The sequence below is a fragment of the Devosia sediminis genome (assembly GCF_016411825.1).
GTDB lineage: Bacteria > Pseudomonadota > Alphaproteobacteria > Rhizobiales > Devosiaceae > Devosia > Devosia sediminis.
The window spans coordinates 956182-1069507 of record NZ_JAEKMH010000002.1; the positions used below are offsets into that span (position 1 = coordinate 956182).

General features: G+C 63.3%; 107 protein-coding genes, 5 tRNA genes, 1 pseudogene and 1 riboswitch (1 of these 114 cut by a window edge). Of the genes and pseudogenes, 73 read left to right on the forward strand and 40 right to left on the reverse strand.

Annotation, left to right across the window (positions count from 1 at the left end; all coding sequences use genetic code 11):
* The first annotated feature begins 16 nt into the window (after positions 1 to 16).
* From ribH to JEQ47_RS11900, 3 genes are all read left to right on the forward strand, one after another.
* Complete coding sequence (gene ribH, locus JEQ47_RS11890; RefSeq protein ID WP_198876607.1) at positions 17 to 490, forward strand: 6,7-dimethyl-8-ribityllumazine synthase; 474 nt, start codon at positions 17 to 19, stop codon at positions 488 to 490.
* On the forward strand, positions 491 to 976 hold the full coding sequence (gene nusB, locus JEQ47_RS11895) for a transcription antitermination factor NusB (RefSeq protein ID WP_198876608.1): 486 nt from the start codon (positions 491 to 493) through the stop codon (positions 974 to 976).
* Between the two features lie 213 nt (positions 977 to 1189).
* Positions 1190 to 3001, forward strand: a complete 1812-nt coding sequence (locus JEQ47_RS11900) for a hypothetical protein (RefSeq protein ID WP_198876609.1) — start codon at positions 1190 to 1192, stop codon at positions 2999 to 3001.
* A gap of 55 nt (positions 3002 to 3056) precedes the next feature.
* Here JEQ47_RS11900 and JEQ47_RS11905 read toward each other — a convergent pair whose 3' ends face one another.
* Positions 3057 to 3494 carry an outer membrane protein assembly factor BamE gene (locus tag JEQ47_RS11905; protein WP_198876610.1) on the reverse strand — a complete coding sequence of 146 codons (438 nt, stop codon included), beginning with the start codon at positions 3492 to 3494 and terminating at the stop codon, positions 3057 to 3059.
* A gap of 165 nt (positions 3495 to 3659) precedes the next feature.
* Here JEQ47_RS11905 and JEQ47_RS11910 point away from each other — a divergent pair, with 165 nt between their 5' ends.
* From JEQ47_RS11910 to JEQ47_RS11945, 8 genes are all read left to right on the forward strand, one after another.
* Positions 3660 to 4187 carry a ubiquinol-cytochrome C chaperone family protein gene (locus JEQ47_RS11910; RefSeq protein WP_198876611.1) on the forward strand — a complete coding sequence of 176 codons (528 nt, stop codon included), beginning with the start codon at positions 3660 to 3662 and terminating at the stop codon, positions 4185 to 4187.
* Positions 4184 to 4735 (forward strand): YceD family protein, encoded by a 552-nt coding sequence (locus tag JEQ47_RS11915; RefSeq protein WP_198876612.1) that lies wholly within the window; start codon positions 4184 to 4186, stop codon positions 4733 to 4735. Before JEQ47_RS11910 ends, JEQ47_RS11915 begins: the two co-directional genes overlap by 4 nt.
* Positions 4736 to 4816: 81 nt before the next feature.
* Positions 4817 to 5887: a phosphate acyltransferase PlsX gene (gene plsX / locus JEQ47_RS11920; protein WP_198876613.1), complete on the forward strand. Its 1071-nt coding sequence runs from the start codon at positions 4817 to 4819 to the stop codon at positions 5885 to 5887.
* Positions 5884 to 6864, forward strand: coding sequence for a beta-ketoacyl-ACP synthase III (locus JEQ47_RS11925; RefSeq protein WP_328768867.1), 981 nt, complete (start codon positions 5884 to 5886; stop codon positions 6862 to 6864). The genes plsX and JEQ47_RS11925 overlap by 4 nt, the downstream gene beginning before the upstream one ends.
* 213 nt (positions 6865 to 7077) lie before the next feature.
* Positions 7078 to 7389, forward strand: coding sequence for an integration host factor subunit alpha (locus JEQ47_RS11930; RefSeq protein ID WP_198876614.1), 312 nt, complete (start codon positions 7078 to 7080; stop codon positions 7387 to 7389).
* Between the two features lie 104 nt (positions 7390 to 7493).
* Positions 7494 to 7949 carry a MerR family transcriptional regulator gene (locus tag JEQ47_RS11935; protein ID WP_198876615.1) on the forward strand — a complete coding sequence of 152 codons (456 nt, stop codon included), beginning with the start codon at positions 7494 to 7496 and terminating at the stop codon, positions 7947 to 7949.
* A 207-nt stretch (positions 7950 to 8156) separates the two neighbouring features.
* Entirely contained in the window at positions 8157 to 9185 is a 1029-nt protein-coding gene (gene iolG / locus JEQ47_RS11940) for an inositol 2-dehydrogenase (protein ID WP_198876616.1), read from the forward strand.
* A gap of 40 nt (positions 9186 to 9225) precedes the next feature.
* Positions 9226 to 9702 (forward strand): hypothetical protein, encoded by a 477-nt coding sequence (locus tag JEQ47_RS11945; protein WP_198876617.1) that lies wholly within the window; start codon positions 9226 to 9228, stop codon positions 9700 to 9702.
* 1 nt (position 9703) lies between these two features.
* Here the strand turns inward: JEQ47_RS11945 and iolB are convergent, their stop codons facing one another.
* The 7 genes from iolB to JEQ47_RS11980 all read right to left on the reverse strand — a co-directional run bounded on the left by iolB (position 9704) and on the right by JEQ47_RS11980 (position 17854).
* Positions 9704 to 10504 (reverse strand): 5-deoxy-glucuronate isomerase, encoded by an 801-nt coding sequence (gene iolB, locus JEQ47_RS11950; protein WP_198876618.1) that lies wholly within the window; start codon positions 10502 to 10504, stop codon positions 9704 to 9706.
* Positions 10449 to 10751 carry a hypothetical protein gene (locus JEQ47_RS11955; RefSeq protein ID WP_198876619.1) on the reverse strand — a complete coding sequence of 101 codons (303 nt, stop codon included), beginning with the start codon at positions 10749 to 10751 and terminating at the stop codon, positions 10449 to 10451. Before JEQ47_RS11955 ends, iolB begins: the two co-directional genes overlap by 56 nt.
* Positions 10752 to 10835: 84 nt before the next feature.
* Positions 10836 to 11753 (reverse strand): myo-inosose-2 dehydratase, encoded by a 918-nt coding sequence (gene iolE, locus JEQ47_RS11960; RefSeq protein WP_198876620.1) that lies wholly within the window; start codon positions 11751 to 11753, stop codon positions 10836 to 10838.
* 154 nt (positions 11754 to 11907) lie between these two features.
* Positions 11908 to 13758: a 3D-(3,5/4)-trihydroxycyclohexane-1,2-dione acylhydrolase (decyclizing) gene (iolD, locus tag JEQ47_RS11965; RefSeq protein ID WP_198876621.1), complete on the reverse strand. Its 1851-nt coding sequence runs from the start codon at positions 13756 to 13758 to the stop codon at positions 11908 to 11910.
* A 137-nt stretch (positions 13759 to 13895) separates the two neighbouring features.
* The gene (locus JEQ47_RS11970) at positions 13896 to 15842 is read right to left on the reverse strand and encodes a bifunctional 5-dehydro-2-deoxygluconokinase/5-dehydro-2-deoxyphosphogluconate aldolase (protein WP_198876622.1); all 1947 of its coding nucleotides are present in this window, start codon (positions 15840 to 15842) and stop codon (positions 13896 to 13898) included.
* Positions 15843 to 15920: 78 nt separating this feature from the next.
* The gene (locus JEQ47_RS11975; RefSeq protein WP_198876623.1) at positions 15921 to 16757 is read right to left on the reverse strand and encodes a MurR/RpiR family transcriptional regulator; all 837 of its coding nucleotides are present in this window, start codon (positions 16755 to 16757) and stop codon (positions 15921 to 15923) included.
* A 125-nt stretch (positions 16758 to 16882) separates the two neighbouring features.
* Positions 16883 to 17854: a DMT family transporter gene (locus JEQ47_RS11980; protein WP_198876624.1), complete on the reverse strand. Its 972-nt coding sequence runs from the start codon at positions 17852 to 17854 to the stop codon at positions 16883 to 16885.
* A gap of 101 nt (positions 17855 to 17955) precedes the next feature.
* Positions 17956 to 18107, reverse strand: a riboswitch (FMN riboswitch).
* Between the two features lie 202 nt (positions 18108 to 18309).
* On the opposite strand from JEQ47_RS11980, the gene JEQ47_RS11985 reads away from it, so the two are divergent.
* The 3 genes from JEQ47_RS11985 (at position 18310) to JEQ47_RS11995 (ending at position 21817) form a co-directional block, all read left to right on the forward strand.
* A complete protein-coding gene (locus JEQ47_RS11985) occupies positions 18310 to 19728 on the forward strand; it encodes an MFS transporter (protein WP_198876625.1) in 1419 nt (472 codons plus the stop codon).
* A gap of 160 nt (positions 19729 to 19888) precedes the next feature.
* A complete protein-coding gene (locus tag JEQ47_RS11990) occupies positions 19889 to 20782 on the forward strand; it encodes a hypothetical protein (RefSeq protein ID WP_198876626.1) in 894 nt (297 codons plus the stop codon).
* Positions 20783 to 20803: 21 nt separating this feature from the next.
* Positions 20804 to 21817: a hypothetical protein gene (locus JEQ47_RS11995; RefSeq protein WP_198876627.1), complete on the forward strand. Its 1014-nt coding sequence runs from the start codon at positions 20804 to 20806 to the stop codon at positions 21815 to 21817.
* A 36-nt stretch (positions 21818 to 21853) separates the two neighbouring features.
* On the opposite strand, the gene JEQ47_RS12000 is transcribed toward JEQ47_RS11995, so the two are convergent.
* Complete coding sequence (locus tag JEQ47_RS12000; protein ID WP_198876628.1) at positions 21854 to 23860, reverse strand: aldo/keto reductase; 2007 nt, start codon at positions 23858 to 23860, stop codon at positions 21854 to 21856.
* Positions 23861 to 24018: 158 nt separating this feature from the next.
* Here JEQ47_RS12000 and JEQ47_RS12005 point away from each other — a divergent pair, with 158 nt between their 5' ends.
* Together JEQ47_RS12005 and JEQ47_RS12010 are read left to right on the forward strand one after the other, a co-directional pair.
* Positions 24019 to 24933 (forward strand): helix-turn-helix domain-containing protein, encoded by a 915-nt coding sequence (locus JEQ47_RS12005; protein WP_198876629.1) that lies wholly within the window; start codon positions 24019 to 24021, stop codon positions 24931 to 24933.
* Between the two features lie 12 nt (positions 24934 to 24945).
* Positions 24946 to 27030 (forward strand): CHASE2 domain-containing protein, encoded by a 2085-nt coding sequence (locus JEQ47_RS12010; RefSeq protein WP_198876630.1) that lies wholly within the window; start codon positions 24946 to 24948, stop codon positions 27028 to 27030.
* Here the strand turns inward: JEQ47_RS12010 and JEQ47_RS20950 are convergent.
* Positions 27027 to 27152 carry a hypothetical protein gene (locus JEQ47_RS20950; protein ID WP_268905741.1) on the reverse strand — a complete coding sequence of 42 codons (126 nt, stop codon included), beginning with the start codon at positions 27150 to 27152 and terminating at the stop codon, positions 27027 to 27029. The genes JEQ47_RS12010 and JEQ47_RS20950 overlap by 4 nt on opposite strands.
* 262 nt (positions 27153 to 27414) lie before the next feature.
* Here JEQ47_RS20950 and JEQ47_RS12015 point away from each other — a divergent pair.
* Both JEQ47_RS12015 and JEQ47_RS12020 read left to right on the forward strand, forming a co-directional pair.
* Positions 27415 to 27491, forward strand: a tRNA-Pro gene (locus tag JEQ47_RS12015).
* 54 nt (positions 27492 to 27545) lie between these two features.
* Positions 27546 to 28520, forward strand: a complete 975-nt coding sequence (locus tag JEQ47_RS12020; RefSeq protein WP_198876631.1) for a phosphotransferase enzyme family protein — start codon at positions 27546 to 27548, stop codon at positions 28518 to 28520.
* Here JEQ47_RS12020 and JEQ47_RS12025 read toward each other — a convergent pair.
* The 5 genes from JEQ47_RS12025 to JEQ47_RS12045 form a co-directional block, all read right to left on the reverse strand.
* Positions 28493 to 29755 carry an O-antigen ligase family protein gene (locus tag JEQ47_RS12025; RefSeq protein WP_198876632.1) on the reverse strand — a complete coding sequence of 421 codons (1263 nt, stop codon included), beginning with the start codon at positions 29753 to 29755 and terminating at the stop codon, positions 28493 to 28495. The two genes, JEQ47_RS12020 and JEQ47_RS12025, sit on opposite strands and share 28 nt — an antisense overlap.
* Entirely contained in the window at positions 29752 to 31167 is a 1416-nt protein-coding gene (locus JEQ47_RS12030) for a hypothetical protein (RefSeq protein WP_198876633.1), read from the reverse strand. Before JEQ47_RS12030 ends, JEQ47_RS12025 begins: the two co-directional genes overlap by 4 nt.
* A gap of 4 nt (positions 31168 to 31171) precedes the next feature.
* Complete coding sequence (locus tag JEQ47_RS12035) at positions 31172 to 32686, reverse strand: undecaprenyl-phosphate glucose phosphotransferase (protein WP_198876634.1); 1515 nt, start codon at positions 32684 to 32686, stop codon at positions 31172 to 31174.
* A 73-nt stretch (positions 32687 to 32759) separates the two neighbouring features.
* Positions 32760 to 33893: a glycosyltransferase family 4 protein gene (locus tag JEQ47_RS12040; protein ID WP_198876635.1), complete on the reverse strand. Its 1134-nt coding sequence runs from the start codon at positions 33891 to 33893 to the stop codon at positions 32760 to 32762.
* Positions 33894 to 34445 carry a polysaccharide biosynthesis/export family protein gene (locus tag JEQ47_RS12045; RefSeq protein ID WP_198876636.1) on the reverse strand — a complete coding sequence of 184 codons (552 nt, stop codon included), beginning with the start codon at positions 34443 to 34445 and terminating at the stop codon, positions 33894 to 33896.
* A gap of 152 nt (positions 34446 to 34597) precedes the next feature.
* Between JEQ47_RS12045 and JEQ47_RS12050 the strand changes: the two genes are divergently transcribed.
* Entirely contained in the window at positions 34598 to 36913 is a 2316-nt protein-coding gene (locus tag JEQ47_RS12050; RefSeq protein WP_198876637.1) for a GumC family protein, read from the forward strand.
* Positions 36914 to 36926: 13 nt separating this feature from the next.
* Positions 36927 to 37967, forward strand: coding sequence for a polysaccharide deacetylase family protein (locus tag JEQ47_RS12055; RefSeq protein ID WP_198876638.1), 1041 nt, complete (start codon positions 36927 to 36929; stop codon positions 37965 to 37967).
* Position 37968: 1 nt separating this feature from the next.
* Here JEQ47_RS12055 and JEQ47_RS12060 read toward each other — a convergent pair whose 3' ends face one another.
* Both JEQ47_RS12060 and JEQ47_RS12065 read right to left on the reverse strand, forming a co-directional pair.
* Positions 37969 to 38280 carry a hypothetical protein gene (locus JEQ47_RS12060; protein WP_198876639.1) on the reverse strand — a complete coding sequence of 104 codons (312 nt, stop codon included), beginning with the start codon at positions 38278 to 38280 and terminating at the stop codon, positions 37969 to 37971.
* Complete coding sequence (locus tag JEQ47_RS12065) at positions 38264 to 38479, reverse strand: DUF2842 domain-containing protein (protein WP_198876640.1); 216 nt, start codon at positions 38477 to 38479, stop codon at positions 38264 to 38266. Before JEQ47_RS12065 ends, JEQ47_RS12060 begins: the two co-directional genes overlap by 17 nt.
* Before the next feature lie 78 nt (positions 38480 to 38557).
* Here JEQ47_RS12065 and JEQ47_RS12070 point away from each other — a divergent pair, with 78 nt between their 5' ends.
* From JEQ47_RS12070 to rpsI, 3 genes are all read left to right on the forward strand, one after another.
* Positions 38558 to 39619 (forward strand): COX15/CtaA family protein, encoded by a 1062-nt coding sequence (locus tag JEQ47_RS12070; protein ID WP_407931780.1) that lies wholly within the window; start codon positions 38558 to 38560, stop codon positions 39617 to 39619.
* A 139-nt stretch (positions 39620 to 39758) separates the two neighbouring features.
* Positions 39759 to 40223 (forward strand): 50S ribosomal protein L13, encoded by a 465-nt coding sequence (rplM, locus tag JEQ47_RS12075; RefSeq protein WP_198876641.1) that lies wholly within the window; start codon positions 39759 to 39761, stop codon positions 40221 to 40223.
* Between the two features lies 1 nt (position 40224).
* Positions 40225 to 40704, forward strand: coding sequence for a 30S ribosomal protein S9 (rpsI, locus tag JEQ47_RS12080; protein WP_198876642.1), 480 nt, complete (start codon positions 40225 to 40227; stop codon positions 40702 to 40704).
* A 192-nt stretch (positions 40705 to 40896) separates the two neighbouring features.
* Here the strand turns inward: rpsI and JEQ47_RS12085 are convergent, their stop codons facing one another.
* Positions 40897 to 41745 (reverse strand): NmrA family NAD(P)-binding protein, encoded by an 849-nt coding sequence (locus JEQ47_RS12085; protein WP_198876643.1) that lies wholly within the window; start codon positions 41743 to 41745, stop codon positions 40897 to 40899.
* A gap of 71 nt (positions 41746 to 41816) precedes the next feature.
* Positions 41817 to 42398 carry a hypothetical protein gene (locus JEQ47_RS12090; RefSeq protein WP_198876644.1) on the reverse strand — a complete coding sequence of 194 codons (582 nt, stop codon included), beginning with the start codon at positions 42396 to 42398 and terminating at the stop codon, positions 41817 to 41819.
* 125 nt (positions 42399 to 42523) lie between these two features.
* Here JEQ47_RS12090 and JEQ47_RS12095 point away from each other — a divergent pair, with 125 nt between their 5' ends.
* Entirely contained in the window at positions 42524 to 43165 is a 642-nt protein-coding gene (locus tag JEQ47_RS12095; protein ID WP_198876645.1) for an SdpI family protein, read from the forward strand.
* A gap of 170 nt (positions 43166 to 43335) precedes the next feature.
* Positions 43336 to 44709 carry a dicarboxylate/amino acid:cation symporter gene (locus JEQ47_RS12100; protein ID WP_198876646.1) on the forward strand — a complete coding sequence of 458 codons (1374 nt, stop codon included), beginning with the start codon at positions 43336 to 43338 and terminating at the stop codon, positions 44707 to 44709.
* Positions 44710 to 44769: 60 nt separating this feature from the next.
* On the opposite strand, the gene JEQ47_RS12105 is transcribed toward JEQ47_RS12100, so the two are convergent.
* Both JEQ47_RS12105 and JEQ47_RS12110 read right to left on the reverse strand, forming a co-directional pair.
* The gene (locus JEQ47_RS12105) at positions 44770 to 45213 is read right to left on the reverse strand and encodes a hypothetical protein (protein WP_198876647.1); all 444 of its coding nucleotides are present in this window, start codon (positions 45211 to 45213) and stop codon (positions 44770 to 44772) included.
* Positions 45214 to 45227: 14 nt separating this feature from the next.
* Complete coding sequence (locus tag JEQ47_RS12110; RefSeq protein WP_198876648.1) at positions 45228 to 46484, reverse strand: cytochrome P450; 1257 nt, start codon at positions 46482 to 46484, stop codon at positions 45228 to 45230.
* Positions 46485 to 46618: 134 nt separating this feature from the next.
* On the opposite strand from JEQ47_RS12110, the gene JEQ47_RS12115 reads away from it, so the two are divergent.
* The 4 genes from JEQ47_RS12115 (at position 46619) to JEQ47_RS21055 (ending at position 50481) form a co-directional block, all read left to right on the forward strand.
* Complete coding sequence (locus tag JEQ47_RS12115; RefSeq protein ID WP_198876649.1) at positions 46619 to 46846, forward strand: hypothetical protein; 228 nt, start codon at positions 46619 to 46621, stop codon at positions 46844 to 46846.
* A gap of 251 nt (positions 46847 to 47097) precedes the next feature.
* Positions 47098 to 47727, forward strand: coding sequence for an ATP-dependent Clp protease proteolytic subunit (locus JEQ47_RS12120; RefSeq protein WP_198876650.1), 630 nt, complete (start codon positions 47098 to 47100; stop codon positions 47725 to 47727).
* A gap of 173 nt (positions 47728 to 47900) precedes the next feature.
* A complete protein-coding gene (clpX, locus tag JEQ47_RS12125; protein ID WP_198876651.1) occupies positions 47901 to 49178 on the forward strand; it encodes an ATP-dependent Clp protease ATP-binding subunit ClpX in 1278 nt (425 codons plus the stop codon).
* Positions 49179 to 49314: 136 nt separating this feature from the next.
* A complete protein-coding gene (locus JEQ47_RS21055) occupies positions 49315 to 50481 on the forward strand; it encodes a GGDEF domain-containing protein (RefSeq protein ID WP_198876652.1) in 1167 nt (388 codons plus the stop codon).
* Here the strand turns inward: JEQ47_RS21055 and rocF are convergent.
* Positions 50478 to 51449, reverse strand: coding sequence for an arginase (rocF, locus tag JEQ47_RS12135; protein WP_198876653.1), 972 nt, complete (start codon positions 51447 to 51449; stop codon positions 50478 to 50480). The two genes, JEQ47_RS21055 and rocF, sit on opposite strands and share 4 nt — an antisense overlap.
* A 92-nt stretch (positions 51450 to 51541) precedes the next feature.
* On the opposite strand from rocF, the gene JEQ47_RS12140 reads away from it, so the two are divergent.
* The 4 genes from JEQ47_RS12140 (at position 51542) to lon (ending at position 57268) form a co-directional block, all read left to right on the forward strand.
* A complete protein-coding gene (locus tag JEQ47_RS12140; RefSeq protein WP_198876654.1) occupies positions 51542 to 52528 on the forward strand; it encodes an iron-siderophore ABC transporter substrate-binding protein in 987 nt (328 codons plus the stop codon).
* A gap of 7 nt (positions 52529 to 52535) precedes the next feature.
* Entirely contained in the window at positions 52536 to 53570 is a 1035-nt protein-coding gene (locus JEQ47_RS12145; RefSeq protein WP_198876655.1) for a FecCD family ABC transporter permease, read from the forward strand.
* Complete coding sequence (locus JEQ47_RS12150; protein ID WP_407931781.1) at positions 53567 to 54616, forward strand: FecCD family ABC transporter permease; 1050 nt, start codon at positions 53567 to 53569, stop codon at positions 54614 to 54616. Before JEQ47_RS12145 ends, JEQ47_RS12150 begins: the two co-directional genes overlap by 4 nt.
* A 225-nt stretch (positions 54617 to 54841) precedes the next feature.
* A complete protein-coding gene (gene lon, locus JEQ47_RS12155; RefSeq protein WP_198876656.1) occupies positions 54842 to 57268 on the forward strand; it encodes an endopeptidase La in 2427 nt (808 codons plus the stop codon).
* 186 nt (positions 57269 to 57454) lie between these two features.
* Here lon and JEQ47_RS12160 read toward each other — a convergent pair whose 3' ends face one another.
* Together JEQ47_RS12160 and JEQ47_RS12165 are read right to left on the reverse strand one after the other, a co-directional pair.
* On the reverse strand, positions 57455 to 59491 hold the full coding sequence (locus JEQ47_RS12160; protein WP_198876657.1) for an NAD-dependent epimerase/dehydratase family protein: 2037 nt from the start codon (positions 59489 to 59491) through the stop codon (positions 57455 to 57457).
* A 24-nt stretch (positions 59492 to 59515) separates the two neighbouring features.
* Entirely contained in the window at positions 59516 to 60805 is a 1290-nt protein-coding gene (locus JEQ47_RS12165; protein ID WP_198876658.1) for a glycosyltransferase, read from the reverse strand.
* A gap of 418 nt (positions 60806 to 61223) precedes the next feature.
* Between JEQ47_RS12165 and JEQ47_RS12170 the strand changes: the two genes are divergently transcribed.
* Genes JEQ47_RS12170 through JEQ47_RS12195 form a run of 6 tightly spaced genes read left to right on the forward strand, consistent with a single transcriptional unit; the run spans position 61224 to position 67673 of the window.
* Positions 61224 to 62447 carry an LL-diaminopimelate aminotransferase gene (locus JEQ47_RS12170; RefSeq protein WP_198876659.1) on the forward strand — a complete coding sequence of 408 codons (1224 nt, stop codon included), beginning with the start codon at positions 61224 to 61226 and terminating at the stop codon, positions 62445 to 62447.
* A 21-nt stretch (positions 62448 to 62468) separates the two neighbouring features.
* Positions 62469 to 63662 carry a 23S rRNA (uracil(747)-C(5))-methyltransferase RlmC gene (gene rlmC / locus JEQ47_RS12175; protein ID WP_198876660.1) on the forward strand — a complete coding sequence of 398 codons (1194 nt, stop codon included), beginning with the start codon at positions 62469 to 62471 and terminating at the stop codon, positions 63660 to 63662.
* Between the two features lie 52 nt (positions 63663 to 63714).
* Positions 63715 to 64689, forward strand: coding sequence for an iron-siderophore ABC transporter substrate-binding protein (locus tag JEQ47_RS12180; RefSeq protein ID WP_198876661.1), 975 nt, complete (start codon positions 63715 to 63717; stop codon positions 64687 to 64689).
* A 25-nt stretch (positions 64690 to 64714) separates the two neighbouring features.
* Positions 64715 to 65695, forward strand: coding sequence for an iron-siderophore ABC transporter substrate-binding protein (locus JEQ47_RS12185; protein WP_198876662.1), 981 nt, complete (start codon positions 64715 to 64717; stop codon positions 65693 to 65695).
* Between the two features lie 9 nt (positions 65696 to 65704).
* Complete coding sequence (locus JEQ47_RS12190; RefSeq protein ID WP_198876663.1) at positions 65705 to 66673, forward strand: iron-siderophore ABC transporter substrate-binding protein; 969 nt, start codon at positions 65705 to 65707, stop codon at positions 66671 to 66673.
* 19 nt (positions 66674 to 66692) lie between these two features.
* Positions 66693 to 67673 carry an ABC transporter substrate-binding protein gene (locus JEQ47_RS12195; protein ID WP_198876664.1) on the forward strand — a complete coding sequence of 327 codons (981 nt, stop codon included), beginning with the start codon at positions 66693 to 66695 and terminating at the stop codon, positions 67671 to 67673.
* A gap of 38 nt (positions 67674 to 67711) precedes the next feature.
* Here the strand turns inward: JEQ47_RS12195 and JEQ47_RS12200 are convergent, their stop codons facing one another.
* Positions 67712 to 68548, reverse strand: a complete 837-nt coding sequence (locus JEQ47_RS12200) for a hypothetical protein (protein WP_198876665.1) — start codon at positions 68546 to 68548, stop codon at positions 67712 to 67714.
* Between the two features lie 217 nt (positions 68549 to 68765).
* Between JEQ47_RS12200 and JEQ47_RS12205 the strand changes: the two genes are divergently transcribed.
* The 13 genes from JEQ47_RS12205 to JEQ47_RS12265 all read left to right on the forward strand — a co-directional run bounded on the left by JEQ47_RS12205 (position 68766) and on the right by JEQ47_RS12265 (position 81371).
* The gene (locus JEQ47_RS12205; RefSeq protein ID WP_236020856.1) at positions 68766 to 70106 is read left to right on the forward strand and encodes a homoserine dehydrogenase; all 1341 of its coding nucleotides are present in this window, start codon (positions 68766 to 68768) and stop codon (positions 70104 to 70106) included.
* Positions 70107 to 70135: 29 nt separating this feature from the next.
* Complete coding sequence (gene glpX / locus JEQ47_RS12210; RefSeq protein WP_198876666.1) at positions 70136 to 71122, forward strand: class II fructose-bisphosphatase; 987 nt, start codon at positions 70136 to 70138, stop codon at positions 71120 to 71122.
* A 185-nt stretch (positions 71123 to 71307) separates the two neighbouring features.
* Positions 71308 to 73098, forward strand: a complete 1791-nt coding sequence (gene recJ, locus JEQ47_RS12215; protein ID WP_198876667.1) for a single-stranded-DNA-specific exonuclease RecJ — start codon at positions 71308 to 71310, stop codon at positions 73096 to 73098.
* Between the two features lie 226 nt (positions 73099 to 73324).
* On the forward strand, positions 73325 to 74560 hold the full coding sequence (locus JEQ47_RS12220; RefSeq protein ID WP_198876668.1) for an SAM-dependent methyltransferase: 1236 nt from the start codon (positions 73325 to 73327) through the stop codon (positions 74558 to 74560).
* A gap of 355 nt (positions 74561 to 74915) precedes the next feature.
* Complete coding sequence (locus tag JEQ47_RS12225) at positions 74916 to 75857, forward strand: ABC transporter substrate-binding protein (RefSeq protein WP_198876669.1); 942 nt, start codon at positions 74916 to 74918, stop codon at positions 75855 to 75857.
* Between the two features lie 8 nt (positions 75858 to 75865).
* Positions 75866 to 76894: a FecCD family ABC transporter permease gene (locus JEQ47_RS12230; protein WP_198876670.1), complete on the forward strand. Its 1029-nt coding sequence runs from the start codon at positions 75866 to 75868 to the stop codon at positions 76892 to 76894.
* Positions 76891 to 77943: a FecCD family ABC transporter permease gene (locus tag JEQ47_RS12235; RefSeq protein ID WP_198876671.1), complete on the forward strand. Its 1053-nt coding sequence runs from the start codon at positions 76891 to 76893 to the stop codon at positions 77941 to 77943. The genes JEQ47_RS12230 and JEQ47_RS12235 overlap by 4 nt, the downstream gene beginning before the upstream one ends.
* A gap of 15 nt (positions 77944 to 77958) precedes the next feature.
* Positions 77959 to 78780, forward strand: a complete 822-nt coding sequence (locus JEQ47_RS12240) for an ABC transporter ATP-binding protein (protein WP_198876672.1) — start codon at positions 77959 to 77961, stop codon at positions 78778 to 78780.
* Positions 78781 to 78847: 67 nt separating this feature from the next.
* The gene (locus tag JEQ47_RS12245) at positions 78848 to 79084 is read left to right on the forward strand and encodes a DUF6894 family protein (protein WP_198876673.1); all 237 of its coding nucleotides are present in this window, start codon (positions 78848 to 78850) and stop codon (positions 79082 to 79084) included.
* A gap of 25 nt (positions 79085 to 79109) precedes the next feature.
* On the forward strand, positions 79110 to 79832 hold the full coding sequence (locus tag JEQ47_RS12250; RefSeq protein WP_198876674.1) for a Crp/Fnr family transcriptional regulator: 723 nt from the start codon (positions 79110 to 79112) through the stop codon (positions 79830 to 79832).
* 93 nt (positions 79833 to 79925) lie between these two features.
* Positions 79926 to 80321: a response regulator gene (locus JEQ47_RS12255; RefSeq protein ID WP_198876675.1), complete on the forward strand. Its 396-nt coding sequence runs from the start codon at positions 79926 to 79928 to the stop codon at positions 80319 to 80321.
* Position 80322: 1 nt separating this feature from the next.
* Positions 80323 to 81072, forward strand: coding sequence for a Crp/Fnr family transcriptional regulator (locus JEQ47_RS12260; protein ID WP_328768986.1), 750 nt, complete (start codon positions 80323 to 80325; stop codon positions 81070 to 81072).
* Positions 81073 to 81155: 83 nt separating this feature from the next.
* On the forward strand, positions 81156 to 81371 hold the full coding sequence (locus JEQ47_RS12265) for a hypothetical protein (RefSeq protein WP_198876677.1): 216 nt from the start codon (positions 81156 to 81158) through the stop codon (positions 81369 to 81371).
* Here the strand turns inward: JEQ47_RS12265 and JEQ47_RS12270 are convergent.
* A complete protein-coding gene (locus tag JEQ47_RS12270; protein WP_198876678.1) occupies positions 81368 to 82006 on the reverse strand; it encodes an alpha/beta hydrolase family protein in 639 nt (212 codons plus the stop codon). The two genes, JEQ47_RS12265 and JEQ47_RS12270, sit on opposite strands and share 4 nt — an antisense overlap.
* Before the next feature lie 120 nt (positions 82007 to 82126).
* Here JEQ47_RS12270 and JEQ47_RS12275 point away from each other — a divergent pair, with 120 nt between their 5' ends.
* The 4 genes from JEQ47_RS12275 (at position 82127) to JEQ47_RS12290 (ending at position 86351) form a co-directional block, all read left to right on the forward strand.
* Positions 82127 to 82321, forward strand: a complete 195-nt coding sequence (locus JEQ47_RS12275) for a hypothetical protein (protein WP_198876679.1) — start codon at positions 82127 to 82129, stop codon at positions 82319 to 82321.
* 113 nt (positions 82322 to 82434) lie between these two features.
* Positions 82435 to 83679 carry a DNA polymerase IV gene (gene dinB / locus JEQ47_RS12280; protein ID WP_198876680.1) on the forward strand — a complete coding sequence of 415 codons (1245 nt, stop codon included), beginning with the start codon at positions 82435 to 82437 and terminating at the stop codon, positions 83677 to 83679.
* Between the two features lie 81 nt (positions 83680 to 83760).
* Positions 83761 to 85140, forward strand: coding sequence for a serine hydrolase domain-containing protein (locus JEQ47_RS12285; protein WP_198876681.1), 1380 nt, complete (start codon positions 83761 to 83763; stop codon positions 85138 to 85140).
* Positions 85141 to 85214: 74 nt separating this feature from the next.
* Positions 85215 to 86351 (forward strand): MFS transporter, encoded by a 1137-nt coding sequence (locus tag JEQ47_RS12290; RefSeq protein ID WP_198876682.1) that lies wholly within the window; start codon positions 85215 to 85217, stop codon positions 86349 to 86351.
* An 80-nt stretch (positions 86352 to 86431) separates the two neighbouring features.
* Here JEQ47_RS12290 and JEQ47_RS12295 read toward each other — a convergent pair.
* From JEQ47_RS12295 to JEQ47_RS12310, 4 genes are all read right to left on the reverse strand, one after another.
* Positions 86432 to 86506, reverse strand: a tRNA-Glu gene (locus JEQ47_RS12295).
* 48 nt (positions 86507 to 86554) lie between these two features.
* Positions 86555 to 86629: transfer RNA gene (locus JEQ47_RS12300), tRNA-Glu, on the reverse strand.
* 93 nt (positions 86630 to 86722) lie between these two features.
* Positions 86723 to 87199 (reverse strand): YcbK family protein, encoded by a 477-nt coding sequence (locus JEQ47_RS12305; RefSeq protein WP_198876683.1) that lies wholly within the window; start codon positions 87197 to 87199, stop codon positions 86723 to 86725.
* A 142-nt stretch (positions 87200 to 87341) separates the two neighbouring features.
* Positions 87342 to 87764, reverse strand: a complete 423-nt coding sequence (locus JEQ47_RS12310) for a VOC family protein (RefSeq protein WP_198876684.1) — start codon at positions 87762 to 87764, stop codon at positions 87342 to 87344.
* A gap of 186 nt (positions 87765 to 87950) precedes the next feature.
* Between JEQ47_RS12310 and JEQ47_RS12315 the strand changes: the two genes are divergently transcribed.
* Positions 87951 to 88568 (forward strand): cold-shock protein, encoded by a 618-nt coding sequence (locus JEQ47_RS12315; RefSeq protein ID WP_198876878.1) that lies wholly within the window; start codon positions 87951 to 87953, stop codon positions 88566 to 88568.
* Between the two features lie 14 nt (positions 88569 to 88582).
* A complete protein-coding gene (locus JEQ47_RS12320; RefSeq protein ID WP_328768898.1) occupies positions 88583 to 89080 on the forward strand; it encodes a DUF192 domain-containing protein in 498 nt (165 codons plus the stop codon).
* On the opposite strand, the gene trhA is transcribed toward JEQ47_RS12320, so the two are convergent.
* A complete protein-coding gene (gene trhA, locus JEQ47_RS12325) occupies positions 89064 to 89747 on the reverse strand; it encodes a PAQR family membrane homeostasis protein TrhA (protein ID WP_198876685.1) in 684 nt (227 codons plus the stop codon). The two genes, JEQ47_RS12320 and trhA, sit on opposite strands and share 17 nt — an antisense overlap.
* 166 nt (positions 89748 to 89913) lie before the next feature.
* Here trhA and JEQ47_RS12330 point away from each other — a divergent pair, with 166 nt between their 5' ends.
* A complete protein-coding gene (locus JEQ47_RS12330) occupies positions 89914 to 90438 on the forward strand; it encodes an ArsR/SmtB family transcription factor (protein ID WP_198876686.1) in 525 nt (174 codons plus the stop codon).
* Here JEQ47_RS12330 and JEQ47_RS12335 read toward each other — a convergent pair.
* The 3 genes from JEQ47_RS12335 to JEQ47_RS12345 form a co-directional block, all read right to left on the reverse strand.
* A complete protein-coding gene (locus tag JEQ47_RS12335) occupies positions 90435 to 91136 on the reverse strand; it encodes an HAD hydrolase-like protein (protein WP_198876687.1) in 702 nt (233 codons plus the stop codon). The two genes, JEQ47_RS12330 and JEQ47_RS12335, sit on opposite strands and share 4 nt — an antisense overlap.
* Positions 91137 to 91304: 168 nt before the next feature.
* Positions 91305 to 91381 (reverse strand) — tRNA-Arg (locus JEQ47_RS12340).
* 47 nt (positions 91382 to 91428) lie between these two features.
* Entirely contained in the window at positions 91429 to 92481 is a 1053-nt protein-coding gene (locus JEQ47_RS12345) for a LacI family DNA-binding transcriptional regulator (protein WP_198876688.1), read from the reverse strand.
* A 227-nt stretch (positions 92482 to 92708) separates the two neighbouring features.
* Between JEQ47_RS12345 and JEQ47_RS12350 the strand changes: the two genes are divergently transcribed.
* The 8 genes from JEQ47_RS12350 to JEQ47_RS12385 all read left to right on the forward strand — a co-directional run bounded on the left by JEQ47_RS12350 (position 92709) and on the right by JEQ47_RS12385 (position 101535).
* Positions 92709 to 93950, forward strand: a complete 1242-nt coding sequence (locus JEQ47_RS12350; protein WP_198876689.1) for an ABC transporter substrate-binding protein — start codon at positions 92709 to 92711, stop codon at positions 93948 to 93950.
* Positions 93951 to 94069: 119 nt separating this feature from the next.
* Positions 94070 to 94990: a carbohydrate ABC transporter permease gene (locus JEQ47_RS12355; RefSeq protein ID WP_198876880.1), complete on the forward strand. Its 921-nt coding sequence runs from the start codon at positions 94070 to 94072 to the stop codon at positions 94988 to 94990.
* The gene (locus JEQ47_RS12360) at positions 94987 to 95916 is read left to right on the forward strand and encodes a carbohydrate ABC transporter permease (protein WP_198876690.1); all 930 of its coding nucleotides are present in this window, start codon (positions 94987 to 94989) and stop codon (positions 95914 to 95916) included. The genes JEQ47_RS12355 and JEQ47_RS12360 overlap by 4 nt, the downstream gene beginning before the upstream one ends.
* Before the next feature lie 4 nt (positions 95917 to 95920).
* On the forward strand, positions 95921 to 97006 hold the full coding sequence (locus tag JEQ47_RS12365; RefSeq protein WP_198876691.1) for an ABC transporter ATP-binding protein: 1086 nt from the start codon (positions 95921 to 95923) through the stop codon (positions 97004 to 97006).
* Between the two features lie 165 nt (positions 97007 to 97171).
* The gene (locus JEQ47_RS12370; protein WP_198876692.1) at positions 97172 to 97921 is read left to right on the forward strand and encodes a sugar phosphate isomerase/epimerase family protein; all 750 of its coding nucleotides are present in this window, start codon (positions 97172 to 97174) and stop codon (positions 97919 to 97921) included.
* A gap of 5 nt (positions 97922 to 97926) precedes the next feature.
* Entirely contained in the window at positions 97927 to 99069 is a 1143-nt protein-coding gene (locus JEQ47_RS12375; protein ID WP_198876693.1) for a Gfo/Idh/MocA family protein, read from the forward strand.
* A gap of 141 nt (positions 99070 to 99210) precedes the next feature.
* On the forward strand, positions 99211 to 100269 hold the full coding sequence (locus JEQ47_RS12380) for a sugar phosphate isomerase/epimerase family protein (protein WP_198876694.1): 1059 nt from the start codon (positions 99211 to 99213) through the stop codon (positions 100267 to 100269).
* A gap of 114 nt (positions 100270 to 100383) precedes the next feature.
* Positions 100384 to 101535, forward strand: coding sequence for a Gfo/Idh/MocA family protein (locus JEQ47_RS12385; RefSeq protein WP_198876695.1), 1152 nt, complete (start codon positions 100384 to 100386; stop codon positions 101533 to 101535).
* A gap of 45 nt (positions 101536 to 101580) precedes the next feature.
* Here JEQ47_RS12385 and JEQ47_RS12390 read toward each other — a convergent pair whose 3' ends face one another.
* The 3 genes from JEQ47_RS12390 to JEQ47_RS12400 all read right to left on the reverse strand — a co-directional run bounded on the left by JEQ47_RS12390 (position 101581) and on the right by JEQ47_RS12400 (position 103059).
* Positions 101581 to 102441 carry a TraB/GumN family protein gene (locus tag JEQ47_RS12390; RefSeq protein WP_198876696.1) on the reverse strand — a complete coding sequence of 287 codons (861 nt, stop codon included), beginning with the start codon at positions 102439 to 102441 and terminating at the stop codon, positions 101581 to 101583.
* Between the two features lie 148 nt (positions 102442 to 102589).
* Positions 102590 to 102895, reverse strand: coding sequence for an ETC complex I subunit (locus JEQ47_RS12395; protein ID WP_198876697.1), 306 nt, complete (start codon positions 102893 to 102895; stop codon positions 102590 to 102592).
* 87 nt (positions 102896 to 102982) lie between these two features.
* Positions 102983 to 103059 (reverse strand) — tRNA-Pro (locus tag JEQ47_RS12400).
* A gap of 103 nt (positions 103060 to 103162) precedes the next feature.
* On the opposite strand from JEQ47_RS12400, the gene JEQ47_RS12405 reads away from it, so the two are divergent.
* Positions 103163 to 103897: a phosphatase PAP2 family protein gene (locus JEQ47_RS12405; RefSeq protein ID WP_198876698.1), complete on the forward strand. Its 735-nt coding sequence runs from the start codon at positions 103163 to 103165 to the stop codon at positions 103895 to 103897.
* Here JEQ47_RS12405 and metC read toward each other — a convergent pair.
* Positions 103882 to 105069: a cystathionine beta-lyase gene (metC, locus tag JEQ47_RS12410; RefSeq protein ID WP_198876699.1), complete on the reverse strand. Its 1188-nt coding sequence runs from the start codon at positions 105067 to 105069 to the stop codon at positions 103882 to 103884. The two genes, JEQ47_RS12405 and metC, sit on opposite strands and share 16 nt — an antisense overlap.
* 214 nt (positions 105070 to 105283) lie before the next feature.
* On the opposite strand from metC, the gene JEQ47_RS12415 reads away from it, so the two are divergent.
* From JEQ47_RS12415 to JEQ47_RS12435, 5 genes are all read left to right on the forward strand, one after another.
* Positions 105284 to 106300: an amino acid ABC transporter substrate-binding protein gene (locus JEQ47_RS12415; protein ID WP_198876700.1), complete on the forward strand. Its 1017-nt coding sequence runs from the start codon at positions 105284 to 105286 to the stop codon at positions 106298 to 106300.
* Positions 106301 to 106411: 111 nt separating this feature from the next.
* Positions 106412 to 107950, forward strand: coding sequence for an amino acid ABC transporter permease (locus JEQ47_RS12420; protein WP_198876701.1), 1539 nt, complete (start codon positions 106412 to 106414; stop codon positions 107948 to 107950).
* A gap of 10 nt (positions 107951 to 107960) precedes the next feature.
* Positions 107961 to 109088 (forward strand): amino acid ABC transporter permease, encoded by a 1128-nt coding sequence (locus JEQ47_RS12425; RefSeq protein WP_198876702.1) that lies wholly within the window; start codon positions 107961 to 107963, stop codon positions 109086 to 109088.
* 5 nt (positions 109089 to 109093) lie between these two features.
* A complete protein-coding gene (locus JEQ47_RS12430) occupies positions 109094 to 109894 on the forward strand; it encodes an amino acid ABC transporter ATP-binding protein (RefSeq protein WP_198876703.1) in 801 nt (266 codons plus the stop codon).
* Positions 109895 to 110147: 253 nt separating this feature from the next.
* Positions 110148 to 111170, forward strand: coding sequence for an amino acid ABC transporter substrate-binding protein (locus JEQ47_RS12435; protein ID WP_198876704.1), 1023 nt, complete (start codon positions 110148 to 110150; stop codon positions 111168 to 111170).
* Positions 111171 to 111173: 3 nt separating this feature from the next.
* Here the strand turns inward: JEQ47_RS12435 and JEQ47_RS12440 are convergent.
* Positions 111174 to 111886, reverse strand: a pseudogene (locus JEQ47_RS12440) (alanyl-tRNA editing protein).
* An 8-nt stretch (positions 111887 to 111894) separates the two neighbouring features.
* Positions 111895 to 113326: the 3' portion of a cardiolipin synthase gene (cls, locus tag JEQ47_RS12445; RefSeq protein ID WP_198876705.1), read on the reverse strand. The gene runs 20 nt beyond the window's last position; 1432 of the gene's 1452 nt are visible here — the last part of the coding sequence; its start codon lies off the right edge, out of view — the gene reads right to left on this strand; its stop codon occupies positions 111895 to 111897.

Consider the following 113326-nt stretch of genomic DNA (forward strand, 5'->3'; position numbering starts at 1 on the left):
CTTCAAGGAGGGTGTCATGGACTCCTATGGCGTACGTTTTCCTGTCCCTGTCGAAGCGGGCAGGGGCCTGCATTTCCTCATCGTCGAGGGACGGAACTACCCCGACATCGCCGACGAAATGAAGCGCGGCGCCATTGCCGTGCTCGAGCAGCATGCCGCCACCTATGAAGTGATCGGCGTGCCCAGTGCCATGGAAGTGCCCGTGGCCATGGCGATGGCCATTGAAACGGACCATTTCGACGGCTATGTCGCACTGGGCTGCGTCATCAGGGGCCAGACCAATCACTATGCTTCGGTCGCCAATGAGAGTATTCGGGCGCTGGCCGAATTGGCCGTTGTCGACGCTTTGCCTCTTGGCATCGGCATTCTGACGGTAGAAAACGAGGCGCAGGCTCGGATCCGGGCCGATGTGAATGACCAGGATCGGGGTGGGGATGCGGCGCGCGCCGCGCTCGCCCTGTCCGACGTGAAAGCGAAACTGAATAGCTAGATGACCGACCACCCGAAACGCGATCCGGGCGCCCAGCGTCCTGCCAACCAGCGCGGCGCGGCCCGCCTCGCCGCCGTGCAGGCGCTCTACCAGATGGATATCGGCCGGGCGACGCTGGAAGATACTCTGGCTCAGTTCGGCGCTTTCCATCTCGGGCGCGAGATCGAGGGTGAGCAATATCTGCCCGCCGACGCCGATTTTTTCCGCCAGATCGTTTCGGGCGTGGCAAAGCACCAGCTCGAGGTCGATCCGGCCGTCGACAAGGCCCTGGCCGAAGGCTGGCCGATTGAGCGTGTCGACGCCACCCTTCGCGCCATCCTGCGTGCTGCCGCCTTCGAGCTGCTGCGCCGCAAGGATATCCCGGCCCGCGTTGTCATCACCGAATATGTCGACATCGCCCGCGCCTTCTACGAGGACGACGCGTCCGGCCTCGTCAATGGCGCGCTCGATTCCATCGCCCGCTCCGCCGGTGTCGATCTGGCCTGACCCATCCAGGATCGCTGCCTCTGCAACGCCCCGTCCGCGGGGCGTTTTGCTTTGCGCAAAACTATTTCCCCATTTGGTTACATCCGGCATTGACGACGCGCGCTGGAAGTAGAATGTTTGTTCCGTTGAATCTGAAAATAGAACCATCAGTTCATTGTTTCGTCAGCACCGGTGGGCACATGCCGGGCTGCCGACATTCGGAGGAGAATTTCAATGGATCGTCGTTTCTTTCTGGGCGCCTCGGCGGCGCTTGGAACGCACCTGCTCACTCACGCGCGCTGGCTGGGAGGCTCGGCCATCGCGGCCGGGATGATTTCCGGGTCCCACGCTGCCGAGTCCGACACCACCAGTCTCGATATCCTCACCAAGGCCGCGGATGACCAGGTTGCCGGTGTCATCGAGCGCAAGGCCGCATCACTGACCGGCTCGCCGCGCGGCCTCACGCGCCAGGTTCGCCGTCTCGTGACGCCGTTTGTCTGGTCAGAGTCTACCTATTTCCACGACGAAACCCTGCTGCCGCATATCGAGGAAATGCTGGCCAAGCTGGTTGAGGTCCAGCATGAGGACGGCACATTCAGCGTCGGTAACCGCCATTCTCCGCCCGACACGGGCTTCCTCATCGAAGACTTTGGCCTGATGGTCTCCATCCTCGAGGCGGATGACCATGAAGCCAGCGCCGGTATTGCCGAAACCATCCGCACCATCATGGCCAAGGCCGGACCGGGACTGGCCGATGGCGGTGTTCATACGCCCAATCACCGCTGGAAGCTCTGCGCCGCCCTGGCCCGCATCAGCCACGTCACCGGCGACGAGAGCTATATCGCGCGCATTGATGAGTGGCTGGCCGAAGGCATGGATGTGGATGCCGATGCCATCTATTCGGAACGCAGCGCCATCTACTTCTCCGAGGTTACCAATCCCTCGCTACTCGTGGTCGCTCATGTCCTCGACCGGCCGGAGCTGGTCGACTACGTGCGCACCAATCTCGATGTCACCATCGAACTGTCCGAACCCAATGGCGAGGTCGAGACCATCCAGTCCCGGCGGCAGGATCAGGACCAGCGCGTGGTCAACCTCCGCTATTTCTATCCGCAATACCGCGAATTGGCGCTGCTCGACGACAATGGCCGCTTCGCCGCCATGGCCAGGCTGATCGAGGATCGCTTTGCCGCCGACCTCGGAGATTTCCTGGGCGATCTGATTGAGCGCCCAGAGCTGGCTGCGACGCTTCCTGCGGAGGTAGAGCCCTTCGAGGACTTCGAAAAGCTCTATGCCGAGGCTGGCCTGGTGCGCATCCGCCGCGGCAAGCTCAGTGCTTCGGCCTTTGGCGGCTCCGACTGGTACAAGGACGGAGAGCAGACCCCGTTCTACAACCGCTTCGGATCCGGTCTCTCTACCAATCCGACCATGCTTCGGGCCTGGAATGGCGGCGCGGTGCTCGAAGCGGTGCGAATGGTGCCGAACTTCTTCTCCATGGGCCACTTCCGCTCAAACGGCATAACCCTCGAAGACGGAGTCATTGGTCTCGGCAACGAGCTCAACATTCCCTACTACCTGCCCATGCCTGCTGAACGCCGCAATGCCGATGGCGTCTATGCCCTCTCGCGGTCGGTCGACGGACGCTTCAATTCCATGCTCGATTTCGAGAATCGGCCCACCCACACGCGGGACCTGGTCACCGCCGTCTCCATAGCCCAGTCCGACACCGGCTTCGATCTCGCCTTCGACGTCTCCGGTGAAGATAATGTCGAGCTCACCTTCGAGCTGACCTTCCGCGAAGGCGGGGAACTGACCGGGGTCGAGGAACTGGAGGATGGCACCTTCCATCTCGTGGAAGGCGAGGGGACTTACACGCTCGGCGGTGACGTCATCACCTTCGGTCCCGGAAACGGCAAAGGCTCGATCAATGCAAATGCCGGCGAGCAATATAGCTGGCACAATGGCAGCCTCACGGTGAAAGGCCACCGGGTCTACATCACCGGCATGTCGCCGCTGACCTATACGCTCAGTCTCGCCTTCGCCTGACGCCCAAACAAAAAGGCCCCGGAAAACCGGGGCCTTTGCATTTCTATGCGTTCGATCAGATCGACGACAGGATCGCGTCGATAAAGGTCGCGTCCTGGCCGAAGGAGGGGGTGCGGCGGGTCTCGATATTGACGACCTTGCCATCGGCCAGGCCATAGACGGCGCGCTCGATCACCTTGCCATTCTTGTCGAAATACACGGCCAGCACGGTGCGCTCTTCCACCATGGTCAGGCCGAAGGCGGTCTGGTTGACCTTGGTCTCGACATAGTACCAGGCGGTGCGGTCGCCGAACGTGTTGGTGGACTGGGGCGAGCCCAGCACCAGGGTCACCAACTGCTGGCTCTGGCCGACGCGGATCTGTTGCAGCGCGGCTTCCGGGATCTCGTAACCCTGGGTGCGCTTGGAGACGAGCGACGTGCTGCTGGTGCAACCGGCCAGGGCAACAGCCAGCACGGCTGCGGCGACGGAGGCTTTAGCAAGACGCAGGGGCATGAATTTGACTTTCCCGATAGCTCTCGAATATAGGCGTGACACTAGGGCGCGTGCCCAAAACTCGCCGGACTGTGTAGCCGTCAACTTGGCTGTCTGGCAAGCTGGCAATAGTCCCGCATCCATATCTGCCCGTGTTTGACCGATACCGACGCTGAGCGCAATCCCATGATCTTGTCCTTGTTTCGCAAGAAGACTGCCACAGAGCCAGTTTACGCCGTCTATAATTCCATTGTGGCGCAATCCCGGCAGCCGGTTTTCTATGCGGAGATGGGCGTGCCCGATACCGTGACGGGCCGTTTCGACATGATCAGCCTCCACATGGCGCTGCTGTTCCGCCGCCTGCGCCATGGCCCGCAATCGGCCAAGGATTTCAGCCAGGCGGTCTTCGATCTCTTCTTCAAGGACATGGACCGCTCGCTGCGTGAAATGGGCGTGTCCGATCTGGGCGTGCCCAAGAAGATCCAGAAGATGGGCAATATCTTCTTCGGCCTGCTCGCTGCCCTCAACGAGGCTCTGGACCGCAACGACGCCGATGCCCTGGCGGGCGTGCTCGCTCGCAATATTTTCGATGGCGAGGACACGCCGCAGCTTCGCGCCTTGGCCGGCTATGTCGTGGCCCGCGATGCCGAGCTGGCGGCCCAGCCGGTTGAAGCCATAACCGGCGGCACCGTCCGCTTCGAGGCCGCTGCATGAGCGGCGTCTCCGAGCCCATCTTCGACGCGGTCGTTCGCATCGACAGGTTGCCAGCCGGCGGTCGCTCGCTGACCGTCGATGCCAACGAGGCGGAACGCGCGGCCATTGCACAAGCCATGCAGATCATTTCCGTCGAGCATTTTTCGGCCAGTCTCAGCGTCGTGCCGCTGCGCGGTGGCCTTCGGGCCCAGGGCCACCTCAAGGCGCGCGTGACCCAGGCGTCGGTGGTGAGCTTCGAGCCTGTGGCCGAAACGGTCGAGGAGGAAATCGACCGCGTCTTCCTGCCGGCCCCGCGTGAAGGTCAGGCTCCGGCGCCAGGCGCCGAAATCTACATTGACCTTGAAAACGACGATTTTCCCGATCACATCGACGGCCCCGAAGTCGATCTCAGCGCGCTGCTGCTCGAAACACTGGCTCTGGCGCTCGATCCCTATCCACGCCTGCCGGGCGAAAGCCTCGAAGGCCTCGGGATTTCGACTGGTGACGCCGAGGAAGGTCCCTTTGCCAAGCTGGCCCGCCTCAAGGACGGGAATGGGGATAAGGACTGATCGAGCCCTGCGGGGCTTGCGCCGACCCGATGATGGGATATGTTTGTTTGCTCGCTGCTGCGGGCCGAAAAACGGGCTGAAATGACCGATTCTATAACGATTTCCGTGGATGCCATGGGGGGCGACCACGCCCCGCGTGCCGTCATTCACGGCGCCCACCTGGCCCTCAAGGAACGCCGAAACACGCGCTTCATCTTCCACGGCATCAAGGATCAGATCGATCCGCTGCTCGAGGAATTCCCGGCCCTGAAGCCGGTCTCCACAGTCCGCCACTGCGAAACCATCATTGCCATGGACGAAAAGCCCAGCCAGGCGCTGCGCAAGGGCAAGGGCACCTCGTCCATGTGGATGGCCATCCAGGCCGTCAAGGACAAGGAAGCCGATGTCGCCATTTCCGGCGGCAATACCGGCGCGCTCATGGCCATGGCCACCTTCTGCCTGCGACCCATGGAAGGTATTTCCCGCCCCGGCATCGCCGCCATCTGGCCGACCCTGCGTTCCGACATCATCGTGCTCGACATGGGCGCCACCATCGGTGCCGATGCCCAGCAGCTCGTCGACTACGCCATTCTCGGCTCGGCGCTCGCCCGTGCCCTGTTCGACAGCGATTCTCCCACGGTTGGCCTGCTCAATGTCGGCACCGAGGAAGTGAAGGGCCTCGACTACATCAAGGAAGCCGGCAAGATTCTCTCCGAGGCCAGCGGGGCAGGGTTCACCTACCACGGCTTCGTCGAGGGCGACGATATCGGCAAGGGCACGGTCGACGTCGTCGTCACTGAGGGCTTTGTCGGCAATATCGCGCTCAAGACCGCCGAGGGCACCGCCCGGCAGGTCGCCACCTATCTGCGCCAATCGCTCAAGGCGACCCTGATGAGCAAGGTCGGGGCGCTCTTTGCCTCCTCGGCCCTCAATGCGCTCAAGCGCAAGATGGACCCGCGCACCGTCAATGGCGGCGTGTTCATGGGCCTCAACGGCATTGTCATCAAATCCCACGGCGGCACCGACGAGATCGGCTACAAGAGTGCGCTGGGCCTGTCCTATGAAATGGCGCGCAACCGCCTCATGGACAAGGTCGGCGACACCATGCACCGCTTCCCAATCAACAGGGCCGCCCCCGGGCCGTCCTCCGAGACCGAGGCCAAATCGGCGTGACCAGTTCCATCCGCTCTGTCGTTCGTGGCGTCGGCAGCTATTTGCCGGCCAAGGTCGTGACCAATGAGGAATTGGCCAAGACCGTTGATACATCCGACGAATGGATTCAGCAGCGCGTCGGCATCAAGGAGCGGCACATCGCCGCCGAGGGCGAATACACGTCCGATCTCGCAACTGCCGCTGCCCGCGCCGCCCTCGACAATGCCGGGCTTACCGTCGAGGACATCGACCTCATCGTCGTTGCCACCACCACGCCCGATTACACCTTTCCCAGCGCTGCCTCGCTGGTGCAGATGAAGCTGGGCATGAACCACGGCTTCGCCTTCGACATCCAGGCCGTCTGTTCGGGCTTCGTCTATGCCGTGGCCACCGCCGACAGCTACATCAAGAACGGCATGGCCCGCCGCGTCCTCGTCATCGGCGCCGAAACGTTCTCGCGCCTGCTTGACTGGACCGATCGCACCACCTGCGTGCTGTTCGGCGACGGCGCTGGCGCCATCGTCATGGAGCGGGTCGATCTCGCCCCCGGCGAACCCGAGCGCGGCGTCCTGACCTCGGCCCTCCGCTCCGATGGCCGCCACTGGGACAAGCTCTATGTCGATGGCGGCCCCTCGACCACGGGCACCACCGGCGTCGTGCACATGCAGGGCCCCGAAGTCTTCCGCCACGCCGTGGGCAAGATCACCGACGTGGTCTATGCCTCGCTCGAACAGGCCGGCTACACGGTCGACGACCTCGACTGGTTCGTGCCGCATCAGGCCAACAAGCGCATCATCGAGGGGGCAGGGGCCAAACTCGGCCTGCCGTCCGAAAAGGTCATCATGACCGTCGATATCCATGCCAATACCTCGGCCGCCTCGGTGCCGCTGGCGCTCAGCGTCGCCGTCGCCGATGGCCGCATCAAGCAGGGCGATCTGGTCATGCTCGAAGCCATGGGCGGAGGCTTTACCTGGGGCGCTTCGCTCATTCGCTGGTAGCCGCTCAAGCTGCATTGACCTTAAGCGTTTCAAGGCGTTAGTGTCACTTCGGGTGGAGGAACCCGGCACCGGGGGTGGCGACGGAAGATCGCGCTTTGGTGTCGAACTGGGCAAAGAATCCCGAGCACGGGCCGGGCCGCCAGCGGCTGCGCCGGCCCAATAGTGGCAGACCGAACGTCGGGAGACCGGACCCATGGCAACACGGGGGTGCGAATGACGCAGAAGACGGTAACGCGGGCCGACCTGGCCGAGGCAGTTTATGGCTCTGTTGGCCTGTCGCGAACCGAATCGGCCGAACTGGTCGAGCGGGTGCTGGAGCTGATCACCGATGCCCTGGTCACGGGAGCAAACGTCAAGCTCTCGTCCTTCGGATCGTTCCAAGTGCGCTCCAAGAACGAGCGTATCGGCCGCAATCCCAAGACCGGCGAGGAAGTGCCGATCCTGCCGCGGCAGGTTCTTGTGTTCAAACCGTCCAACGTGTTGAAGTCCAAAATCAACAAGTCTATGGTCAGCGCTGGAAAGTAAGGCTTTTGCGAGCTTTGCCTTGCTCGCCGGGGACGCCGTCTCCCGGTGGGAAGACCAGTCGGGGATAGAGCAATTTCACTTGCTCGCGCCAGGGAGACTGCGGTTTGGACAAGTCGCCAGACGCGTTCCGTACCATCTCTGAAGCTGCCGAAGAGCTCGATCTCCCGCAGCACGTGCTGCGATTCTGGGAAACCCGTTTCAACACCATCCGTCCGCTCAAGCGCGGCGGTGGCCGGCGCTATTATCGCCCCGAAGACGTCATGCTGCTGCGCGGCATCCGGCACCTGCTTTACGATCAGGGTTTCACCATCAAGGGCGTGCAGCGCATCCTCAAGGATCAGGGCCCCCGCTATGTCATCGCCGTGGGCGAGGGCAAGGGCCTCGACGAAATCCTGCCGCTGATCGAACAGGCCGAGGCCGCCGGCGACGAGGCGGAACTGGAAGAAGCCGAAATGCTCGCCAGCCCGGCCCTCGACCAGGAATCGCGCGAAAAACTCTCCGAAGTCCTCCGCGACCTCCTGGAATGCAAACGCATCCTCGAACGCGCCCGCGAACACTGATCCGACTTGGTTATGAGGTTGCGCTCTTTCCCACCCTCCCCCTTGAGGGGAGGTACCAAAGCTAGGCCGTTTGGCCGTAGCGAAGGTGGGGAGGGGGTGTCGAAAGCAGACTTCAGTGACATTGGAATTCACATTCCAAAATCCGCAAAAATCATCTATTCATTCCACAGCTATCCGGCGCAGTCCGGCCAAAGGTGGAGCCCATACATGACCGTTCGTTTCGCCCTTCTCGGCGCCGGCCGCATCGGCAAGGTTCACGCCAAGGCCGTCACTTCAAATCCCAAGGCAAAACTGGTCGCCGTGGCCGATGCCATGGCTGACGCCGCCTCCGCCATTGCGGCCCAGTATGGCGCCGAAATCCGCACCATCGAAGCCATCGAGTCGGCCAGCGACATCGACGCGGTGATCGTCTGCACGCCCACCGATACCCATGCCGACCTGATCGAGCGGTTTGCGCGCGCCGGCAAGGCCATCTTCTGCGAAAAGCCGGTCGATCTCGATATCGAGCGGGTCAAAACCTGCATCCGCACCGTCGACGAAACCGGCGCGACCCTCATGGTCGGCTTCAATCGCCGCTTCGATCCGCATTTCCAGGCCGTGAAGGCCGCCATCGAGGCCGGTCAGATCGGCGCGGTGGAAATGGTCACCATCGTCTCGCGCGATCCCGGCGCGCCGCCGGCCGACTATGTGAAGCGCTCGGGCGGCATTTTCCGCGATATGACCATCCACGATTTCGACATGGCCCGCTTCCTCCTCGGCGAAGAGATCGACACCGTCTCGGCCCAGGCCTCGGTGCTGGTGGATAAGGCCATCGGCGAAGCCGGCGACTATGACAGCGCCTCGGTCATGCTGTTCACCGCCTCGGGCAAGCATGCCACCATTTCCAATTCCCGCCGCGCCACCTATGGCTACGACCAGCGCATCGAGGTGCATGGCTCCGAGGGCGCCGTCGCCGCCGAGAATCAACGCCCGGTCTCGATCGAGATCGCCAATGCTTCGGGCTATACCCGTCCGCCGCTGCACGACTTCTTCATGACCCGCTACACCGAGGCATATGCCCGCGAAATCAGCGCCTTCATCGATTTTGTGGAATCGAAATCTCCGGCCTCGCCCAGCGGCACGGACGGTCTCATCGCCCTGGCTCTGGCCGACGCGGCACTGAAATCGGTCAAGGAGGGCAGGGCGGTGAAAGTGGGCGAGATCACCGGACCCCTGGCCGACCGGAGCGTGTTCTAGGGGCGCTGAGACCGGGCCGGCAATCGTGTTAGCCTGGGCCATGCACCGCCCGCTGATTCCGCTGCTGCTGATCGTTCTCTTCGCTCCTCCGGCGCTGGCGAGCGAGCTGCTGCGCACCGTCACCGCCGACGGCACTTGCGAGCGACTGGTCATCGAAGACGTCGAGCTCACCGCCGAATGCGGCACGCCGGTCACACAGATGCATGAAAGCGATGGGCGCGTCGCCGTTTCGGCCGGCACTGGCGGGCAGGCCTGGTTCGGCCTCGCCGGACCTGAACGCATCTTGCTGTTTTACGGCCCCGGCAACGGTGACAACTGGACCGACCACGCGGTCAATCAGGTCGTCGTTCATGATAATGCCACCAGCACCAACACCATCATGCGCGAAGCCACCGGTGCCTGCATCTATCGCGACGCCGATCCAGGCATGCTGATCACCTGCGAAGCTAAGGATGTGACCGACAGCGTCTACGCCCTGACCTACCGCACCGATGGTGGTATGAGCTTCACCTTCTAGCCTATTTCAGCATCCACTCATGCTCGGGCGCATTGTGGAATTTCCACACGCGCTTCGGCCCGGCCATGACATTGAGATAATAGCTGTCATAGCCCGCCGTGGTCGCCACCGGATGGTAGCCACGCGGCACCAGCACCACGTCGCCATCCTCGATGGCCATGGCTTCATCGAGGCTCCGGTCATCGGTGAACACCCGTTGAAAGCCAAAGCCCTGAGGCGGGTTGAAGCGGTGGTAATAGCTCTCCTCGAGCTGGCTTTCGTGCGGTAGATTGTCCTGGTCGTGCTTGTGTGGCGGATAGGACGAGGTATTGCCCTGCGGCGTGATCACCTCCACCACCAGCAGCGCATTGGCCGCGCCGTCATCCTCGGGCATGATATTGTAGACATGGCGCACATTGGCGTCCTTGCCGCGCGTGATCCGCTCATGCATTCCCGGCGGGATGACCCGCGCATGAAAATCGCCGCCGCCCGGCGCCGAACACACGGCCAGCTCGAGGTCAGTGGTCGCGTCCACTGCCCAATTGCGCCCGGCCGGCACATAAAGCGCCCAGGGCGCCCCCTCGAACGGGCTCATGCGCTCGCCCAGTTCGCCGAAATCCTCGCCATCCACGGCAAAGCGGCCCTTGCCGCTGACCAGCACGAGGCACACTTCGCGCTCCTCGGTGGCCCCGCCATAGGCCTCGCCCGCGGCGAGCCGATGGAGCCCGAAGCCGACATGCGTCCAGCCCGCCGAAGCGGGCGTCACATCATGGATCTTTCCGCTCGTTGTCGTCGGCCGGATCAGCAGGTGGGAGAGTGGCATTATGAGGCTCCTCCTTGGGAAACTTGTAGAAGAAATTCCAGCCCACATAGGCCAGCGCCGCGCCGACCAGGAAGGCCCAGAACTGGTCCTTGCTGACCAGCAGTTCCCAGCCCAGCCACAGCGCCAGGAACACCGCCACGGCAATGCGCCGCCACAGGGGCCGGAACCATTTCAAGTCGTTTTCTTTCAGCGCCATGCGTTCCTGCCGTTTCGTCGCGGAGTCATTCCGGCGCAGGCCGGAATCCATGCGCTGTTCTATCAACACTATGGACGCCGTCGATAGCCGTCAGATTGGATCCCGGCCTGCGCCGGGATGACATTATGGAAACGGCTACCCTTTCGGAAAACCCTGTGTCTCCACAGTGTAGCCGGCCGCCGTCATCACCCGCATCAGTTCCCGATGCCCGATCTCCGCCATCTTCATCGGCGGCGCCTTGACTGGGTCCTGCTCGGCCTCCACCACGAACCAGCCCTCATAGCCATGATCGGCCAGCCGCTGCACGATGGCGCCGAAATCGAGCGACCCGTCGCCCGGCACGGTGAAGGCGCCCAGCGCCACCGCATCGAGAAAGCTCTGCCGGTTCCGGTCCAGCCCATTGACCACCGCGCGGCGGATATCCTTCACATGCACATGGTTGATCCGCCGGTGATGGTTCCCGATCGCCCGCAACACGTCGCCGCCGGCAAAGGCGAGGTGCCCGGCATCGAGCAATAGGGGAATGCCTTCGCCCGAATGGCGCATGAAGGCGTCAAGCTCCGGCTCCGTCTCCACCACGGCACCCATGTGGTGGTGATAGGAAAGGGGCATGCCCTGTTCCGCGCACCATTCGCCAAACGCCGTCACCATGCGGCCATAGGTTTTCATCTGGCTTTCGTCGAGCCGCGGCTTTTTCGCCAGCGGAACCTCCCGCTTCCCCTGGATCGATTGGCCCACCTCGCCATAGACGATGCAGGGCGCATCGACCGCCTTGAACAGCTCGATCATCGGCGCGATGCGGTCCTTGTTGGCGCTGAGTTCCTCGTCCACCAGCGTCCCCGAAAACCAGCCGCCGCACAGGGTGACATCGGCTTCGCGCAGAATCGGCAGCATGACCTTCGGATCATCCGGAAACCGCCGACCCTTCTCCATGCCGGTGAACCCGGCAGAGCGCGATTGCCTGAGGCATTCCTCGAGCGACACGTCGTCGCTCAATTCCGGCAGATCGTCGTTCCACCAGGCAATGGGCGACATCCCGAGCTTGGCTTTCATCTTTCGTCTCCAATCTCTATTCCTCTCCCCATCGGGGAGAGGTGGCTCGGCGCAGCCGAGTCGGTGAGGGGGTGCTCGCCTCACATTCAGATGCGGTTGGGACATCCCCCTCATCCGGCGCTGCGCGCCACCTTCTCCCCGATGGGGAGAAGAATTACCCCGCCCGCTGTCCCTTCAACGCCTGCACATAAGCCTCCCGCGCCGCATTGACCTCGCTCCGCTCGCTGACCTCAGGCACCGCCACATCCCACCAATGCCCACCGGCATCAGTGGTCACCAGCGGGTCGGTGTCGATGACAAAGACATGCACACCACCAGCGCCTTCGCTCTTCACGAGGGCAGCTTCGAGCTCGGCCAGCGAAGCCACCTTCTTCGCCCGCGCTCCCATGGCCGCGGCATGCGCCGCGAAATCCACCTGCGGCATGGTCTCGTGCCGCGTATCCCGGAAGAGATTGTTGAAGTTCGCCCCGCCGGTCGCCATCTGCAGCCGGTTGATGCAGCCATAGCCGGAATTGTCGAGCACCACGATGGTGAGCTTCACCCCCAGCATCACCGCGCTGACGATTTCGGAATTCATCATCAGGTAGCTGCCGTCGCCCAGCATGACCACGGTGTCGCCTTCGGGACGCGCCAGCGCCACGCCGAGGCCCGCGGCAATCTCGTAGCCCATGGTCGAGAAGCCATATTCGAGATGGTAGCTTCCCGGCTCCTTGGCGCGCCACAGCTTGTGCAGTTCCCCCGGCAGTCCACCCGCCGCGCAGACCAGCGTCGCCTTGCTCCGGCCCCTTTGCACCGCCCCGATCACCTGGGCATCTGATGGTAGTTCGGCATTGCCGGCCGCCGTCGCGGCATCCGCTGCCAGCAGCCAATTGTCCTTTTCCCGCATGGACTTCTTATGCGTCCAGGCGGAATCAACCTGCCAGCCCATCAGCGCCGCATCCAATGCTTCGAGGCCCACCCGCGCGTCGCCAACCAGCGGCAGCGCATTGTGCTTGGCGGCATCGAACGGCTGCACATTGAGGCCGATGATCTGGACCTCTTCGTTCTTGAACAGCGCCCATGACCCGGTGGTGAAATCCTGCAGCCGCGTCCCCACTGCCAGCACAACGTCGGCTTCCTCGGCCAGCGCATTGGCCGCCGACGTACCCGTCACGCCGACCGAACCCATATTGAGTTCATGGTCATGGGGCAGGGCGCTCTTGCCAGCCTGCGTCTCCATCACCGGAATGCCGTGCTCCTCGGCAAAGGCCGCGAGGCTGTCGCTGGCTTCCGAATAGAGCACGCCGCCGCCGGCAATGATCACCGGCTTCTTGGCGAGTTTCAGCGTTGCCGCCGCCGTGGCGAACTCATCGGCGTCGGGCATCAGTCGCCTCAGCGTCCACACCTTTTCGACAAAGAAGCTTTCCGGATAGTCATAGGCTTCGGCCTGCACATCCTGGCACAGCGACAGCGTCACCGGCCCGCATTCGGCCGGGTCCGTGAGCACCTGCATGGCGCGCCGCAGTGCCGGAATGATCTGCTCGGGCCGTGTGATGCGGTCGAAGTAACGGCTGACCGGCTTGAAACAGTCGTTTACCGTCACGGTCCCGTCACCGAAATCCTCGGCCTGCTGCAGCACCGGATCGGGCAGGCGATTGGCGAACACGTCGCCCGGCAGCAGCAGCACGGGCAGGCGGTTCACATGCGCCAGCGCCGCCGCCGTCACCATGTTGAGCGCGCCGGGCCCGATCGAGGAGGTCACGGCCATGAAACGCCGGCGAAAATTGGCCTTGGCATAGGCAATGGCCGCATGGGCCATGCTCTGCTCGTTCTGCCCGCGATAGGTCGGCAGCTCGTCTTTCACGTCATGGAGCGCCTCGCCGACGCCCGCCACATTGCCATGCCCGAAGATCGCCCAGACCCCGCCGAAGATCGGCACGGTCTCGCCGGCAACGACAGTTTTTTGCGCACACAAAAACCGCGCCACGGCCTGCGCCATCGTCAGTTGGATCGTCTTCTGCGCCATCCTACTTTCCTCGTTCTATCTTCACCTCTCCCTTTGGGGGAGAGGTCGGCGCGCAGCGCCGGGTGAGGGGGCCTCGCTTCTCCGGTTCCTTCGCCACCCTCCTCCTTGAGGGGAGGGCGCCGCAGCTAGCCGAAGGCTTAGCGAAGGTAGGGTGGGGGTGTCGTTGTGTCCCCCTCCCACACTCCGACCAACCACGCAAAGCGCCGCGCCATTTCCTCGACGGCCTCGTCGTCGGTCATCGTCCCATCCAGCCACGCCTGCGCCGCATGTCCGAAAATCGACCGACCCACTGCAAACCCCTTCACGGTGCGGGCAGCCTTCGCGAGGTCGAACCCCGCCTTGAGGTCGGTCATCTTCGCATCGAGCCCGAGCAGCACGACGCCGCGGCAATAAGGGTCGCGCGTTTCGATGACGCGATCAATGTTGGACCAGGCCCCGGCGCTCGGCTGCGCTTCGAGTTTCCACCAGTCGGGCTTGATCCCGGCGTCGTAGATCTCGTCCAGCGCCCGCGCCACCGTATCCTCGCCGAGCACGCCATGCTTGCCGGCGATGATTTCCACCAGCAGTTCGCGCCCGATTTTGCGCGCTGCCTCGAAGGCCGATTTCAGCTTGGAAAGCTGTTCATCTTGCAGGTCCTGGGGGTCATCCGGGTGAAAGAAGCACAGCACCTTGATGCAGTGATCCACCGGCCACTCCACCAGCCGCGAGCCGAGATCCTGCGAAAATTCGAACCGCAGCGGCCGCGAACCGGGCAGTTCCACAGGCTTTGCCACCCAGAAATTGGGGATCGCGCCAGCCGCATAAAGTGCATCGCGACCATATTTGTCGTCGAGCAGCATGCCGAAACCATCGCGGCCATCAGCGACCTGCGCCGCCGCCCTGACCGCTAACACCTTGAAATCGCTGATGCGGCCGAGCTTTGCAGCATCGCCGCCAGCCATGTCCTCCAGTTGCGCGCGATGGTCGATCGCCAGCGCCATCAGCTTGCGAATGTCGCGCCGTCGGGTCGTTGCCCAATGCACATGGTTGATCGCAGCGTCCTTGCGCAGCGCCCTTTCAGTGCTGCCATTGTCGAGGAAAAATTGCAGCTCATCCCAGGTCGGTATCTCCGGCGCGCAAAGCAGCCGGCTCACCGCAAAAGCCCCGCAGGCATTGGCCCAAGTGGCGCTGGTGGCATGACTTTCGCCACGCAGCCAGCCGCGCAGGAACCCGCTCATGAAAGCGTCGCCTGCGCCCAGCACGTTATAGACTTCGATGGGAAATCCCTTGCCGACGATGCCGTCCTCCAGATCGTCAGGGATCGCCCCGTCATAAACCACGCAGCCCATCGGCCCGCGCTTGAGCACGATGACTGCTGAGGAGAGGGATCGAATGGTCTTCAGCGCCGCATGGAGATCATGGCCGCCGGCAGCGATGAGAACCTCTTCCTCCGTACCGACGATCAGGTCGCACTCCGGCAGCACCGTCTGCAGATGAGCCGACACCGTGTCCGAGGCGATGTAGCGGCTGTCGCCGGCATCGTGCCCGGCAAGGCCCCAGAGATTGGGTCGGTAATCGATGTCGAAAACCACCTTGCCGCCGGCTTCGCGAGCAAGTCGCATCGCCTTGCGCTGCGCCGCCGCGCTGTGTGGCTTGGCGAAATGCGTCCCCGTCACCAGCACGGCCCTGGCCGAGCGGACGAAATCGGCATCGACATCGCCTTCATCCAGCGCCGCATCGGCGCAATTGTCGCGATAGAAGATCAGCGGGAAGCTCTTGTCGTTCTCCACCGCCAGCAGCACCAGCGCGGTCAGCCGCTCCGGGTCCGTCATGATGCCTGTCGTGTCGACGCCCTCACGCTGCAATTGTTCGCGGATGAAGCGCCCCATCTGCTCGTTGCCGACGCGGGTGATCAGCGCCGACTTCAGCCCCAGCCGCGCCGTGCCGACGGCAATATTGGTCGGGCAACCGCCCACCGATTTGGCGAAACTGCCAACATCTTCGAGCCTCGTGCCGATCTGCTGTCCGTAGAGATCCACGGACGCGCGACCGATGGTGATGACGTCGAGCGGTCTATCGGGAAAGTCGGCAGCGAGAGAGGTCACGCGGCTCCTCCTCGGGAAAGCGTGGTTTGGCACCTATGAAACACAAGTTCCGAGATGGTGCAATATAGAACAAATATTCTATAATTGCCGGCGCCGCTCCGCCACGCTGACCGTCAACGCCATGGCAAAAGCCAGGCTTGCCGACAGTGACCGGAAGCCTGCATGGTCCGCTTCCATCAGTTCGAACCACACCTGCGCGATACCGGCCAGCGGCGACAGCGCTGAATCCGTGAGCGCCACCACGGGAATGCCCCGATCGGCCAGGGCCCGCGCCTGCGCTGCGCTTTCCGGCGCGTAGGGGGCAAAGCTCACGGCAAATGCCGCATCTCTGGGGCCTGCCTGCTCCAGAAGGTCGTCGTCATTGCCGGCCGCCGAGCTCACCACCTGGCAGCGGATTTTCAGCTTGCCCAAGGCATAGGCCATGGACGTGACTACCGGAAAACTCCGTCTCCGGGCAATCAGGTAGATTGTCTCGGCGCGGGCCAGGATGTCGACCGCTTGCTCCAGTTTTTCCGGCTCGATAGCGGCGCTGAGCGCATCGAGGCTTTGATGTGCCGCGCCGATAAACCCCTTGAGGATGGTTCCGCTCTCGGTCTCTGCTGCCCCGGCCGATTCCAATTGCCGCAGCCGATCCTCGTAAGAGGCCGTACGGCCCCGGAGCCGCGCCTGGAAAATCTGTTGCAGTCCCGAAAATCCGTCCAGTCCGAAATGCTGGGCGAAACGCACCAGGGTCGAAGGCTGAACTGAGGCCGCCGCCGCAATGCTGGCAGTCGTTCCAAAGGCGATCTCGTCCGGATGATCGAGCGCGTAGGCCGCCACCTGCATCAGTCGCTTGGGAAGCGTCGCGCGCTGCTCCACGATGGTGGTGCGGAGCGTTTCGAAATCGGTCGGCACTGCGATCGGGGAGGTGGGCATGACTGACCTAGTGGAATACCTGTTCCAGAAATGGAACAGATTGTTCCTCTGTGCAAGCGAAAGGCGGGATCGGTTCGCCCGATCCCGCCTCGTGTCACTGATAATGCTGACAGTCCGCTAGCAAATTACGCCGCTGCCAGCGTCGGCGTCCTGTCCCGGCTCTCCACCCAGTAGATGAAGGCAGACGCGCCCACGATCAGCGCCGCGCCGGGCCAGAACCACATAGATGGCACTTGCCCAACAGCCACCCATCCGACTAGCCCGCTGAGCGGCACCTTGAGGTCACCGAAGGGCTGCAGGTAGGTCGCATCGGCAGATTTATAAGCAAAGGCAAGCACATACTGCGCGACTGCCGTCAGCGCGCCGAGCAGCACCAGCAGCCATAGGCCAAGGCCATCAGGCAGGGCGAAGGGGAAGCCAGGTGCCATGCCCAGGGGCAGGATGCCGCCCAGCGCGTTGGCCGCCAGGAGGATCGCCAGATGGTTCGGCGTCATCAGCACCAGCAGCGAGACCGTCAGCGTCTCCGGACTTTCTCCCTTGCGCGTCAGATACTTGGTGAGAATGTCCGTGCCCGCCCACAGCGCCGCTGCCGTGATCGGGATCAGCGCCTGCAGCCCGATGCTCTCGGAGCCGACGCCCGACACGATGATGGCGCCGGCAAAGCCAACCATGGCGGCAAACAGCCGAGCGCTCGAAACCCGTTCGCCCAGGAAAAGGGCCGAACCGAGAATAATGAACAGCGGTCCCGTCGCCAGCAGCGTCACCATCTGCCAGATCGGCACGCCCGATGCGTAACCGTAGACGAACACATGAACTCCCAGCGCCGACACAAAGGCCCGGATTTCATGGGCAATGGGGTGCGTGGTGCGGAGGTTGTTGAGGCCGATCCGCAGGATCAGCGGCAACGCCAGCACCGAGGCGATGACATATTGCCAGAAGGCCATGCCGGTCGAACTCATGCCGAATCCGCCCCATTCGGCAGGCGTCGGCAGCACCGATTGCAACACATTGGTGCCGGCAAAGGTGATGCTGGCGAGAATCATGAACAGCGCGCCGGTGGTGGCGGCACTGCTGGAAGTCGAGGAAATCTGGTTCATCTGTCGTCCTTTCCGTAACCAGTTTCCTCAGGGTTACGGGCGGCGACAAAGCCGGAATCCGCGCGGCCAAAAACCCGCGCGCACCCGGCAAGGGCGCTTGGTCCCGTTCTCTTTCATCCGGACTCTAACCGTCGGCTCCGGAATCACACCGGATCTGCTGACCCCTCGGACCACTGGGACCGAAGGCGCTCGCGGGCTTGGCATCGCTGCCTTTACCGCCGGTGGGGAATTTCACCCCGCCCTGAGAACAATGCAGGCGAACCTGCATTAAGAGATTTAGGCGAGGCTGGCGTCCCGCACAAGTCGGCACAAAGGTGTAACTGTGCGCGTTTGCCGAACGATCCGGAAATTCTGTTCAACGCTTCACGGGCGGACTGCACAAGTCGGAGGCAAGAGACCTTGCTTTTGGGCGGGAAGAGATTAAACAAGTCAACGCTTGTTTAATGGATCTCATCATGTCCGACACTGTTGAAGGCCGCTGGGCCGAGATTTTCGGCCCGCGATATCTGCCGGTCACCACCATCCTTGCGCTGGGCGTGACCCTCTTCGCCTTCAACGCCTTTCTCTCGGCCGCGGCACTGCCGTCGGCGGTGCACGAACTGGGTGGCGTCGAAGTCATCTCCTGGGCCACGACGCTCTACCTGGTCTTCGCCATTGTCGGCGGCGCTGCCGCCGCGCTGCTCAAGCGCCGGCTTGGATCGCGCATGTCGCTGATCAGCATGGCTGCCGTCTTCCTCGTCGGCACGCTGATCGCGGCCATCGCCGCTGACATGACGCAGGTCCTGCTCGGCCGCGCCGTTCAGGGATTTGGCGAAGGCGTCGTCGCGGCTCTTTGCTTCGCGCTGATCCCGGAACTCTTCCCCAGCCGCCTCGTGCCGAAAGTGTTCGGCATGCAGGCCGTTGTCTGGGCCGTCGCAGCCTTCGGCGGACCGGCCGGGGCAGGGGCACTCACAGAGCTGATTTCCTGGCGCGCCGCCTTCCTCATCAACGTGCCTTTCGTGCTGATCTTCATCACCATGATCATGCTTGTCGTCCCGCGCAGTGAGAAGCAGGCGGACGAGCACGGTTTTCCGGGCCTGCGCCTTCTCACCATCGGCGCAGGCACACTGCTGGTGGCCTTGGCCGCCGTGGCCGAGCCGTTGCATGCCGTTTTGCTGTTGATTGGCGCCGCCGTGCTGCTGATCCTGGCGGTCTGGATGGATCGACGCTCGGCCGAGCGCCTCATGCCACCCGACGCTTTCACCCTGCGCACTGCCGTCGGCTCGGGTCTCTGGGTTTTCCTGCTGATGCCGGTGGCCGGCGCCGCCACGGCCGTCTATCTCATCATGCTGCTCCAGCAGCTCTGGGGTTATGGGCCGACCCAGGCCGCCATTACCGCCGCCGCCATGGCCGTGGCCTGGAGCCTGTCTTCGGTGACCGTCGCCAATGTGCGCCAGCGCTCCACCCGCCGCATCCTCATCCGCACCGGTCCGTTGCTGCTCGCGCTCGGCCTGGTGCTGGTTCTGCTCGGTCTCGAATGGACGCAACTGCCGCTGTTGGTCGCTGGCCAGGCCGCCATCGGCATGGGTTTTGGTATTTCCAACGGCTACATCATGCTCACGATCATGGAAGCCACCGACAGTGCAGAGCGTGATCGCACCTCGGCGCTCCTGCCGACCACCCAGTCGGCCGGCAATGCGCTGGGTGCGGCTCTGGCAGGCGTTGCTGCCAATGCCGCGGGCTATCCGCTGGCGACGGGAAATGACGAGGTCCTGACCTCCATCATTCCGCTTTTCGTCATGGCCATTGCCTTCGCGTTCCTCGCCTTCCTAGCCGCCCTCCGCATGGTGCAACTCGCCAAAACGGCGCCCATAGCGACATTTGCGGAAGAGTGAAGCTCCGGGGGCGGTCTCTTGCCCCCCGGTTCCTGTCGCAACCTTCGGTACACCACGCCCGACAGCCAATTCTTGACCATTCGAGCCAAGCAATCGTTTAGACCGTCCTTGCTAAGTACATGAGAGACAGCAAGAAACGGGGGCCGATATGTCTGTTGCAATGCCGCTGCGTGGCATCGAGCGGTTTATTTCATTTGGGGGTATTTGCGGCGTCATTGGCGTTGTCTGCGACCTCATGGCGCCGGTCGGCAGCTACACGCTTTGGGCGCTGGGCGGTGGGGCGGCAATCCTCCTGCTAGGCCTGGTGCTTGCCACGGTCCGCAGCTTCCGCGACCAGGTCGTGCAGGCAATGACCGCCTTCGGTCTGCTTCTCGTCACCGTGAGCATTGGTTTCCTTGCGCTTGCGCCGGAAAATGACCGCGGCGTACTGGCGACGGAATTTGCCTGGATCGGCAGCGCGCAGAACCAGCTGCTCGGCATCGAGGAGGCAGTGGTGCAGATCGCCGCTGATACCGCGAAGGTCGTGGACAACACCGCCGACATTGCCGAGACGTCGAGCCAGATCGTCGAGAACACCTCCGATATCGCCGACACCAACTCGCAGATCGCCTCGGATGCGGAACTGGTCCGGCACCTGAGCTTCAGCATGAATGGGTTTCTCGAAGCGCTCTACAGCCAGGACCAGTTGAACATCCGCGCCTATTGCGATCGGGGCTATCGCTTGTATCAGACCGCCTTTCTGTTCCGGGAGGACCGCAGCCAGCCGCAATTGAGCGAGCGCAACTACCAATTGCTGTCGGAATTGGATTGCTACGATACCGCCCAGATCTGTGACAGCTCTACCTGGAGCGGATTGACCAGCCTCGATCCACGTCGCGTGGCCGAGCAGTGCGGTGCCGCGGGCGTTGAGGCCATGGCCCAATTCGCGGTGCGGCGGGAGCAGGCGGTGGTCGACCGCGTGAAGCGCCAAGAGGAGTGCGAGGCCAAGCTGATCGCCGACTATGGCGAGGAAAACGGCCGCCGACTGGCCAGTTCCTGCCGCTCCTACTTCTAGCCCGACGCCGGAGACAGGAAGATGACCCGTATTTTGGTTTTGGCGGCATCACTGACATTGGCCGCGGCTCCCGCCGCGGCCGCAGTGGAACAATCGCTATCTTTGGGGTCCGACCGTCCGCTCGCCAGCATCGTGGCGCAGGCCGGAATCGGCAGCAGGGATGCCTGGGCCAGCGCCCATGTCAGGTCTGAAGACGCCACAGCGTTCTGCGCAACAACGGCGCCGGAGAACGTCGATACCTGCGTTGCGGACCTGATGGCAGCGGAAAGCGGGCGGCTCTATACCGTCACGGCCAACTGCGAGACGCGGACGCTGACCACGCATAATCGGCGCGTCCTGACTCTGGCCGCTGACAGCGATCAGATCTGGAAGGACAGCGCCGCCGACAGCGTCGGTCCTGATGCGACACTCAGCCAGCACTGGGGCATTCTCTGCGCACCGCAGAACGCTGAATACACCGCCGCGCTGGACCAGCAGGCGGCCAAGGCGCAGGCCGAGCGGGAGGCGGAAATCGCCATGATGCTCGGGGCGCTGGGCATGCACAGGATCGAAGAGGAACCGGCGGCAGAGCCGGCCGTCGAACAGGTGGCCGTCGCGGCAGCGCCGGTGCCTGAAGCGCCGGTTGTCGAGGAAAGCCCGGCCAACTGGCGAGAAGCGATCATTGCAGGCATCGACCACAATGGCTCGCTGATGTGGCACGACGCTGCCCAGGGCGTGCTATACTACGACCGGCCAAAAGCGTCTTTGGACGGTCTGGTCGAGCGAGGCACTGTGCTCTTCCAAGGCGCACCATGGTCGTTCGAAGGCGAATTCAGCATGAGCGGCACGGCTTATACTTTCCGCAAGGGCTGCGCGCCGGCGCCGTACCATGTCGAGGGTGGCCTCGTGCCGGGCGCCGACCCCAGCATGCCCGACCGGATCGTCTTGCGTGGCGCCTCGCCCAAGCGCGAGCAGGGCGGGTGCGCTGTCGTCGGCTACACCCATGACAGTCCCAATGCCGAGCTGGTGTTTCAGCTCAACTATGGCGACGTCTGAAGAAGAGGCCCCGGATTGCTCCGGGGCCGAAATCGTTCAGCCTTGTTCGAGCCACTTCACCTGGTCCGGCGTCAGCTTGATTTCGAACGCCTTGAGGCTGTCTTCGAGTTCGACCAGACGGCGCGGCCCGATCAGCGGTACGCTGGGGAAGGGCTGGGCCAACACATAGGCCAGGGCAATGTGGATCGGCGAGTGGCCGAGCTGCTTGCCGAGCTCGATGGCGCGATCACGCCGGCCAAAGTTCTGGTCATTGTACCAAACGCGGACCAATTCCTCGTTGTCGCGCTTGTCCCGGCCAGCAAGGTCAGTGAAGAAGCCGCGTGCCTGGCTTGACCAGGAGAAGTTGGTCACCTGCCGGTCGATCAGCCACTGCTTGAAGTCAGGCGTCGACGAAGTGACGCATCCCGCCCAGATCGGATCCAACATTTCGGCGAGGGCAAAGTTGTTGCTGAGCGCCTGCGGCTTGGTCTTGCTGGTGCGCTCGGCATAGGCAATCGCCTCGTCCAAGCGCTCCTTGGTCCAGTTCGACCCGCCGAACGGCCCGCGAATGCGCCCGGCCTTGACCTCGGCATCCATGGCATCGACGAACTCGCCCACCGGGACGTCGAGATTGTCGCGGTGCATGAAGTAGACGTCGACATAGTCGGTCTGCAGGCGATCCAGCGACTGGGTCAACTGCTTGGCGATGACGTCGGGGTAGACGAGCGGCGAATGCGCGCCTTTGCCGATCACGACGGCCTCTTCGCGCACACCGCGGCTCTTCTGCCACTGGCCAAACAGCTTTTCTGTATAGCCGCCGCCATAGATGAAGGCGGTGTCGAAGACATTGCCGCCTTTTTCCCAGAAGGCGTCGAGCAGGATGGCGCCCGAGGCAAAGGTCTTGAAATCCTCAAAGCCCAAAGCCACCGCCGAGGCGGGCTTGGCAAGGCCCGGAATCGAGCGCTTGGGGATGATGCCGGTATTCGGCCCCAGCGTGCGGTTGTCCAGCGTCCGCGTCCGATTGCCCGGCGTTTCGACCGAGTATTCGATCCCGGCATCCTTGCGCCACTGGTCAAGCACGCGGGCATTGCCCAGGCTGTCCGCCCAGCTCATGCCGGGCGCGGCGAATTCCTGCCGGCCTTCGAGAATGGCCAGCGACGCCGCATCCGCCTCGAATGAGTAGACATGAGCCGTCTCGTTGACGCTGAGCGTCTCGGTCTTGCCGCCCTTGATGACATCAATGCGGCCCAGGCCCTGGTCCCGGTTGCCGTTGGCGAACCAGAAATCCGGCACTTCGATGCGGCCTTCGGAACCGTGGATCCGGAGCACATTGTCGAGATTGGCCATCACGGCGCAGGACACCTGCGCCACTATGCCATTTTCAAAGGTCAGGAGGGCGGCAGCCCAGTCGTCCGTGCCTTCGTCATTGAGCTTGGCGGTGCCACTCACCTTGACCGGATCGGCGAAGGGCTTGCCCAGTGTCGCGCCGGCAATCAGCCGCGCCATGGAGACCGGATAGCCGCCGACATCCAGAATCCCGCCGCCGGCGAGTTCCGAGGCAAACAGGCGATGCTGGGGCTGGAACTTGCCCATCGAGAAGCCGAAGCTCGACTGGATCATCCGCACTTCGCCGACGGCGCCGGACTTGATCAGGTCCAGCAACTGCTTCACCTGCGGGTGCAGGCGATACATGAAGGCCTCGCCGGCAAAGGTGCCGGCCTTCTTGTGGGCGTGAAAAACGGCGTCGATTTCGTGTGCTGACAGCGCCAGCGGCTTTTCCACCAGCACATGCTTGCCTGCCTCCGCGGCCTTGATCGCCCATTCGGCGTGGCCGGTATGCGGCACGGCAATATAGACGGCGTCGATCTCCGGATCGGCCAGCAACGCGTCGTAACCCTTGACCACGCGCACGCCCGGAAAATCCTGCGCCAGGCTGGGCCTGCTCGGATCGCGCGTGGCAATGGCCGCCAGAACGCCATGCTGGCTGTTCTCGATGCCACCGCGGAAGGCCTTCGCGATGCTGCCCGGGCCGATAATGCCCCAGCGGATTTTCTTGTCGGTCATATTGTTTTCCTCGATATTGCCCGGGCGTTGCCTGGCCGTCCAGAGCAGCTGTCCAAAGACATGCTTTTCAATTGCTCTTGGGTCCTCTGATTTCTAAATTAGCGCGCCCGCCAGAGGCATACCCCGATATCGGGTATGCGGACCGGGCGGAAAGTAAGATGGATTCTCGCCTCTACTATGAACCCCGGGCCAATGGCGTCGAGCGCGTGCCCACCGCGCTCTCGATGTTCATGACCTCGCCGCGCTTGATGCGCGCGGCCCATTGGCATGCCCAGGTGGAAGTCAACTACATCGTGCACGGCTGGGCCCACTATCGCATGTCGGGGCACGAGGCGCGCTTCACGGAAGGCGACTTCGCGCTGTTCTGGGGCGGCCAGCCGCATTGGCTCGACGATGCCTCTGACGATCTCGTCTATGCCGGCGGCCACCTGCCGCTGGTCCATTTCTTCCGTCTCCGCCTGCCCGAGGATGTGCAGGCCCGGCTGATGCAGGGCGCCACGCTCGTCTCCAGCGCCACTGATGCCGCGGACCCGGTCAATTTCGAGCGCTGGCTTGACTATACCCGCTCGGGCGATCCGATGAAGGCGAGCCTGGCCGTCGACGAACTGCTGCTGCGCATCGAGCGCCTGCGCTTTTCGCCCTATCGCCTGCTGCCCGATCCAAATCCGCTGACCCATGCGGGTGGTCCCGATCCGCATGCCTCGCCCATCGTCGTGCGCATCTGCGACTTCATCGCCGACAATTTTCGCGAGGAGATCGACTCGGTCGACATCGCCGTGGCTGCCGATATCCATCCCAAATACGCCATGACCGTCTTCAAGAAGTCGACCGGCATGACGCTCAACGACTACATCAACCTCATGCGCCTCTCCTATGCGCAGGCGCTGTTGATGAAAGACGAGGCCAGCGTCCTCGCCGTGGCGATGGATTCGGGGTTTGGCTCGCTCAGTGCCTTCAACAAGTCGTTCCGCAAGATGGCCGGCATGTCGCCCAGTGACTTCCGCCGCGATGTACGCGGCCGCCCCGAAGTTGCCGTCGTCCCCGCTGCGGGCGGCGACGGGCGATACAACTAGGGGCACATGGGCATGGGCAGGCGGGGCTGGCTGGCACTGCTCTTCGGCATCGCCGCCATTTCGGGCCTGGTCCTGTTGCGCGCCGCCGATCCCTATATGCTGGTCGTCGCTCGCGAAGCCACTTTCGATACATTCCAGCAGTGGCGCCCGCGCGAGGCGCCACGCGACCTGCCCATTCGCATCATCGATATCGACGAAACCTCGCTGGCCGACGTCGGGCAGTGGCCGTGGCCGCGCTCGACCATGGCGACCCTGTCGCAGCGCCTGACCGAACTCGGCGCGGCCGCCGTCACCTTCGACCTGCTATTCAGCGAGCCCGATCGCCTCTCGCCCGCCGCAGGCACTGACCATGACGCGCAGTTTGCTGCAGCGCTGGGTGCCGGCCCGACTGTTCTGAGCCTTGCCCAGAGCGCTCGCGCCGCCGGAACCGATCTGGCGTCCAAGTCGGGCCTGGCCATGACGGGCACCGATCCGCTGGCCTCCCTGCCGGAACTGGGTGGGGCAGCCCAGCCACTGAAAGTGCTGGTCGACGCTGCCGCCGGCCTTGGCGTTGCCAGCCTCGACCGCGACGGGTCGGGTGTGGCCCGTCGGCTGCCCATGCTCTGGCGCAATGGCGATGCGGTGCTGCCAACACTTTCCGCCGAAGCGCTGCGCGTGGCCCTTGGCGTTTCGACGCTGGTTGTGATTGGCGACAGTGCTGGGGCAGGGACCGTCGAACAGCTCCGCATCGGCGATTTCGCCGTGCCGACCGGACCGAGCGGCGATATCTGGCTCTATTATCGCCACCTGCCGCCCGACATCTATATCCCGGCGCGCGATCTTCTCGCTGACGGCTATGCCGGTCTGGAGCCGCTCGTTTCGGGCCACATCGTGCTGATCGGCGCTTCCGCCAGCGGCCTGCTCGATATCCGCAACAGCCCATTGGGCGTAGCCGTGCCAGGTGTCGCCATCCATGCCCAGGCGCTCGAGCAGATGCTCACCCAGACCTATCTGCAGCGGGCCGACTGGGTCGCCGGACTGGAAATCGCGATTTTTGCGCTGGCCGGTTTGCTGATCGTGCTGGCCGTCATCATAACTGGCCCGGTCGCCGGCCTCGCCGTGACATTGGCAGTTGCGGGTGTGGTGGCTGCCATAAGCTGGTGGGCATTTTCGGTGCCGCGCCTGCTCATCGACCCGAGCTTTGCGCTGCTTGGTGCGCTGCTGCTCTATGCGGCCATGGCCTTCTTCCGCTTCGCCGTGACCGATGCCGACCGCCGCCGCATCCGCCGTGCCTTCGCCCATTATGTCGAGCCTTCGCTCCTCACCCGCATCGAGGCCGACGATCGGCTGCTTCGCCTCGGTGGCGACGTGCGCGAGCTGACGGTGATGTTTTCCGACGTGCGCAACTTCTCCGCCCTGGCCGAACGGACCGAGCCGACGACACTGGTGGCCATTCTCAACCGGCTGTTCGCGGCGCTGGGCACGGCCATTGTCGGACAGCAGGGCACGATCGACAAGTTCATGGGCGATGCCGTCATGGCCTTCTGGAATGCGCCGGTCGATGTCGCGCGCCACGCCGAGCGCGCTTGCCTCGCCGCGCTGGACATGCGTGCTGCCCTCGAAAGGCTCAATGCCACCGAACGCGAGCCGATTGCCATAGGCATCGGTATCGCCAGCGGCCCGGCGTTGGTGGGCAATATGGGCTTCGAAACCCGCTTCGACTATTCCTGCATCGGCGACACGGTCAATGTTGCGAGCCGCATCGAAGGTCTGTGCCGCGCCGTTGGACACGACATCCTCGTTGCGTCGTCGACCGTTGTGGCAGCGCCGGAACTGGCCTTTCTGCCGGCCGGGTCACTCGGACTCAAGGGCATGAGCGGGCGCGAAAGCATCCATGTTCTCGTCGGCAATGCCGCGATGAGGCAATCACCGGAATTTGCTGAGCTGGCTCTGGCGCATGCAGCATTTGTCGACGACCTCGCCGGCGGCCGCGACCATGCGCAATCGCTCGATGCCTGCAGGCGGGCGGCGCTGGCCGTCGATGCGCGTCTTGGCAGTTTCTACGCCGCCTGCGAGCAGCGCATCGGGGATTTCAGGGCCGGGGCGCTGGTCGTCTAGACGCGGCCCTGGCCGAGCAGCACCATGGCGAAGATGGTCGCCGCGCCGATGATCCAGATGGCCCCCGCCAAGAGAGAAAATCCTTCGATGAAATCGAGGCCGTGGTCCTCATAGTCGTTCATGGCTGCTCTCCTCTGCCTTTATCCAGGCGACAATGCACCGCCAGCAACCGAGTTGCGCCTGCCGGCCCTCCGGCAACCAGTCAATTACGGCTGGGGCTGCATGGCAAGGGCTGAGGCCGTTCTCGGTTTGCCGGCAGCCTTGCCATCGCCTCCGCATCGATGCCGGCGTGTTCGGATTTTACCGCAGCGTCGGCCCGATTGTGCACACCCCGCAAAAACGGGGTTGCGCTGAACACCCTGAATCTCTATGTCTCCGCGCAGTCGGGGCGTAGCGCAGCCTGGTAGCGCATTTGTCTGGGGGACAAAGGGTCGTCGGTTCAAATCCGGCCGCTCCGACCATTTCCAACAAAGTGATTTCAAGGCCTGAGGGCCTCGCCAAGCCGGAACATCCCCATGCCGCTGCAAGTGCGCGACTTGGACAACGCAATTCCGCTTTGGGCCGATCTGGACGGGGCGGTCCTCCAGCTCATCAACTATTCCGAAAATCACACTTTCCTGGTGTCCGTGCCGGGCGACGAGGCCTTTGCCCTGCGTGTGCATCGGCCGTCCTATCAGAGCGTCGCCAATATCGAGAGCGAGCTGGCCTGGCTCGAAGCCCTGCATCACCAGACCGACCTGCCCATTCCCGAGCCCGTCGCCGGCCGAAACGGCAAGGTTCTGCAGCAGTTTGAAACGCCCTCCGGCGAGCAATTCTATGCCGTGCTGTTCCACTTCATCGCTGGCCACGAACCCAATCCCGACAGCAACCTCGTCGATCTTTTTGGTGTACTCGGCCGCTATGCCGCCTCGCTCCACCACCATGTAATCGCCTGGCAGCGTCCGGCCGGATTCGAGCGGCAGGCCTGGACGGCGTCCAGCATTCTCGACTCCAATGGCCTCTGGGGCGACTGGCGAACGGCGCCCGGTGTGACCGCCGATATGCGCCCGGTGCTCGACGATCTCGACGCCAGCCTGCGCCGACGGCTGGCCGACTATGGCACCGGCCCCGATCGCTATGGCCTCATCCATGCCGATATGCGGCTGGGCAACCTGCTCGTCGATGGCGACCAGGTCAGCCTCATCGATTTCGACGATTGCGGCGTGTGCTGGTTCGGCTACGATTTTGCCGCCGGCATTTCCTTCCACGAGACCCATCAGGCCGTGCCGGCACTAAGGGCGTCTTGGCTCAAGTCCTATCAGGCCGTCCGCCCGCTATCCGACGAGGACGTGGCCATGCTCGATTCCATGGTCATGCTACGGCGCATGGCGCTGCTCGCCTGGATCGGTTCGCATGGCGAAACCAGCCTCGCCCAGTTGCATGTGAACGGCTTTGCCGAGGGGACGGCTGACCTGGCGCGGCGTTATCTGCGCGGCGCCCTCTGGCCCTGACGCGCCGCTGGCTTCGTCTCACCCCCGCCGATGCAGAACATGTTGAGGCCCCAGACCAGTCCGAAGAACAGCCACATATGGCGCCAATGCTCGCCTTCATGCAGCGTCGCGCACATCACGATGCCGACCAGCGACGCCACCATCACCACCGGAATATCGCTGCCCGTGCGGCGGTAGTTACGCACCGAAATGACGGCGCTGCCGATGATCAGGCCCAGCCAGGCGAAACCGCCGCCCCAACCATAGTTGACGAAGGAGCTGAGCCAGATGTTGTGGATCGGCTCGGGAAAGATCTTTTCGAGCTGCAGCACGCCCACGCCGATTGGATCCTGCGCGATCATCGGCAGCACCAGCAGGTAGCGGCCATAGCGGCCCTGTTCGCCCAGGTCATACGGCTGCGCCAGCGTCAGGCGCTCGAGAAAGCGCTCGCTGAATTCGGGGGAGGCGATGCTGATGAGACCCGGCAGCAGCACGGCCGCCATGATCAGGCTGAGCAGGATCAGCAACAACCGGCGCGGATCTCGCCGGTTCTGGAAGAAAATATAGGCCAGGAGGCAGGCCAGCGCTGCCACCAGCGCGATGCGCGACAGCGAAAAGAAAATCCCCAGCAGGACCAGGCCCATGGCGCCGAGGAAGAATAGCTTGTTGGCGCGGGTGCGGGTGAGCAGATAGGCACAGAACATCACGGCTGGGATCAGGAACGAGCCGTACATGTTGGGGTCGTCGATCAGCCCCTTGGCGCGGCCATCCCAGGTCAGCAACTGGTTCTGCGTCAGAAAGCCGAGGATGCCCAATACCGAGGCGATGCTGCACGACACCACATAGACCTTCATGAAGGTCTCGACGTGGCGCTTGTTCCAGCTCATCGACACAAAGGCGCCGATCACCGCGATCATGATGGCAAAGGTTTTTGCCAGCAGCTCGAAGGGAACGTTCTCTTCGCCGATATGGGGCGCCGAGGCCACGAAGTATGAGACGGCCCAGGCCCCAACCACCAGCGCCAGCAACACGGCCCTGCGCGTCACGCCCAGCGGCGGTGAAAGCGTCAGGTAGAAAAGGGTGACGAGGAACGACGCTATGTAGAGGAGGTCAACCGGGGAGGGGCGGAACAGGGTGAAGTTCATGGCCAGCACGGCCATGAGGAACAGGAGGTTGCGCGTCGAGAGCACTGCAAACTGCACGCCCGCAAGGCTCACCCCGGTATTGTCCGGTCTGGTGGTTCCCGCAAGGCTCATGACGCCAACCCATATCCAAGGAGGTCTCCGGCGTCGCCGAGCCCCTCGCAATTGTCCTGCGTGGAAATGAACGGGCCGGCGCTGTCTCCCTCGCAGCGGAACACCGGTACACTGTTTGGCTGCTCGTCGACGAAGAGCCAACCTGCGGTCCGGGTCTGGCTCATGCGCGAAAGCGCACAGGTGCCGTCTTCGGCCAGCGTGTTGCGGGTCCCGTCGGAGCACTCCACTATCTTGACGGTGGCGGCGCCATCAGGGGCTGCGGTCAACATATAGGCGAGGGTGCTCTCGCGGCTGTAGTCGCCGATCAGCGGACCGGTCGTTGTGATCGTGCCCGTAGAGCCCGGCATGATCCAACGCGTCAGCGCAATGCCGACCTGCGGCACGGCCGAGGGCTCGCGCTGCGTCAGCGAGACTTCGCGCAGCACTAGGTAGCGGCTCTCGAAGCCCTGGCCTGCCGGCACGAACACATAGGCGAGCACGAAGTTGTCGCCCACCGTATTGCCGCCCTCGGTGGGGTTGAGGATCGTTGCATAGACCGAAAGGTCGGTCGGCGCCGGACGCTCCCAGTTGGCGTCGTCAATCGGGACCAGTGGCTCGTCGAGATCGACGAAAGTGACCTTGTCCGCAGAAAGCGATAGGCGCAGGCCGCCGAACCACGGATCGGTCGCCACGGCCGCGACCCAGTCATGGTCGCGCAGGTAGCCCGCGCCGGTGCCGACGAAACCGATGTCCGTCGCCGCGCCACCGAGGCCAGGCTCACGCCACTCGCCTTCGTGATACTTGCGCCAGTCCACCGGATCCTGCGCAGGGGCGCGTGCCACGATGGTCTGCCAGTCCGAATTCCTGAGGCAATAGGCATAGAAAAAGCCGTCATGGCCATCCACCAGCGAGCAGTCGCCTTCGCCGGTGATCTGGTCGGGCAAGGGCGTGTCGGTGCCTGTTATGACCGTTCCGAGATCGGTCCAGCTCAGGCCCTCATCTTCGGACACGGCAATTGCCATGGACTTGTCGGTCCGGCCGACATCGTAGTCGCAAAGGCGTTCCTGGTGCACGAAGCCGTAGAGCCGATCGTCCGCCCGGGCCGTCGATGTCAGCCAGCTGCCGCAATCATTGATGCTGCCCGGCGGACCCACATCCAGCACCGCGCGCCGCTCGCCGCCCATGTCATCGAGCGTGGCGCCGTCCACGGCATAGGTGGCGCCATTGGCCGAAAAGCCGCGGAACCGTCCATCGGGCAGGCGGGTCGCGGCAAAGGCGGCGTCCAGTTCATCGGGGAAGGGGCCGCGCACCACTTCGGGCGGACCGACGCGCACGCTGATGCAGTCGACGCAGACCGCTTCCTGCGCCGAGGCCGGGGCCATCAGCGCCAGCAGGCCCATTCCCGCGGCACACGATAGGGTGGACGACTTCATCCGCTCAGTACGCGTTGTCCGTGGTGAACAGCCGGATCGGCGTCATCACCAGGATGTAGAAGTCGAACAGCAGCGACCAGTGTTCGATATAGTAGAGGTCGTGGTTGACGCGCTGCATGATCTTGTCGATCGTGTCGGTCTCGCCGCGCCAGCCGTTGATCTGGGCCCACCCGGTAATGCCAGGCTTCACGCGATGGCGCGCGAAATACCCTTCCACCGCTTCATAGTAGAGCTGGTTCGCCGCCTTGGCCTGCAAGGCGTGCGGGCGGGGCCCTACGATGGAAAGCTCGCCCTTGAGCACGTTGAACAACTGCGGCAGCTCGTCGATCGAGGTGCGGCGGATGAACTTGCCGACGCGGGTGACGCGCGGATCGTCGCGGGTGACGAGCTTGGCGGCGCCTTGGTCCAGCATGTCGGTTCTCATGGAACGGAATTTGTAAATGCGGATCAGCTCATTGTTGAAGCCGTGCCGGTGCTGGATGAAGAAGACCGGCCCCTTGCTTTCGAGCTTGATGGCAATAGCCGTCGCGATCATCACCGGCGAAAGCAGGATCAGCGCCGCAAGGGCCACGACCTTGTCGAAGACCGATTTGAAGATGAGGTTCCAGTCCGAGATCGGTCGATCCGCCATGTCGAGCACAGGCAGGTCCCCGACGTAGGAATAGGCTTTCTCGGTGAAGCGCAGCTTGCTCATATGCGCCGACAGGCGGATATCGACGGGCAGCACCCAGAGCTGGGTCAGCATGTCGAGCACGCGTTTCTCGGCCGAGAGCGGCATCGAGACGATCACCAGGTCCACCGGCGTGCGCCGTGCGAATTCGATGAGGTCGGATACCTTGCCCAGCTTGTGGCAGCCCGAGACCATTTCCGGAGACCGTTCGCCGACGCGGTCGTCGAAGAGCCCAAGCAGGTTGATGTCATTGGCGGAGCCGGCCTGGATCTGCTCGATCAGCAGCGCGGCATCGTTGCCGCCACCCACGATGACGGTGCGGCGCTTGAGCCGGCCCTGGACGGTCCAGCGCACCACCATCACCCGCACCAGCAGGCGATAGGCGACCAGAAGGGCAGCGCCGGAGATGAACCAGGTCAGCAACCACACGCGGGAAACGAGGTCTCCCGCCTTGAAAAAGAAAATCCCCACCAGCAGCACCAGCATGACGCCCGCCCAGGCGCCGAGCACGCGACCGACTTGCGAGACCACGGTGCGATAAACGGCAATGCGATGCGAACGGGCGGCATTGAAGGCGATGTTGGCGATCAGCACAGTGGCCAGCACGACCGGAATGTAGAAGGCATCCTGCGGCGGCTCGACATAGGCGGCATGGATGCCATAGCCGAGCAGCGCCAGCAGGGCCGCTTCCACGATCTGCACGACCCCGGCGATGACCGGGCCTGACAGGGTGGAATCGACCGGGGCGGCGATGATGACTTCGGCCTTGGGAGAAAGCGGCCTGTCATCTGATCCTCCCTGGCGGGAGGCATGCCCCTCGATGGCTTTCCTGGGATCGACCCGATACATTCTGGCTACCGACGCTTGGTGTTTGGCGCCCTATTGTCGGCCACAGACCTTTATACTCGGTGAAACCCTTAGTTCAGACTGCGGGTTTCTGAGGGTCGAGATAGAGCGCTTCGATGGACTGGGCCATATGCGCTACGGAAAACCCCGCCTCGATATGGGCAAGCCGCGTAAGCATTTCCCGCTGTGCCCCCGCTGGGTCAGCCAGAATATTGGTCATGGCCTGGGACAGTGCCTCGACATTTCCGGCCGGGATCAGGCTGTCGGCAGTGGGGCCGAAGATCTCTCCGATGCCGCCGACCTGGGTGGATATCACCGGCAAACGGGCCGCAGCGGCTTCCATGACGACATAGGGCAGGGACTCGGCCAGCGACGGCACGACCGCGTTGCGACCCATGGCGAAGACTTCTCGCGCCGGGCGCGAGCCCACCAGCTTGACCTTCTCGGCAATGCCCAATTCGGCAAGCCGTGCTTCCAGCGCGGCTCGGTCCGGTCCGTCGCCGGCCATCACCAGATCGGCCGGCAAGCCGTCCGGGCGACTGACCCTGGACAGCGCTTCGACCAGCGGAAAAATCCCCTTGAGGTCGCGCAGTTCGCCCACGAAGACGAAGTCGGCGGCGCCTTGGACCGGTTCGACCGGAACGAATTCCTCCGGTCGCAATCCGTTGTGGATCACGGCGCTCCGGCAGGTTGGGGCGCCGATCAGGGCCGAATAGGTTTTCTCGGCATAGCGGCTTTCGAAAATGATAGCCGAGGTCTTGGACATCAGCAGCCGTTCGATTCGATGGAACAGCCGTCCCGAGGCCTTGTCGGCCGGAAAATGCAGCACGCCGCCATGCGGGGTGTAGAACACCTTCGCCTTGCCCCGCCCATAGGCGGCTAGTCGCGCATAGAAGCCACCCTTGGCGCCATGGCCGTGGAGGATGTCGATCTTGAGCTTTTGTGCCAGCGCGCTGACCGCAAAGGGTGTCTTGAGGTCTGCCCGCCCGAAGAGGCGCGGCATGGGCAGGCGATGGATGCCCAGCACAGCATCGGCCTCGAGCGCGCGCAGCAAGCCTTCGGTCTGCGCGTCATTGGCCATGCTGTCGACCACGACGCCAACGCTATGGCCCTTGGCGGCGAGCGCCCGCGTCAGGTCTGCGACGTGACGGAACAGGCCACCGACAGGCGCGCGCAGCACCTGCAGGATGCGCAAACTGTCGCCAGCCACCTAGAGCCACCGCTCCTGCACGACGATCGTGTCGCCCGGTGCAATCGGGAAATCCAGGTCCACCGCGCCCTTGACCATTTCATTGCCGTGGCGGCGATAAACGATGGCCCTGCCGCGATCTGCGGTCTCTGAATAGCCGCCAGCCGTGCTGATCGCAGCGCGGACGGTCATGCCATAGACATAGGGGAACTGCCCCGCAGTCTTGATTTCACCCTGGATGTAGAAGGGCCGGTACTGGTCGATTTCAACCGCAACATCGGGGTTGCGCATATAGCCATTGGCGAGCGCCGCGGCGAGCCGATGCGCTGCATCGGCTGTGGTGACGCCCCGCACCGGCACTGAGCCGACCAGCGGGAACGAGACTGCGCCATTGTCGTCGACCTTGTAGGTCTTGCTCAGTTCGGCATCGCCATAGACGGTCACGCGCAGCACGTCGCCGGTATCGAGCTGGTAGGGCCCCTTGGTTTCCACCGGGTAGGTGGCGGGGCGCGTGGTCGCGCAACCCGTGAGGGCAAGCGACGCGAGAACGGCGAGTAAGGGTAACCAGCGCATAAGAATCCCGAGCTTTCGAGGTGGGTGCAGCATGGGCGGGCATGGTTAAGATTTCGCTTATGCAGGCTTCACTTAGTTGCGCCTTGCATGGTTGATTAACTGAATGTTGACCACGTCTGGCTTACCTCTTGGACAGTTAAAGAGGGCGCGCCATGAGCTACGAACAGTCTCCATACGACGATACGCGGATCGACGTTTCGGCTCTGCTGTCCGCCATTGTCCGCCGCTTGCCGCGCATTTTGCTGGTCACGCTGGCTTTGCTTGTTGCCGCCTTCGTGGTGCTGATGTTCCAGCCGCGCATGTATGAGTCGTCCTCGTCCATCCTGGTTGAGCCGCGGTCCAATCCTTATGTCCGCGCCTCCAATGAGCAGGCTCCCTCGCCCTCCGGCAACGAAGTTGGTGTTGTTTCGAGCCAGATCGAGCTGCTCAAGTCCCGCGATACGCTTTTGGGCGTCATTGATGCGCTGGATCTGCGGTCCGTGCCCGAATTCAACGGCACCGCCGCTGGCATGTCGCCGCTTGGCATCATCATGCAACTGGCCGGTCGTCGCGCCGCAACGCCGGAAAGCATCGACGAGACCGTGCTCAAGGCGCTGCACGATCGCCTGAATGTCGCCCAGGAACGTGATTCCCGCATCATCTCGGTCACTGTCAGCACCACCGATCCGGACCTGTCCGCTCGCATCGCCAATGCCGTTGCCGCAGCGCATGTCACCCGGCGTGCGCAATTGTCCATATCCGACACCGCCGATGCCTCCGGCTGGCTGCGGGCGGAAATCGACCGTCTCCGCGTCTCCGTCGAAGAGGCCGAATCTGCCGTCGCCGATTTCAAGGTCAACAACGACCTCTTCGTCGGCCAGAACAATACCAGCCTGCTCGACCAGCAGCTCTCCACCATTGCGGCCCAGATCACCGCGGCGCAGGAGCGGCACAATGCGGCTATGTCGCGCGCCTCCCTCATTCGTGGCCTTATCGAGCGTAATCAGCCGCTCGACAGTGTGCCCGACGTGCGCGACTCGGTCGTCATTCAGCGTTTGAGCGAAGACAAGGCGCGGCTGCAGGGCGAGCAGGCCCAGCTCTCCGCGACGCTGCTGTCCAACCATCCCAGCGTTCGCGCCCTCAATGCGCAGATTGCCGAACTGAATAACCAGATCCGCACCGAGGGTGCCCGCGTGGCCGATGCGCTGGAGGCCGAGGCGCAGATCGAATCCGATCTCGTCGCCTCGTCCCAGGCCGAACTCGCTCGCGCCAAGTCGACCGCATCCGTCGCGACCCGCGACACGGTGACCCTTGATAGCCTCGAACGCGAGGCCAAGGCCCAGCGCGACCTGCTCGAAGCCTATCTGCTGCGCTTCAACGAAGCGTCCTCGCGCGTCGATACCAATCTGGCTCTGCCCGACGTCCGGGTCGTGTCCGAGGCCGCCCCTTCGGTAACTCCGGCTTCGCCGAAGACGTCGCTCATCATGATCGCGGTTGGCGTGCTGTCGGTGATCATTCAGGTTGGCATCGTGGCCTTTGCCGAATTGATGTCCGGCCGCGTGCTGGTCCCTGCGACGCGTCCGCAGGCTGCGACCGACGCTCTCGACGAACCGCCCTTCGATGCCGCCGAGCTGGAACCCGAAGAGCGCTGGGCGGTGGAAGCCGATCCCATTCCGGTGGCCGTCGCTCCCCAGCCTGTGCCGGCCGAGCCCGCGCCTTCGATCCCGGTTGCGCCTGCTGCGGCTCCGGTCCGGTCGGCCCGTTCGCTGCTGGGCGATCTGCTCTCCCGGCGCCGTGATGATGAGACGGTTGCGCCAGAAGCAGAGGCGGCGCAGCCGCCCGTCGTGGACCCCGCGCCGGTGCGGGAAGCTCGTCGCGACGCTGCCGTTGCCGAAATTTCCGCGCACAAGCCAGCCCCGTCGCCGCGTCCGCGTGCTTCTGCTGGCGTCCTTCAGTATGCCGACCTTGTCTCCGACCTGATCCTGGGGCGCACCCATCTGCTGCTGCTGGCCGATCACGCCGAAGGGCAGGGGAGCTCGGCCCTGGCCGAGGATCTCGTGGGCGATGCACTGGCCAAGGGCCTCAGCGTTGCGCTGATTGATGCAGGCACCGGCCGCCGTGGCGGCAATGCGGGCATCAGCGACCTCAGCTCGGGCGCCGCCAGCTTCGGCGATGTGGTGCAAAAGTCCGCCGACAACGGCTTTGCCGAGGTCACCTGGGGCCGTGCCGTCGCGATCGATCGACGCTCCACCCGGCCGCAGACCCTGGTGGAGGCCCTGGGCGATATTTACGAAGTGGTCGTGGTTCTGACCGGCCAGGTTGGCGGTCGTTCCAGCCTCGACCTCTTCGCTGAATTGGGCGGGCGTATTGTCCTCGTGGCCGATGACGAGACCGCCATGGAACACGCCGAGGCCGCGCGCCGCTCGCTTGTGGATGCCGGCCTGTCACGGGTCGAAATCACGGCCCTGCGGGAAACCGTGGCCGCCTGAGCGGGACAAGACCATGTCGCTCAAATACACGGCCATCCGCGCCAGTTTCGAACTGCTTTGGCTGACGCGGATGCCGCACTTGTTCAGCCTGTTGTCCAGGTCGCGCGGCGTCATCCTGACCCTGCACCGGGTGCTGCCCGACGAGCCCGCGGATTTTTCGCCCAACGCCATCCTGCAGGTCACCCCTGACTTTCTCGATTATTGCCTCGAGCGCTTCGCCACGCTTGGCATCGACGTGGTGCCGATCGACGAGGCGCTGGAGCGGCTGGCAGCGCCACGCAAGGGGCGGCCCTTCATCGTCCTCACCTTCGACGATGCCTATCGAGACAATCTCCAATATGCCCTGCCGGTGCTGCAGGCGCACGAGGCACCCTTCACGCTCTACGTGCCCACCGCTTTTGTCGATGGCGTCGGCCAGCTCTGGTGGCAGGCGATCGAGGACATCATTGTGCGGCAAGAGGCGGTCGCTTTCACGGAGGGCGACGACACCGAATACGTCGACACCCGCACCACCGCGCAGAAGAACGAGGCTTTCAACCGGCTCTACTGGCGCATGCGCAAGCTGCCCGAGGCCGAGCGCCTGGCCTTGCTGGCGCAGTTCACCGCCGCCTATGGCTACGACCTCGATCGTCAGTGCCGCGAACTGATCATGGACTGGCAGCAATTGCGCCTATTCGCTGGCGATCCGCTCTGCACCATCGGGGCGCATACCGTGCACCACTACGAACTGGCCAAGCTGCCGGTCCAGCAGGCCGCCGACGAAATGATCCAGTCCGTCGACGTCATCGAGGCGCAGTTCGGCATCCGACCGGCGCATTTTTCCTATCCTCTGGGTGGGCCGCTGTCCTGCGGGCCGCGGGAATTCGCCCTGGCGCGCGAACTCGGTTTCCGCACTGCGGTCACCACGCGACCGGGCGGGCTCTACCCGCAACACCTCGAAAGCCTCACGGCCTTGCCGCGCGTGTCCCTCAACGGCTACTTCCAGAAACATCGCTATGTCGATGTTTTCGCGAGCGGGGGGCTCTTCACCCAATTGGGCAGGGTGATGCGCTGACCTAGAATGCCAGCGTTCCGCTCATCAGGCTGGTGATGAGGAAAACAGCATAGAAAAGCCCGCCGGTGATGGCGAGGGGCTTGGCCCAACCGATCGGAAGCGGCGTGAACTTCGCCATGGCCAGCGCCGCTATGGCAAGGAAGAGCCAGCAGGCGGAATGAAACCAGCGCAGGATGAACCAGGTGACGCCGGTCGCGCCATGGCTGGTGTCGAGAACCAGATAAATTGCCATGACCACCAATGCGCCCAGAGCCAGGATCGACCACGGCACGATCCAGAGCTTTTCCGCCAGCAGCCTATCGATTTGCCGCATCCGGCTTCGCCATCCACTTGATCAGCGGCATGGCCGGCAACATCCAGCCCATGCCCGCGACGATGAAAAAGCCGATAAGCACCAGGCCCGGCAGGCCCTCGGGCAGGAGGAGATAGATCCAGGTTGCCAGCACCGACCAGAGGATGATCGATCCCACGAGAAGGAAGGCGCCTAACAATTTGCGGCTGCGCTGGGTCATGTGCGGCATCTACGCTGTTGCGGGTAAGTGTGGCGAGGATTACCACTCCGCCAGACTGATCGAAACCGGAATAAAGCCGTGACCGCCATGCAAGATGCCGCACCGGGCCAAGTGAGTTATGCCAGCGACAGGCTGCGGCCGGTTCGCGTCTGGCTCTATTCGCTGGCCGCCTTCGTGCTGCTCATTGTCGTGGTCGGCGGCATTACCCGCCTCACCGAGTCCGGCCTCTCCATCACCTCCTGGAAGCCGCTGTCGGGCGTCATTCCGCCGCTCAACCAGGCCGAGTGGGAAGCCGAATTCGAGGCCTATAAGCAGATCCCGCAATTCCAGGTGCTCAACTCCTGGATGAGCCTCGACGACTTCAAGTACATCTTCTTCTGGGAGTGGTTCCATCGCCTTCTGGCGCGCGCCCTGGGCCTGGTCTTCCTTGTGCCCTTCGTCGTCTTCCTGTTCCAGAAGCGCCTGCCGCGCGACCTGGCATGGCCTCTGTTCGGCCTCTTCATCCTTGGCGGGTTTCAGGGAGCCCTGGGCTGGTGGATGGTGTCCTCGGGCCTTACCGAGCTGACCTCGGTGTCGCAGTACCGCCTCGCCGCCCACCTGACGGCCGCCTGCTTCCTGTTCATCGCGCTCATCTATGTGGCCCGCTCGATCTCGCCCGGCCGCGTCCTCGGGCGCGTCACGCCATTCCACCTGACGACAGGCGTCGTCCTGCTGATCGCCGTGGTGCTGCAGATCGGGGCAGGGGCCTTCGTTGCGGGTCTCGACGCCGGCATGGGCTACCAGACCTGGCCGCTGATGGATGGCGCCGTGATCCCCAACGGTCTCTTCGTCATGGATCCGGCCTGGCGCAACCTCTTCGAGAATGCACTGACGGTGCAGTTCATCCATCGTGGCATCGCCTATCTCATCGTCGCCTATGTGGTCTGGCTGCTCTGGAAGCGCCATGGGGATGGTGGCTTTGCGGGCGTCCATGGCTGGCTGCCGCGCATTGCCTTCATCGTCCTGCTGCAGGTCGGCCTCGGCATCGCCACGCTGCTGGCCAGCGTGCCCATCGGCCTCGCCGTCGGCCATCAGGCCCTGGCCTTCATGCTAGCGGGCCTTTCAGTCGCCTATATTGCCGACATGCGCAGAGTGCGGTAATATAATACCGCAACTGTAACCCGTTGTTTTTCAAGACAAAATTATTGGGTGTTGACGGCTCCGGGAATCTCCCCTAGAGACGCCGCCGAACTGGCCGGTCCCTGCGTGGGCCGGCTGCTTGAATTTTGAGGATTTCGATATGAGCACGTACTCGGCAAAACCGAGCGAGATCGAAAAGAAGTGGATCCTGATCGACGCCGATGGCCTCGTCGTGGGCCGCCTGGCTTCGATCATTGCCTCGCGTCTGCGCGGCAAGCACAAGCCCACCTTCACCCCCCACATGGACATGGGTGACAACATCATCGTCATTAATGCCGATAAGGTGAAGCTGACAGGTCGCAAGCTCGACCAGCACCGCTTCTACTGGCACACCGGCTTCCCCGGTGGCATCAAGGACCGCACCGCTCGAGAGCTGCTGGAAGGCCGCTTCCCGAACCGCGTCCTCGAAAACGCCGTTCGCCGCATGATGCCGGGTGGTCCGCTGACCCGCGCCCAGCTCAAGAACCTGCGCGTCTACGCCGGTACCGAGCACCCCCACGAAGCGCAGAACCCGACCAAGCTCGACGTCGCTGCGATGAACTCCAAGAACGTCCGGGTGAAGTAATATGGCTGAAACCATCAACTCCCTCGAAGACCTCGGCACCTCCGCTGCCGCTCCGGTCAACACCGCTCCGGTCCACACCCAGAAGCTCGACAGCCTCGGCCGCGCCTATGCCACCGGCAAGCGCAAGAACGCCGTCGCTCGCGTCTGGATCAAGCCGGGCAAGGGCACTGTCACCGTCAACGGCCGCGAATTCGCCAAGTACTTCGCCCGTCCGGTGCTGCAGCTCATCGTCAAGCAGCCGATCGTCGCTTCCGAGCGTCTCGATCAGTATGATGTCAACGTCACCGTCGCCGGTGGTGGTCTGTCCGGTCAGGCCGGTGCCGTCCGTCACGGTATCTCCAAGGCCCTGACCTACTTCGAGCCGACCCTGCGTCCGGTTCTGAAGAAGGGTGGCTTCCTGACCCGCGACAGCCGCGTCGTCGAGCGTAAGAAGTACGGCAAGGCCAAGGCCCGCCGCTCCTTCCAGTTCTCCAAGCGCTAAGCTTCAGGAACTCCGAATACGAAAGGGCCGCGCAAGCGGCCCTTTTTTTGTTTTGTGGCTCTGCTCAAAAAATGGACCACCCGATCAAGTCGGGTGGTGACGATGGTGATGGAAAGCGAACCCCTACACCGTCATTGCCCGGCTCGACCGGGCAATCCATCTGTCGTCAGGCTCGATCGAAGCGATTGTTCGCTAGCGCATCAGTTGGGCCAGATACTCCTCCAGCCCCACCCGCCCTCGCCACGGGCTTTCCGGCAGGTCCGGATTATCCAGCGTCGCCGCCGTCATACGCGCGAAACTCCGCGCCGACGCTTCCGAAAACCCCACTTGCCGGAAACTCTCCTCCCACTGCTCGCGCGGCGTCGTCGCGACAGCCACATCGCGCTTGAGCAGTCGGGAGAGAACAGCGGCGACGTCACCAAAGCTGTAGCGCTCCGGGCCTTCGACATAAGTGACGCCGACATCATCCACTCCAGTCAGCAGCAGTTCGACCGCTGCTCGTCCGATATCCTCGGGCGCCACCATGGGCAGCACGAAATCTTCAGGAAATGCCGTCGGCACCACACCTTCGCGGGCTGCATCCACCAGCATGTCGAGATTGGTGAAATAGTAGGCCGCCCGATTGATCGATGCCGGAATCCCGCTCGCCAGTGCCCGCTGCTCGAAGTCATGCAGCGTGGATAGGTCCCCGATACTGTCGCCCGTCTGCGCACCATAGGTCGAGGCAACGACGATCTTTTCCAGCCCGCTGCCATGAAGGGCATCGGTGATCGACCGCGCGGTTTCGAGTTCGGCGCGATTGCTGTCGCCAGTCGGGTCGCCCGGCGGGTTGAGGAGGAAGGCGCGGTTCCCGCGCGCAAAGACGGCGCCGAGCTTCCCCCTGTCCCGCACATCTGCCACCACCGGTTCGACGCCAGCGGCCTCCAGCTCGCGCGCCCGCTCGGCGCTATGCACCACGGCAAGCACCGGCTTCCCCGCCTCGCCAAGCCCTTTCACGACCTGCGACCCGACATGGCCCGTGGCTCCCAGAACGATGAACATGAGTTCTCCTCCATTTGCTGTCGCCAATGCGATGGAGAGCCAAGAGTTTCACGCGTCCATGACATACGGTGTCAGGGGATGGCGTCGAGAACCGGTTTTTGGAGAAACATGTCGTTGATCGTGCGGTCGCCGCGCCACGTGACGAACTGGTCGGCCCAGGGCTTGAACGGCTGCGGCACATCCCATGCGGGCGCATCGCTCAATGCATAGGCCATTCCCTCGCGAAACCATGCGGGATAGCTCATGGTCTCCACGGCCCCAAAATGCTCGAACTGCAGCCAGTGGATCAGCTCGTGCCGCACGATGTAGTCCTGCCATGATCGCCCGGCGATCAGCATGCCGAGGAATGGAAACGAGATCGCCCGCTCGGCGCCGCCGCCAAAACCGCGATAGCACGCTTCCGTCCGGCACAGCACGACAGCGAGTTCAGGCACGGCCAGCCCAATCTGATCCTCTAAATCGTCGATTGCAGCCTTGATCAGGGCCCGTGCTTGCGGCAGGTCGTTGGCCCGTTCAACGCAGATCCGATCCGCACAGGTGACACCGAACAGGGTTGGCGCGACCAATCTCAGCGGGGGTGCCAGCCACAGAGCCGAAAGAGCCGCCACCGCGCCCACGCCCACGATTCCTGCCCCGATCAGCGCCTTGTGCATGCTTCCCCCCAAGCTGCATGTGCCCATATCACCGGGACCGATCAAGGCCGGCCGCAGGAATATTCTATTCCCACTGGTCAACGCGTGGCCGGGCTTCCATATGAAGGGCGTCTTCAGAGCTCGTCATGCCCAGCCTCGTCACCCGCTTCCACCTCCTGCTTTTCGGCGTCACGCTGGCCATCGCCGGCGTGGCTGTGATGCACATTCCGCCGCATTTTGCCTTTCCCGCACACTGGCATGGCAGCAGCGCCGACTGGCTCTGGCCGCGTGATCTTGCCCTTGCCGTGCCCCCGCTGATCGAGATCGTGCTGATAACGGGCTTCTTTGTTCTCGGTCGGGCCCTGACCAGGAACCATTTGGCCAAGGTCCGGCACATTCTCGACCCGGCGCTGACCTTGCTCCTCGCCGTTGCCACGGCCTGCCAGGCGGGCCTGCTGTTGATCGGCATCGGCTCGGATTTCGATATGTTCCGCATTACGGCCTTCGGCCTGGCGGCGACGCTCCTGGTGCTGGCAGTGGTGATCTTCGAGGCCGAACGCCACTCCTACGCCGGCCTTAGGATGCCGTGGCCAATCCGCTCGGATCGTGCTTGGACCCTGGTCCACCGCACGAGCGGCCTTGCCGCCGGCGCCGCTGCCATAGTCCTTGCCTGGCTGGCATGGACCGATCCCGGGCCCGGTATCCTGAGCCTTGCCTTGGGAGCGAGTCTGTTAGGCCTGCCTCTCTTTGCAGGGATGCTGACCCTCCTGACACGGCCGCTGCGATAAGCCCTTGCTGCGCCCTGCGCATTTCGGGGCAGAATAATCCATTCCAACCGCGTGAGAACGCAATGCCATGCGCTGAATTCGGCGGCCTACCGGCGTAGTCTCTGGTCAATCACGAGGCTTTTTGCTCATATTTTGAGCAGTGAGTCTCCGTCTCCTGAAAGGCCAATCGAATGCCCACCGCTGTTTCGGCCGGCTCCGCTCCGCGCGCGCCCAAGCCGCTTTACCTCAATTTCGGATTTCAGGTCCTGGCCGCCATGGTCATCGGCCTCATCCTCGGCTACATCGCCCGCACCATGGGGCCCGATGCCGCTGGCAATGCCAACTGGCTGACCCAGACCCTCGCGACGGTCGGCTCATCCTTCGTATCGCTGCTGCGCGCCCTGGTGCCGGTCCTGGTGTTCACCGCCATTGTCGCCTCCATCGCCAATCTGCGCGAACTCAACAATGCGGCAAGGCTGGTGTGGCAGACGCTGCTGTGGTTCGCCATCACCGCGCTGATCGCGGTGGTCATCGGCATAACGCTGGGCCTCATCATCCAGCCCGGCGTCCATACTGCCGTCGCCGCCGAAGCCGCCCGCGCGCCGTCCTCGACCGGTTCCTGGCTCGATTTCCTCAAGGGCCTGATCCCGTCGAACTTCATCGGCCTTCAGGCATCGACCCGTGTTTCCGATAGCGGCGCGACCACCAGCCTCAATTTCAATGTGCTGCAGATCCTGATCGTGTCGATCGTCATCGGCATCGCGGCACTGCGCGTCGGCCCGGCCGCCGATGCCTTCCTGGCTTTCAACCGCTCCTTCCTCAAGATCATCCACAAGGTCCTGTGGTGGGTCATCCGCCTGACGCCCATCGGCACCATCGGTCTGCTCGGCAATGCCGTGGCGGTCTATGGCTGGGATGCCCTGGCGCAGCTCGGCTGGTACGCCGCGGCCATCTATATCGGTCTCGCCCTGGTGCTCTTCGTGGTCTATCCCGCGCTGCTCCAGGCCAATGGGCTCAATCCAATCCGCTATTTCCAGAGCGCCTGGCCGGCCATCCAGCTCGCCTTCGTCTCGCGTTCGTCGATCGGCACGCTGCCGGTTACCGAGCGCATTACCGAGAAGAACCTCGGCGTGCCACGTGAATACGCCGCCTTTGCCGTGCCGCTCGGCGCCACCACCAAGATGGATGGCTGCGCCTCGATCTACCCGGCGATCTCGGCCATCTTCGTCGCCCAGTTCTTCGGCATTTCGCTGGGCATCGAGCACTATCTGTTGATCGCCTTCGTGGCCGTCATCGGTTCGGCTGCAACGGCCGGCCTCACCGGCGCCACCGTCATGCTCACGCTGACTCTGTCGACCCTCGGCCTGCCGCTCGAAGGCGTCGGCCTGCTGCTCGCCATCGACCCGATCCTCGACATGGGCCGCACCGCGGTCAACGTTGCCGGTCAGGCGTTGATCCCGACCATCGTGGCCAAGCGCCAGGGCCTCCTCAACCAGGCCGTCTATGACCGCGGCGAGAGCGTCGAAAATCTCGACGCCGAAGCGGAAGCCGTCCCGGCGCAGTAAGCCGAAGCAAATGCATCAAGGGAAGGGGGCCGCAAGGCCCCCTTTTTCTTGTGCCACCGATCAGCAGCACTCCGGCTCTTCAGCCAGGTAAACGCCGTTTTCCCAGGAGAGCACGACCTCGTCCACGCCGTTGCGCTCTAGCGCCAGCACGCGCCAGTCATTGACCCAGCTATTGGTCAGGAACCACTCACCCGGCGCGCTGTTGGCCAAGACCGTGCCGCCAATCGGCACTTCCTGCCAGCCGCCCTTCTTGGTGGCGATATAGATGCGCGGATCGCACCCGGACGAGCCGCAGAAATAGCTGTTCTCTGAAAACGCGAACACATCGTCGCGCCCGTCATCGTTGAAATCGACATGCGCCACCGAAACGAACTCGTTCGGCACGCCGCTTTCTTCCGACATGGCGGCCTTGGCATGGGCGAGCCCCGCCGACGGCGCGGAAGAAAACACCAGTTCCTGTGCCAGTGTCGTCCCCATAAGCAGCGCGCCGACAGCAGTCGCCATAAGTATCCGCGATTTCATCTCCACCCCACCATCAGTCGTTCGAGCCCATGGAAGTGGTAAACGTTACCATACCTGGGGGTTTCGACAATCTTGAGCTTTGGCAGGCGCTGAAACAACACCCCCATCGATTCCTGTAGTTCGATCCTTGCCAGGGGTGCGCCGATGCAGAAGTGGATGCCGGCGCCAAAACTGACATTCGCCCCGTCGGTGCGGAATGGATCGAACGTGCCGGCATTGGCGAAGCGCGCCGGGTCGCGGTTGGCCGCGCCCAGCATCAGGCCGATAACATCGCCCTTGCGCAGCGAAATGCCGTCCACCTCGGTATCCATGAGCGCATAGCGCGTGAACAGATGCAGCGGCGCATCGAAGCGCAGACATTCTTCCACGGTCTTCTCGGCCTGCTCCGGCGTAGCGAACAGGCTCTGCGGATCAAGTCCGCTTTCAAGGATCGATTTGACCCCGTTGCCAGTCGTATGCACGGTTGCCTCATGGCCGGCATTGAGCAGCAGGATGGCGGTCGACATCACCTCCTCATCGCTGAGAACGTCGCCATCGCGGTCGGTAGTGAGCATGTGGCTGAGAAGGTCTTCCCGGGGCGCCTTGCGCCGCTCGGCGATGACACTGCGGAGATAGGCCATAAAATCCGCTGCCGCCTGGTTGGCGTCGAGCTCGGTCTCGCGGCTGACATTGTACATGTACATGGTCACCATGCGGTTGGACCAATTCAGTAGTTGCGGCGCCATCTCCGCCGACAGCCCGATCATTTCGGCAATGACGATGGCCGGGATCGGCGCGGCGAACGCCTTGATGAGGTCGACGCTCTCTTCGCCTTCAAAGCGGTCGATCATCTCATTGGCAAGCTGCCGGATGCGCGGGCGTAGCTGCTCCACCTGGCGCGACACGAAGGCGCGATTGACCAGAGTCCGTAACCGGGTGTGGTCCGGCGGCTCCAGATTGAGGAGCGAGTGTTTTTCCGTGAGGTCGAAATCGGCCACATGCGGTTTGGGCTCGGGCAGACCGATCTCTTCCCGCGTCGCCACATGCAGGATTTCCCGGCCGAAACGCTTGTCGCGTAACAGGGCGCTGACCGATCGGAAATCCGAAAAGCACCAGTGGCCATACTCTTTCCAGAAGAAGGCCGGGTGACCGGCATGCTGTTGGGCATAAAATGGGTAGGGGTTCTGGAAAAAGGCCGGATCCTGCGGCTGCGCGCTCGCGCTCAAGTGCTGCGGGACATCGGTGATCGGCTTGACTTGAATAATGGCGGCCATGGGTCTTCGGGGCTGAGAGGCTTTGATCGATTGGTCAAATCTAGAACCTGCCAGCACGTCTGCCTATGCCCTGCGCCTTGCTCTGCCCGAAAAAATCGCTAGGGAAGGGACACCAATTCCGTGGAGCAGTTCCCGTGAGCGATATCAGCTATTCCGACGCCATCGAGGCCATCTACACCTCGATCCGAAATGACAATGAAGACCTCGATACCCATATCGCGGCGCTCAAGGGCGCCATGGCCCGCGAGGGCGTCAAGGAAGCCAGTTTCGAAACTGTCAAGCTCGCGCAGGGCAATCGCCAGGGCCGCAAGCTCATGCAGGCCTATTTCCGCAAGAAGGGCATCGTGGTCAGCTTTACCTGATCGGATGGTTGCGGCGGCATTCACCTTGAACCCACAAGATTGGGAGCGGCTATTGAAGCCTGCCCCAATGCCGCCTATCTCTGCCTTTACCGCCCGTTAAGGCGGCGTCGCCTGCAATCAGCCAGTCGCGCTGATTCGATTTTCCGGCCATCCCCACTGTCCCTCCGAATGCGCGCTCGGGGCAGGGGATTGCCAAAACAACCAAGCCTGCCGCCCGGTCCGCGACCCGGGGCATGGCCAAGGGGCAAACTATGCGGGATCCGCACGATCTTTATATGAACACGCTCGTTCCCATGGTGGTCGAGCAGTCGAACCGGGGCGAACGCGCCTTCGACATCTACTCGCGCCTCCTGCGCGAGCGCATCATCTTCGTGACCGGCGTGGTCGAGGACAACATGGCCTCGCTGATCGTGGCACAGCTTCTGTTCCTCGAATCGGAAAATCCGAAGAAGGAAATCGCCCTCTACATCAACTCGCCCGGCGGCGTGGTGACGGCTGGCCTCTCGATCTACGATACCATGCAGTTTATCCGTCCGGCCGTCGCCACCATGGTCATGGGCCAGGCTGCCTCCATGGGTTCGCTGCTGCTCGCGGCCGGTGAAGCCGGCATGCGCTCGAGCCTGCCGAACTCTCGCGTCATGGTCCACCAGCCCTCCGGCGGCTTCCAGGGCCAGGTCACGGACATCCTGATTCATGCCAAGGAAGTCGAGGGTTTGAAGCGCCGTCTTAATCAGATTTATGAGAAGCACACGGGCCGCACCTACGAGGAAATCGAGAACGCCCTCGAGCGTGATCGCTTCCTCTCGCCGGAAGAGGCCAAGGCCTTCGGCCTCATCGATACCGTGATGGAAAAACGCGCCGTGCCCGAGGCATCCGTCTGACTTGGCGCGCGTTAAGCACAATGCTGATGCGCCGTGGACTGTGATCCAAGCGCAATTGCACCCAGCCGGAACGGCCTTTAAGGTCGTTTCGGCTTAGACTTTCTTTATGCCTTGGGCGTTAGCGTGCCTGCTGACGCTTGATTTTGGGGGTGCTCAACCCCCGGGAGTGACTGATGTCCAAAGAGACAACGAACGGCGAAACCTCCAAGAACACGCTGTACTGCTCGTTCTGCGGCAAGTCGCAGCACGAAGTGCGCAAGCTGATCGCCGGCCCGACCGTGTTCATCTGCGATGAATGCGTCGAACTGTGCATGGACATCATCCGCGAAGAGAACAAGACCTCCATGGTCAAGTCCTCCGAAGGCGTGCCCACCCCTGCCGAGATCTGCAAGGTGCTGGACGACTACGTCATCGGCCAGAGCCGCGCCAAGCGCGTCCTCTCCGTGGCTGTGCACAATCACTACAAGCGCCTGCACCACGCCTCCAAGAACCAGGACGTTGAACTCTCCAAGTCCAACATTCTGCTGATCGGCCCCACCGGTTCGGGCAAGACGCTTTTGGCCCAGACCATGGCGCGCATCCTCGATGTGCCTTTCACCATGGCCGACGCCACGACGCTGACCGAAGCTGGCTATGTCGGCGAGGACGTGGAAAACATCATCCTCAAGCTCCTGCAGGCCGCCGACTACAATGTCGAGAAGGCCCAGCGCGGCATCGTCTATATTGACGAAGTCGACAAGATTTCCCGCAAGTCGGACAATCCGTCGATCACCCGCGACGTTTCGGGTGAAGGCGTGCAGCAGGCCCTGCTGAAGATCATGGAAGGCACCGTTGCCTCCGTGCCCCCGCAGGGCGGCCGCAAGCATCCGCAGCAGGAATTCCTGCAGGTCGACACGACCAACATCCTGTTCATCTGCGGCGGCGCCTTTGCTGGTCTGGAAAAGATCATCTCGGCCCGCGGCGAAGGCTCGGGCATCGGCTTCTCGGCCACCGTCAAGGATCCGAACGACCGTCGCGTCGGCCAGGTTCTCGCCGATGTCGAGCCCGAAGATCTGGTCCGTTTCGGCCTCATCCCGGAATTCATCGGCCGTCTGCCGGTCCTCGCGACCCTGGAAGACCTCGATATCCCGGCCCTGATCGAAATCCTGACCGCGCCCAAGAACGCTCTGGTTCGCCAGTACCAGCGCCTCTTCCAGATGGAAGAGATCGAGCTGACCTTCCACGAAGATGCCCTCAAGGCCATCGCCGAGAAGGCCATCGAGCGCAAGACGGGTGCACGCGGCCTCCGCTCGATCATGGAAGCCATCCTCCTCGACACCATGTTCGATCTGCCCTCGCTCGAAGGCGTCGAGGAAGTGGTGATCTCGGAAGAAGTGGTGAAGGGCAAGGACGTGCGTCCGCTTTACATCTATTCCGAGCGCAAGAAGGACGAGGCTCCGGCCACCGCCTGATGCCTGCAAGCCTGCGGCAGACCGATCCGCTGGACCGATCTCAGCGGCAGTCTAAGAGCCGGAATTACCAATCCTTTACGGCCTCGGGCTTAAATGCCTGAGGCCGTATTGCTTTGTCTGGCCGTCAGGAGGCGCCGTGGACGCGGCCTTTACCCTCGATTTGCCGACGCTGGTGGTGGCGCGTGTTGTCAGCGTCATGGTCTTTGCCATCGCCGTGCCGATCATGACCTTGCGCCGCAATCGCCCCGAAACGGCGATCTTCTGCTGGTCGCTGGTCATGGCCATCGTGACCTGGGTCGCGCTGATTTCCGCAGTCGCTACCGACAGTCTCCTGGTCACCGCCATCTTTGCCTTCTGCATCAGCGCCACTGTCGCCCTGCAATGGGCCTCAATTGTCGTGCTCACCGGGCGAAAGGTGCATCTGGCCTGGTTTGTCGGGCCGCCCATCGTCGCTTTTCTCTCGGTACTGGCTTTCCGCGCGGATTCCTCGGGGGCAACCCTGCTCAGCGGCATCGTCCTCAGCATCCAGCTCGCCATCGCCTCGATTTTCGTTGCAGTGCACGGGTCCCGCGTGGTCCGGCGCAGCACGGCCCTCCTGATGTCCGCCGGCTACGCCATTTCCTTCTGCAGCGCGATCCTGCGACCCTTCCAGCAACTGGTTCTGGGCGAGGTGAACGCCTACGCGCTGTCCAGCGGCATCGAGAATACGCTTCCCTTCATCGGCAGCTATGTCGGCACCACGCTGATCATCCTGTCCTGGCTCGCCGCCCTCAAGGACAAGGCGGAGGCCCGTCTGGGCGACATGGCCTTCCGCGACGAGCTGACCGGTCTTGCCAACCGCCGCGCCATGCTCGAACAGGGCCGCAAGCTCTGGCGCAGCTCCCACTGGCAGGGCACCAGCTTTTCAATGGTCGCCATCGACCTCGACAATTTCAAGCGCATCAACGATCGCTGGGGCCACGACGAAGGCGATCGCGTCCTCGCCGCATTCGGCGCGGCGGTTTTGTCTGCCACTCCGGAGCCCGCTTTGGCGGCCCGCATGGGCGGGGAGGAATTCTGTCTCGTCTATGTCGGCGTCGACGCCCGCACGGCCCACGATTTTACCGAGCGCCTGCGCGATAGTTTTGCCGAGAGCCTGTCGCTACCCGATAGCACGCCGGTTCGCTTCAGCGCCGGCATTGCGCAGTCGGGCTCTGCCGATGATGGCATAGCCAGCGTCTATCGTCGGGCCGACGACGCGCTCTACCAGGCCAAGGCCAGCGGACGCGACTGTGCCGTCATCAGCACGGCTCTGGCCGCCTAGGCCTCCGTCACGAATTCCACCGGTCCCGGGTCCTCGCCGATGACCGAGCGGCCGAAAAGGCTGGCCACGAGGTCCACCATGACCGTAGCGGTCTTGCCGCCATGGTCGAGAAACGGGTTGAGTTCCACCACGTCCAGCGAGCCGACGACGCCGCTGTCATGCAGCATTTCCATCACCAGGTGCGCCTCGCGATAAGTGAGCCCCCCCGGCACCAGCGTGCCGCCGCCCGGCGCAATGGCAGGATCGATGGAATCGACGTCGAAGCTGACATGCAGATGCGCGCCCTGCGCCTTGGCCTTGTCGATCACCCGCTGGATCGCCGCGACGACGCCGATCTGGTCGATCTTGCGCATGTCCACCACTTCCACGCCGCGCGCCTGCACCAGCCGCCGCTCGTCGCGGTCGATGGAGCGCGCTCCGAAAATGGTGACATTGCGCGGGTCGATCCGTCCCAGCCACTCGCCACGGAAACTGTCGTCGAATTCCTTTTCGCCGCAGAGCAGCGCCAGCGGCATGCCATGGAGATTGCCCGAGGGCGAGGTCTCAGGCGTGTTGTAGTCGGCATGGGCGTCGATCCAGATCACATGCACCGGCTTGCGCTTCGGCAGGCAATGCCGCGCCACGGCAGACAGCGTCCCCATGGCGATCGAATGGTCGCCGCCCAGGAAGACCGGGAAATTCCCCGCCTCGAGGATGGCCAGCCCCGCGTCGCTGGCTCTGGCAGCAAGGTCAAGCACATCGGCCTTGCGCTCGTCGGGCAGGCGCGCGCTGGCGGGGTTGGTGGATATGTCGGGATGCGGGCGCCTCAGGTCGCCGTGGTCCGCAATGGCGAGATCAAGGTCGACCAGCGCCTCCAGCAGGCCCGCCACGCGCAGGGCTTCCGGTCCCATGCCGCAGCCGCGCACCGAGGCGCCGGAGGCTGTGGCAATGCCGAGAATGTCGATACGCTGGGTGCGGGCAGGGCTCATGGTCCGTCCTTCTGGTGATGCTGGTTCACAATGCTTGACACCGCCTTTGGCTCCTGAAATATGACTTTCGATTTCATATTTAGGAGGGCTCGATGCAGCTCACTCTGGCACGTCTGGTTGCCCCGGTCACGGTCGCAATCCTCGCCACTTTTGGCGCCGCCATCGCGCAGGAATATCCCCTCAGCATCGAGCATGCCCTGGGCACCACCGTGCTCGAGGCCAAGCCCGAGCGCATCGTCACGGTGCAGTGGGCCAATCACGAAGTGCCGCTGGCCCTGGGCGTTGTGCCGGTCGGCATGGCCGCCGCCAATTTTGGCGATGACGACGGCGATGGCCTGCTCCCCTGGGTCAAGGAAAAGCTCGAAGAGCTCGGCGCCGAAACGCCGGTCCTGTTCGACGAAGGCGACGGCATCGACTTCGAAGCGGTTGCCGCGCTCGATCCGGACGTGATCCTCGCCTCCTATTCCGGCCTCGACCAGCAGACCTACGACACGCTTAGCGAAATCGCCCCCGTCGTCGCCTATCCGGAAGCAGCCTGGTCGACCGACTGGCGCGACATGATCCGCTACAATGCTCTCGGCATGGGCATGCAGGCGGAAGGGGATCAGTTGATCGCCGACATCGAGGCCGACATTGCCGCCACCGTGGCCGAGTTCCCGGCCCTCGCGGACAAGCCGGCCATGTTCATCACCCATCTCGACACGACCAATCTGTCGACCATCAAATTCTACACCAATCACGACACCCGCGTGAAATTCTTCGAGGATCTGGGCCTGCAGATGCCGCAGAGCGTCATCGACGCTTCCGAAGGCGGCAGCTTCTCCGGCGAGGTCAGCGCCGAGAATATTGACGTGTTCGACGACGTGAAGCTCATCGTCACTTACGGCGGCCAGGAATTGATCGACGCTCTCAATGCCGATCCGCTGACTGCCAAGATGCCGGCTGTCGCCAACGGCGCCATCGTCACCCTGGGCAATGACCCGCTCGGCACCGCCGCCAACCCCACGCCCCTGGCGATTTCCTGGGTGCTCAAGGACTATGTGAAGTTGCTCGCCGACGCCGCCGCCAAGGTGCAGTAAGGCCGTCGTGACCACCACCGCTTCTATACGGGCGCCCGATCTTGGGCGCCCGAACCGTTTGAGGTTGGCCTGGCTGCTCCTCGTTCTGGGGCTGCTGGGCATCTGCTGCGCGCTGTCCGTCGCAATCGGCGCCCGCGACGTCGGCCTCGCCGATATTCTTGCCGCCTTCAACGGCCTCGCCGACACTATCGAGCAGGCTGCCGTCACCAAGCGCATTCCCCGTACCGTGCTGGCGGCCATTGCCGGAGCTGCGCTCGGACTTTCCGGCGCCGTGATGCAGGGCGTCACCCGTAATCCGTTGGCTGATCCCGGCATTCTCGGCATCAACATGGGGGCGGCCCTGGCGGTCGTCGTCGGCCTCGCCTGGTTCGGCCTGGCCGCTGCCCAGGCCTATATCTGGACCGCCATCTTTGGTGCCGCCGTCACGGCGGTCTTCGTTTTCGTCATCGGCTCGCTCGGCCGGGGCGGCGCCACGCCGCTCAAACTCGCTCTGGCTGGCACAGCCACCTCAATCGCTCTTGCCTCCTTCATCACCGCCGTTATCCTGCCGCGCAACGACATCGCCGAAGGTGCGCGCTCCTGGCAGATCGGCGGCGTCGGAGGCGCCACCTTCGACACCATCATCCAGATTCTGCCCTTCCTCGCTGCCGGCTTCCTGCTGTGCCTTTTGTCAGCTCGAAAGCTCAATTCCCTCGCCCTGGGCGATGAACTAGCTGCCGGCCTTGGCGAACGCGTCATGCTGGCCCGCGCCACAGCCTCCTTCGGTGCCGTCATCCTGGCCGGTGCCACCACCGCCATCTGCGGACCCATCGCCTTTGTCGGGCTGCTCGTGCCCCATGTCTGCCGGCTGCTCGTCGGCGTCGACCATCGCTGGCTCCTGCCGTTCTCGGCGCTGGGTGGCGCCATCCTGTTGCTCGCCTCCGATGTCATCGGCCGTATCATCGCGCGGCCGGGTGAACTCGATGTCGGCATCGTCACTGCCTTTGTCGGAGCGCCCATCTTCATCTGGATCGTCCAGCGCTATCGGGGGCGGGATCTGTGAGCGCCATCGTGCCGGTCACCGAGACGGATATCCTTGCCGTCGGCGCTATCCGTCGCCGTCAGGCCACGCGCCGCCGCATCGTCCTCGCCATCCTCGCCATTCTCGTGCTCGCCGCCTTCGCCACCACACTCATGGCCGGCAAGTCCTTCGTTCCGCCCCTCGAGGTCATCCAGATTCTGCTCGGCGCCGATATGGGCGGCGCCAATTTCACCGTGGGCACACTGCGCCTGCCGCGCGCCGTGCTCTCGGTTGTTGCCGGCCTCAGCTTTGGTCTCGGCGGCGCCGCCTTCCAGACCCTGCTCCGCAATCCGCTCGCCAGTCCTGACATCATCGGCATCAGCTCGAGCGCCAGCGCCGCGGCGGTCTTTGCCATTGTCGTCCTCTCGCTCGATGGAGCCGGCGTCGCCTTCTTTGCCGTCACTGCCAGTCTGGTCGTGGCTGGGTTCATCTTCGTGCTGTCCTTCCGGCGCAGCGGATTCGGCGCGCGGCTCATTCTCACCGGCATCGGCGTCGCGGCCATCTGCCAGAGCATCATCTACTATGTGCTCTCTCGCGCGCCGGTATGGGATGCGGCCGAGGCGCTGCGCTGGCTCACCGGCAGCGTCAACGGCGCGGCCTGGGGCCAGATCGGTCCGGCGGCGCTGGTGCTCGTCATTGCCGGCTCGGTCCTGCTCAGCCGCGCCCGCGCGCTCGAAAACCTCCGCCTGGGCGAGGACACCGCCGCAGCCCTGGGCGAACGGGTCAACCTTTCGCGCGTGCTCATCATCATGGCCGCCGTGGCGCTCATTGCCTTCGCGACCGCCGCCGCCGGTCCCGTCGCCTTCGTGGCCTTTCTCTCCGGCCCGATCGCAACGCGCCTCGTGGGCCATTACGGGTCCGCGCTGATCCCCTCGGCGTTGACCGGCGCCCTGCTGGTGCTGGTTGCCGATTTCGCCGGACAATACCTGCTCGGCGCGCGTTTTCCCGTCGGCGTCGTCACCGGTGCCTTGGGCGCGCCATATCTGATCTATTTGATTGTCGTCTCCAATCGCGCCGAGAAGACGTGACGCCGCATACGCCTGCGCATGCAAGGCACAGCAGTGTTTCCGGCTTGCACGCATATCTCCTGTGCGAAGTAACGCTATCGGTCACAAAACCGCAAAGGTTGACTTGCGAGCAGGGTGGTCCACCCTATTTATTAACCTGAATCGCCCAGCCTTTTCTGGATTGGGCAGTCGCAATACGGGCGCGCTACCACTCCTCCCTCCGGCGCGCCCCGGAAAGGAAATGTGATGTCGGACGTTACCTCCACCGGCGAAACAAGCCGGGACCGGGTTTACCCGGTCCTCCCCCTGCGCGACATCGTCGTCTTCCCAGGTATGATCGTGCCGCTCTTCGTGGGCCGCGAGAAGTCCGTCAAGGCGCTCGAAGAAGTCATGCGCGACGACAAGCACATTCTGGTTGTCACCCAGAAGAACGCGCAGGACGATGATCCGGCGCCGGATCAGATTTACCCCACGGGCACCATTGCCACCGTGCTGCAGTTGCTGAAACTCCCCGACGGCACCGTCAAGGTTCTCGTGGAGGGGCTCAGCCGCGCCACCATCGACACCTACCTCCAGACCGAGGACTATTTCGAAGCCGAGGCTTCGGTGCTCCCGGAGCCCGAGGAAGACGCCACCGAGATTGAGGCCCTGGCTCGTTCCGCTCAGTCCGAGTTCGAGAACTACGTCAAGCTCAACAAGAAGATCTCGGCCGAGGTGGTCGCTGCCGTCGGGCAGATCGAGAATGCATCCAAGCTGGCTGATACCATCGCCAGCCACCTCGTCATCAAGATCCCCGAAAAGGAAGATCTGCTGCTGACCGTGTCGGTCATCGAGCGCCTGCAGAAGGTCATCGGCCTCATGGAAGGCGAGATCGGTGTGCTGCAGGTGGAAAAGCGCATTCGCAGCCGCGTCAAGCGGCAGATGGAAAAGACCCAGCGCGAATACTACCTCAACGAGCAGATGAAGGCGATCCAGCGCGAGCTGGGCGATGGCGAAGATGGGGCCAACGAGGTCACGGAGCTCGAAGAGCGCGTCGCCAAGACCAAGCTTTCCAAGGAAGCCAAGGCCAAGGCCGAAGGCGAGATCAAGAAGCTCAAGGGCATGAGCCCGATGTCGGCCGAAGCCACGGTGGTCCGTAACTACCTCGATACGCTTCTCGGGCTCCCCTGGGGCAAGAAGAGCAAGGTCAAGCGCGACCTGGCTCTGGCCGAAAAGGTCCTCGATGCAGATCACTACGGCCTTGAGAAGGTCAAGGAGCGCATCCTCGAATACCTGGCCGTGCAGGCCCGTACCGGCACGCTCAAGGGCCCGATCCTCTGCCTCGTCGGCCCTCCGGGCGTCGGCAAGACCTCGCTCGGCAAGTCGATCGCCAAGGCGACCGGCCGTGAATTCGTGCGTATGGCCCTCGGCGGCGTCCGTGACGAGGCCGAGATCCGTGGCCACCGCCGCACCTATATCGGCTCCATGCCCGGCAAGATCATCCAGTCGCTCAAGAAGGTGGGCAAGAACAACCCGCTCTTCCTGCTCGACGAGATCGACAAGATGGGCCAGGACTTCCGCGGCGATCCGTCTTCGGCCCTGCTCGAAGTGCTCGATCCGGAACAGAACAACACGTTCAACGACCACTACCTGGAAGTCGATTTCGACCTCTCGGACGTGATGTTCGTGACCACCTCGAACACGCTCAACATTCCGGGCCCGCTGATGGACCGCATGGAGATCATTCGCCTCTCCGGTTACACCGAAGAAGAGAAGCACGCGATCGCCAAGCAGCACCTGATGCCCGAAGCCGCCAAGGAAAACGGCGTGGCGCATGACGAATTCGTGCTCTCCGACGAGATGCTGATGAAGGTTATCCGCGGCTATACCCGCGAAGCCGGCGTCCGCAATCTCAAGCGCGAAATTTCCAAGCTGATGCGCAAGGCCGTGACCGAGATCGTCAAGACCAGGGTCAAGTCGATCGAGATCACCGACGAGAAGCTGGCCGAGTATCTCGGGCCGATGATCTTCAAGCATGGCGAGATCGAAGCCGAAGCCCAGGTGGGCCTCGTCACTGGCCTCGCCTGGACCTCTGTCGGCGGCGAAATGCTGACCATCGAAGGCGTGATGACGCCGGGCAAGGGCCGCATGTCGGTCACCGGCAACATCAAGGAAGTGATGAAGGAGTCGCTGACCGCGGCGCAGGCCTACGTGAAGTCGCGGAGCATCGACTACGGCATCAAGCCGCCCATGTTCGATACGCGTGACATCCACGTCCACCTGCCCGAAGGTGCCACCCCCAAGGATGGTCCCTCGGCCGGTATCGGCCTGGCCACTGCCATCGTCTCGGTGATGACCGGCATTCCGGTGCGCAACGATGTCGCCATGACCGGCGAGATCACGCTGCGGGGCAGGGTCCTGCCCATCGGCGGCCTCAAGGAGAAGCTGCTCGCGGCCCTGCGCGGCGGCATCAAGACTGTGCTGATCCCCGAAGAGAACGTCCGCGATCTCCAGGAGATTCCTGACATCGTCAAGGAAGGCATGGAGATCGTCCCGGTCTCCCGCATGGACCAGGTCATCGAACGCGCTCTGGTGCGCAAGCCCGAAGCCATCGAGTGGAACTTCGACGCCGAACCCGCCGTCGCCACCAAGACCGAACCGGTCGACGACGCCGGCGTCAGCGTCACCCACTGATCGCAGCACACTCCAAATGAAAATGGCGGCCCTCGGGCCGCCATCTTTGTTTTGAAGAGGCAGTCACGCCCATCGTTCCGCCCTCGAACCGAGGGCCACTCCTTGCGACCACCGGAGCGCTTGTGCTGCTGAGAATGGCCTGCGGTTCGCGCCCGAGGCGGGCCGATGGGCTCTTCGCTGGTGGGATCAGCTACCGCTGGTAGCGTCGCCGACCGGCGTCACCTTGCTGAGGGAGATGTTGACCGGGTTGCGCGGAATGAACAGGTGGTCGACGCCGACCCCGCGTGGCACATATTTGCCGCGATGCAGCCAGAACGCGTCGCCGCAGGCCTCGCGCGCCATGTCCACCATCGCGTGCATCTGTTCGGCATTGCGCGAGGTCATCTCCACCCAGACGAAGCCGCGATCCGTCGCCGGCTGGCGCGTGAAGCGAACCCCGATGCCCTGGCCGGGATTGATCTGCATCTGCGGGATATGCTGGCGCAACCGGGCGAAGAAATTTGACGCGCAATAGTCGGGTACGCAGACTTCGAGATTGCGGATGCGCCGGTGCCCATCGCGAAAAATCTTGCCCACCAGCTCCTTGGCGGGCACGCCTGTCCAGGGTGCCAGCACCTGCTCGGCCGGCCCGACGATCCGCAGCCGCCCGCGCAGGCGAAGGCTCAGCAGCAGCTTCTGCATCAGGGCCGGCGAGCCGCGCATCGGCGCAAATGGTCCCCGGTCTTTCGGGCGGTTCTCGCCCACCGGGTTGACGTTGTAGACCATCAGCTCGTGGCTGCGCGGATACCAGTGCACCGTGGTGCTGAAATTGGCGCGGTAGCCACCGTCGACATAGTGCTCGAGCCGCGTGTCCGGATGCCATTCGATGACATTGGCCAGCCGCTGGTTGGACTGGCAGCGGAAGGTCACCTCCGTCACCACGATGCCGGTCTCGGCTCGCAGCTTGTCCCACACGGCATCGTCACGGCGCAGATACACTTCCACACCATCCTTGCCGATATAGCGGATGGCAGAGATCAGGTCGTAGACAGAAATATAATCGGCACTGCTGCCGTGAACCTCGGCGAAAAAGCACGCTCCGGCGGAGATGTCGACGAATTCGGGCAGGGTGCCCAGCGTCAATCCCCGCGGCGCGAGAAAATCCAGCATGGCGCGCAGCGTCGTCCCGGCGCGCACCGTGAACTCATCGCCTTCGAGCCCGACTATGCCGGCATAGTGGCCCATCACCAGTTGGTCGGAGCTCAGCTTGTCGTTGAACCACAGGAAATAGCCGCGCCCAATGGTGTGGAAGGGTTTGCCGCTTGAGACGACGCTGCGGATGGCCTCGAGGTCCTTTGCCGGCACCACGCGTGCCGCCGGTTCGAAGAATTCGCCCAGCGCACGGTTGGTGGTGATGCCGCTGAGGCGACGCACCTTTTGCGTATCCACGGTCACGTCATGCGCTAGGAACCACAGCGTCGACGGGATGGCGGCGCCCGCTGCTCCCGCCAGCCAGTCCGGCGCCAGGAACATCGGCCGCCCGGCAAGGCCTGCCGCGTGGCGGAAATAATCGTCCGACGAAACATCGAGATCGCCGAGGTTGACCACCTCGTTGACCACACCATTGTCGATCAGCGCCAGCAATTGCGCGCTCAGATCCTCGACATGGATGAGGTTGAATGTGCGGTTCTTGAGACCGACAGGAGCCCAGCGCATGGCATCGACAATGCCGCTCGACCACTGCATATGCGGGCCCATGACCACTGTCGGCCGCACGATCAGGTAATCGATCCCCTTGGCCTTGCAGACCTCGATGACGCGCTTTTCCTCGACGAGCTTCAGACGCGTATAGGCGTCGAGCTTGCCCTTCTCTTCGAGGTCCAGCGACTCGTCCTGTACCGGATGGGCAACCGGGTCGAGCGCGGAATAGACCACCTGCGAGCTGAAATAAACGAAGAGCCGGCACTGGCCGGGCCGAATCAGGGCCAGCAGTTTTTCGGTGACCGACCGGTTGGCGGGGATGAAGTCCTTGCCGCGCGCTCGGGTGTTGAGCGCCGCATGCACCACCACGTCGGCCTGCTGCACCGCTTCTGCCAGGCCATTCTCATCGCCAAAAGCCACCGTTTCGCTGCCCGCATGCTGGGGCAGGGTGCGATAGACGGCGCAAACGTCATGCTTGGACGAGAAGGTCTTAAGCAATTGCCGCCCAATACCGCCTCCCGCTCCAACCAGGCAGATCTTCACGTGCGTGCCCCTTCCTGGTCGTCTCTAGAGCGGAGCGGAAAACCGCCGTGCGCCGGCTTGCGCTGCGTCGATTGTGGCTTCGATGAAATGCACCGCCGTGGTCAGCCCGTCCTCGCCGCGCAGCATTTCGCCGATCGACTTGGCATTGGCGGCCATGGTCTGGTTGGTGGTCAGTTCATGCAGCGCGCTGGCGAGGATTTCCGGCGTCACGGCTCTGAGGCGCACCGGCGCGGGCCCGCAGCCCAGGGCGCGCACGCGGCGACCCCAATAGCGCTGGTCATAGGCCTGGGGGAGGGTGAAGGTTGGCTTGCCGGCCCGCAGGCCCGCCGCAGTTGTGCCCGCGCCACCATGATGGATCACCGCCGCGCAATGCGGAAACAGCTTGTCATGCGGCGCTTCGGCTACGGCAAACACCGTTTCGGGCAGGTCGTCGACATTGATGCCGCCCCAGCCGCGCGAGACGATGGCGCGGCCGCCCCACTGCTCGAGTGCGGTTTTCAGGATCTGCGTATTGCGCTCGGCACCGAAGGGCATGGAGCCAAAGCCGATGTAAACCGGGGCAGGGCCCGCATCGAGGAAGCGCTGCAACTCCGCGGAGGGTTTCCAGTCGCTGTTGTCGTCGAGATACCAGAAGCCGGTGACGACGGCCGTTTGCGGCCAGTCGCGCGGACGCGGGGAAACGATGGAAGAGAAGTTATAAAGCGTCGGCAGGTTGTTGCCGTGGCTATCCTTGAAGATGCCGCCGCGCTTACGCGGCCCGAGGCCCATCAGCTCCTTGCGCACGCGATCGCGCGGCAGGTCGTAATAGCCCTGCTGAATGTTCATCGCGATATAGCTGAGCTTGTTGAAGGTCGGCCCGAGATCGGGGAACTCATAGGCGCAGACGGGGAATTCCTGGGTCGGGTTGAGCGGCTGCATCGCCGTCATGATCACCGGAATGTCCAGCGCCTCGGCGATGTCGATGCCGAAGCTGGTATTGATGTTCACCACCATGGCGTCGGCGCCCTGCGCCATCACCCAGGAATTGCGCGCGGCGCGCTCGACCAGCGCCTGGCCCTGGCGCAGTAATTGCGGAAAGTGGTGCAGTTTCATCTGGCTGATGGCGGTATCGAATCGCGATTCCTGCAGCCAGTCCTGGATATTGGTGCCGAGGTTGTGGAATTCGATTCCATGCGAGGTCACGAAGTCCTCGAAGTCGGCATTGGCCCCCAGCACAACGTCATGTCCGTGCTGCTTGAGTTCCATGGCGAGCGCCAAATAGGGCCTGACATCACCGGCAGTACCGATAGTGGCGATCGCGACGCGTTTGCTCATGCACCTGTCCGACGAAACTACTCTGCCGCAGCAGCAAGCCCATTACATGTTCTGGCTTGGCGGCATTTACAACCATGGCGGGAAAACATATTAGGTGATCAGCCACGCTCGGTTGTGGTAGCAGAAGATATTTCACAAGGGCAAGAGACATGCCGTCTCCGTTCACCATTGCAGGGTTTGCAGCAGCGCTCGCCTTCAATCCGGTGGCAGCCGTCGCGGCCGCGGCAAACGCCCGATAGCTCTTCCCGCGTGGCCGGAACCCGGCCGGGAAGAGCCGAATAGAAATGTCTCCGTCCTTCACCGGACGCTTAACCCCTGCACAACCATAATTCCGCGATAATCAGCCAGTCCAATTGGAGCAAATCAGCGCCTTGCGCGTCGCGGTCATCAGGCCCCAGCCGGGCCATCCGAGGAATAAATGAGCGAAGTCTTCCATCGCATCCGCCGTCTGCCGCCCTACGTGTTCGCCCATATCGATCCGATCAAGGCCAAGGCGCGCGCCGAGGGCGTGGACATCATCGATCTGGGCATGGGCAATCCCGACATGCCGACGCCCGACCACATCGTTGCCAAGCTCCAGGAAACCGTGAAGGACGGGCGTACCCACCGCTATTCGACTTCGCGCGGCATTCCCGGCCTCCGGAAGGCTCAGGCCAGCTATTATGGTCGCCGCTTCGGCGTAAAACTCAATCCCGACACCCAGGTGGTGGCGACGCTTGGCTCCAAGGAAGGCTTTGCCAATATGGCCTCGGCTATCACCGCCCCGGGCGACGTGGTGCTGGTGCCCAACCCGACCTATCCGATCCATTCCTTCGGCTTCATCATGTCTGGGGGCGTCGTGCGCTCCATGCCTGCCGATCCGAACGAGGATTTCATGCGCTCGCTGGATCGTGCCGTCAGGCACTCGATCCCCAAGCCGATCGCGCTGGTCCTGAACTATCCGGCCAACCCCACCGCCTACACCGCCGACCTCGATTTCTATGCCGAGGTGGTCAAGTATTGTAAGGCCCACGACATCTTCATTCTGTCCGATCTCGCCTATTCCGAGATCTATTTCGACGACGATCAGCCGCCTCCGTCCGTGCTGCAGATTCCGGGCGCCATCGACATCACCGTCGAATTCACCTCCATGTCCAAGACCTATTCCATGCCCGGCTGGCGCGTGGGCTTTGCCGTGGGCAATGAGCGCCTGATCGCCGCCCTGGCGCGTGTAAAATCCTATCTCGATTACGGTGCCTTCACGCCGATCCAGGTCGCCGCTGTCGCTGCGCTCAATGGCTCGGACGATGTCATCGACGAGGTCCGCAAGGTCTACAAGCATCGCCGCGACGTCATGGTGGAAAGCTTCGGCCGCTCCGGCTGGAACATTCCTGTGCCCAAGGCCACCATGTTTGCTTGGGCCCCGATCCCCGACCAGTTCGCCCATATGGGTTCGCTCGAATTCGCCAAACTCCTGGTGCAGGAGACCGGCGTGGCCGTCGCGCCCGGCGTCGGCTTCGGCGAGTACGGCGATCAGTATATCCGCCTCGCCTTTGTCGAGAACGAGCAGCGCATCCGCCAGGCCGCGCGCAACGTCAAGAAGCTGCTCGGCGCCAAGCCGGGTCAGGGCAATGTTGTGCCGCTCGCCACGGCTTCGAAGTAGAACGAAATCGGGGAGGCGGCGGTGCCGCCGCCTCCCATGCGCTGGGATGGTCGGGTGGATGCAGCCGTGAGCGCCGCCATGCAGTGCGATTACTTCGATCGCGGAGTCTGCGGCACGTGCACCCTCATGGGCACGCCCTACGACGTCCAGCTTGCTTCCAAGATTGCTCATGCGCGCACGCTTCTCGCGTTCTGGCCCGACGCAGTCTGGCTCCCGCCCATGCAAAGCCGCCAAAGCGGCTTCCGCAACAAGGCCAAAATGGTCGTCGGCGGTACGGCCGAAAGCCCGACCCTCGGTATTCTCGACGCCACCCAGCACGGGGTCGATCTCACCCTCTGCGGCATCCTTTCCCCTGGTCTTCGCGCTGCCTTCGCGCCCATAGCCGCCTTCATTTCCCGCGCCCGCATCACCCCTTATGACGTGCCCACCCGCCGCGGCGAACTCAAGCATGTCCTCCTCACCCAGTCGCCCGATGGCGAACTGGTGCTGCGTTTCGTGCTCCGCTCCACCGAGCCGCTTGGCCGCATTCGCAAACACCTGCTGGGCCTGTTGGCCGATCTGCCAAACCTCTCGGTCGTTACGGCCAATCTGCTGCCCGAGCACAAGGCCGTCCTTGAGGGCGACGAAGAGATCGCCCTCGCCGGTGACGAGACCCTGGCCATGCGTCTCGGTGATCTCGTCCTGCATCTTCGCCCGGCCAGCTTTTTCCAGACCAATACCGACATTGCCATGGGTCTATACGCCCAGGCCCGCGAGTGGATCGATGAGGTCGGCGCCCGCTCCGTCTGGGACCTTTATTGCGGGGTAGGGGGCTTTGCCCTCCATGTCGCGGCGCCCGGCCGCCTTGTGCACGGTGTCGAGGTCAGTGCGCCGGCCGTCGAGTCGGCCCGATTGAGCGCCGTGGAAGCCGGCCTCTCCGGCGTAACCTTCGAGGTGGGCGACGCCACAGCCCTCGACGCGGGCGACACGCCCGACGCCATCATCGTCAACCCGCCGCGCCGCGGCCTTGGCGATCGCCTCTGCGCGACGCTGGAAGCGTCCGGGGCGCCCACCATCGTCTATTCGAGTTGCAACGCGACCACGCTCGCCCGCGACATCGCCGCCATGCCCTCCTATGCGCCGCAACGCATCCGCCTCTTCGACATGTTCCCGCAGACTGACCACTACGAAGTCATGGTGCTGCTGTCGCGCCGCTCCACCTCAAATTATACATGACATTCAATATCACCTTTTGTAAGGAGAGCTATCTCCACGCAATGGGTGACCCATGTCTCTCCGCTCCGTTCTCGTTTCCGCCGCCATCCTGCTCGCGGCGCCCGTGGCCGCCCAGGCGCAGGCCTTTCCCGTTACGCTCGAGCATGTCTGGGGCTCGACCACCATCGAAGCGGCGCCACAACGTGTCGTTACCTGGGGGTGGGGCAATGAGGACGCGGCCATCGCGCTTGGCGTCATTCCGGTCGGCATGCCCTTCCAGTCCTATGGCGGCGGCGAAGACGGCATCCAGCCCTGGATCGAGGACGCTCTGGCCGCTGCCGGCGCTGCAACGCCTGTCATCCTCGACAATGCCGGGGAACCGCCTTTCGAGCAGATTGCCGCCCTCGAGCCCGACCTGATCCTCGCCGTCTTCTCCGGCGTCACCGAAGAGCAGTATGCGCTGCTCTCGGCCATCGCCCCGACCGTCGCTTATACCGGTGACGCCTGGTCCACCCCATGGCAGGACGTCACCCGCCAGGTCGGCGCCGCGCTCGGCAAGGCCGACGAAGCCGAAGCGATGGTCGACGAAACCGAAGCCTGGCTGGCATCCGAATTCGCCAAGTATCCGGAACTGGCCGAAGTCACCTTTGCCAGCGCCAATGACTATGACGGCGCGATGGCTGTTCTGGCCCCACTAGATGCCCGTATAAAATTCCTCACGGATCTCGGCATGACGCTCGACCCGAGTGTGGCTACTCTCGCGCCCGATGACGGGCAGTTCTACTATCCGCTCAGCTATGAACTCTTCGATCAGCTCGAAGCCGATATCTTCGTGACCTATAACGAGGAACAAGCCGCGCTCGACACCTGGCTGGCGACGCCGCAAGCCCAGACCTATCCGCCGATCGTCGATGGCGGCCTTGCCGCGCTGGTCGGCACCGAGAATGTCGCCGCCGTGTCTCCGCCCAGTGCCCTGTCGCTGCGCTGGGGGTTTCCGACTTATCTTGAGGTCCTCGCCACCGCAGCGCAAGCTGTAACGAACCGTTGACCGATCAGCGCCTTAGGAGCGTCAGATGAATCACTTTGTGAGCATTGTAGGTGCGACTTTCCTCGCGCTTGCGGCGGCAACCGTGCAGGCCCAGGATTTCCCGGTCACCCTGCCTCATGCCTATGGCGAGACCACAATCCCCGCCAAGCCGCAGCGCATCGTCACCTGGGGCTGGGCTGGCCAGGATGCCGTCATTGCCCTGGGTGAAGTCCCCGTCGGCATCCCGTTCTTCGGCTATGGCGGCGACGAGAATGGCGCCCTGAACTGGACAAAGGATGCCGTGGCCGAGCTTGGCGCCGACTTCCCCACCATTCTGCCCGATACCGGCCGCGAGCCGCCCGTGGAGGCCATTGCCGCTCTGCAGCCGGACCTGATCCTCGCTGTCTACTCCGGCATCACCGAGGAGCAATACGATGTTCTGAGCGGCATCGCCCCGGTCGTCGCTTTCCCCGGCGAACCCTGGGATACGTCGTGGCAGGACACCATCACCATCACCGGTGAGGCCATGGGCAAGAAGGCCGAGGGCGAGGCCCTGGTCGCCGAACTCGAACAATTCATCGTCGACGAGACTGCCAGATATCCCCAGTTGGCTGGCGCCACCTTTGCGGCCATTTCCGACTATAACGGGCAGATCGACGTCTTTGCCGAATTCGATAGCCGGGTGAAATTTCTGGTCGATGCGGGTCTCGTCTCGGCGCCCAGTGTCGCCGAACTGGCCAAGACTGCCGGCCTCAATTTCTCGGTCTTCTCGCTCGCCTATGAGGTCTTCGACGACCTCACCGCCGATGTATTGGTGTCCTACTTCGAAACCGAGGACGACAAGGCCGCCTTCTTCGCCAACCCCGTCATTGCCCTGCATCCGCAGGTTGCCGAGGGCGCCGTGGCCAGCGTCGTCGGCGCCGAACTCATCAATTCGATCTCCCCGCCCAGCGCGCTCTCGCTCAAGTGGGGCTATCCAAAGTATATCAAGCTCATCGCCGACGGCGTCACTGCCGGAAAGAACTGAGGACCCCAAATGCTCAAATCCTTCGCCACGGCGCTTGTCGCCGCCACTGCTCTGTCCGTCCCGGCCCTGGCCCAGGATGCCTTCCCGGTCACCATCACCCATTCCTTCGGCGAAACCACCATTCCCGCCGAGCCCATGCGCATCGTCACCCTCGGCTGGTCGGCGCAGGATACCGTCCTGGCGCTGGGCAAGGTGCCGGTCGCCGTTCCCACCAATTCCTATGGTGGCGATGACAGTGGCGGCTTCCTGCCCTGGACACTCGAGGCCGTGGAAGCCCTTGGCGGCCCGACGCCCGAACTGTTGTCCGAGGCCGAGCCGCCCATCGAGGCTATCGCCGCTCTCCAGCCCGACTTGATCCTCGCGCCCTATTCGGGCCTCACCCAGGAGCAGTACGACGTCCTCAGCGGCATCGCTCCTGTCGTCGCCTCCCCGGGCGCGCCTTGGTCGACCAGTTGGCAGGATGTGGTGCTGATTTCGGGCCAGGCATTGGGCAAGTCGGCGGAAGCCGAAGCGCTCCTCGCCGAGACCGAGCAGTTCATGGCCGATGAAGCCGCGAAATATCACGACCTCCAGGGCACCAGCTTCGCCACGACCATCGGCTATGATGGTCAGGTGGCCGTCCACTCGGCCAACGACGCCCGCGTGCAGATGCTGGCCGATATCGGCATGGTGCCCGATGTCGAGATCGAAGGCGCCGATACCTCGGGTGGCTTCTATTCGGTCGTCTCATTCGAGAATTTCGACATGATCGACGCCGACGTCATCATCTCCTTCTTCGACACCCAGGAAGCCGCCGACGCCTTCTATGCCCAGCCCACGGTGGAGCTCTCGCCGCAGGTCGAGCGTGGCTCGGTCGCGGCCATTGTCGGGGAAGCCAAGGCCATGTCCATCGGGGCCCTCAGCCCCCTCGGCCTCCGCTGGGGTTTTCCTGACTATATCGCCGATATCGCCGCAGCCGCTGCCGCGGCCAAGAACTGAAGACCAAGGAATACTACCAATGCTAAAGACTTTCGCGGTGGCACTCGCCGCTACCTCGGCGTTCATCGTGCCGGCCATGGCCCAGGACGCCTTTCCCGTGACCATCGAGCATGCGCTTGGCAGCACGACGATCGAAGCCAAGCCCAGCCGCATCGTCACCTGGGGCTGGTCGGCCCAGGACGTGGTCATCGATCTGGGCATCGAGCCGGTCGGCATGCCCTTCTTTGCCTATGGCGGTGGCGACGATGGCGTGCTGCCCTGGACCGAAGAGGCCCTGGCCGAAAAGGGCATGGATCTCCCCACCGTCCTGCCCAACACGCCTGAAGCGCCGCTTGAAGCCATTGCCGCGCTCCAGCCCGACCTCATCCTCGCGCCCTATTCGGGACTGACCGAGGATGAATACGCGGCGCTGAGCAATATTGCCCCGGTCGTTGCCTTCCCCGAAAAGCCCTGGTTCGCCAGTTGGCAGGAAGTGGTCACCATGACCGGCAAGGCGCTCGGCCTGTCCGCCGAGGCCGACGCCCTGGTTGCCGAGACCATGGACTGGATGATCGCCGAACGTGATCTCTACCCGGAAATCGAAGGCACGGTTTTCGCCAATGTCGTCAACCGCAACGATGGCCAGGTTTCGGTCCGCATCGAAGGCGATCCGCGCGTCCAGCTCTTTGCCGATATCGGAATGGTGCCCGCGGGTGAGGCTCCAGGCGGCTCGCTGGTCGATACCAAGATCGCCTATCTCCTGAGCTACGAAAAATTTGACCAGATCCCGGCCGAAATGCTGCTGAGCTTCTTCTCCAACCAGCAGTCGGCCGACGACTTCTTTGCCATGGAGCTGATCCAGCTCTCCCCGCTGGTCCGGAAAAATGCCTATACCAACCTGGTGGGCGACGAACTGACCATGGCTGTCAGCGGTGCCATCACTCCGGCCTCGCTGCGCTGGGGCTTTGCCGATGTCATCAAGGAAGTCGGTCGCGCTGCCGCCGCGGCCAAGGCCGAGTAGATCCATCAAAGCTCCTCCCCGAAAAGGGGAGGGGCTCGCTAGAATCGCGCCGAGTTCATCTCGTCGAACTCTGCCCAGCCTTCGCCCTGGGCTACGTAGCGCCCCGCGCTCTCGTCCCAGCGATATTCCACCGAATAGCTGGTTTCTCCGGTCATATAGGGACCGTCACCCGCCGGGCACGCCTCATCGGAGGGTTCCAACACGTCGCGGACGATGACCGTAAAATCGCCCTTGCCGTCGCCCTCCGGCGTCGCCACGACATAGTCGAGATACTGCCTGCGGGTTTCCTCGCAACTGGTGACGTCAAGCGTCAGGATCTGGTCGACCATGGTCAGCCTGCCCTCGACCACGTCCACGATAGTGATCGCATTGTAGAACTGGCCGGCATTGCCGTGGCTGTTGAAGCCCAGGATCAGTTCGTGCCCCCAGCCCACCTGAAGGGTCGGGGGCAGCGCAAATCCCGATTGCCGGTCAAAGCCGATATCGACCACATCCACGAGCTCTGGCGCGCCGGTGACATCAAAGACGGCCAACGCCGCGATCGGCCCGGCGCTGTTTGGTGCCTCCGCCAGTTCGATCATCAGCGCCAGGTGGGGCTCCCCATCAATGCTGAGCCCAACGCCATTGAAGTCGGCAACCGTAACCGGCGCAGGGGCTACGACGGTGAAGTCCGGACCCTCGATATGGGGTACGGCTACGTCCTTCTCGACGACGATGAATTCGTCGGTCTCGAGAGCGCCGGGCAGGGCCATGGCAATCAGCTCTGCATAGGTCGTGTCGCCGATGGCAATGTCGCTGGGAGCAGGCAGCCCGCCGCTTTCCGACTGCCCAAGAGCCGCGGGAACGGGGCCTAGACAAAGCAGCGCCAGCGCCAAATAATTCCTATTGACGACTAGGCGACTTCCTATGCACATGTCCGCCACCATGAGCGATATCCAATCTTTCCGTCAGTCCGTCGAAGCTTTCATCTCTGCACGGGGTTGGACGCCCACCCGCTTTGGCCGCATTGTAGCAGGCGATCCGCTTTTCGTCTTTGATCTGCGCGACGGCCGCGAGCCGCGCAGCGAGACCCGCGCACGCATCCTCAAGGCTATGGCCGAACTGGGCGACACCGACCGCCAGGCGCCTCTGCGCGTCGGCGTCGCTGGCTTGGGCAATGTCGGCGCGACGCTGGTGCGCATCCTCCAGAAAGATGGCGCCGAGCTGACACGAAAACTTGGCCGCCAGTTGGAAGTGGTTGCCGTTGCCGCGCGCTCGCGTTCCCGAGACCGCGGCATTGATATTTCTGGGCTCGAGTGGTTCGACGATCCCGTCGCCCTCGCCAAATGGGACGGCATCGACCTTTTCGTCGAACTCATCGGTGGCGAAGACGGCCCGGCTTTTGCCGCGGTCAAGGCCGCGCTCGAAATTGGCCGTCCGGTGGTCACCGCCAACAAGGCGCTGCTCGCCAAGCACGGCGTCACCCTTGCACGGCTGGCTGAAGAATCCGGCGCCCAGCTCGGCTTCGAGGCCGCCGTCGCCGGTGGCATTCCCGTCATCAAGACCCTGCGCGAAGGTTTGGGCTCCGCCCGCATCGCCAAGGTCTTCGGCATCATGAACGGCACCTGCAACTACATCCTCACCCGCATGGGCAATGAAGGCATTTCTTTCGCCGATTGCCTCAAGGATGCGCAGGCCCTGGGCTATGCCGAAGCCGACCCGACCTTCGACGTCGAGGGCTTCGATACCGCGCACAAGCTCTCGATCCTTGCCACGCTCTGCTTCGGCTACGAGATCGCCCCCGACAAGATCCGCGTCGAAGGCATTTCCGGCATCACCCAGCACGACATCCAGGTCGCCGCCGACCTCGGCTACAAGATCAAGCTCTTGGGCATAGCCGAGCGCACCGAAAGCGGTATCGAGCAGCGCGTCCATCCCACCTTCGTGCCCAAGGGCAGCGCCATTGCCGGCGTCGATGGCGTCATGAATGCCGTGGCGCTCGAAACCGACCACGTGCACGAACTGCTGCTGGCCGGCCCCGGCGCCGGTGGGCCACCCACCGCGTCGTCGGTACTGTCCGACATTCTCGACATCGCCCGCGGCACCCGCGTGCCGCCGCTCGGCGTGCCCAGCGACGAACTGCTGCCCTATCGCGAAGCGCCCCATCGTGCCCATGAAGGTGGTTACTATATCCGCCTCAGCGCCAAGGACGTGCCCGGAGCACTGGCCGCCATCGCCACGCGCATGGGGGAAAAGTCGATTTCCATCGACAGTGTCATCCAGCGTTCGGATTTGAGTGCCAAAGCCGTGGCGCCCGACGGGTCGCCGACCCGCACCGTGGTGATGATTACTCAACAGACTTTGGAATCATCCGTGCGCGAAGCGCTTGCGGAGATCGCCGCGGATGGGTTCATAGTCGGCGAACCACAGCTTATTCGTATCGAGAAGCTCTAGCCGCCATCGGCGGAGCTTCAGGGGGACCCATGAAGCTCAGCAAAGTCGAGGACGGTCGCGATCCGGCCCATCTGCATCGCACCCTGACGCTGGAAATGGTGCGCGTCACCGAACGCGCCGCCATCGCCGCCGCCGAATGGCGCGGCAAGGGCAATGAAAAGGCTGCCGACGAGGCCGCCGTCGCCGCCATGACCGCCGAGCTCGATCGCGTCAGCATTTCCGGCCGCATCGTCATCGGCGAGGGCGAGCAGTTCGAATGCGACAATCTCTATGTCGGCCAATCGGTCGGCACGGGGCAGGGGCCGGGGGTCGACATTGCCGTCGATCCGCTCGAAGGCGTCACGCTCTGCGCCAAGAACCAGCCCGATAGCCTCGTGGTCCTCGCCATGGCCGAACGCGGGGGCTTGCTGAACGTCGCCCGCAACGTCTACATGCACAAAATCGCCATCGGTGCCGAATATGCCCCCGACACCGTGCATATCGAATGGTCGGCCACCGAGAACGTCAAAGCTCTCGCCAAAGCCAAGGGCGTGCCGATTTCGGAAATCACCGCCATCGTCCTCGACCGCCCGCGCCACGGCGGCCTCCTCGAAGAGCTGCGCACCGCCGGCGTTTCGGTCAAGCTGCTGACTGACGGCGACATTGCCGGGGTCATCCACGCGGTTAACACTGCCGATACCGGCGTCGACATCTACCTGGGTTCCGGCGGCGCCCCTGAAGGCGTCCTCGCCGCGGCGGCTCTCCGCTGCATTGGCGGCCATATGCAGGGCAAGCTCATCCTCGACACGCCCGACAAGCGCCTGCGCGCCCGCGAAATGGGCATCGACGATCCCAACCGCATCTACGACGTCACCGAACTCGCAGCAGGCGATGTGCTGTTCTCGGCCACCGGCGTCACCGACGGTTCGCTGGTCGACGGCGTCAAACTCCGCCGCGGATCGGTGGAAACCTCCACCGTCGTCATGCGGAGCTGGAGCCAGACCACGCGCTGGATCAAGGCAAGGCACGCGCGCTGATTTCTCCTCCCCCGCCTGCGGGGGGAGGGGGACCACGCGGAGCGTGGTGGAGGGGGGAGCCGCGCACACCGGTGCCCTGTGCGCCCCTCTCCACCGCCTATCGGCGGTCCCCCTCTCCCGCAAGCGGGAGAGGATAGACAGCGCAACCCCTTCCCACTCTGCGCAAAATCCCCTAACCCTCACCCATGCCCGAAACCCCGCGCTCCTTTCTCGACATCACCAGTTCGGTCACCGGCCGCGCCTGGGTCGATCGGCTGGACGCGGCGCAGGCGCGGACCGCCACCGCCATCGGTCAGCGGACAGGCATTTCCGATATCCTCTCGCGCATCATCGCCGCCCGTGGGGTGAGCCTCGAGGAGGCGGAAGCCTATCTCGAACCCACCATCCGCCACCTCATGCCCGATCCGTCGACCCTGACGCAGATGGACGAACTGGCCGAGCGCCTGGCCCGAGCCATCGCCGACAATGAATCCATCGCCCTTTTCGGCGACTATGATGTCGATGGCGCCTGTTCCTGCGCCCTGATGACCCGGTACCTCAGGCACTTCGGCATCGAGCCGCAGGTCCATATCCCCGATCGCATTTTCGAAGGCTATGGCCCCAACATCGCGGCCATGGACAAGCTCATCGACGGGGGCGCCTCGCTCGTCATCACCCTCGATTGCGGCACCACCAGCGACGGTCCCATCGCCCATGCCCGCAATCGCGGTGCCGATGTGCTGGTCATCGACCACCACCTCTCCGACCACGACCTGCCGCCGGCCAATGCGCTGGTCAATCCCAACCGCCCCGACGACATTTCCGGCCTCGGCTACCTTTGCGCAGCGGGCGTCACCTTCATGGTACTGGTCGCCGTCAACCGCGCCTTGCGCAACCGTGGTGATACCGGTCTTCCCGACCTCCTCAAGCTGCTTGACCTCGTGGCCCTCGCCACCGTCTGCGATGTCGTCCCGCTGGTCGGCCTCAATCGCGCCTTCGTGCTGCGCGGCCTCGAAGTCGCCCGTCGTGGCGAGAAGCCCGGCCTGTCCTCCCTGGCGCTGGCCGCCCGTGCCTCGGGTCCGCTCAACCCGTATCACCTTGGTTTCCTGATCGGCCCGCGCATCAATGCCGGCGGCCGCATCGGCGACGCGGCACTTGGCACGCGTCTGCTTGCGCTCGACGACGAGCACCAGGCCATGGTCATTGCTGCCCAGCTCGACGAACTCAATGGCGAACGCCAGCGCATCGAGGTGGAGGCTGTCGAGCAGGCAGCCGCCGCTGCCGAGGCGGAGATCGGGGGCGGGGAGGGGCCGCCGATCCTGGTCCTGGCTTCAGCCAACTGGCATCCGGGCGTGGTCGGCCTCGTCGCCGCGCGCCTGCGCGAACGCTTTGAGCGCCCCAGCTTTGCCATTGCGCTCCATCCCGACGGGTCTGGCACGGGCTCAGGCCGCTCCATGCCCGGCGTCGATCTGGGCAGTGCTGTGATCGAGGCGGTGGAAAGCGGCATTCTCCTCAAGGGCGGCGGCCACGCCATGGCGGCGGGCGTCTCGCTGCGTCCCGGCGATCTTGGCCCCTTCCGCGCCTTTATGGCCGAAAAGCTCACGGCGAGTGTGGGCGCCGCCCGTGCCGCCTCCGCCCTCAAGGTCGATGCCGCGCTCACCGCCCGCGGCGCCAGCGTCGATCTGCTGCACACTCTCGAAAAGGCCGGCCCCTATGGCGCCGGCAATCCTTCGCCGGTCTTCGCCTTTCCCGCGCATCGCGCCCGTTTCCCGCAGGTCGTGGGCAAGGGCGGGCATGTCAGCTTCACCCTGGCCTCCGACGATGGCGCCAAGCTCAAGGCCATTGCCTTCCGCGCAGCCGGCACGCCCCTGGGAGACACGCTGATGCGCGATGGCGACCAGCCGCTGCATTTTGCCGGCGGCCTTTCCATCGATCACTATCAGGGCCGCGAACAGGTCCAGTTCCGCCTGACCGACATTGCGCGCCCCGCACGCTGATCGTCGTTGAAATCCGATTGCCCACGGCCCACGTACTGACATCTGTTGGCAGGAGAGCGCTTGCCAGCGCATTGAGGCCGCTTGCATATCGGTTTGCGGCAGCTAGAATATCTGTGGTGTCTTGTGGGGGCGGCGCCTCACCTGAAGGACATTTCTGACGCTCGGTGGTTGGCGACGCGCGCAAGGCGTGCCGCTGTTTATTGCGATAGTTGGAACAAACGGCACAATGGCGAAAACAGTCGTCGAAGAGACCGAAACCGGCGCTTCTGCCTGGACACATTTCACCTCCTGGCTCGTCGAGCAGGTGGGCGTGTCCCTTATCGGCAAGCCCAGGCATGGCTCCATCACCGTGGTCTTTCCCAATGGGCGGACCCGCACGGTGGGGCAGGGCAATTCTGGCGAGCACGCAACACTCCGCCTCAACAATTTCAAGGTCATCAACGAGGCCATGCGGCGCGGCACGGTCGGTTTCGCCGCCGCCTACATGAATGGCGACATTGAATCCGATGACCTCACGGCGGTCTTCCGCTTCTTCCTGCAGAACCGGGACATGTTCGACGAGGCCGGTAAGGGCTTCTTCCACCGTGCCGCGGGCGATCTCCACTACCACCTCTCGCGCCGCAACACGCTCGAGGGCTCCAAGAAGAACATCGCTGAGCATTATGATCTCGGCAACGACTTCTACGGCCAGTGGCTCGATCCCTCGATGACCTATTCTTCGGCCGTATTTACCTCCGGCGACCAGAGCCTCGAGGAGGCGCAGCTCGCCAAGTACCGCCGCGTCGCCGACATGGCCGGCATCACCGAAGGCTCGTCCGTGCTGGAAATCGGCTGCGGCTGGGGCGGCTTTGCCGAAACCGTGGCGCGTGACTACAAGGCTAATCTGCGCGGTATCACCCTTTCGGCCGAGCAGCTCAAGTTCGGGCTCGAGCGCCTCTCGCGCCAGGGCCTCGACCAGTACGCCACCCTGGTCTTCGAGGACTATCGCCACACCCAGGGCCAGTTCGACCATATCGGCTCGATCGAGATGATCGAGGCCGTGGGCGAGGACAACTGGCCGAGCTATTTCCAGACCGTGCATGACCGCCTCAGGCCCGGCGGCACAGCGGCCATTCAAGCCATCACTATCCGCGAAGAGGATTTCGACGGCTACCGCTCCGGCCCCGATTTCATCCAGCGCTACATTTTCCCCGGCGGCATGCTGCTGACCAAGACGGTGATGAAGGAATTCGGCGAGCGCTACGGCCTCGTGCTCGAACAGGTCGAAACCTTCGGCCTTTCCTATGCCCGCACCCTCCGCCTCTGGCGCGAGCGCTTCCTCGAACGCTGGCCGATGATCGCGCCGCTCGGCTACGACGAGACCTTCAAGCGCAAGTGGGTCTACTACCTATCCTACTGCGAAGCCGGCTTTGCCGAAGGCTCCATCGACGTCGGCATCTATCAGTACCGCAAGCCAATCTGAACGAATGCGCAGCTCCTGCCCACTCTCCCAGTTGAGGGGAGGGTAGCGTAGCTGGGGAGGTTGTGTCGGGGTGCGGCGCTCTAGCTGCACCGTCCAACCTGGGGCCCGGCCTCGGGGCTCGCCCCGAGGGTCAACGCCTCCACGCGCCAACCACGGTGTCATTCCCGCGAAAGCGGGAACCCCTGTTTACTTGCCGTATCGCGAACAGGGGTTCCCGCTTTCGAGGGAATGACTTGGTGGAAGGGGCAAGCCGCCCCGCCAATTCCACTGCATCGGCGATAACATGACTTGACCGGTCACCTTACGGGGGCTAGGGGAAACGACGCAAATTCCCCTGACCCCTTGAGGCTTCCTCATGCTTCGCTCCGCCGCAATCGCGCTCGCCCTGCTCGCCACATCCGCTCTCCCTGCTTTCGCGCAGTGGAGCTATGTCGGCGGCAATGGCGAAACGGTCATGCTCGATGCCGTTCCCACTCGCATCATTGCCAGCCAGGACGCGGCCGCCGGCCTGATCCCGCTCGGCATCCGCCCGGTCGCCATCTATGCCGACAGCGCCGTGGCCGACGCCAAGGCCCTGCAGGGTCTCGACCTGACCGGCATCGAGATCATCGGTCAGGCCTGGGGCGAAGTGGATATCGAAAAGGCCGCCGCTCTTGAGCCCGACCTGATCGTCGCCGAATTCTGGCCGCTGGAAACCACCTGGTCCGGTGGCGCCGACGTGGTCAACGCCCTTTCGCCGCTGGCGCCGATCACCGGTCCGGAGCAGGGCGCCTCGATCCTGACGCTCATCGAGGATTATGAAGAGCTCGCCGCCAGCCTCGGCGCGGATCTCGCTGCGCCATCCATCGCTGCCGACAAGGCCGCCTTCGAGACCGCCCTGGCCGATTTCAAGGCCGCCACCGCTGCCAAGCCCGACCTGACCGCACTGGCCGTCTGGGCCGGCGAGGACGCCCTCTATGTCGCCGCCACCGGTGGCGCGTCGGAGCTGATGGATTTTGCCAGCTGGGGTCTCAAGCTGATCGACCCGGAAGTCGCCGATGACCGCGGCTACTGGGAAACCCTGTCCTGGGAGAATGCCGACAAGTATCAGCCCGATCTGATCCTCGTCGACAACCGCTCCGCCCAGACCATGGAAACCGCTCTGGCCCAGCCGACCTGGACCCTGATGAAGGCTGCTGAGGCCGGGCAGGTCACCGATTGGCCGGCCTATTGGCTGCGCAACTATGGCGCCTATGCCAGCGAACTGGCCAAGCTGACCACGGCCATCAACGCCGCCGACGAAAACCTGGCGCCCTGATCGCCATCATGGCCGAGGCGCAGTCCCACCATAGGCAAAAAGCAGCCCGGCTCATCGCCGGGTTGCTTATGCTCGGGGCGGCGCTCCTGGCGATCGCCATGCTGTCCCTGGCGACCGGCGCTCGCGCCATTCCGCTCGAAACGGTCTGGGCGGCGCTCACCGCCTACGATCCCAATTCCACCGAACACCGGATCATCTGGGATCTTCGGCTGCCTCGCACCATTGTCGGCCTGCTCGTCGGCGCTGCCCTGGGCCTGTCCGGCGCGGTCCTCCAGGGCGCCACGCGCAATCCGCTGGCCGATCCGTCCATCCTCGGCATCAATGCCGGCGCGGCCCTGGCCGTCGTTCTCGGGGTCGCCGTGCTCGGTATGACCCAACTCTCGCTCTATGTCTGGCTGGCCTTTATCGGCTCCGGTGTCACCATGCTGGTGGTCTATTCCGTGGCCTCGCTGGGCCGCGAAGGCGCCACGCCGGTAAAACTGGCTTTGGCCGGCGCCGCCATCACGGCCGTATTGCAGTCGATCATCAACGGCATCCTGCTCACCAGCCCGCGCACTCTCGACGAGGTGCGCTTCTGGCAGGTCGGCTCACTCTCGGGTCGCGACATCGACATCGTGCTGCAGGTCGCGCCTTTCCTAGCCATCGGCATGGTGCTGGCGCTCGGCAGCGCCCGCATGTTGGACGGCTTGTCCATGGGCGATGACGTCGCCCGAGCCCTCGGCCAGCGCATTGGACTGTCGCGCGGCCTTGCCGGCCTTGCCGCTGTCATCCTCGCCGGCGGTGCCACCGCTGCCGCCGGTCCCATCGCCTTTGTCGGCCTCACCGTGCCCCATGTCGCCCGTGCCATCACCGGCCCCGGCTACCGGTGGATTCTGCCGTATTCCATGCTGATGGCGCCCATTCTGCTGCTCGGCGCCGACGTCATCGGCCGCGTCATCGCCCCGCCGGGCGAAGTGCAGGTGGGCATCGTCACCGCCTTTATCGGCGCCCCCTTCTTCATCGCGCTGGTTCGGCGCCGCAAGCTGGCCGCGCTATGACCCATGTGATCGACGCCGCCCGCATCGCCGCCGTTCGCCAGGCTGCCGCCACGCGCCGCCAGGTTGTCGTGGCTGGCCTTGTCGCGGCGCTCTGCGTCGCCTTCGCACTGGCCATGTATCTGGGCGACTATCCCGTCGCCGTGCCGGGCATCATCCAGTCGCTGTTTTCGCCCTTCACCGGGCTCGTCGATCGCGGCGTGGATTTCATCGTCCTCCAGGTCCGCCTCCCGCGCGCCGTGCTCGCCGTGCTGTCCGGCGCCAGCTTCGCTCTGGCTGGAATCATTTTCCAAACGCTTCTGCGTAACCCCTTGGCCAGCCCCGACATTATCGGCATCGCTCATGGCGCCAGCGCCGCTGCGGTCTTTGTCATCATCGTGCTCGGCTGGTCGGGTCTTGCCGTATCCTTCGGCGCCTTTGCCGGCGCCGTGCTCACGGCCCTCGCCATCTACCTCCTTGCCTGGCGCAATGGCGTGACCGCCTTCCGCGTCGTTTTGATCGGCATCGGCATGGCCGCCATGCTGGCTGCGGTGATTTCCTATCTCTTCACCCGCGCCCGCCTCAATGAAGTGCAGGAGGCTATGGCGTGGCTGGTGGGCAGCCTCAATGCCTCGCGGCCCGGGGATTCCATCGTGCTCGGCGGCGCCATGCTGGTACTGGTGCCCCTGATGGTGGCGCTGTTGCGCGGCCTCGATGCCATGGAACTGGGCGACGACACCGCCAAATCACTCGGCGCGCGAGTGGAATTCACCCGCCTCGGCCTTATGCTGGTGGCCGTGGGCTTCGCCGCTTTCGCCACCGCCGCCGTCGGCCCGGTCGGCTTTGTCGCCTTCGTCTCGGGTCCCTTGGCGCGCACGCTGCTCAATGGGGCAGGGCGCGGCTTCCTCCAGGCGGCGCTGGTCGGCGCGCTGGTCATGCTGGTCTCCGACCTCATCGCTCAGCACCTCCTCCCCGCGGTGCAACTGCCCGTGGGTGTCGTTACCGGTGCCTGTGGCGCCGTCTTCCTGCTATGGCTGCTTATGGCCTCCGGCCGTTCGGGCCGCGTGAATTGATCTGAGAGAAACGACATGTCGGTAAATCACACACTCATGGCCGCAGGATTGGACCTCGCCTATGGCGAGCGCCAGATCGTTTCCGCCCTCGATATCTCTCTGCCGCCGGGAAAACTCACGGTCATTGTCGGCGCCAATGCCTGCGGCAAGTCCACCCTGCTGCGCGGCCTTGCCCGCCTGCTCCCGCCACAGCGCGGCGCCGTCTATCTCGATGGCAAGCCCATCCACCAGATGCCGACGCGCGACGTGGCGACCATTCTCGGCGTCCTCCCGCAAAGCCCCATCGCGCCCGACGCCATCTCCGTGGCCGACCTCGTCGGTCGTGGCCGCTATCCGCACCAGAGCTGGTTCCGCCGCTGGACATCCGAGGACGACGCTGCCGTCGCCGAGGCCCTCACGGCGACGGACACCGCCGAACTGGCCGATCGCCCGGTCGACGAACTCTCCGGCGGTCAGCGCCAGCGCGTCTGGATCGCCATGGCCCTGGCGCAGGAAACCGATCTTCTGTTGCTCGACGAACCGACGACCTTTCTCGACATCAACCACCAGGTTGAAGTCCTCGACCTCCTGACCGACCTCGTCCGCCAGCGTGGACGTACCGTCGTCGTGGTGCTGCACGACCTCAATCTCGCCTGCCGCTATGCCGACCACATCGTCGCCATGAAGGCCGGCCGCATCGTCGCCGAGGGTCGCCCGGTCGACGTCATGACCGAGGCCGTCGTCGCCGATGTCTTCGGCATGACTTCACGCGTCGTCGTCGACCCGGTTTCCGACACCCCGATGATCGTGCCCATTGGTCGTCACCACGTCGAACGGGCAACCGCCATCCCCGCATAATCAAGACGTTACCGCGACTTCTGGAACATTTTTCCGTCAATCTTGTTGACGGGAAAAGAGGTCGGCCATGCCACGCTACTATTTTGATATCCATGACGGGGAACGTCTGGCGGTCGACCATGTCGGCACCGAACTGGACGACTTGTCCAGCGCGCGCGATGAAGCGACCCGCACGCTCTCCGAGATCGGTGCCGAAGAAATTCCCCGCGATGGGCCGCATCGCGAATTCGCCATTGCAGTGCGTGATGACAGTGGGAACGTTCTGTTCGAGCTGCGCCTTACCTTTCACACGCGTTCGTTTTAGACTTCTTTTCTAACCGGGACTCGCCATGCAAGAGCCTTTGGACGTCCTCATCGCCAAGCTTGCTTCGATTGGTCGCCTCTTGCCGGAATACGAAACGGCAATTCGCCAATTGCCCATTCGTGTCTCCCAGCTCGATCGCGGCGATGACGCCGTGATGGAGGGCCAGATCATGGGCCACTGCTGCGTGGTGATCGAGGGCCTGCTTCAACGTCACAAGCATATGCAGGACGGCAGCCGGCAGATACTCTCCTTTCACCCGGCGGGCGACATCCCCGACCTGCAGAGTCTGCACCTGCGCAAGGTCGACTATACCCTTTCAGCAACCACGCCGACCACGATCGCGACCATCCGCCACTCGGACATGCAGGCCATGCTGCGCAAGCATCCCGGTCTCACCGACCTCTTCTGGCGCGATACCCTTGTCGATGCCGCCAAATTCCTCACCTGGATGATGTTGATTGGCCAGGCCTCGGCCGAGGCTCGCATGGCCCATCTCTTTTGCGAGATGTTCATGCGTCTCAAATCCGTCGGCACCATCGACAGTTTCGAGTTCCCATTCAAGGTAACACAGTCGGATCTGGCCGACGCGCTGGGCATGTCCATCGTCCACGCCAATCGCACCTTGCAGGAGCTGCGGTCCGCCGGATTGCTGATTTTTGCCAGTGGTCAGGCAGAGATTTTGGATTGGCCGCGTCTCAGCGAGCTTGGCCAGTTTGATCCCGCCTATCTGCACCTGGCCGACGAATAGCCACGCAAAAAATCATTATCGTGGAACCTGATTAACCTATGTGAATCGGTCTTCCGTCACTGCGCCCTAGAAGTTGTGTTCGGGGATTCTAATGTGACCGTGACCACTTTCCGCGATTTGCGCGTACTCATCGGCGAAGACGAACAGATGCTGGCCATGGACCTGGCCGAGCAGCTTTCGGCGCTTGGCGCCGAGGTTGTGGGCTCTGCCAACACCGTCTCGCAATTGGAAGCCTTGGCTGCCGATGGGCTGGGAGGCGCCAATGCGGTGGTTCTCGACATCAAGCTTCTGGACGGCCCTGTCTTCTCCGTTGTGCCCCAACTCGAAAAGCATGGCGCGGCCGTGGTGTTCTGTTCCGGCTATCAGGTGCAGGAACGTCCCGAGGAATTGAGCCACATTCAATGGCTCGGCAAACCCGCGCAGGCCGAGGACATCGCTCGCGCGCTATGTCAGGCGGTTGACGCTCGGAGAGACTATCAGATTGACTAGCGTGCTCAGCGCTCCCCCTGGTACAGACCCCGTCGAACGCTTCCTCCACAGGCTCGCCAAGTTCGAACCTCTGGAGGCCGAGGCGCGTGACGCCCTCCGTCGGGCCATCGTGCGGGGCCCTCTGGTGCCGCCCTATCAGGAAGTCCATGGCGAATCCGTGCCCGATGTCGTCGTCCTGCTCAGCGGCTGGGCCTGCCATTTCCAGATGCTGGGCAATGGCAAGCGGCAGATTTCAACGCTGGTCGTGCCCGGCGATTTCGCCGATTTCGGTTTCCTAACCGGTAGCGCCGCCGATATTCAATACGTGACGACTGCGCCCAGCCAGTTCGGCCGTATCCGTGCGCGTCAGTTCAGCGAGCTGACTGAGCAGTTTCCCAGCATCATGCGCGCCACGCTTAAAGCCGCCGCCATGGAAACGGCGATCGGCCGCGAGCGCCTGATCAGCCTCGGGCTGCGCACCGCCATCGAGCGCCTGGCCCATCTCATCTGTGAACTGTGGTGGCGCCTCTCCGTCGCCGGCCTTGTCGGTCCCGACAACAGTTTTCACCTGCCCATGACCCAGGCCGAGCTCGGTGCGGCTTTGGGCCTGTCGACCGTACATGTCAATCGCACCCTGCAAGCGCTGCGCCGGCGCGACATTATCGGCCTCCAGGGCGGCAAGGTGCATATCCACGACCTGAAATATCTCACCACGCTGTCGAGCTTCGACGCCGGCTACCTCACGGGCGCAGCCCCGAGCCGTGCAACCTGAGCATCATCCAAGCAGTTTAACCCACGTTAATGGCGACAGCGGCATGACTTGCTAACGTCCCTGTCCAAAGACAGGAATGTACATTGCCCTCATTTAAGATCATCGATCTCCGCTCAGGCATCATTGAGCCGGAAGTTCATACCGAAGCCCGGTCGCCCGAAATGGCAGCCGAACAGGCGCTCGGTCTCAAGCTCGTTCGCGCGGGAAATCCCAGGAACCTTGTCTGTCGCGTCTATTGGCAGGAGGCCACCAATACCAACATGGTTCGCCTCTACAGCAAGTCCGAACACCCCCGCTAGCGTCCCAGCACCTTGTCCATCCAGCGGACGGTTTCCACCGCCATGGTCTTCATGTGGTCTGCGGCGGAAAAGCCGGATACCGCCTTGCGCGGCTTGAGGTCGTGGTCTCCATCCTCGAGCCAGAGCATGTCGATTGCCGGCGAAAGCGCATAGGCGCTGACATCTTCCTTAGTGCCGAATGGGTCCCGTGTGCCTTGGACGATGAGGGCAGGGGCCTTCAATCCTTCCAGATGTGCCGTGCGCAACTGCTCCGGCTTGGCCGGCGGGTGAAACGGATAGCCAAGGCACACCAGCCCGGCAATGCGCCCGGCCTCGAACAGCGGGTCTGCCACCATGCTGGCCACCCGTCCGCCCATCGATTTTCCCCCGATGAACAGCGCGCCGCTGGTCGGTCCCAGCGCCTCCACCGCGTCGAGAAATTCCGGCATGACCTTCTCCGCCTTGGGCGGAGGCTTGCGCTCGCCAACCCGCCGCGCCGCCATGTAGCCGAACTCGAAACGGACAATGCGCAACCCCTCGGCGACCAGCGCAGCCGTGGCCGCATTCATTGCCGCTGAATCCATCGCGGCGCCGGCGCCATGCGCCAGCAGCAGCGTCAACCGGGCATCTTCTGGTCCGTCAGACAGCAGATCCATCAGCAAACTCTCCGTCACACGACCCAATGCGAGGCGGTCCTCGGGGTCAATCACTTTGCGTGCTTCCAAAGGAACCACTTGTTAACGTCTGGCGTTCCCTGGACCTTGATGGAGGCCGACATGAATCTGAATTGGATGAACCTGACTCAACCCCAGAAGCGCGCTTTGGCCATTCTGTGCGACGAAGGCCCGTGCCCGCTTCCGGCCGAGCTTGGTGAGCAGCTCATCAATCTCGGTCTGGTCGAACGCGCGGAAGGCCAGCTCTTCTGCGTCAGTGCATTGGGCGCGACGGTCCCCCCGACCACGCTGCACTGATTGTTTCGCGACCACGATGGATGTTCCCCGTTCCTGCGGGGAGCCCATCGCCGCGCGCATTGACTCCATCTTAGTAGTGGAACAAAATAGGAACACCCAGTCCCGAGGGCGCTATGACCGAAGCGACCATCCTCCATGCCGATCTTGATTCCTTTTACGCCTCGGTCGAGCAATTGCTCAATCCCGAGCTGCGCGGCAGGGCCATGGCGGTTGGCGGCGGGGTCGTTCTGGCCTGTTCCTATGAAGCCAAGGCTTTTGGTGTCCGTGGCGGCATGTCGGGCCGCAAGGCCAAGGAACTCTGCCCGCACCTGATTTTCGTCCACGGTCATTTCGACCAGTACCAGCGCCTCGGCGACGCCGCCATCGACGTCATGCGGGACTATACGCCGGTCATCGAGCGCATCTCCATCGACGAAGCCTTTGCCGATGTTGCCGGCTGCACCCACCTTTTCGGTTCGCCCGAGACCATAGCCGTAACCATCCGCAAACGCGTCCGCGACGAGTTGGGCCTGCCCATTTCCGTGGGCGTTGCCCGTACCAAGCACCTGGCCAAGGTGGCTTCGCAAGTTGCCAAGCCCGATGGGCTCGTCGTGGTCCGGCCCGGCACCGAGCTTGAATTCCTCCACGACCTCCCGGTTGGCCTGATGTGGGGCGTCGGTCCGGTCACCGAGCAGAAACTGCGTGACGAGGGTATCACCACGATCGGTCAACTGGCCAATACGCCGGGCAAATCCTTGCGCGGCCTCCTGGGCGAAGCCGTCGGGGAAAAACTCGCCGACCTCGCTTGGGATCGCGATACGCGTTCGGTCGAAACGCGCCATTCCGCGCGCTCTGCCGGAGCGCAGTCGGCTTTGGGCCGCAAGCCGGCCACCGAGTCGACCTACAAGCCGACGCTGCGGCACCTGGCCGACCGCGTCACCTCGCGCCTGCGCGCCAAGTCGCTGGTCGGCCGGACGATCACGGTGCGCATCCGCTTTGCCGACATGCGCTCCATCACCCGCTCCTCCACCCTCGACGCCCCGATTTCGGCAACGGTCATCGTCGCCGAGGTCGCCGAGGAGTTGGTGCGTACGGCTCTCGCCGAGTACCCGCGCGAAAAGACCATCACGCTCCTGGCCATTTCGGTTTCCCATATCGGCGCGCAGCCGCAGATCCAGCTCGAACTGCCCCTCGGCCTCGTGGACGAAAAGCATCGTCCCGGCACCCGTCAGGGTCTGGCCCGCTGGTCCGCCGACCGGGCCATGGACAAGGCCCGCACACGTTTCGGCCGTGAGTCGATCGGCTATGCGATCACCCAACTCGAGGGCCGCAAGTCCGTGCCCGATGCCTTCCGCGAACTGGCGGAGAAGAACCTGTAGCTGCCCAAGACGCAGCGCCGCTTGACCCTTTCCGGCAATCCGCATTGACTGTTCGCAACGACCAAGGCGGGGCAGGGGCATATGCGTTTTCTCCTATCGGGACTCAAATGGCTGCTGGCCGTCCTGCTCGTGGCGGTTCTCGGACTCGCGCTCTGGCTGGTTGTGGCCCCGCCCGCCGTCATCCGCGTCGCGTCGGGCTATGCCGCCAAGATTGTCTGCTCCAATGTCCATATTGCCGGGCGCGACGCCGGCGACGTCATGACCAATGATGTCCAGGCTCCGGGCCACTGGCTCTTGCGATACATGGCGGTCGACAACGACCCCGAAGCGCGCACCACCAGGGTGGCTTTGCTGGGCCTCTTCGGGCGGAGCGTTGCCGTGGCCCGCGATGGCCTGGGCTGCGTCTCCCTTCCGGGCGGTGCCACTGCGCAGTCTGCCGCGCTCGCCCCGCTGTCACCCGCATCTGCTTCCGCTGAGCTGCCTTGGCCGGGTGGCAATGCTGCGCCACTCGCCACAGATCCCCTTGTCGCCGCCATTCTCGATGACCCAGCCCTGACCGGACCCGGCATGCGTGCGGTCGTTGTTGTCAGGGACGGTCAGCTCGTCGCCGAGCGCTATGCTTCAGGGTTTGATGCATCGACCCCGCTCCTTGGCTGGTCGATGACCAAATCGGTCACGGCGGGTCTGATCGGAACCCTGGTCGGCGCGGGCCGGATGGACGTCGCGGCCACCAACCTCTTCGAGGCTTGGGAGGCGGATGAGCGGGCGCGGATTTCGGTGGCCGACCTCATGTCCATGTCCTCCGGGCTCGAGTTCAACGAAGATTATGGCGATGTCACCGACGTCACTCGCATGCTGTTCCTCGAGCCTGACATGACGGAGTTTGCCGCCGACAAGCCGCTGCGTGCTCCCGCCGGGGAAGCGTTCAGCTATTCGAGTGGCACTACGGTCCTGCTGTCCGCCCTCTGGCAGGAGGCTGCCGGCGGTGGGGAGGCGGCCCTTGCGTGGCCGCGCCTGGCGCTGTTCGACCCCATCGGCATGAGCTCCGCCGTTCTCGAGACCGACGCTGCCGGCACCTATGTCGGCTCATCTTTCCTCTACGCCACGGCCCGCGATTGGGCCCGCTACGGCCTGCTCCTGCTCGACGATGGCGTGTGGAACGGCAACCGCATCCTTCCCGAAGGCTACGTGTCCTGGATGTCGGAACCGGCCCCCGCATCAAATGGCCTCTATGGCCGGGGACAGGTCTGGATGCAGGGTCCCGGCGATGACGAGGCGGGCGAGGTGGCGCTCGGCATACCCGCCGACGCCTTCTGGATGCTGGGACATGATGGCCAGTCCATCGCCGTCATCCCGTCCGCCGACATGGTTGTCGTCCGCCTCGGCCTCACCCCATCGGGTCTGGGCTATCGGCCCGAGCCCATGGTCGGTGCGCTGGTCAAGGCGCTCGCCGGTACATAGCCAGGCCCTCCACGTCCTGACTCGCCCTGTCAAAAATACCTGCTAAGCATCTGGCTCCCACCCGGCAGGTTTCCATGCTTCAGTCCCATCAGCGCCTCTATCTCCTGCAATTCATCTTCGCTCTCTCCATGGGCGCGTTGCTGGCCCGCTTGCCGGATCTGCAGGTCGAGTTCGCGCTGACCGAGGGGCAACTCGGGCTCCTGTTGATCACCATGTCCTGCGGCGTGCTCGCTGGCCTTACTTTCCTCGGGCGCACCGTGGAGCGGATCGGCGCCCGTACCACCACCTTCATCACCATCTTCGGCGCATCGACCCTCTACGCCCTCGTGCCCTGGATGCCCTCTGCGCTCTGGGCCGCTCCGCTGCTGTTCATCGCCGGGGTCCTGGCCGGGGCCCTGGAGATCAACGCCAATGTCGAGGCCGATCGCCACGAGGCTATCCTCGGCCGCCGCGTCATGAGCCGCGTCCACGGCATGTGGAGTCTGGGCTTCTTCGTAACGGCGCTGATAGCCGCCGTCCTGCGCCAGGCCGCGGTCTCGGTCGAACTCCACATGGCCATCATACTGGCCGTGGTCGTGGTTTCGGGTCTCTTCGCATTCTGGAACATGCAGACGGCGCCCCGTCGTCCGGGCGACCATGACAGCGACCATCCACCCTTCGCCTTCCCCACTTGGGGCATGCTGCCGCTCTGCCTCATCGGCGCGGCACCGCTCTGGGTCGAAGGGGCAGGGGTCGATTGGTCGGCCATCTACATGCGCGATATCTTTGCCGTAGAACCCTTTATCGGCGGCCTCAGCGTCACGCTGTTCTCGCTCGCCATAGCCATCGGCCGGCTGGGCATGGACCCTGTGGTCGATCGTTTTGACCCGCGCCGCGTGGCCTTCATGCTGCTGTCGCTCGCCTCCGTGGGTCTCGTACTCGTCGTCACCGCGCCGGGGCCGGTCGTGGCGCTCATCGGCTTTGCCGTTGCCGGTATCGGCTGTTCGTCGGTCTATCCGCTGGCCATTTCAGCCGCCGCCCGCCGCACCGACCGCCCCGCTGCCGTCAATGTCGCGGCCCTGAGCCAGATGACCTTTTTCGTGTTTTTCGCCGGTCCGCCGCTGCTCGGCTACATCGCCGAGCACTTTGGCATCCGCTTTTCCTACCTCGTCATCATCCCGGTCCTGCTCGCGGCCCTGGCGGCGACTCGCGTGCTGGATCGCAAGAGCTGAACACGCACGCGCGGACGCAACTTCCGCAATGCATCGCTCATCAGCAAGGTGAGGAAACTTCAGTATGTGTCTGGAGGTCTTGGTACGCCCAAGGGGAATCGAACCCCTGTTTACGCCGTGAGAGGGCGTCGTCCTGACCGCTAGACGATGGGCGCACGGTCTTCGATCTGGCTTCCGCACCTGCATCGAAAGCAGGGGGAAGGTGGTACGCCCTAGGGGAATCGAACCCCTCTCTGCACCGTGAAAGGGTGCCGTCCTAACCGATAGACGAAGGGCGCATCAGTTCGATGGGCGTCGTATAATGGGGTGGTTTTGATTGTGCAACCCCGTTTGCATTGAACCCATGAGGTTTTTTTCTGGCGAGCGAGTTATCAACAGCCCGAGAAGGTGACGGGACGCCGATAACCCCTCGGGCGGTCACGCACATCCACATGGATGAAGTTGCGGCCGGGATAGCAGCCAAGCCCGCCAACGCCGTCCATGCTCATTGCAAAGGCGATGAGTTCCTGCTTGGACACGCCCGGAATGTAGAAATCCGCCGCCATGCATTTGGTGTGGTACGAATTGTCCGCGCCGCCGGCCGCCGCATTGTGGAAAGCGTTGCGATAGCCCGAATTCATCACGATGCGCTTGCCGAACTTCCCCTCGAATTCCCAGATCACGAAGCGCAGCTTGGGCGAGATACAGAGCGCGTTGACATTGTTCGACGACACATAGGTGCCCCAGTCCTGCCGGAGGCCCGAATAGCCGGCGCCGCTGCCGCTGGCGAACATGGCCATGGGCAGGCACCCGGCCAGCACCAGGGTGGAAACAACGAGAATGGCGAGGGAGCGAGCGAGGCGAAACATGGCGATCTTCCCGTGGCGTGTCGCATTCGCAACAGGCAATGGGTCTTGGGGTTCGATCGCTAAAATTAGAGAGGTTTCGCTAACCCCGCGCTAAGCGGCAGGGTTAGCGGAGCGTTAATTGCGCCGGCCTGGTCCGGATGCTCTACCAGCTACCGGTATTGGGCATCGAAGCCCAGGGCTCCTGCGGCGGCAGGTGGCCGTCCTGGATCAGCTCGATCGAAATGCCGTCGGGCGAGCGGACAAAGGCCATGTGGCCGTCGCGGGGCGGGCGATTGATGGTGACGCCCATATCCGAGAGGTGCTGGCAGAGCCCATAGATGTCCTGCACCCGATAGGCGAGGTGACCGAAATTGCGGCCCCCCGCATAGGGCGTCGGGTCGGGATCCCAGTTATAAGTCAGCTCCACTTCGCCGCCGGCATCGCCCGGCGCACGCAGGAAAATCAGGGTGAAGCGGCCTTTTTCGTTCTCGGTCCGGCGGACTTCCTCGAGACCGAGGCCCTCGCAATAGAATCGGAGGCTTTCCTCGACATCGGTGACGCGCACCATGGTGTGCAGGTATTTCAAGGCAGGTCTCCTTTTTGGGCAATCGACCATGGGGTAACAAGCCCGGCGGCACCCCGCAAGAATTGCTCCAATTGAGCTGTCAACAAAATCGCAACACCTTCTTAACTTTTGGTGCTGAATCGGCCAGACTGATTTGGTCTTGTGAGGAGTACCCGCTTGCGGCGGGCGAGTGAAAAGGCGTTTGGCATGGGGGCTAAGGGCAACGACGAGGGCGATACCGTCCATCTGACGGACGCCGGGCAGACGCAGCGCGATGACGTCGCGTCGTCTGGTGCGTCGACTGCCGCCGATACCATCGAGGTGGTCGGCAGCATCAAGTGGTTCGATGCCGGCAAGGGTTTTGGCTTCATCGTCCCCGACAACGGCATGCCCGATGTCCTGCTGCACGTGACCTGTCTCCGCCGCGACGGCTATCAGACGGCCTATGAGGGCGCCCGCATTGTGGTCGAGGCACTCAACCGTCCTGGTGGCCTCCAGGCCTTCCGCGTCGTCTCCATGGACGAATCGACCGCCCGCCATCCCTCGCAGCTTCCCGCGCCTCGCACCCATGTCGTCGTCGAGGCGACCTCGGGCATGGTCCGGCTCGAGGTGAAGTGGTTCAATCGCATTCGCGGCTTCGGCTTCCTGTCAGCTGGCGAAGGCACGCCCGATATTTTTGTCCATATGGAAACATTGCGCCGTTTCGGCATCACCGAACTGCGCCCCGGCCAATACGTGCTGGTGCGCTATGGCCAGGGTCCGAAGGGGCTCATGGTAGCCGAAATCCGCCCCGATGGCTGGGGCGACGCCCCGTCTTCACACTAAGGGGCACGTTAGCGGTGCTTGAGGTCAACAGTCTGCTGGCAAATTCCGCCCCGCCGCGCCCCGCTGCGCGATTATTAGCTGTTGCTGCCGTTCTGGCTGTAAGCCTGCCCCTCGTCGCCTGCACAGCCGACGACACCCAACTCACCATCCAGTCCGACGGTGGGGAACACCGCTTCACCGTAGAAGTCGTCGATACGCCCGAGAGCCGGGCGCGCGGCCTGATGTATGTTCAGGAACTGGCCGACGACGCCGGAATGTTGTTTGATTTCAAGGAGGAACGTCCAGTTTCCTTCTGGATGCGCAACACCTATATCCCGCTCGACATGCTGTTCATCGAGGCCGACGGAACGGTGCTCAACATTCACGTCAACGCCCGGCCGCACGATACCACGGGCATCCCTTCGGCCGGTCCGGTGCAGTTTGTCTTGGAAATTCCCGGCGGACGCTCTGAGGAACTGGGTATCGAGGCGGGCGACCAGGTCACCCATCCGCGGATCACAGCCGCGCAATAACCATGCAGTCGATCACGGCCCAAAGGTGCAGGCTCGCGCCCGCGACCACGAAGACATGCCATAAGGCATTCTGAAACTTGAGCTTTTCCCACAGATGGAAAATAATGCCGGCCGAGTAGGTGACGCCGCCGGCCAGCAGCAGCCACAGCGTAGACGCGGGCAGGGCCTGTCCGAGCGACTGGAAGACCAGCACGCCGCTCCACCCGATGGCGAGATAAAGCACGATCGCCACGCGCCCGAAGCGCTGCGGCACGATCAGTTTCAGCGCCACGCCAACCAGCGACGCACCCCAGACGAGGCTCATCATCACGATGCCAGTCGAGGTGCCGCCCAGCACCGCCAGGAAGGGCGTGTAGGAGCCAGCGATGAACAGGAAAATCGCCGCTTGGTCGAGCCGGGCAAGGTAGTGCTTGACCGGCGAGGCCGGCCACATGTTGAAGGCCAGCGACACGCCCAGCACGACGACAAGGGTGGCGACATAGACCATGAGGGCCGGAAACGCTTCCGGCGCCGTGTGCATCAGGGCCAGGGTGAGCAGGATCGAACCTGCCGCAATGGCAACGACCAGTCCAAGGATGTGCACGGCCGCATCCGCAACGATCTCGGCAGTCGAATAGCGCCGGCGTTCCGGAATTTTCAAAGCTGGTCGAGATATGGCCGGGGTCATCATCCTTCCTCCTTGCCCCTATCGTGTGGCGCGGATGTGACCAGAACCTTTCTTTGCGGCGGCACTTGCTGCCAGCGTAAAGCGGCTGCCAAGTTTTCTGGTGAACAACCCGTTGCGGCGCGCAGGCACGCTTGACGGGTAACTCTGGCGTTACTTTATAGCGCTCATGAGCCGCAAGACCAAAGCCCCCATCGCCATCTATTCCGCCCTCGCCGACGCCACGCGGTGCCGCATCGTCGAGATCCTGCTCAGGGGCCCGATCCCCGTGCATACGCTGGCGGATGCCTTCTCGATCAGCCGTCCGGCCATTTCCCGACACCTCCGCGTGCTCAAGACCGCTGGCTTGGTCGCCGAGGTCAAGAAAGGGCGCGAGAACCTCTACGCCTTACGCCCCGCAAAACTCGGCGTTGCGACGGCCTGGATCGGCACGATTGTCTCGCCGCAAGCGGCCGACGATGCCGTGCCAGAGGTCGCGATCGAGCAGCCACGGGTCGCGATGCCCGAGGTGAACTCCCCGCAGCCGGCCATCACTGCCGAGCCAGTTGCTGCGGCGCAGAGCGAGGCACAACCTGAAGCTGATTCCAGGCCGCCCGCACTTCCAGCGGCCAGGCGCCAGAAGGCGGACAAGGCCGACAAGGCGCGCGCCGTGCAGCCGGAGCCCGCAATCAACCAGATGGGTTTCGATTTCTAGAGCAGCGGAGCGGGCAGGGGGTCGATCAGCGCGTGCTCGATCCAGTTCGGCTCGAATGCGGCGGATACGGTGCGTTCGAAATCGGCAGGTGTCCACATGATCTGGCTGGGGGACAGCAGCCCCTCCACGGCGCCGAGCGCGGCCCTTGCGCCGAGGGCAAACGGCCGGACTGTGTGCCCGCTCGCTTGCGAGGCAGCCAGCGCAGCGCCGATATCCTTCCGCTGGTCCCCGATATACCAGATCACGTCATTGCGTCTGACATCCCGACCGATGCCATCAAGCGCGGTCAGGATCGAATCAGGCCAGGGCTTTCCGCGAGTCACGTCCTCGCGGAATACGGCGGCGTGGAAGTACTTCTTGAGGTCGAAGGTTTCGAGCACATCGTGGCCGTAGCCGCGACCCAGTCCGTTGCTGACCACTCCGAGCAATACGCCTTCCGAGCGCAGCCGTTCGAGCACGTTGCGCATGGTCTGGCAGGGCACCAGCATCTGGTCGACGCTTTTGCGCCGAACCTTATGAATAGCCCTATGTACCAGGAGCTTGGGAGCCGTCTGGGTGTTCAGCCTGCTGCGTCGCGCCAAGCGGAAACGCGCCACCAGACGCCCGCCCCGATGTGAGCAATCGTCGAGGAATTCGAGCATCTGCAAGACGCGCGGATTGACGTGGTGCACCAATGTTCCATCGAGGTCGAAAAGCACGATGGTCGGTCGGTTTGCAATGTCAGCCAGTGGATCAGCCCCCGTTGGTCCAGGATGGTAAACTGGACCAAAACGCCCGTGGGGACAACCCTGGAGGCCGAGACACCGACCCGAGCGGTGCAGAAATCGGCCGGCTGCTTTCGCCAAGTCACTGAAAACAGGATGAAATGGCGATCCCGACAGGACTCGAACCTGTGACCTTCAGCTTAGAAGGCTGCTGCTCTATCCAGCTGAGCTACGGGACCGCACGGCGCCTGTTTAACGCATTTTCACGACAAGGCCATAGCCTGTATCACGCCGCAGGCGCCTCCTCCTTGCGGGGATGGCCGGTGCTGGCGCGAACGATCAGGTCGGAATTGAGCACGATGCGGAGCTGGCCAGGGCGGTGATCGAGTTCATCGAGCAGGTCGATCAGCGTCTCGGCAGCCATGCGGCCCAGCATTTCCCGAGGCTGCCGCATGGTGGTGAGCGGCGGCGAATAGTGCGGCGCCACGCCCAGATCGTCGAATCCGACCATGGATATATCGCGCGGACACTCGATGCCGTGCTGCCGCAACCCCGAGAGAAAACCGATGGCCGATTCGTCGTTGGCGGCGAAAATCGCCGTCGGCCGTTCGGCCAGCGCCATGAAATGCGCCGCGGCCGCAAACCCGCTCTCCATTTCGAAATTGCCCCGGAACATCCAGTCCTGTCGCAGCGGCAGGTCGGCGTCGCGCAGAGCCTTGGTGAAGCCGGCGAGCCGCTCGCGCGTCACCACGTTATGCTCGGGCCCGAGCAGGTGACCGACTCGGCGATGCCCGAGGTCGATCAGGTGGCGCGTTGCGCGCTCCGCCGCCTGCATATTGTCGGTGAGCACCATATGGAAACCCGAATTGGGGATTTCCTCGCACGCCACCACAAGCGGCACGGAATAGGGGGCGGTCGAGAGGGTGCGCAGTGTCGCGACGTCGAGCGACCCGTCGAGCAGCAGCAAGCCATCCGCCCTGTTGGAAAGCATGTATTCCTGCAAGCGCCGGGCGGGTTCGTGCGCAAGAAACAGGTTTGCCACCAGCACGCCATAGCCGCGATTGGTGGCTTCTCGCTCGATGGCGTCGAGGATCGACGAGAAGAATGGATTGCGGATATCGGGCAGCGCCACGAGGATCGTTTTCGCCGTTCTCTGGCGCAGCGAGCGGGCCGTCTGATTAAGCGTGTAACCGGTTACACGAATGGCCTCCGAAACGCGTGCGCGGGTGCCCTCGCTGACCCTGTCCGGGCTCGACAAGGTGCGGCTGACCGTGGCCGTGGATACATTCGCAAAACGCGCAACATCTTGAATTGTTGGCGTTTTCTTGAGCTCTGTCATCGCTGGCAGCGCCCCCTCTTCGCCGTCAGTAACCCAATTGGTCTAAATCGATCTTGACATCTCCGCAAGGCTTGTATGAAACTCCTGAAATCGATTGCACAACCAGTTTGGAACGTGTAGTGCAATCGATTACACACAGTCGTGGGTTTGCTCTGTTGGAGGAACAGCCATGCGACTGGTGCATCGCTGGGGCGCTTAGCTCCTCGTGTTCGTTGGGAGGACAACCTATGAAAAAGTTTGCAGTGGTTGCCGCTATGGCAACCGCTTTCCTCGGCTCCACGTCTGCTTATGCGGTGGATCTGGAAGTGACCCACTGGTGGACGTCGGCTGGTGAAGCCGCCGCCATCGCCGAATTCGCCAAGCTCTTCGAAGAGCAGACCGGCAATACCTGGGTCGACTCGGCTCTGGCTGGTTCGGGCACCGGTGCCAACCCCGTCATCATCAGCCGCATCATCGGCGGTGACCCGATGGGCGCCACCCAGATGAACACCGGCCGCGACGCCGAGGAGCTCATCCAGGCCGGCCTGATGCGCGACCTGACCCCGATCGTCGAAGAAATGGGCGGCCTCGACTTCTACGTCGACCAGTCCCTGCTCGAGCCGTGCACCTACGAAGGCAAGATCTACTGTCTGCCGATCAACATCCACTCGTGGGACTGGCTGTGGCTCTCCACCGCTGCCTACGAAAAGATCGGTCAGCCCGTGCCGACCACCTGGGACGAGTATGTGGCCTCCTGGCCGGCTCTCCAGGAAGCCGACATTCTGCCCTTCGGTCTCGCGACCGGCTGGCCGATTTCCGGCGTCCCGGGCGTGCTGATGTCCGGTATCGGTGGTTCGGACCTCGTCCTCGCCATCAACCGCGACAAGAGCGCCGATGCCGTTCGTGGTCCGGAATTCCGCAAGGTTGCCGAAGCCATGGACGCTCTGCGTCAGGTTATCTCGCCGGAAATGATGGTCCCGTCCTTCGGTGACGTGGGCAATCAGCTCCTGGCTGGCGAAGCTGCCGGCAACATCCACGGCGACTGGCTCGCTGGCGACCTGCAGATCGCAGGCGGCGTCCCGGGCGAAGACTATGAATGTCTCCCGGCTCTCGGTCTGGGCGACCAGCTCACCGGTGGCGGCGACTCGTTCTACTTCCCGGTTCTGCCGGAAGGTACCGATCCGGCTGTGATCCAGGCTCAGGCCGATCTGGCCAAGATCCTGATCTCCCCCGAAGGCCAGCTAAACTTCAACCTGGTCAAGGGCTCCATGCCGATCCGTACCGACATCGACCTGTCGGGTGCCAACCCCTGCATGCAGAAGGCTATCGGCATGCTCGGCAACGGCCTCCTGCCGTCGGGTGACTTCGCGCTCTCCAGCGATACCCAGCAGCAGTTCCAGGATCTGAACATCGAGTTCCTCGACGACGACAGCATCACGGTCGATGACTACATCGAGCGCTATGCCACGATCATCGAGCAGGCCGACTGATCCTGACTTAAGTCTGGCGGGGCCATGGCCCCGCCTTTTAATATCCGGTGGTCGGCCTTGATCGACAAGGGCGACCACCATCCTTATGGAGAGCACCAATGGCGGAAACTGCCGTTCGGATGGAAGCGGGGGAGCGGACTACGACCCGGCCCGGTTTTCTGTCCAGGATCTTCCTGCACAATTTGCCCGCCAAGATCGCCGCGCTGCCGATGGTGTTGACCGTCCTCGTGGTCTTTGTTGGCTGTACGATCTGGACGATCTATTATTCCTTCACCAATTCGAAGCTGCTGCCCACGGGCAAGTTCGTCGGCTTTGACCAGTATGAGCGTCTGTTCGCGACCTCGCGCTGGAACGTGTCGGTCTGGAACCTCGTGGCCTACGGGTCCATGTCGCTGGTCTTCACCCTGGTGATTGGCTTCATCCTGGCCGTCCTCATCGACCAGAAGATCCGCTTCGAAAGTGCTTTCCGCACGATCATGCTCTATCCCTTCGCCCTGTCGTTCATCGTGACGGGCCTCGTCTGGCAGTGGATCATGAACCCGACGCTGGGCCTGCAGGGTACGCTGCGTAACCTGGGCTGGGAAAACTTCACCTTTGACTGGATCGCCAACCCGCGCATGGTGCTGTTCGCACTGCTGATCGCCGGTCTCTGGCATGGCACCGGCTTCTGCATGGTGCTGATGCTTGCCGGTCTGCGCGGCGTTGACGAGGAAGTCTGGAAGGCGGCGCGCGTCGACGGCATCCCGACCTGGCGCACCTATGTGTCCATCGTCCTGCCCATGATGCGCGGCGTTCTGATCACCGCCATTGTCATCATCGGCTCGGGCATTGTCCGCCTCTACGACCTCGTGGTGGCGCTGACCAATGGCGGCCCCGGGATTTCCTCGGAAGTGCCCGCCAAGTACGTTTTCAACTACATGTTCTCGGGCGGCAATATCGGCCAGGGCCTGGCCGGCGCCACCATGATGCTGCTGACCGTCCTGATCATCATGATCCCGTGGGCCTACCTCGAATTTGGCGGAAAGGGCCGTCGCGCATGAGCCAGACAGCAACCATGACCGGCCAGCCGGCCGTGGCTCAGGACACCAGCGGTCCGCGCGGCCCACGTCCCAAGCCGTTCTTTACGCCCAAGAAGGTCATCCTCTATACGGTGCTGGTCTTCTTCTCCCTCTACTACCTGTTCCCGCTCTACGTCATGGTCGTGACCTCGCTCAAGACCATGCCGGAAGTCCGCTTCGGCAACATCTTCGCGCTGCCGACCGCTCCCAACTTCGACGCGTGGGTAAAGGCATGGACCAGCGCCTGTACCGGCCTCAACTGTAATGGTCTGGCCCCCGGCTTCTGGAACTCGGTCAAGATCACCATCCCTTCGACCATCGTCTCGATCTTCATTGCGGCGGTGAACGGCTACGCGCTCGTCAACTGGCGCTTCAAGGGCTCGGAAATCTTCTTCTCGATCCTCATCTTCGGCTCGTTCATCCCCTATCAGGTGATGCTCTACCCGCTGGTGATGATCACCCGCGAAATGGGAATCTTCGGCACGCTCCAAGCCGTGATCATCATCCACACCGTCTTCGGCATGCCGATCCTGACGCTGTTGTTCCGCAACTACTTCGCGTCGCTGCCGCAGGAACTGTTCAAGGCGGCCCGTGTGGATGGGGCAGGGTTCTGGCGTATCTTCTTCGAGATCATGCTGCCCATGTCGCTGCCGATCTTCGTAGTCGCCATCATCCTGCAGGTAACCGGCATCTGGAATGACTTCCTGTTCGGCGTCGTCTTCGCCGGCACGCAGAACTATCCGATGACGGTCCAGCTCAACAATATCGTCAACTCGGCCCAGGGCACGCCCGAATATAACGTGAACATGGCCGCAACCGTTCTGACTGGCCTCGTGCCGCTCACGGTCTATTTCGTATCCGGCAAGTGGTTTGTCCGCGGCGTTGCCGCCGGTGCGGTGAAGGGGTAACCGAATGCAACACAGCGTTTCCATCCGCGATCTTTCGCTCAACTTCGGCAATGTGAAGGTCCTCGAACACCTCAACCTGGACATTGCTCAGGGCGAATTCATCGTGCTGCTCGGGCCCTCGGGTTGTGGCAAGTCGACCTTGCTCAACTGCATCGCTGGTCTCCTGGATGTCTCCGACGGCCAGATCTTCATTTCGGGCAAGAACGTCACCTGGGAAGAGCCCAAGGACCGCGGCATCGGCATGGTGTTCCAGTCCTATGCGCTCTACCCGCAGATGACGGTCGAAAAGAACCTCAGCTTCGGCCTGCGCGTCGCCGGCATGCCGAAGGCGGAAATCGATCAGCGCGTGCAGCGCGCTGCCGAAATCCTGCAGATCCAGCCGCTGCTGCAGCGCAAGCCGGCCAATCTCTCCGGTGGCCAGCGCCAGCGCGTCGCCATCGGCCGGGCCCTTGTTCGTGACGTGGACGTGTTCCTGTTCGACGAGCCGCTGTCCAACCTCGACGCGAAACTCCGCTCGGACCTGCGCGTCGAGATCAAGCGCCTGCACCAGCGCCTCAAGAACACCATGATCTACGTGACCCACGACCAGATCGAGGCTCTGACGCTGGCCGACCGCATCGCCATCATGAAGAATGGCGTGATCCAGCAGCTCGCCGATCCGCACACCATCTATAACAAGCCCACCAACCTCTATGTGGCGGGCTTCATCGGGTCGCCGTCGATGAACTTCATCACCGGCACGCTGGATGGTGCAAACTTCACGGCCAATGACGGCACGGTGATCCCGGTCGGCGCCTACCAGTTCGTCTCATCGGCTCCGACGGGCTCCACCAAGGCTGTGCTCGGTGTTCGCCCGGAACACATCTTCATCGGTGATGAAGCCCAGGGCATGCCCTACAAGGCCACCGCGGAGATCGAGATCGTCGAGCCCATGGGCTCGGAAACCCTGGCCTGGACCAAGGTCGCCGGCATCCCGGTCACCTTCCGCTGCTCGAGCGATATTCCGCTCGCCGCCGGCGACACTGTGACCGTCGGCTTCGACATCGCGCGCGGCTCCTTGTTCGACGCCGGTACCGAAAACCGTCTCTAACGTCTTCCCAATGGCGCCCCATGGGGCGCCGTTTTCCTCATGATCCGGCAAACGCTTACTTTTGCGGCAGTCGATCTGTCCGGGCGCGGCGACGCCAGCCCCTGGCCAGGCTATCTCCCGGTCCGACGCGACACCGCATCCACACTGTCCCATAAGAGGCCAAAAATGACCGTGCTGTCATTCCAGCTCTATAGCGCCCGCAACTATCCCAACCAGTCCGAGTTCTTCGCCAAGCTGTCGTCGCTGGGCTACACCCAGGTCGAAGGCTTCGGCGGCCTTTACGCCGATGCGCCGGCGCTCGCCGCAGAGCTCAAGAAGAACGGCCTCGCCATGCCGACCGGCCATTTCGGCCTCGACCAGCTTCAGGATACCGACAAGGCGCTCAAGATTGCCGAGACCATCGGCATGAAGCGGCTCTATTGCCCCTTCATCATGCCCGACCAGCGCACCGCCGACGATTCCGGCTGGATCAAGCTTGCCGAAACGCTCGCTGCCATCGGCGAGAAGGTCACCGCCGCCGGTTACGGCTTCGGCTGGCATAACCACGACTTCGAATTCGTGCCGACCACGTCGGGCCGCCTGCCGATGGACATCATCCTGGAAACCGCGCCCAAGATCGAATGGGAATGCGACGTTGCCTGGGTCATCCGCGGCAAGGCCGATCCAGTCGCCTGGTTCGACAAGTACGGCTCCCGCATCACGGCCGTCCACGTCAAGGATCTGGCTGCCCCGGGCGAGAACCCCGAGGAAAGCGGCTGGGCCGACGTCGGCCATGGCGTTGTTGGCTGGGACGACCTGATCAAGACCGTCCAGGCCAAGACCAAGGCCCAGTACTTCGTCGCTGAACACGACAATCCGACCGATGCCGTGCGCTTCGCCACGCGCTCGATCGCAACCGCCAAGAACTGGAAGTAAGCCAAATGGCAAAGACCTATGGCGTCGGCATCATGGGTGCCGGCAATATCTCCTCGGCCTATCTGCGCCTCGCGCCCCTGTTCAAGGGGCTCGAGGTCCGCGCCGTGGCCGACATCCGTCCCGAAGCCGCCAAGCTGCGCGCTGACGAGTTTGGTGTGAAGGCTCAGACCCCGGACGAGTTGCTCAAGAACAGCGAACTTGATGTCATCGTCAACCTGACCATTCCTTCGACCCACTATCAGGTGTCGATGGATATCATCTCGGCCGGCAAGCATTCCTATTCGGAAAAGCCCTTCGTGCTGACCCTCGAAGAGGGCCTTGCCCTCAAGAAGGCAGCCGATGAGCGTGGCCTCAAGGTTGGCGCGGCGCCCGACACCTTCCTCGGGGGCGCGCATCAGCAGGCCCGCGAGATCATCGACTCGGGCAAGCTCGGCAAGATCATGAGCGGCACCACCCACGTCATGAGCCGTGGCATGGAGCACTGGCACCCCAATCCGGATTTCTTCTTCCAGGTTGGCGGCGGCCCGATCCTCGATCTCGGTCCCTATTACATCACCGATCTCGTGCATCTTCTGGGCCCGGTGAAGCGCCTCTCGGCGTTTACCAACATGGCCCGCGCCGAGCGCATCGTCTCGGCTGATGGTCCCTACAAGGGCTCGACCATCAAGGTCGGCACCCCGACCACCATCCACGGCGTGCTTGAATTCCACTCCGGCGCCATCATCACCATCGGCGCGAGCTGGGACGTGGCGGCCCATGGCCACCACAATATCGAGCTCTACGGCACCGACGGCTCCATCTTCGTGCCCGATCCGAACTTCTTCGGCGGTGACCTTGTCACCACCGGCATCGAAGGCGTCCGCACACCGGTCGAGCCTTGGGACCATCCCTTCGGCAAGCCCAACCAGGATCTCGACAAGGACCACCCGCGCGCCAACTACCGTTGCGCCGGCCTTGCCGACATGATGCAGTCCATCGACAATGGCCAGACCGCGCGCTGCGGCCTCGACGTCGCGCTGCATGTCGTGGAAGTCATGACCGGCCTTCTCAAGGCCGGCGAGACTGGGCAGGTGCTGACCCTGCAGACCACCTGCGAGCGTCCGCTTGCCCTCGGCATCGAGGAAGCCAAGGCCTTGCTCAAAGCCTGATGGGCGTACCTCATTGACAGGCCGCGGAGGCCGGTCAACACTGCGAACTAACATGTCAGGGCGGCGAGCGATCGTCGCCCTCATTCGTCAATAGGAGCCCCGGCTGATGCGGTTTACGGGGCCGCAAAGAGGAGAGACCACATGGCCACCACCATCAAGGGCCCCGCTATCTTCCTGGCGCAGTTCGCCGGCGACAAGGCCCCCTTCGACAATCTCGACAATATTTGCCGCTGGGCCGCCAGCCTCGGCTACAAGGGCGTCCAGATCCCGACCTGGGTTTCGAGCTTCATCGATCTCGAAAAGGCTGCCAATTCAAAGACCTACGCCGACGAGATCAAGGGCATCGTGAACAGCCACGGGCTCGAGATCACCGAGCTTTCGACCCACCTTCAGGGCCAGCTCGTCGCCGTCCACCCGGCCTATGACACCGCCTTTGATGGTTTCGCTCCGGCCTCCGTGCATGGCAATCCAAAAGCCCGTCAGGAATGGGCTGTGCAGACCATGCTCAACGCGGCCAAGGCCTCGCAAAACCTCGGGCTCAAGGCACACGCGACCTTCTCGGGCGCGCTCGCCTGGCCCTATCTCTATCCTTGGCCGCAGCGCCCGGCCGGCCTTGTCGAAGAAGCCTTCGACGAACTGGCGCGCCGCTGGACCCCGATTCTAAATGCCTTCGACGAGGCCGGCGTCGACGTCTGCTACGAAATCCATCCCGGCGAGGACCTGCACGACGGCGTTTCCTACGAGATGTTCCTCGACCGCGTGAAAAACCATCCGCGCGCCAACCTGCTCTACGATCCGAGCCATTTCGTGCTGCAGCAACTCGACTATCTCGACTACATCGACATCTACAAGGATCGCATCAAGGCCTTCCACGTGAAGGATGCCGAGTTCAATCCGACCGGGCGCCAGGGCGTCTATGGCGGCTTCCAGTCCTGGGTGGACCGGGCGGGGCGCTTCCGCTCGATCGGCGACGGCCAGGTCGATTTCCCGGCGATCTTCGCCAAGATGGCCGCCAATGATTTCCAGGGCTGGGCCGTGCTCGAGTGGGAATGTGCGCTCAAGCATCCGGAAGATGGCGCCCGTGAAGGTGCCGAGCTCATCCAGAGCTACATCATCCGCGTCACCGAGCACGCCTTCGACGATTTCGCCTCGGGTGGCACCGACAAGGCCGCCAATCGCAAGATGCTCGGACTGTCGTAATATCTGATAGCGCCCTCCAATCGTCATTGCCCGGCTTGTCCGGCAACCCATGGACCACCGGGACAAGCCCGGTGGTGACGATCTACGAGGGACCACGGAACAGGGAGAATTAGAATGGCCGAGAACGGCGCAAAACCAATTCGTCTGGGCATGGTCGGCGGTGGTACCGGGGCCTTTATCGGCTACGTACACCGCATCGCCTCGCGGCTTGATGGCGATTTCCAGCTCGTGGCCGGCGCGCTCTCGTCGCGTCCTGAGGTGGCCAAGGAATCTGGCAAAAATCTCGGCCTGGCCGACGATCGCGTCTATACATCCTACGAGGACATGGCCAAGGCCGAGGCTGCGCGCCCCGACGGCATCCAGGCCGTCTCCATCGTCACGCCCAACCACATGCATTTCGGCCCGACCAAGGCCTTCCTCGAGGCCGGCATCCACGTGATCTGCGACAAGCCGATCACCTCGACGCTGGATGACGCGCGCAAGCTCCTCGACATCAAGCCGAAGAACGGCGCCAAATTCCTGCTGACCCACAACTATACCGGCTATCCGCTGATCCGGCAGGCCCGCGAACTGGTAGCCTCCGGGGCTCTGGGCAAGATCCGTGTCGTCCAGGCCGAATACGCCCAGGACTGGCTCACCGAGGCTGCCGACGAGGACAACAAGCAGGCCGCCTGGCGTACCGATCCGGCCCGTTCCGGCGCTGGCGGTTGCATCGGCGACATCGGCACGCATGCCTACAATCTGCTGCGCTTCGTCACCGGCCTCAAGACCGAGGCCGTCTCGGCGGACCTGACCGCTTTCGTCCCGGGCCGTCAGCTCGATGACAATGTCCACATCATGCTGCGCTTCGAAGGTGGGGCCAAGGGCATGCTCTGGGCCAGCCAGGTTGCCGTCGGCAAGGAAAACGGGCTGCAGCTCCGCGTCTATGGCGACAAGGGCGGCCTTGAATGGAGCCAGGAGAACCCGAACTACATGTGGTTCACCGAATTCGGCAAGCCGCGCCAATTGCTGACGCGCGGCGGTTCGATCGCCGTGCCGCCGGCCGCTTCGATGAATGTCCGCATCCCCTCGGGTCACCCCGAAGGCTATCTGGAAGCCTTCGCGACCATTTACAGCCAGTTCGCTTCGGTCATCCGCGGTGATGGTGCGGCCTACGAGAACCTGTTGCCCTCCATGGCCGACGGCATCGAAGGCATGCAGTTCATTACCGCCTCGGTGAAATCGAGCCAGAACGACAGCAAGTGGACGCGCTTCAGCGACGTCTGATCGTTCGTTGATCCAGAAGGCCGGCGGTTTGCTCCGCCAGCTTTTCTATTGAACGCGTTCGCTGGAAAACCCGCGCTCTTCGAGCAGCTTGACGACGCTGACATCGCCGGCCAGATGCGCAGCACCGACGACGATCAGCGCGGCCTCGTTATCGCCGAGCATGGTCTCGATCTTCTCCACCCAGTTGTGGTTGCGGATATCAATGATGCGATCGACCATTTTGGCGTCATAGCCGACGGTCTGGGAATCAAAGGCTTCGCCCAGCGTCTCGGGGTCACCATCCATCCAAGCCGAGATCATGGTTTCGACATCCGCCTTGGCCATTGGCAGGGTGTCGAGCGTCGCCTCCAGCATGGTGATCTGCTCGTCCAGCGTGCCGCTCGACAGGAATCCCAGTTGTTCCTCGGCGGTTTCGAGGAAGCCCTTGCGCTCGGCGGGCAGTTCCTCGCCAAGCACCATTTCGACGCCGTGGATCGCCTCGAAGCCCGAATCGAGAAGCGGACCCGAGCCAAGCGTCGTGGCCGCCAGCCACGGCTTCATGGTAAGGAGAGCGGGCATGGGCAGCCCATATTCCGCGGCTGCATCGCGCACGCGGTCCGTCAGCTCTGGCCCGATCTGCTCGCTGAGCAGCACACCATCGCGATTGAATCCTAGCTCCATGGAAATGGGCATGATTTCCACCTGCGCCGCTGCGCTGATGTCAGCTTCGAAGTAGACCCGATCGGCCTTGGAAATCAGTTTGTCGAGGCGCTGCGTGCGCCAGTCCGTGTCCGCGCGCAGCATATGCACCGATCCGAACAGCCAGACCGAGCTATCGGCGTCGCTGACTTTCCAGATCGCCGGCGCCGCTGCGGCGGGAGCAATGAGGGCTGCGGTCGCAAGCAGCATGGTGGAAATTTTGAGCATGAAGTCCTCCGGCGCCTATTTGGGCAGGAGCACGTCTCTCATGCAAGTCGCGAGGGCGTTACCGCTGCGGATAAAGCACTGACCCAATAAAACAAAAGCGCCGCAATCTCTTGCGGCGCTGGATAGGTTCAACGCTGGAAACCCGGAATTAGTGCGTCCAGGGCGTCTTGCGGTCGGAGCGGAAATTGTCCGGATAGCTCACGCGCTTTGGCGTGGCTTCGTGGGCCGGCTGGACTGAATAGGGAATGCCATTGCGCTGCGCATAGGCCTCGGCCTCTTCCAGCGTCTCGAACGACAGTTTCACCTGCTGGTTCATGTCGGAGCTGCTGGTATAGCCCATCAGCGGATCGATGCTGCGCGGGGTCGTCGCTTCGTGAACCAGGACCCATTGCTTGGACTTGCCCTTGCCGGACTGCATGGCATTGCGGGCGGGTCGGTAGATTCGGGCGGTCATGCCAAGTCCTCAACACGATGCACAGCATCGGACCGAAAAGTGCGACGCGATTTTTCGGTTCATCCGATGCGCCTAAAATAATGCGATTGGTCGGAGTACAAAGATTCGAACTTTGGACCCCCGGTTCCCAAAACCGGTGCTCTACCAGGCTGAGCTACACTCCGAGATCGCGCATTTCCGTTAGCCTGTTCGAGGGCAAAGGGCAAGGCCGGTTGCGCCAACATGCCCGACTTGACGAAGCTGATGCGGTCAGTGGACAAGTTTGTCATGTTTGATCTCGAAAAGCCCTGGCCCCTCGGACTTGACCGCCGCTCCTGGCCATATTTCTTGGTCGCCGTCGCGATTGGGTTGGCCGTGCTGGCCAGCATAGACGTGGCCGCCTCGCGGGGCGCCATAGACTGGCCGGCCGCCTGGCGTGCGCCCTTCTTCTTCATCACCGAGTATGGCCTTTCGGACTGGATCCTGATTCCCAGCCTGGCGCTGGCGATTCTGTTGCGGCTCGCCATGTTCCCCATGCACGGTGTGTGGAAGCGGGCGACCGGCGAAGCGGCGATGATTTCCGCCTTCGTTTTCCTCGGTGTCGGCGTGCCGGGCCTGATCACCAACCTGCTGAAGCGCCTCGTGGGTCGGGGTCGTCCCAGCGAGTTCGAGGCATCAGGCGCCTTCTCCTTCCAGAATTTCGTCAACGACTGGCAATTCCAGAGCTTTCCCAGCGGCCACTCCGCGACAGCCGTGGCGACGGCCTTTGTGGTCGGTTTCATGGTGCCGCCGCTCTTTCCAATCCTGCTGGTGGTTGGCATCGCAGTAGCCATCTCGCGCGTGCCTGTGGGTATGCACTACCCCACCGACGTCTTTGCCGGCATTATTGTCGGCATGCTCGGTGCGTATCTGGTACGCAATTTCTTTGCCCGGAAGAACTGGCTTTTCACCCAGCTCCCCGATGGCCGCATGGTGCTCAAGCCGCTGAGCGGGCTGACGGAGCTGTTTCAGCGCGCCAGCTGATAGCGCTCTAACCCCGCCGCCAGATCTGCCTTGAGGTCGTCCACGCCCTCGAAGCCGATATGCACGCGGAAGAGATGGCCGGCATCGTCCCACGGCCTGACCGTTCGTGCCGTCTTGATCGCCACAGGCAGCAGCAGGCTTTCGTAGCCGCCCCACGAATAGCCCATGGTGAAAAGCTGCAAGTGGTCGACCAGGGCGGCAACCGCCGAGCGCGGCGCGGGGGCAAGCACGAAGCTGAAAAGGCTCCCCGAGCCGGTAAAGTCGCGCTGCCACAGGTCATGGTCGGGATGGCTGGGCAGGGCAGGGTGCAGCACCTGCGTGACAAGCTCCTGCGCCTCAAGCCAGCGGGCGATCTCCAGCGCCCGCTCCTGGTGTTCTTTCATGCGGATGGCGAGCGTCTTGAGCCCTCGCGACACCAGGTAGGCATCGTCGCCCGAGGTGAAGAAGCCCAGCAGCGTCCTGATGCGCTCGACATCGGCCCAGGCCTCCTCGGTCGTCGAGATCGTTCCGGCAAAGGCGTCGGAGTGACCCACGAACATCTTGGTCGCCGCATGCACCACGATATCGGCGCCCAGCGCCAATGGCCGATGATAGAGCGGGCTGGCCCAGCTATTGTCGACGATCAGCCGGGCGTCGTTGGCACGGGCTGCCGCCGCGAGTGCCGGAATGTCCTGGACTTCGAAGGTCAGCGAGCCCGGGCTTTCCGCCAGCACTGCCCGCGTATTGGGCTGCATGAGGTCGGACAAGCCGGCACCGATCCGTGGATCATAAAAGCGGACGCTGACGCCCATCCGCTCGAGAAAGCCATTGGCGAACTTCCGGCCCGGCTCATAGGCGCTGTCGGTGATCAGCACATCGTCTCCGGCCTTGAGGCAGGACATGAGCGCGATGGTGATGGCGGCCAGGCCTGATGGCACCAGCTTGGTCCGATAGGCGCCCTCCAATTCACTCACCACCGCCTCGACCGATTCGGTCGTCGGATTGCCCGCGCGGCCATAAAGGAAGCGCTGCGACTGGGCATCGAGATCGGCCAGCGTTTTGAACAGGACGGTCGAGCCGCGATAAACCGGCGTGTTGACGAATCCGAACTGATCTTCCGGAAAGCGTCCACCATGAGTGAGGATGGTTTCGACGGAGGAGGGCCCATTTGTGCCGGTTTCGTGGTCAGTCATGCTAGGCTCGGTGCTTAAAAAGAAATCAAACGGGGACGTCTGGCTAAATAAGAGACAGCTTTCCTGACCCAACCCGCCTTCAGCCCTTGACGTTGGTGGGAATAGAGGCTTGCATACCTATCAGCATCCAAACTGTCACACAAAGGCAGTGGTGCTCTCGGAGCCGAGGGACCTACGGCTTCGAACACAGGGTCAGGAAACAAAAGGCAAAAAAATGCAAAAAGCGCTCGTAACGATCGCAGTCGCGGCTTCGCTGGGCCTCGGCGCGACGGCTGCCCAGGCGGCCATTCTCGACGACGTCAAGGCCAAGGGCTACGTTCAGTGTGGTGTGACCGGTGGTGTTCCCGGCTTCTCCGCGCCCGATTCCAACAACGTGTGGACCGGCCTCGAAGTCGACTTCTGCCGCGCCATGGCCGCAGCGATCTTCAAGGATGCCGACGCGGTTCGCTACACCTCGCTGACCAGCCAGGAGCGTTTCACCGCCCTGTCCGCCGGCGAAATCGACGTGCTCTCGCGCACCACCACCTGGACCATGAGCCGCGATACCCAGCTGGGCATCAGCTTCATCGGCACCATGTTCTATGACGGCCAGGGCTTCATGGTTCGCGAAGCCGACGGCATTGCCTCGGCCCTCGACCTCTCGGGCGCCGCCATCTGTATCGAATCCGGCACCACCACCGAGCTCAACGCTGCTGACTACTTCGCTGCCAACGGCATGGAGTTCAACACCGTCGTGTTCGTGGACCAGGACGAAGTTGTGAAGGCCTATGAAGATGGCCGTTGCGACGTCTACACCACCGACTCTTCGGCTCTTGCTGCCGAACGCTCCAAGTTCGCCAACCCGGCCGAGCACATCATCCTGCCCGAAATCATCTCCAAGGAACCCCTTGGTCCGGTGGTTCGCGCTGGTGACACCCAGTGGTTCAACCTCGCTCGCTGGACCTACTTCGCGCTGCTCGAAGCCGAAGAACTCGGCGTGACCTCGGCCAATGTCGACGAAATGCTCGGTTCGGACAATCCGGCCATCAAGCGCCTGCTCGGCGTTGAAGGCGAGTTCGGTGCCCCCATGGGCGTCGAGAACGACTGGGGCTACCAGATCGTCAAGCTCGTCGGCAACTATGCCGAGATCTACGACAAGCATGTCGGTCCCGACACCCCGATTGGGCTGGAACGCGGCCTCAACGCTCTGTGGAGCGATGGCGGCATCCAGTACGCTCCGCCGATCCGCTAAAACCGATCAAATTGGTCCGGCGCTCCCTCGCGGAGCGCCGGTCTCTTTGTTCTGTCAGCTGACGCGCCTCCGTGGCGTGCAGAAGGCCTTTTGCGGCCAAGGTACAGCCACATGACGACACTCGATACGGGGCAGAAACTTGCCCCAAGGGCCAGCTTTTTCAACGATCCGGTGATCCGGGGGATCATCTACCAGGTCGTTGTGGCCGTGCTGCTGATCGCCTTCATTTCCTGGATCATCGGGAATACGGCGGCCAATCTGGCGGCGCAAAACAAGACGACTGGTTTCGACTTCCTCTGGAAGACGGCCGGCTTCGACATCAGCTTCTCGCTTCTTCCGTGGTCCCGCGCCTCGTACTACTGGGAAGCTTTCCTCGTTGGCATCACCAACACTCTGCTCGTTGCCATCATCGGCATCGTGCTGGCCACCATGCTGGGCTTCACCATCGGCATTGCGCGCCTGAGCTCCAACTTCATCGTTTCGAGCCTGGCGACGGTCTATATCGAGGTCATCCGCAACGTACCGCTGCTGCTGCAGCTTTTCTTCTGGTATTTTGCCGTACTCAAGGCGATGCCGGCCGTGCGTGAATCCATCACGCTGCCCTTCGACGCTTTCATCAACCAGCGCGGCATCATGGTGCCGAGGCCCACACCTGACCAGGAATTCACCTGGGTCATGGTCGCCATCGTCGTCTGCCTCGTGGCGGCAATCGCCATCGGCGTCTGGGCGACGCGCATCCGCACCCGAACCGGGCGCTACCCTGCATCCATCGTGCTCGCCGGCAAGTTCGGCGATGCCTGTGTCACACTGCTCGTCGGTTTCACGGCGCTCGCGATTTTGCTGAACGCGGTCTATCCGGTCGCCAACGGCACAGTCATTGCGGCCATCGTTGCCGCTGCGATTGCCGCGGCGTCGGTGACGCGCTTCGCGCCCATCGCCCGAGGCGTGATGACGTTCGCGGTCGCCTTTGTGATCCTCAACTTCATGATCGGCGGCATGCTGTCCTGGCTCTCGCCCGTGGTGACGTCGGCCGGAGCTGCGCTCATTGCCCTGGTCATGGCCAGCGTGGTCTACACCAATGCAACCGAGCGCCCGCCCAGCGACGCGCGGTTCCCGCTGGCTCTGCTGATCCTGATCGTGGTCGCCATCCCGGCCCTGATCTACTGGGTCACCGGCGCCACCCTGGCATTCGAGGTGCCCGTCCTCGAGCGTTTCAACTTCCGCGGTGGCGTGCAACTACCGCCTGAGTTCGTGGCTCTGGTGTTCGGCCTGACCATCTACACGGCGGCGTTCATCGCCGAAACGGTCCGCGCCGGCATCCAGTCCGTCAACCGCGGCCAGACTGAAGCCGCTCAATCCCTCGGTCTCAAGGATGGCGACCGCCTGCGTCTGGTCATCGTGCCCCAGGCCATGCGCGTCATCATTCCACCGCTGACCAGCCAATATCTCAACCTGACGAAGAACTCCTCGCTCGGTGCGGCCATTGGCTATCCCGAACTGGTCAACGTCTTTGCCGGTACATCTCTCAATCAGACAGGCCGGGCCATCGAATGTATCTTCATGGTCATGCTCGTCTATCTCACCCTCTCGCTTCTCACCTCGGCCATCATGAATTGGTACAATGGCCGCGTGAAGCTGGTGGAACGGTAGGAGGCGCATCATGACCGATATCGGCTTCGTACGTTCCGCCATGACGGATGCCCGCCCGGCTCCACGCCGCACCAGCGGCGTAGGCGCCTGGCTGCGCAAGAACCTGTTCGCCACACCCTCCGACGCAGTGCTGACCGTCCTTGGCGTCATCTTCCTGCTCTGGGTGGTGCCACCGCTCTTCAACTTCCTGTTCGGCCACGCCGTGGGACCGAACGGCACCGTGGAAGAGTGCCGCATGCCAGAGGCGGGGGCCTGCTGGGCCTACATCTCGTCGGAAATGGAGTTCTTTATCTACGGCTTCTACGACATCCCCCAGCATTGGCGTCCCAATATCGTCTTCGCGCTCGGGGCTCTGCTGCTGGTGCCGTTGATGATCCCGAAGGCGCCCTTCAAGCGCGTCAACGCCGTGTTGTTCCTCTTCGTCTATCCGATCGTCAGCTACATACTGCTGGCCGGCGGTGTCTTCGGGCTCACCCCGATCCCGACGGAAAAGTGGGGCGGCTTGCTGGTGACGCTGATCATTTCGGTCGTCGGTATCACCCTGTCCTTTCCCTTGGGCATTATCCTCGCCCTTGGTCGACAGTCGAAAATGCCTGTGATCAAGACGCTCTGCGTCGCGTTCATCGAGCTCATCCGCGCCGTGCCGCTGATCACCATCCTGTTCATGGCTTCGATCATGCTGCCCCTGTTCATGCCGCAGGGCATGACGGTGGACAAACTGCTTCGGGCTCTGGTGGGTGTGACACTCTTCACCTCGGCTTACATGGCCGAAGTGGTGCGTGGTGGTCTCCAGGCCATCCCGCGCGGACAGTATGAAGCCGCCGCATCACTAGGCCTCAGTTACTGGAAGCAGATGTATTTCATCATCCTGCCCCAGGCGCTCAAGCACGTGATCCCTGGCATCGTGAACAACGCCATCGCCTTGTTCAAGGACACGTCCCTCGTCTACATCGTCGGCATGAAGGACCTGCTCGAAGCGGTCAAAACCAAGAACGACACCGCTCTCGAATGGCAATCCGCCAACACCGCGACCACCGGCTACATCTTTGCCGCCATGGTCTTCTGGGTGTTCTGCTTCGGCATGTCCCGCTACTCCATGTATATGGAGCGCCGCCTTAACACTGGCTACAAGAGGTAGCACCCATGTCTCAGGTTTCCGAAACCACCGTCGATCGAGCGATCGACACCAGCCACATGAAGGTCTCCAAGACCGACGTGGCCATCGATGTGGTCAACATGCACAAGTGGTATGGCGACTTCCACGTCCTGCGCGACATTAACCTCAAGGTGATGAAGGGCGAGCGCATCGTCATTGCCGGGCCCTCCGGCTCCGGCAAGTCGACGCTCATCCGCTGCATCAACCGGCTGGAAGAGCATCAGGAAGGGCAGATCATCGTCAACGGCACGGAACTCACGGCCGACCTCAAGCGCATCGATGAAGTGCGCCGCGAAGTCGGCATGGTGTTCCAGCACTTCAATCTGTTCCCGCATCTGACCATCCTCCAGAACCTGACGCTGGCCCCCATCTGGGTGCGTGGCATCCCCAAGGCCGAGGCCGAGGCGACCGCCATGCATTATCTGGAGCGGGTGAAAATCCCGGAGCAGGCCAACAAGTATCCCGGCCAGCTTTCGGGCGGCCAGCAGCAGCGCGTCGCCATTGCGCGTTCGCTCTGCATGCAGCCGCGGATCATGCTGTTCGACGAACCCACCTCGGCCCTCGATCCGGAAATGGTCAAGGAAGTGCTCGAGGTGATGATCAATCTGGCCGAAGACGGCATGACCATGATCTGCGTCACCCACGAAATGGGCTTTGCCCGTCAGGTGGCCAATCGGGTCATCTTCATGGACCAGGGCCAGATCATCGAGCAGAACGAGCCGGAGGCCTTCTTCTCCAACCCGCAGCACGAACGCACCAAGCTGTTCCTCAGCCAGATCCTGCACTGACTTCGACGCGGCCGCAGGCAAAATCGCTCCTGTGGAGCGAATTTAGCTGAGAAGGCCATGAGACCTGCGGTCGAATGGCGGCGGCCGACAGGCAAGATCGCTCCAGTGGAGCGATCTTAGGCGAGCAGGCCATGAGACCTATGGTCGAATGGCGGGAGGCGCCGCAGCGCAAATATCGGGGGTCGAGCCGGTCATCGGCTTGACCCCTTTGTTCATGCGGCCAATATGGTGCGGCAAACCGAAGGCCTGCGCATTGACCAAGCTGCTCAGACATCTGCTGTTCTGGATTGCCCTCGCATGCGTGGCGGGCGCACAGCAGGCGAGTGCGCAGACCCTCGAAGCAGTGCGCAGTCGCGGCTTCCTGATCTGCGGGTCGAGCAACCCGCTCGCCGGCTTTTCCCAGCAGGATGTCGATGGCCGCTGGTCCGGTTTCGATGTGGACCTCTGCCGCGCATTGGCCGCAGCCGTGCTCGGAAATCCCGATCTCATCGAGTTCCGCTCCTATCGCGGTGAAGCGCGTTTCGCGCCGCTCGAAACCAATGCTGTCGACGTGCTGATGCGAAACGGCGCCTGGACGCTCGGGCGGGACACCCGCTACGGCGCCCGGTATGTCACGCCCACGTTCTTTGACGGTCAGGCCTTCCTGGTCCCCCAGGCGATGGGCGTGGTTTCCGCCTATGAGCTCGACGATGTCAGCGTCTGCGTCATCGACGGCGCCGGCGATCTCGAGGCCCTGGAAGAGTTCTTCTTTTCCAACCAGACCGATTATCGCGAAGTGCCCTACGAAGACGTCGCCGACCTCGCCACGGCCTATCGCGCCGGGCTCTGCCAGGCGATTTCGGCCTCGGGCCGCCAGCTCCAGGCCATCCGCCGGGAACTGCCCGATCCCAACCTGCACCGCATCCTGCCGGAGCGCATTTCCAAGGAGGTTCTGGCTCCCGTGGTGCGCGATGGCGACGAGCAATGGTTCAAGATCGTCCGCTGGACCATGTTCGCTCTGATCAATGCCGAGGAAGTCGGCGTGACCAGCCTCAATATTGATTCCCTGGTTGCGGCCCGCACCCCCGCGGTACGGCGCATTCTGGGGGTCGAGGGTGATTTTGGCACGGCCCTAGGCCTGCGCGAGACGTTCCTGGCCGATGCCATCAGGGCGGTGGGGAACTATTCCGAACTCTATGACCGCCATTTCGGTCCGCAGACGGGTGCCGCCATGCTGCGTGGGCAGAATGCGCTCTGGAGCAATGGCGGCCTGCTCTACGCTCCGCCGGTTCGCTAGCGCTCAGGCGAAATGCAAGTTGACGCGCCGGTTTTCCTTGCCCTTTTTCTCGATCTTGCCGATGGCAAGGGGCCCGATCTCGGCGGTTCCGGCCACGTGCGTTCCGCCGCAGGGCTGCAGGTCGACGTCCCCGATCCGCACCAGCCGGACGCGACCTTGGCCCATGGGCGGCTTCACTTTCATGGTCTTGATGAGATCGGCTTTTGCCTCCATCTCGGCATCGGTGATCCATTCCGTGCTGACGGCATGATCGGCCTCCACCATGGCGTTGAGCCGGGCCTCCAGGGCCGCAAGGTCGTTGGGCACTTCGGGCATGTCGAAGTCCAGTCGCCCTTTGTCTTCTCCCACCGAACCACCCGTCACCGGAAATGGCAGGACGACCGAGAGCAGATGCAGCGCCGTGTGCATGCGCATCAGCCGATGACGGCGATCCCAGTCAATTTCCACCGTGACCCGCTCGCCAGGCTCCGGCAGGGTCGCCCCTGCGGCCGGAACGTGGACGATGGCCGTCTGTCCCCGTCCGGATGGACCGCCGTGGCAATCGCGATCTCCGTGCCATCCGAGCGCAACAGCCGGCCGCTATCTCCAGGCTGGCCGCCTGAGGTCGCGTAGAAAACCGTGCGATCCAGTACGATGCCGCCTTGCTCGGTGATGGCGACGACGGTCGCCTCGACCGACTGGAGGTAGGCATCGTCTCGAAACAGGAATTCGGTCATCAGTGTTCTCACAGCACCGGGGAGAGCAGGCGGGCCGCCTGCGACCCCAGGTAAAGTGGCCAGGGGCGGGTTTCGACTTCAGACCGGCTGACCAGCCGGCAAGCGTTGAAGTCTTCGAGCAGCATGGCTTCGACATTGCCTATGGTGGTTTGGTCGGTGAACCACAGCGTGATCTCGAAATTGATTGCAAACGAGCGGTTGTCGAAATTGACGCTTCCCACCGTCGCCATGGCGTCGTCCATCAGCACCACCTTCTGGTGCAGGAAGCCGTCAGTATAGCGATAGATGGCGATATCGTGCTGCACCATGCTGTCGGCATGGGCGATGGTCGCCAGCCAGACCAGCTTATGGTCCGGCTCGTCGGGTAGCATGATGCGCACATCGACGCCGCGCAGCCGCGCCGCGAACAGCGCCGTTCGGATATCGGTGTCGGGAACGAAATAGGGGCTGACGATCCACAGCCGCTCCCGCGCCCGCCCGATCAGGTCGGTGAAGGCAATGGCGCATTCCTCGAGCTTGTCCGCCGGGCCGCTGCCCATGACCAGCACGGAATTGTCGCCGAAGGTTTCGAGTTCAGGCGGCGGCGAGTTCGGCAGCCGTTCGCCGGTCGCCCATTCCCAGTCCTCACGAAACAGCAGCGCGCAGCCCAGAGCCGCCGGCCCTGAAACCCGCACATGCGTGTCCCGCCAGTGCCCGAATTTCGGATCCTCACCGAGATATTCGACGCCCACATTGTGCCCGCCCACCCAGGCATGCTTGCCGTCGACCACCACGATCTTGCGGTGATTGCGGTAGTTGATGCGGGTCGGGCCAAAGATGCGCAGGAATTTGTGGCGCCGGTTGAAGCTCGACACCTTGACGCCGGCCTCACGTAATTCCTTGCGGAACCGCTTCGGCATGCCGGTGCTGCCGATGTCGTCATAGAGCAGATAGACCGAAACCCCGGCCTTGGCCTTGGCGATCAGGCGTTTCGCCAGCTCATGGCCGAGCCGGTCGTCGCGCACGATGTAGAACTGGACCAGCAGGTATTCCTTGGCCGCTTCGATCCCGGCGAAAATGGAATCGAAGGTCGCCTTGCCGTCGATCAGCAGTTCGACATCGTTGCCCTTGAGGAAGGGCAGCTCCGACACATGCACCTGCACTGGCCACTTTGCGTCGGTTTCCCGGTCGATCAGTGCCAGGTCCTTGGCCCGCAGCGGGCGTTCGGCGCGACCGTTCTGCATCCGCTCCGTCGCATAGTCGTCGAACAGCTTCCACCCGAAGATCAGGTAGAGAAACACCGTCGGAAACGGCAGCAGGATCAGCGACAGCAGCCAGGCGATCGAGCCTTGAGAAGTGCGTGAATTGAGGATTTCGCGCACCGCGCAGACAATCGCGAGGAGATAGATGAGCCCCATGATCAGCGCAACGATATGCAGGTCGGCTGCTACCGCGCGGAGT

Coding starts and splice junctions, on each gene's coding strand:
- ribH (WP_198876607.1), top strand. CDS start 17: ATGGACTCCTATGGCGTACGTTTTCCTGTCCCTGTCGAAGCGGGCAGG.
- nusB (WP_198876608.1), top strand. CDS start 491: ATGACCGACCACCCGAAACGCGATCCGGGCGCCCAGCGTCCTGCCAAC.
- JEQ47_RS11900 (WP_198876609.1), top strand. CDS start 1,190: ATGGATCGTCGTTTCTTTCTGGGCGCCTCGGCGGCGCTTGGAACGCAC.
- JEQ47_RS11905 (WP_198876610.1), bottom strand. CDS start 3,494: ATGCCCCTGCGTCTTGCTAAAGCCTCCGTCGCCGCAGCCGTGCTGGCT.
- JEQ47_RS11910 (WP_198876611.1), top strand. CDS start 3,660: ATGATCTTGTCCTTGTTTCGCAAGAAGACTGCCACAGAGCCAGTTTAC.
- JEQ47_RS11915 (WP_198876612.1), top strand. CDS start 4,184: ATGAGCGGCGTCTCCGAGCCCATCTTCGACGCGGTCGTTCGCATCGAC.
- plsX (WP_198876613.1), top strand. CDS start 4,817: ATGACCGATTCTATAACGATTTCCGTGGATGCCATGGGGGGCGACCAC.
- JEQ47_RS11930 (WP_198876614.1), top strand. CDS start 7,078: ATGACGCAGAAGACGGTAACGCGGGCCGACCTGGCCGAGGCAGTTTAT.
- iolG (WP_198876616.1), top strand. CDS start 8,157: ATGACCGTTCGTTTCGCCCTTCTCGGCGCCGGCCGCATCGGCAAGGTT.
- JEQ47_RS11945 (WP_198876617.1), top strand. CDS start 9,226: ATGCACCGCCCGCTGATTCCGCTGCTGCTGATCGTTCTCTTCGCTCCT.
- iolB (WP_198876618.1), bottom strand. CDS start 10,504: ATGCCACTCTCCCACCTGCTGATCCGGCCGACGACAACGAGCGGAAAG.
- JEQ47_RS11955 (WP_198876619.1), bottom strand. CDS start 10,751: ATGGATTCCGGCCTGCGCCGGAATGACTCCGCGACGAAACGGCAGGAA.
- iolE (WP_198876620.1), bottom strand. CDS start 11,753: ATGAAAGCCAAGCTCGGGATGTCGCCCATTGCCTGGTGGAACGACGAT.
- iolD (WP_198876621.1), bottom strand. CDS start 13,758: ATGGCGCAGAAGACGATCCAACTGACGATGGCGCAGGCCGTGGCGCGG.
- JEQ47_RS11975 (WP_198876623.1), bottom strand. CDS start 16,757: ATGCCCACCTCCCCGATCGCAGTGCCGACCGATTTCGAAACGCTCCGC.
- JEQ47_RS11980 (WP_198876624.1), bottom strand. CDS start 17,854: ATGAACCAGATTTCCTCGACTTCCAGCAGTGCCGCCACCACCGGCGCG.
- JEQ47_RS11985 (WP_198876625.1), top strand. CDS start 18,310: ATGTCCGACACTGTTGAAGGCCGCTGGGCCGAGATTTTCGGCCCGCGA.
- JEQ47_RS11990 (WP_198876626.1), top strand. CDS start 19,889: ATGCCGCTGCGTGGCATCGAGCGGTTTATTTCATTTGGGGGTATTTGC.
- JEQ47_RS11995 (WP_198876627.1), top strand. CDS start 20,804: ATGACCCGTATTTTGGTTTTGGCGGCATCACTGACATTGGCCGCGGCT.
- JEQ47_RS12000 (WP_198876628.1), bottom strand. CDS start 23,860: ATGACCGACAAGAAAATCCGCTGGGGCATTATCGGCCCGGGCAGCATC.
- JEQ47_RS12005 (WP_198876629.1), top strand. CDS start 24,019: ATGGATTCTCGCCTCTACTATGAACCCCGGGCCAATGGCGTCGAGCGC.
- JEQ47_RS12010 (WP_198876630.1), top strand. CDS start 24,946: ATGGGCAGGCGGGGCTGGCTGGCACTGCTCTTCGGCATCGCCGCCATT.
- JEQ47_RS20950 (WP_268905741.1), bottom strand. CDS start 27,152: ATGAACGACTATGAGGACCACGGCCTCGATTTCATCGAAGGATTTTCT.
- JEQ47_RS12020 (WP_198876631.1), top strand. CDS start 27,546: ATGCCGCTGCAAGTGCGCGACTTGGACAACGCAATTCCGCTTTGGGCC.
- JEQ47_RS12025 (WP_198876632.1), bottom strand. CDS start 29,755: ATGAGCCTTGCGGGAACCACCAGACCGGACAATACCGGGGTGAGCCTT.
- JEQ47_RS12030 (WP_198876633.1), bottom strand. CDS start 31,167: ATGAAGTCGTCCACCCTATCGTGTGCCGCGGGAATGGGCCTGCTGGCG.
- JEQ47_RS12035 (WP_198876634.1), bottom strand. CDS start 32,686: ATGTATCGGGTCGATCCCAGGAAAGCCATCGAGGGGCATGCCTCCCGC.
- JEQ47_RS12045 (WP_198876636.1), bottom strand. CDS start 34,445: ATGCGCTGGTTACCCTTACTCGCCGTTCTCGCGTCGCTTGCCCTCACG.
- JEQ47_RS12050 (WP_198876637.1), top strand. CDS start 34,598: ATGAGCTACGAACAGTCTCCATACGACGATACGCGGATCGACGTTTCG.
- JEQ47_RS12055 (WP_198876638.1), top strand. CDS start 36,927: ATGTCGCTCAAATACACGGCCATCCGCGCCAGTTTCGAACTGCTTTGG.
- JEQ47_RS12060 (WP_198876639.1), bottom strand. CDS start 38,280: ATGCGGCAAATCGATAGGCTGCTGGCGGAAAAGCTCTGGATCGTGCCG.
- JEQ47_RS12065 (WP_198876640.1), bottom strand. CDS start 38,479: ATGACCCAGCGCAGCCGCAAATTGTTAGGCGCCTTCCTTCTCGTGGGA.
- rplM (WP_198876641.1), top strand. CDS start 39,759: ATGAGCACGTACTCGGCAAAACCGAGCGAGATCGAAAAGAAGTGGATC.
- rpsI (WP_198876642.1), top strand. CDS start 40,225: ATGGCTGAAACCATCAACTCCCTCGAAGACCTCGGCACCTCCGCTGCC.
- JEQ47_RS12085 (WP_198876643.1), bottom strand. CDS start 41,745: ATGTTCATCGTTCTGGGAGCCACGGGCCATGTCGGGTCGCAGGTCGTG.
- JEQ47_RS12090 (WP_198876644.1), bottom strand. CDS start 42,398: ATGCACAAGGCGCTGATCGGGGCAGGAATCGTGGGCGTGGGCGCGGTG.
- JEQ47_RS12095 (WP_198876645.1), top strand. CDS start 42,524: ATGCCCAGCCTCGTCACCCGCTTCCACCTCCTGCTTTTCGGCGTCACG.
- JEQ47_RS12100 (WP_198876646.1), top strand. CDS start 43,336: ATGCCCACCGCTGTTTCGGCCGGCTCCGCTCCGCGCGCGCCCAAGCCG.
- JEQ47_RS12105 (WP_198876647.1), bottom strand. CDS start 45,213: ATGGCGACTGCTGTCGGCGCGCTGCTTATGGGGACGACACTGGCACAG.
- JEQ47_RS12110 (WP_198876648.1), bottom strand. CDS start 46,484: ATGGCCGCCATTATTCAAGTCAAGCCGATCACCGATGTCCCGCAGCAC.
- JEQ47_RS12120 (WP_198876650.1), top strand. CDS start 47,098: ATGCGGGATCCGCACGATCTTTATATGAACACGCTCGTTCCCATGGTG.
- clpX (WP_198876651.1), top strand. CDS start 47,901: ATGTCCAAAGAGACAACGAACGGCGAAACCTCCAAGAACACGCTGTAC.
- rocF (WP_198876653.1), bottom strand. CDS start 51,449: ATGAGCCCTGCCCGCACCCAGCGTATCGACATTCTCGGCATTGCCACA.
- JEQ47_RS12140 (WP_198876654.1), top strand. CDS start 51,542: ATGCAGCTCACTCTGGCACGTCTGGTTGCCCCGGTCACGGTCGCAATC.
- lon (WP_198876656.1), top strand. CDS start 54,842: ATGTCGGACGTTACCTCCACCGGCGAAACAAGCCGGGACCGGGTTTAC.
- JEQ47_RS12165 (WP_198876658.1), bottom strand. CDS start 60,805: ATGAGCAAACGCGTCGCGATCGCCACTATCGGTACTGCCGGTGATGTC.
- JEQ47_RS12170 (WP_198876659.1), top strand. CDS start 61,224: ATGAGCGAAGTCTTCCATCGCATCCGCCGTCTGCCGCCCTACGTGTTC.
- JEQ47_RS12180 (WP_198876661.1), top strand. CDS start 63,715: ATGTCTCTCCGCTCCGTTCTCGTTTCCGCCGCCATCCTGCTCGCGGCG.
- JEQ47_RS12185 (WP_198876662.1), top strand. CDS start 64,715: ATGAATCACTTTGTGAGCATTGTAGGTGCGACTTTCCTCGCGCTTGCG.
- JEQ47_RS12190 (WP_198876663.1), top strand. CDS start 65,705: ATGCTCAAATCCTTCGCCACGGCGCTTGTCGCCGCCACTGCTCTGTCC.
- JEQ47_RS12195 (WP_198876664.1), top strand. CDS start 66,693: ATGCTAAAGACTTTCGCGGTGGCACTCGCCGCTACCTCGGCGTTCATC.
- JEQ47_RS12205 (WP_236020856.1), top strand. CDS start 68,766: ATGGCCGAACTGGGCGACACCGACCGCCAGGCGCCTCTGCGCGTCGGC.
- glpX (WP_198876666.1), top strand. CDS start 70,136: ATGAAGCTCAGCAAAGTCGAGGACGGTCGCGATCCGGCCCATCTGCAT.
- recJ (WP_198876667.1), top strand. CDS start 71,308: ATGCCCGAAACCCCGCGCTCCTTTCTCGACATCACCAGTTCGGTCACC.
- JEQ47_RS12220 (WP_198876668.1), top strand. CDS start 73,325: ATGGCGAAAACAGTCGTCGAAGAGACCGAAACCGGCGCTTCTGCCTGG.
- JEQ47_RS12225 (WP_198876669.1), top strand. CDS start 74,916: ATGCTTCGCTCCGCCGCAATCGCGCTCGCCCTGCTCGCCACATCCGCT.
- JEQ47_RS12230 (WP_198876670.1), top strand. CDS start 75,866: ATGGCCGAGGCGCAGTCCCACCATAGGCAAAAAGCAGCCCGGCTCATC.
- JEQ47_RS12235 (WP_198876671.1), top strand. CDS start 76,891: ATGACCCATGTGATCGACGCCGCCCGCATCGCCGCCGTTCGCCAGGCT.
- JEQ47_RS12240 (WP_198876672.1), top strand. CDS start 77,959: ATGTCGGTAAATCACACACTCATGGCCGCAGGATTGGACCTCGCCTAT.
- JEQ47_RS12245 (WP_198876673.1), top strand. CDS start 78,848: ATGCCACGCTACTATTTTGATATCCATGACGGGGAACGTCTGGCGGTC.
- JEQ47_RS12250 (WP_198876674.1), top strand. CDS start 79,110: ATGCAAGAGCCTTTGGACGTCCTCATCGCCAAGCTTGCTTCGATTGGT.
- JEQ47_RS12270 (WP_198876678.1), bottom strand. CDS start 82,006: ATGGATCTGCTGTCTGACGGACCAGAAGATGCCCGGTTGACGCTGCTG.
- JEQ47_RS12275 (WP_198876679.1), top strand. CDS start 82,127: ATGAATCTGAATTGGATGAACCTGACTCAACCCCAGAAGCGCGCTTTG.
- dinB (WP_198876680.1), top strand. CDS start 82,435: ATGACCGAAGCGACCATCCTCCATGCCGATCTTGATTCCTTTTACGCC.
- JEQ47_RS12285 (WP_198876681.1), top strand. CDS start 83,761: ATGCGTTTTCTCCTATCGGGACTCAAATGGCTGCTGGCCGTCCTGCTC.
- JEQ47_RS12290 (WP_198876682.1), top strand. CDS start 85,215: ATGCTTCAGTCCCATCAGCGCCTCTATCTCCTGCAATTCATCTTCGCT.
- JEQ47_RS12305 (WP_198876683.1), bottom strand. CDS start 87,199: ATGTTTCGCCTCGCTCGCTCCCTCGCCATTCTCGTTGTTTCCACCCTG.
- JEQ47_RS12315 (WP_198876878.1), top strand. CDS start 87,951: ATGGGGGCTAAGGGCAACGACGAGGGCGATACCGTCCATCTGACGGAC.
- trhA (WP_198876685.1), bottom strand. CDS start 89,747: ATGACCCCGGCCATATCTCGACCAGCTTTGAAAATTCCGGAACGCCGG.
- JEQ47_RS12330 (WP_198876686.1), top strand. CDS start 89,914: ATGAGCCGCAAGACCAAAGCCCCCATCGCCATCTATTCCGCCCTCGCC.
- JEQ47_RS12345 (WP_198876688.1), bottom strand. CDS start 92,481: ATGACAGAGCTCAAGAAAACGCCAACAATTCAAGATGTTGCGCGTTTT.
- JEQ47_RS12350 (WP_198876689.1), top strand. CDS start 92,709: ATGAAAAAGTTTGCAGTGGTTGCCGCTATGGCAACCGCTTTCCTCGGC.
- JEQ47_RS12355 (WP_198876880.1), top strand. CDS start 94,070: ATGGAAGCGGGGGAGCGGACTACGACCCGGCCCGGTTTTCTGTCCAGG.
- JEQ47_RS12360 (WP_198876690.1), top strand. CDS start 94,987: ATGAGCCAGACAGCAACCATGACCGGCCAGCCGGCCGTGGCTCAGGAC.
- JEQ47_RS12365 (WP_198876691.1), top strand. CDS start 95,921: ATGCAACACAGCGTTTCCATCCGCGATCTTTCGCTCAACTTCGGCAAT.
- JEQ47_RS12370 (WP_198876692.1), top strand. CDS start 97,172: ATGACCGTGCTGTCATTCCAGCTCTATAGCGCCCGCAACTATCCCAAC.
- JEQ47_RS12375 (WP_198876693.1), top strand. CDS start 97,927: ATGGCAAAGACCTATGGCGTCGGCATCATGGGTGCCGGCAATATCTCC.
- JEQ47_RS12380 (WP_198876694.1), top strand. CDS start 99,211: ATGGCCACCACCATCAAGGGCCCCGCTATCTTCCTGGCGCAGTTCGCC.
- JEQ47_RS12385 (WP_198876695.1), top strand. CDS start 100,384: ATGGCCGAGAACGGCGCAAAACCAATTCGTCTGGGCATGGTCGGCGGT.
- JEQ47_RS12390 (WP_198876696.1), bottom strand. CDS start 102,441: ATGCTCAAAATTTCCACCATGCTGCTTGCGACCGCAGCCCTCATTGCT.
- JEQ47_RS12395 (WP_198876697.1), bottom strand. CDS start 102,895: ATGACCGCCCGAATCTACCGACCCGCCCGCAATGCCATGCAGTCCGGC.
- JEQ47_RS12405 (WP_198876698.1), top strand. CDS start 103,163: ATGTTTGATCTCGAAAAGCCCTGGCCCCTCGGACTTGACCGCCGCTCC.
- metC (WP_198876699.1), bottom strand. CDS start 105,069: ATGACTGACCACGAAACCGGCACAAATGGGCCCTCCTCCGTCGAAACC.
- JEQ47_RS12415 (WP_198876700.1), top strand. CDS start 105,284: ATGCAAAAAGCGCTCGTAACGATCGCAGTCGCGGCTTCGCTGGGCCTC.
- JEQ47_RS12420 (WP_198876701.1), top strand. CDS start 106,412: ATGACGACACTCGATACGGGGCAGAAACTTGCCCCAAGGGCCAGCTTT.
- JEQ47_RS12425 (WP_198876702.1), top strand. CDS start 107,961: ATGACCGATATCGGCTTCGTACGTTCCGCCATGACGGATGCCCGCCCG.
- JEQ47_RS12430 (WP_198876703.1), top strand. CDS start 109,094: ATGTCTCAGGTTTCCGAAACCACCGTCGATCGAGCGATCGACACCAGC.